The organism is Streptomyces sp. NPDC091272 (assembly GCF_044757485.1).
GTDB lineage: Bacteria > Actinomycetota > Actinomycetes > Streptomycetales > Streptomycetaceae > Streptomyces.
On record NZ_JBIVVC010000002.1, the window covers coordinates 686,986 to 800,739 of the forward strand.

The window sequence follows — 113,754 nt, forward strand, 5'->3', positions numbered from 1 at the left end:
TCGTCCGCGGCCTTCTCGGCCCCCTCGGACGCGCCGGCCTTGACGGCCTTCTCCACCTCGGAACAGGCGCCGAGGCCGAACACGAGACCGGTGACGGCTGCGGCACAAACAACGGAGCGGATGGTGCGGTTCATCTGACGGATCCCCCCGGATCAGGAAGTGTTGAGGACCGCACCAAAGCGCAAAGGGTAGGCAAAGTCAAGCGGTTACCCGGGCGGAGCCGCTGGTCAGAGCCATTGTCAGTGGGGGCCTCTACCTTCGGAGACATGAATCAGCTGGGGGTGCGCTGGACGGCGGATCAGGTGCTGGCACTGGCTCCTGACGCCGCCTCACGCAAAGCGGGAAGCAGGCTCGGCAGCGCCGGGCCGTGGTCGGACGCGGGGAGCGACGGCGCGGGCACGCTGTGGGGCCTGTGCAAGGGCAGCGGCAGCACGCCGTACCGGACCGCCGTCGATCTGGCGGGGGCCGCGGTGGCGTCCCGGTGCAGCTGTCCGAGCAGGAAGTTCCCCTGCAAGCACGCGTTGGGGCTGCTGCTGCTCTGGGCGGCGGACGACCCGGTGGTGGTGCGGGAGGCGGAGCCCTCGGACTGGGCGGCGCAGTGGCTGCTCGGTCGCAGGGAGCGGGCCGGGAAGCAGGAGGCGGGAGCAGCACAGGGGGACGCACCGGCCGCGAAGGCCGCCGACCCGGAGGCGGCCCGCCGCAGGGCCGGGCGCAGGGCCGCCCGCATCGGCGCGGGCGCCGCAGAGCTGGAGCAGCGCCTGGCCGACCTGCTGCACGGCGGCCTCGCGGCGGCCGAGCGGTCGGGGTACGGACTGTGGGAGGAGACCGCGGCCCGCATGGTCGACGCGCAGGCTCCCGGACTGGCCGCGCGGGTGCGGGAACTGGGGTCGATACCAGGCTCGGGCCCCGGCTGGCCGGTGCGGCTGTTGGAGGAGTGCGCGCTGCTGCACCTGCTCGACGGGGCCTGGCTCGGCCGGGACCGGCTGCCCGCCCCGCTGGCGACGACGGTACGGACGCGGGTCGGCCTGCCCTCGTCACCGGAAGGTCCGGCGGTCCGCGACCGCTGGCTGGTCCTCGCGCAGCACGACCAGGCGGACAGCAAGGTCACCACCCGCCGCATCTGGCTGTACGGACAGGAGTCGGGCCGCACCGCGCTGGTGCTGTCCTTCGGGGCGGCGGGGCGGGCACCGGAGATCACGCTGCCGACGGGTCTCGTGCTCGACGCCGAACTGCTGCCGCACGGCGGGGCGGGGCAGCTGCGGGCCACGCTGGGTGAGCAGTTCGGGCCCCCGGCCCTGCCCGCCACCCCGCCGGCGGGCGGCACCACGACCCAGGCCCTTCAGGCGTACTCCCGTGCGCTGTGCGAGGACCCGTGGCTGGAGTCCTGGCCGGTGACCCTCAGCTCGGCGATACCGGTGCCGACCGGCGAGGGCTGGCAACTCGCGGACGAGGACGGGGCTTCGGCCCTGCCCCTGACGCGGTCGGCTCAGGGCAGGTCGGCGCCGTGGAAGCTCGCCTCCCTCTCCGGCGGCGCCCCGCTGTCCGTCTTCGGCGAGTGCGGCCACCGGGGCTTTCTTCCGCTGGCCGCCTGGTCCGCCGCCTCGCCCGCCCTCGTCGCGCTCACCTGACCCGCCACACCGGCCACCCGGAGGGCCCCATGACCACCACCACCTGGGAAGACCTCGTCACCACCGCCCTGCTGGGCACCGACCGCCGTGCCGTGCCCCCGAGCCGAGGGCCCGCCACTCCGCGCGATCCTGCCGCCGACCTCCTGGACGCCGCCGCGCTCCACACCCTCCGCCGGCGTGCGGGGGCGACGCCTGCGGTGGCCGCCGCGCTCCCGCGGCCCGCCCCGCGCGATGCCCGGCCCACGCTGCCTGCCGCCGCCCACCAGCGGCTCGCCCTGCTGCTCGCCGACCGCGCCGCGCCCGCGCAGTCGGGTGGTCGCCGCGGCAGCGCGCCCGACCTGACCGAACTGCTCCCCCAGTGGCTCGCCGCCGCCAACCGCCACGGCTTCCAGGCACCCGCCGCCCTGCTGCCCGCACTGCTCGACGCGGCGCGCGCACGCACCGATCTGCGCCCCCAGGCACTGGAGTTCGCGGGCACGCGCGGGCTGTGGCTGGCCCGGCTCAACCCGGAGTGGAAGTTCGCCCTGCGCGGCACGTCGGCGGGCGCCGCCCTCCCGGAGGTGACGGACACCGAGGCGGTGCGGACACTCTGGGAGGAAGGCCTGTTCGCCGAGCGGGTGGCGCTGCTCGGCGCCGTGCGGTCGGCGGACCCGGCCGCCGCGCTCGCCCTGCTCACCACGGGCTGGGCCACGGAGCGTGCCGAGGACCGGCTGATGTTCCTGGACTCCCTGCGCACCGGGCTGGACGCTCGCGACGAGGACTTCCTCGAACAGGCCCTGTCGGACCGCAGCCGTAACGTCCGGGCGGTGGCCGCGGAGCTGCTGTCCGCGCTGCCCACCTCCGCGTTCGGTGCCCGGATGGCGGCGCGGGCCACCTCCTGTGTCGGCCTGGACCGCACGGGCGACGTCGGAGGCATCGCGGTGGAGGCACCGCACGAGTGCGACGCCTCCATGCAACGGGACGGCGTGGTCGCCAAGCCGCCGGCCGGGCGCGGGGAAAGGTCCTGGTGGCTCGGCCAGTTGGTGGAGTCCGCACCGCTCGACGCCTGGTCCGCGCGGCTCGGGGGCCGCACGGCACGGGAGATCGTCCAACTGCCCGTCGCCGACGGGTGGCGCGACGAGCTGCACGCGGCCTGGTGCCGGGCGGCGATACGGCAGAGCGACGCCGCCTGGGCGCGGGCCCTGCTCGGCGCGCCGTCCGTACCGCCCGAGGCCGGTACGGGCACGGCGTCGCTCGCCGAACGGGCAAAACTGCTGGCCACCCTGCCGGATGGGGAACGGGCCGACTGGGTCGCCGAGTTCGTCTCGGCGCACGGGCTCTCGGAGGCGTTCCAGCTGCTGGGGGTGTGCGTGGTGCCGTGGTCGGGGGCGCTGGGCCGCGCGGTCGTCGACGCTCTCGACATCGCCCGCGACGCGGGAAGTTACCCGTGGAGCTTCAGCGGCGTGATGGGCCTGGCGGAACGGTGCCTCGACCCGGCGGAAGCCGACCGCCTGGAGATCCTGACCACCACACCGGACGAGGCGGAGGGCGCGTCACCGGGCGCGGGGGGCTACTGGTCGGAGGCGTTCCAGCGACTGGTGGGGACGCTGAGGCTGCGGGCGGCGATGGTGGCGGAGCTGGCGGGACAGGGGGCTTGAGGGCCCCCCGCCCTGAACCGCTCGCCGCGGGGCGGGGCGGGGCGGGGGCCACGGCCCGCCGGACCGGGTGGGACGAGGGCCACGGCCCGCCGGACCGGGTGGGACGAGGGCCACGGCTCGCGCCGGTGGCGGCGGGCCTTCGGGGCTGCGCCCCGTGCACGGCTGCGCCGCGCGTCCTCAACGCCGGACGGGCTGACATGTCTGCCCAAGGTCGCAGCCTGATCAGCCAGGGCACGACCCAGCGCTCTCCTACGCTCCCGCCGGTTGCCGTACGTTCGCGCGTACCCAGTCCACGATCTCCGTCGTCGTCGCGCCCGGTGTGAAGATCGCTGCCACGCCCTTCTCCTTCAGCGGGACGATGTCGTCCTCCGGGATGATCCCGCCGCCGAAGACCTTGATGTCCGCCGCGTCGCGTTCCTTGAGCAGGTCGATGACCTTCACGAAGAGCGTGTTGTGCGCGCCGGACAGGATCGACATTCCGATCGCGTCCGCGTCCTCCTGGATCGCGGTGTCCACGATCTGCTCGGGCGTCTGGTGCAGGCCCGTGTAGATGACCTCCATACCGGCGTCCCGCAGCGCCCGTGCGATGACCTTCGCCCCGCGGTCGTGTCCGTCGAGCCCCGGCTTCGCCACCACCACGCGGATCGGTCCCGTAACACCCATCGCTGCTGCCTCCCAGTACGCACCGCGCCGCCGTTGGCGCAACGTCCCCCGCCCCAGGAGGGGCAGGGAAGTGAACGAACGTTATCCACAGCATCCCGCACACCACCGTTTCGCGGTGGCCGGAGAGGGGGAAATCACACGTTGGGACATGTTCGCTGCGCGTCGTACCCCCACCGGGCGGCACGGTCACAGGCTGCCGCCGCACCCGGGAGGGTCGCACGGGAGCCGCCACGAGGTCGCCGTACCACCGCGCCGTCAGCCGCGCGGCACGGTGGTACGGCCCGTTCCCCCGACCCAAGCGCGGGGGGTGCCGATGGGACAGGGCGGACGGGTCCCCGCGCGCCGTTCGGGAGGTTGACCGACGTGAGACTCCCCTCCCCTCCGCGCATCCCACTGCTGCGCGCCACCGCACTCGAAATGGCCGTCCTGTTCGGTCATTTGCTCCTGTACCCCTCGGGGATACGGGCCGAGCGCGGCGGAATACGGGCGGAGAGCGACGTCGGGACCGACCTGCCGACCGCCGACCGTGCCCGCCCGCCCGTCGTCCTGCTGCACGGATTCGTCGACAACCGCTCCGTGTTCGTCCTGTTGCGCCGCTCACTGGCCCGGCACGGCTGGCGCCATCTCCCCTCGCTCAACTACTCGCCGCTCACCTGCGACATCCGCACGGCCGCCGAACTGCTGGGCCGTCATGTCGAGGAGATCTGCGCCAGGACGGGACACGCCGAGGTCGACATCGTCGGGCACAGCCTGGGCGGTCTGATCGCCCGTTATTACACGCAGCGACTCGGCGGCGACACGCGCGTGAGGACACTTGTCACACTCGGAACTCCGCACGAGGGAACACGCGTAGCCCCGGCCATGAGTGCGCATCCTCTCGTACGGCAGATGCGTCCCGGTTCCTCGGTGATCGAAGAACTGGCGTGGCCCGCGCCGGGGTGCCGGACCCGATTCGTGAGTTTCTGGAGCGACCTTGATCAATTAATGCTGCCGACGGAAACGGCCCGAATCCGCCACCCCGATCTGATCGCCCAGAACGTGCAGGTCAGCGGGATCGGCCATCTGGCGCTGCCCGTTCACCCGGCCGTCGCGGCCGCAATCCGCGAGGCGCTCCAGGCACAGGAGGAGTCCGACGAGGGCTCACCGGGAGTATCCGTCGCGTGAGCGGAGAGGCAATCCGCACCCCTGGTGCACAAGGTGTGTAAGTGACGTGATCAAGACCTTGCATTCCTCGAACATTTGCCGAACGCAGCGCCAAGCCGACGCCCGGCGTCCACCAAAAGGCGGCCGAATGCCCGTTTCCTGAATGCCTAAAACCTGCCGGAGATTGTCGTCGCCGCATACCGCCGGGTACAGTCGCGCCACTGCTTTCACTCGGGGTCACCCGTACCCCCCGGGAAACCAGATCCTGCTGCCGAGGCGAGAGAGACGTTGGTGAACGACCAGCAACCCCACGCCGGGTACGACGCGTACCCCTCAGGTAGCTTCGACACCGATCCACTCTTCGGCGGGCTGCCTGGTACCACTACCCCCAGTGGTCAGTACGACACCACCCAGTGGGACACCGGCTCGACACAGCACATGGCGTACGACGCCTACACCGCGCACACGCAGCAGGGTTACGACACCACCGGCACCTGGGCCCATCTGGGCGGACACCCGCAGAGTGCGGACATCCCGGCCCAGGGCGGCCCCGTCCCGTACGACGGCAACACCTCGTACGACAGCACCGGGCAGTGGGACGCGAGCGCCTGGAACCAGGCGGACCAGGTCCACCAGGCGCATCAGGCGCATCAGGACCCCTTCGACAGCGGCCAGTTCGACGCGACGCAGTTCGCTTACGCGGCCGACTCCTCGTCCGGTCACCAGTGGCAGGCGTACGACCCGGGCTTCGAGTCCGGCGCGTTCGACGCCAACACCACCTTCGCGACCGGCAGCTTCGACACCGGTACCGCCTTCGAGACGGGCGCGTTCGACACCGGTACCGCCATCGAGGCCGGGCAGGACACCGACTTCAGCACCGCGGAGTTCGCCGTCGTCTCCCCGGACGACGTGCACCAGCACGCGACGGAAACAGACGACCGCGGCCCGGGGCCCGAGCCGGAACCCGTGGCGGCCGGCCCCCGCGCCGCCCGCCGAGCCCCCGCGAACCGCGGCCGCCGCCGTCCCCCCGCCAAGCGCTCCGCCCTCCTCACCATCGCCGTACCCTCCGCCTGCGTCATGGGCGTCGCAGGAATCGCCGCCGCCTCCGTGGGCGGTGTGGCCGGCGCCGACGAGGCGACGAAGAAGCCGACGACCATGGCCGCCGCCGACCCCGCGACCGTGCAGCCCGTCGCCGTCAACAACAAGCTCGACACCCAGCTCGCCGGACTGAGCGCCGACGCCCGTGACTTCGGCGACCGCGCCAGCCGTACGCAGGAGCGCATCGACCTCAAGGAACGCCAGGACGCCGAGAAGAAGCGCAAGGCCGAGGAGGCCGCGCGCAAGGAGGCGGCCCGGCCCAAGTTCGCCCTGCCCGTCTCCCAGCACGGACTCAGCGCGTACTACGGCCAGGCCGGCGTCAACTGGGCGGCCGTGCACACCGGCATCGACTTCCCCGTGGACATGGGCACGCCCGTGATGGCGGCCACCGACGGCCAGGTCAGCGCCGAGTACAACAGCGCGTACGGCAACATGATGAAGGTCGTCTCGGCGAGCGGTGTGGAGACCTGGTACTGCCACCTCTCCACCACCAAGATCCGCTCGGGTCCGGTGAAGGCGGGCGACGTCATCGGCTACTCCGGCAGCTCCGGCAACTCCACCGGACCGCACCTCCACTTCGAGGTGCGGCCGGGCGGCGAGTCCGCCGTCGACCCGCTGGCCTGGTACCGCGGCCACGGTCTCGACCCGACGTAACCCGCGAAGCCGCGTGGCCCGTGGCCCGTGGCTACAGCTTCTCGACCGGTGCGTACCTCAGCAGCAGCTTCTTCGGGCGCTCGCCGCCGAAGTCGATCGTGGCCTGTGCGTCCGAACCGGTGCCGGTCACCGTCATCACCGTGCCGAGGCCGAACTGGTCGTGGTTGACCCGGTCCCCCACGGTGAGCGAGATGACCGGCTTGTCGGAGGCCCGCCGGGTGGCGAAGCCGGAAGGGCCACCGCGCCCGCGGGAGTTGCTGAGCGAGGACGACAGCGAGGAGGCCACCGCACCTGCCTTCGAACCGGAGACCGGGCCCGCCAGAATCTGCGCGCCGGTGCGCTTCCAGTCCAGGTGGGCGTCCGGGATCTCCTCCAGGAAGCGGGAGGCCGGGTTGTACGAGGGCTGTCCCCAGGCGCTGCGCATGGTCGAGCGGGTGAGGTAGAGGCGCTCACGGGCACGGGTGATGCCGACGTACGCGAGGCGCCGCTCCTCCTCCAGCTCCTTGACGTTCCCCAGCGAGCGCATGTGCGGGAAGACGCCGTCCTCCATGCCGGTCAGGAAGACCACCGGGAATTCGAGGCCCTTGGCGGTGTGCAGCGTCATCAGTGTGATGACGCCGGAGCCGTCCTCGTCCTCGTCGGGGATCTGGTCGGAGTCGGCGACCAGCGCGACCTTCTCCAGGAAGTCGGAGAGGGTGCCGGGGTCCTCGTCGTTGTTCTCCTGCTCGAACTCGAGCGCGACGGCAGCGAGTTCCTGGAGGTTCTCGATGCGGGTCTCGTCCTGCGGGTCGGTGGACGCCTGCAGCTCGGCGAGATACCCCGTGCGCTCCAGTACGGCCTCCAGGACGGTGGCCGGTCCCGCTCCGGACTCGACGATCGTCCGGAGCTCCTCCATCAGCGTGTTGAACCGCTTGACGGCGTTGGCCGAGCGGGCGGCCATGCCGTACGCCTCGTCGACGCGGCGCAAGGCCTGCGGGAAGCTGATGCGCTCGCGCAGCGACAGCGCGTCGATCATGGCTTCGGCGCGGTCGCCGATGCCCCGCTTGGGCACGTTGAGGATCCGGCGCAGCGGGACGGTGTCCTCGGGGTTCGACAGGACGCGCAGGTAGGCCAGGATGTCCCGGACCTCCTTGCGCTCGTAGAAGCGGACGCCGCCGACGACCTTGTACGGCAGGCCGACCCGGATGAAGATCTCCTCGAAGACCCGGGACTGCGCGTTCGTACGGTAGAAGACGGCGACGTCGCCGGCCTTGGCGTCGCCCGCGTCGGTGAGGCGGTCGATCTCCTCGGCGATGAACTGGGCCTCGTCGTGCTCGGTGTCCGCGACATAACCGGTGATCCGGGACCCGGCACCGGCGTCGGTCCAGAGGTTCTTCGCACGACGGTTCTCGTTGCGCTCGATGACCGCGTTGGCGGCGGTGAGGATCGTCTGGGTGGAGCGGTAGTTCTGCTCCAGCAGGATCGTCTTCGCGTCCGGGTAGTCCTCCTCGAACTGGAGGATGTTGCGGATCGTGGCGCCGCGGAAGGCGTAGATCGACTGGTCCGCGTCGCCGACGACGCACAGCTCGCCGGGGGCCTTGTCCTCGCCGGACGGCCCGACCAGCTCCCGTACCAGTGTGTACTGGGCGTGGTTGGTGTCCTGGTACTCGTCGACCATGACGTGCCGGAAGCGCATCCGGTAGTGCTCGGCGACGTCGGGAAACGCCTGGAGCAGATGCACCGTGGTCATGATGATGTCGTCGAAGTCCAGCGCGTTCGCCTCGCGGAGGCGGGACTGGTACATGGCGTACGCCTGGGCGAGGGTCTTCTCGAAGCCGTCGACCGCCTGGCCCGCGAAGGTCTCCTCGTCCACCAGCTCGTTCTTGAGGTTGGAGACCTTGGCGCTGAAGGACTTCGGCGGGAACTTCTTCGGGTCGATGTCGAGGTCGCGGCAGACCAGGGCCATCAGCCGCTTGGAGTCGGCGGCGTCGTAGATCGAGAAGGAGGAGGTGAAGCCCAGCTTCTTGGACTCACGGCGCAGGATGCGGACGCAGGCGCTGTGGAAGGTGGACACCCACATCGCGTTGGCGCGCGGGCCGACGAGGGCCTCGACGCGCTCCTTCATCTCGGCCGCGGCCTTGTTGGTGAAGGTGATCGCGAGGATCTGGCCCGGGTGCACCCCGCGGGCGGCCAGCAGGTGCGCGATGCGGTGGGTGAGCACCCGGGTCTTGCCGGAACCGGCTCCGGCCACGATGAGCAGCGGCGAACCGGCGTGCACGACGGCGGCGCGCTGGTTGTCGTTCAGCCCGTCGAGCAGCGCCGCGGGGTCGACTACCGGGCGGGGGGCGCCGTCCCGGTAGTACCCGTCGCGGGGCGGCGGCGGGCCGTCGAACGCACCCTGGAAGAGGTCGTGCGGGACCTCCTCCGCGGGGGCACCTTCATCGGTGTCCTCCGGGGGAGGCGGGGCCGCGTCGTCCTTGTGCTGGAGGTCGGCCAGGAAGCTGTCGTCAAAGAGGCTGCTCATCGCCTACCGATTCTAGGCGGCCCCACTGACAGCGGGTCCCGGATTCCGCCACACCGGCCGGTGCCGGACACCGGCGCGACGTTCTGTGATCGCCTACTCACCCAAGCGTGAAGGTCACGAAAAGATACCGGGCATTCGCGCATCGGCCTCCCCGTCCGTCACAGCGGTTGGCTACGGTGCTGCGCCAGCGGTCCGTACCCCCCGCGTTCCGTACCCCCTCGGTGACACCCGCCGTAACGGTCCGCTCCTGCCGAGTCCGTGCCGCCCGGACCCGACAGCCGGCCCGGTAGGCGGTCAACGGAAGGACTGCTGGGATGGTGATCCACGCCCCGAAGCCGGGCGCGAACGTCCGCGAGGAATCGATCTTCTACATGCCGATCCACAGCAGCGTACGGCCGGCCTGACCGTTCGCCCGACGGCCTTAGCAGGGCGGTGGCGCCGGGGCGGCCCATTGGGTCCCATCGGTCGCACGGGGCACGGAAGTCGCGATTCCGTATCCCGGTCGGCGATCATCTGTGCCCAGACCTTTGCCTCTTCCCGTCATTAGCGCTCATTCGAAGGCCGTGCGGTACGGGTCAGGCCTAGCGTCCCTCCCCAGACGGCCGACTCCCCCACCGGCCGGACGGACCCGTGGAAGGACGTGAACGCCCTCGTGGCTGCGCACCGGAAGACCAAGTACCGCTTATTCGGCGGAAGTACCGCTCGCGCGGCTCGTACCGCCCGCACCACCGCGGTCACTCTCGCCCTGGCGGGAGCCGCGGGCACCACGGCGCTGGAAGGGACCGCACAGGCGGAGCCCGCGCTCACCGCGGCGCAGCTCAAGACCAAGATCGACAAGCTGTACCACGACGCCGAGGCCGCGACCGAGACGTACAACGGCGTACGGGAGAAGGCCGAGCGCACCAGGAAGTCGCTCGGCCGGCTCCGTGACGAAGCGGCACGCAGGACGGACCTGCTCAACTCTGCCCGCGGTTCGCTCGGTTCGCTGGCCACCTCCCAGTACCGCGCGGGCGGTGTCGAGCCGGCGCTCCAGGTCGCGCTGACCTCCGACCCCGACCAGTACCTGGAGCGGGCCGCGCTGGTCGGCCGGATCGGCGAGCGGCAGGCCGTCAAGGTGCAGGGCGTCCGGCGGCAGGTCGCCGAGATCGCCCGGCTGCGCGGCGCCGCCGGTCAGCGGTTCGCCGAACTCGACCAGCAGCGGGGCGAGCTGAAGGCGCAGAAGGCGAAGATCCAGCAGAAGATCGCCGGCGCCGAGCAGCTGCTCTCCCGGCTCTCCGCCGGCGACCGTGCCCGCTACGCGGCCCAGGACGGGCACGGCGAGGCCGGTGGCCGTGCCGACCGCGGGGAGCGGGCCGAGCTGGCGCGCGGCAGCGTCCGGGCGCCCAACGCCCGCGCCTCGCAAGCCGTCTCGTTCGCGTACTCCGCGTTGGGCAAGCCCTATGTCTGGGGTGCCACGGGCCCCTCCTCCTTCGACTGCTCGGGCCTGACGCAGGCCGCCTGGCGCTCCGCCGGGGTGTCGCTCCCGCGCACCACGTACACCCAGATCAACGCGGGGGAACGGGTGGAGCGTTCCCGTCTCGCGCCGGGAGACCTGCTGTTCTTCTACTCCGGCATCAGCCATGTCGGGCTCTACATCGGCGACGGCAAGATGATCCACGCCCCTCGTCCTGGCGCCCCGGTGCGGATCGCACCGATCGATCAGATGCCGCTGACGGGGGCGACCCGCCCGGCCTGACCGGCCCGGCCGGCCCGAGGGCAAGGTCGTGTGACGGCCCGCCCTCGGGAGGGCGTTGGGCCGGGTTGTGTGATCGACAGGATTTCGGGCGCTTCCCGGGGTAGCCGCCTCCATGAGGCCGCGGCCGTCGCGGCCCCGCAAAGGGAGGGACTGTCATGCCGGGCATCATCAACAAGATCAAGAGTTTCGCACGAAGCCCGCAGGGCCGCCGCACCATCGCCCGGGGCCGCCGCGAGGCCGCGGACCCGCGCAGGCGCTCGCAGGCCAAGCAGCTCCTCGGCCGACTGCGCGGCGGACGGGGCCAGGGGGGCGCGGGCAGGTACTGACCGGGCGGACACCGCCACAAGCCCGTAGCGGCGCCGCGCGGTCGGCCGTCCGCTACTTGCCGAGCTGCTCCGACAGCCAGCGGAAGACCTCCGGCACCTGTTGCTTCCACACGCTGGTGCCGTGCGGACCTGCCTGGCGCACCACGCGTACCGTCGTCGGCGCCTGGGCCACGCCCTTCAGCGCCGTCCCGGCCTCGTAGCCGTCGCCCGCAGCTCCCGAGACGAACAGAGCGGTGCGCGGCGGCTTCCCGGCCTTGTTCGCGGCCTTCAGCATCAGATACGGGTTGTTGGCGCGCCGCAGCTCGGCGGTGGCGGCGGTGAGGGCGGCGGGCTCACCGCTCGGGTCGTTGAAGCCGGAGAGGCTGACGCCCGCGCGGTAGCGGTCGGGGTGCGCGACGGCGAGCTTGGCGGCGCAGTGCGCGCCTGCCGAATAGCCCCCGACGGCCCAGTCCGCGGCCCGGTCGGAGGCGCGGAAGGTGTCGGAGACCATCGTGCGCACGTCGACGCTCAGCCAGGTGTCCGCGTTGGCCTTGCCGGGGATGTTGGCGCAGCCGGTGTCGGTTCCGTCGCCGAGCAGGGTGGTGCGCGGCGAGACCAGGATGAACGGCTTGACCTTGCCCTGCTTCATCAGCGGTGCCAGCTGCCTGTTCACCTCCAGGGAGCCGAACCAGGCCTTCGCCGACCCCGGGTAGCCGGGCAGCAGCTGGACCACCGGGAACTTCTTGTCCCGGTACGCCGGGTCGTCGTACTGCGGCGGCAGCCATACGTACACCTCGCCCGTGACGCCGGATATCCGGCCCCTGAGTTCGGTGACCCGGACGCCGGGGCCCATCCTCGCGTCGTCCACCGGCCCGAACCGGGCGGCCTCCCTCGGCCGTCCGGCGAGCTTCTGGCCGCCGGTGCCGTCGGGGCCGAGGTCCACGGCCGCGCCCGCCCGGTCGGTCGTCCCGAGCAGGTCCTCCCAGCTGTCGTAGAGCCCGTTGGCGTTGTTCACCGCGACGAACACCACCGTGATCGCCGTGACCTGTGCGAACACCAGCATCAGCAGCCTCACGAGACCGCGCGCGACGGCAGGCCCGCGCACCCGGGCCCACAGGGCCAACGGCAGCACGACCGCGCCCGCGAGCAGGGCGATCGCGGTCACGAGGAAGGGGGTCCCGGTCAGACTCATCACGTGGGGACTAGATGGTCCGACCGCCACCGCGGTTGTCCGGCCGTACGGCTCTGTCGTCCGGCTCACATCCCGGCCCCCGGGTCGGTGCCGGGGGGCGGCCGGGCTCAGACCAGTCGGCGGGCCGTCGCCCAGCGGGTCAGCTCGTGCCGGTTGGAGAGCTGGAGCTTGCGCAGCACCGCCGAGACGTGCGACTCGACCGTCTTCACCGAGATGAAGAGCTGCTTGGCGATCTCCTTGTACGCGTACCCGCGCGCGATCAGCCGCAGCACCTCGCGCTCCCGCTGGGTGAGCCGGTCCATGTCCTCGTCCACCGGCGGCGCGTCCGTCGAGGCGAACGCGTCCAGGACGAAGCCGGCCAGCCGCGGCGAGAACACCGCGTCCCCGTCCTGCACCCGGAACACCGAGTTCACCAGGTCGGCGCCGGTGATCGTCTTGGTGACGTAGCCGCGCGCACCGCCCCGGATGACTCCGATGACGTCCTCCGCCGCGTCGGAGACCGACAGCGCCAGGAACCGCACGGGCCGCTCCGCGTCCGCCATCAGCGGTGCGCACCGGCGCAGCACCTCGACCCCGCCGCCGCCCGGCAGGTGCACGTCGAGGAGGACCACCTCGGGCCTGGTCGCCGTGATCACGGTGACCGCCTGGTCGACGTCGGCGGCCTCACCGACCACCTCGACGCCGGTCGTCGCGGTCTGGCCGATCTCGGCCTGCACCCCGGTGCGGAACATCCGGTGGTCGTCGACCAGCACCACCCGTACGTGCCGCTCCGGCCCCTGCCCCTGGTCCGTCTGTGCGCTCTGCTCGGTCATGCGTCCGCCGCCCTCTCCATCTCAAGCTCGACTTCCGTGCCCCCGTCGGGCGCGGAACGCAGCCGTGCCGTACCGCCGTGCCGTTCCATCCGGCCGATGATCGATTCTCGTACGCCCATCCGGTCGGCCGGAATCGCGTCGAGGTCGAACCCCGGTCCCCGGTCCCGTACGGAGACGAAGACCGTGCGGCCCTCGACCTCCGCGAAGACCTGCACCGCCCCGCCCTCGCCACCGTACTTCGCGGCATTCACCATCGCCTCGCGTGCGGCCTGCATCTGTGCGGACAGCTTGTCGTCCAGCGGGCAGTCGCCGACCACCACCACCTCAAGGGGCACGCCGTGCTTGTCCTCGACCTCCGCCGCCGCGCGCTTCACCGCGTCCGCGAGGGTGGCCGGTTCCTGGTCCTCGTCCTTGCCGGTGCCCGCCGGTTTGTAGAGCCAGTTGCGCAGCTCGCGCTCCTGCGCGCGGGCCAGCCTGCGCACCTCGGAGCCGTCGTCCGCGTTGCGCTGGATCAGGGTGAGGGTGTGCAGTACGGAGTCGTGGACGTGGGCGGCGACCTCGGCCCGCTCCTGGGCCCGGATCCGCATCAGCCGCTCCTCGGACAGGTCCTGCGTCATACGGACCAGGTACGGGCCGGCGAGCAGGCCGATGCCCGCGATCACGGCGAGCGCGGCCGTCAGTACGTTGCCGAGCTGGGCGGCCGAGCCGCGGACCACCAGGAAGACCGTGAGCCCCACGCCGACCAGGGCGACACCCGCGAGACCGCGCAGCACCTGGAGCATCCGGCGGCGGCTGCCGCCCTCCGTCCAGTGCGCGCGCCGCGCGTTGTCCGTCTGCCGCCAGACCATGACGACACCCGCGCCGGTCAGCAGCAGCGGCCAAACGTACCGGCCGGAACCGGCCGTGTCCACGTTGCCGACGAAGATCGCGGCGCCGACGCACAGCGCGATCAGCGCGGCGATCTGTCCCTTGTCGGGCACCCGCAGCCTGCGCCGCCCGTCGGGGAGGGTCTCGAAGGGGCTGCGCGGCTCGGTGCCGACACCGCCGACGCCCAGCGGCACGAAGAACCAGAACACCGCGTACAGCAGCGCGCCGAGGCCCTGCATCAGGAACAGTGCGAAGAACGCGATCCGCACCCACACGACCGGCAGCCCCAGATGACCCGCGAGACCCCGGGCGACCCCGCCGAGCATCCGCCCGTCCGCGCTGCGGTAGAGCTTGCGCGGCGTCGGCGCGGCCGGGTCCTGCTCGGCGGCGGGCGTGCGGGCCGCTCGGCGGCTCGGGGCGGTGGACGACATGACTTGATGGTCACACGCGCGCGGGGCCCGGCACATGGGGGAAACCCCCACCCTCCCCCGGGGAAACCGCGGGGCAGGGGTCCCGGAAATCAGGGATCAGCCAGGGTCGTCCCAGGTGCCGCGGGCGCCAGATGTTGGTCACCATGGGGCGTATGACAGAAGTCCACGACGAACCGGTGAGCACCGCGTTCCCGAACCCGGCAGGTCCGGCGGCCGCCGCCGACGGGCCGGGGCCCCAGCTGCGCCGCAGCCGCCGGCACCGGACGGTCGGCGGCGTCTGCGGCGGCCTCGGTCAGTACTTCGACGTCGACCCGGTGATCTTCCGCGTCGTCCTCGCCGTGACCTCCGTGACCGGCGGCATCGGACTGATCGCGTACGGCTTCGCCTGGCTGCTCGTACCGCAGGAGGGTGACGAGGAGAACGAGGCGAAGCGGCTGCTGACCGGCCGCGTCGACGGCCCTGCCCTGATCGCGGTGCTGCTCGCCCTGGTCGGCTGCGGCATGTTCCTGTCGATGCTGCACAACGGCGGCGTCTTCGGCTTCTCCGTCATGCTCATCCTGGCCGTCGGCGCCAGCGCCGTGTGGTCCCGGCAGCGCCGCACCGCCGTCGCGTCACCGGACGTGCCGGGGGCGACCCAGGTCGCGGACGTGGCGGCGCCCCCGGAGACCAAGGCCCCGCCGGTCCCCGGCGCCCCGTCCTGGTGGCGCGACCCGATCGTCAAGGACGGTACGACGGGGCCCGTTCCGCACAGCTACCTCTGGGGGCCTTCCGACGAGCACGAACCCCTCGCCGACGGCTCCTCGAAGAAGGACGGCCGTGCGGCGCGCGGTGGTACGCGTCCGCGTTCCTTCGGCGGGGCGACCTTCTTCGTCGCCCTGCTGGCGGGCGCCGCGGGCACGGCCGCGACCTGGCGCACGGAACCCCTGGGGGCCAGCCTGACGACCGGCCTGGCGTGCGCACTCGCCGTCTTCGCGGTGGGCCTGGTGCTCGCGTCGTTCCTCGGCCGCGTCGGCGCGGGCACGATCTTCCTGGCCCTGCTCACGGCCGGCCTGCTGACGGCCGCCTCCACCATTCCCAGGGAGGTCAGCACCGACTGGATCCGCAGCGACTGGCGTCCGGCGACGGCGGGCGGCGTCCAGCAGGTGTACGAACTCGGCGCGGGCGAGGGCGTCCTCGACCTCAGCGCGGTGGCCGTGCCGAGGGGCAGCACCGTGACCACCAGGGCCGAGGTCGCCGCGGGCACCCTGCGTGTCGTCGTCCCCAGGGACGTGACCGTGGAGGTCGACGCGGAGGTGGGGGTGGGCGACATCGAGCTGCCGAGCGAGAGTCGGCAGGACATCGACATCCGCACCGACCAGCAGCAGGTCCGCACCCTGGACCCGCCGCCCGGCGCGAAACCCGCGGGCACGGTCGACCTGCACCTCGAAGTCGGCGTCGGACGGGTGGTGGTGGAACGTGCCGCGTCATGACTTCCTTCCCGGGCGCGCGGTCCTGGGAGTCACCTTCCTCACCGCCGCCGCGCTGTACGCCGCCGACGCGAGCGGCAGCTGGGACACCCCGTGGTGGACGCTGATCGCGGTGGTCTGCGGCGGACTCTGCGTGGCGGCGGTCGCCGGCTGGATCGGTTACGGCATCCGTCGCCGGCGCAGGGCACGCATCGCGTCGAGGGAGAACACGGTCGGTCCCGCGAGCACCAGCGGCAGCCACGCCATGAGATAGGCGAGGTCGTTGCCGTAGTAGTACGGCGTGCTCTGCCAGCTGACGGTGAGCCACAGGCTGAGCGAGATGAGCGCGCCGCCGACGGCGGCGACGCGTCCGAAGAGACCGATCAGCGTGGCGACGCCGACGAGCAGTTCCCCGATCGCGATCGCGTAGCCGAAACCGGCCGGGGCCTTCAGTGCGAGGTCGACGAGCCAGGGCACCGCGGAGCTGTCGCGCACCGAGGTCATCAGCTCGCCGATCGAGCCGGTGCCGCTCGCGGAGAGGAACGCGCTGTCGGTGAGCTTGTCGAGACCGGCGTAGCTGAAGGTGATGCCGAGGAAGATCCGCAGGGGCAGCAGGGCGAAACGGTTCGCCGTGTGCTTCCAGCCCCGCGGTTCGTTGGTCCCGTACGCGCGTGTGCCGCCCGTCCCGTACCCGTATGCCATCAGCCGGCCCTGCCTTCCTCGCGCCTCACGTCCCGTCACTTGACCATACGTTCGACGGACGGCGGGAGCTCAGCGGGAGGGCGGGGTCAGTCGGTGACGTCGATCCGGCAGACGTTCGTCTCCACCCCGGCCGCCGTCACCACCTGCACGTCGACCCGGCCCGGTTCCACCTCGACGGGCACCGGCAGGATCAGCGAGCTGTCGGTCGGATTGGCGAAACCGCCGGGCACCGGCACCAGCGGGACGTGCACATGGACCGTCCCGATCCGCACCACCATGCGGGCCAGCCGGTCCGGGGCCTGCGCACCGGGCGGCACGAAGCCCGCGCCCCGGATCTCGATGTCGTCCCCGGTACGGATCGGGCCGTCGAGGTCGCCCGCCTCCCTGGCCCGGACGACGGACAGCACGACCGGGCGCCCGCCCTCCGCGAACTTCCCCGCGAGGTACGTCGCCGCCGACACCACCACGAGGAGGGCGAGCCCCCACGGCAGGTCCGGCAACTGCTCGGGACGCCTGGCGAGTCGGACGGCGGAGAAGACGACGGCCACGCTCGACACCAGAACGAACTGGACGTCGCCGAAGTTCCCCCGGCCCGAGTCGTCCGTCAGCAGATCGGCGGCGCGCGGCCGGTCCGCCCGTACCTTCTGCAGGGACTGCCTGAGCACCCGGGCACCCACCACGCGCCGTACGGTCACGGCGATCGCGCAGGTCAGCGCGAGCACGGACAACACACCGGCGGCCCTGGTCAGTTCGAGGCCCGCGATCAGCGCGTCGCGACGCACCGGGTCCGAGGCCCCCGCGAGCTGCACGGCGAGCACCAGTACCGCGAAGACCACGAGCAGCACCCAGGACGCGGCGACGGCGCGCGAGGTGGAGAGCCTGTTGTCCTCGCCGATCAGCGGGGCGAGCAGCCCGCCGCGCGCGCGGTGCACCCTGGCCGCGCCCGTCAGCAGGGCTGCGGTGACGAGGGCCGCGACCAGGCCCGCGGTACGGGCGGGGGTCCAGCCGGCGCCGATGGCGGTGAACGCCTCGGCCAGTGCGAGAACCACCACGGCGCCCCACACCACGAACAGCGTTCCGCGCCACAGCAGCCGCAGCCAGACCTCGCCGGCCTCGCGCGAGCGCTCGGCGACGTCCCTGGCGGACCGGTTCAGTTCGTCGGAGACCCACTGCCGCGAAGCTCCGGCGGAGTGCGCGACGGCGGACGGCAGCCCCTCCCCTGCCGCCAGTTCGTCACGTCTGGCCAGGAACGCCGCCACCGCACGCCGGTGGCCCTCGCGGGCGCCGTTCGGGCAGTCGCCGCAGACACAGCCCCCGCCGTGCCCGCCGCCGTGCGTGCTCCGCCCCGCCTCTTGCACCGCCACGGCAGCTGCCGCCCTTTCCCCGCCCGACCCACTGTCCACCTGTGAACCCCCATGTGCTGCAAGGGAATTGTGCCGTACGGGCCGGGCGGCCCGGCCCGCGGGGAGGTGGGAGGGGGTGACGCGCGGCTCAGCAGGTTGACGACGGCGCACCGGGCTGACGCACGGCGCACCACGAGCGGGCGGTGCGGCTCCGGCATCGGCACCGGTGCCGGCACCGGCACCGGCACCGGGCCGGTCCAGCGGCTCAGTCCAGCAGTTCCGGTTCCGCCCTGCTGATCCGGCGCCACATCGACTGGTAGTTGATCCACGCGACGAGGTCGCTGCCGATCTGGTCGCGCGTCCCGACGGCGTCCTTGTGGCCGATCAGCACCGGCTCCCCGGCCGCCCGCGCCGCCAGCTGCACCTGGCAGGAGCGCTCCAGCGTGTGGAACCACCAGGCCGCCGCGTCCACCGAGTCCCCGACGGTGAGCAGGCCGTGGTTGCGCAGCACGACCGCCTTGTTGCCGCCGAGCGCCCCGGCGATCCAGCGGCCCTCGGTCGGGTCGACGGCGACACCGGTGTACGCGTCGTACAGCGCGTGCGACTCGTAGAAGGCGCACGACTCCTGGGTGATCGGGTCGAGGAGCTCACCGAGCGCCGCGAAGGCCCGGCCGTGCAGCGAGTGGGTGTGCGCGACGGCGACGACGTCGGGGCGCGCCTTGTGCACCTGGGCGTGCACGGTGAAGGCCGCCTGGTTGACGTGCCGGCCCCCCTGCACGACCTGGCCGTCGCCGTTGACCAGGATCAGGTCGCTCACGCACACGTCGGCGAAGGCAAGCCCGAAGGGGTTCACCCAGTAGCAGTCGGCGTACTCGGGGTCGCGGGCGGTGATGTGGCCGGAGACGCCCTCCTCGTACCCGAAGGAGGCGAACACCCGCAGCGCGCCCGCCAGCCGCTCCTTGCGGTACCTGCGCTCGTCCGCGGGCCGTTCGTGGACGGGCGGCATCGCGAAGTCGAGCTGGTCGAGGGGGACGGGCGGGGGCGCGGGTGTCTCGGCGGTCATGGGGCGGAAGCTACCGCGTGGTACGGACGGAATCCAGGGGTACGCACACGGCGCCGCCGCCACCTCCGCGAGGAGGCGACGGCGGCGCCGGCACGGTGCGACGGGTGGGGACTACTCCCACTCGATGGTGCCCGGGGGCTTGCTCGTCACGTCGAGCACGACCCGGTTGACGTCCGCCACCTCGTTGGTGATCCGCGTCGAGATCTTCGCCAGCACGTCGTACGGCATCCGGGTCCAGTCCGCCGTCATGGCGTCCTCGGAGCTGACGGGGCGCAGCACGATCGGGTGGCCGTAGGTGCGGCCGTCGCCCTGCACGCCCACCGAGCGCACGTCGGCGAGCAGCACCACGGGGCACTGCCAGATCTCCCGGTCGAGACCAGCCGCCGTCAGCTCCTCGCGGGCGATGGCGTCCGCCTCGCGCAGCAGGTCCAGACGCTCCTTGGTCACGTCACCGACGATGCGGATGCCCAGGCCGGGGCCGGGGAACGGCTGGCGCTGGACGATCTCCTCCGGCAGGCCGAGCTCCTGGCCGACCATCCGGACCTCGTCCTTGAACAGCTGGCGCAGCGGCTCGACGAGCTCGAACTCGATGTCGTCGGGGAGCCCGCCCACGTTGTGGTGGGACTTGATGTTGGCGGTGCCGCTGCCGCCGCCGGACTCGACGACGTCCGGGTACAGGGTGCCCTGCACCAGGAACGCGACCGCGGGGCCCTCCTCCTGGAGGATCTCCAGCTGGGCCTGCTCGAAGACCCGGATGAACTCGCGGCCGATGATCTTCCGCTTGGTCTCCGGGTCGCTGACGCCCGCCAGCGCGTCGAGGAAGCGCTTCTGCGCGTCCACGACCACCAGCCGTGCGCCCGTCGCCTCGACGAAGTCCTTCTCGACCTGTTCGGTCTCGCCCTTGCGCATCAGGCCGTGGTCGACGTAGACGCAGGTGAGCTGGTCGCCGACGGCCTTCTGGACGAGGGCGGCGGCGACCGCGGAGTCCACGCCGCCGGACAGGCCGCAGATGGCGCGCTTGTCGCCGACCTGCTCGCGGATCAGGGCGACCTGCTCCTCGATGACGTTGCCGGTCGTCCAGGTGGGCTCGATGCCGGCGCCGCGGTACAGGAAGTGCTCCAGGACCTGCTGGCCGTGCGTGGTGTGCAGCACCTCGGGGTGGTACTGGACGCCGTACAGCTTCTTCTCGTCGTTCTCGAAGGCGGCGACCGGCACGACGTCCGTGGACGCGGTGACGGTGAAGCCCTCGGGGGCGGCCGAGCAGGCGTCGCCGTGCGACATCCACACCGACTGCTCGTCGGGGGTGCCCTCGAAGAGCGTGGAGCCCGACCTGGAGACCTTCAGCGGCGTACGTCCGTACTCACGGGCGCCGTTGTCGTCGACGGTGCCGCCGAGCGTGGTGGCCATGATCTGGAAGCCGTAGCACATGCCGAAGACCGGCACGCCGGCCTCGAACAGCGCGCGGTCGAGGGACGGGGCGCCCTCGGCGTACACCGAGGAAGGACCGCCGGAGAGGATGATCGCCTTCGGGTTCTTCGCGAGCATCTCGGCGACCGGCATGCTGTGCGGGACGATCTCGCTGTAGATCCGGGCCTCACGGACACGGCGGGCGATGAGCTGGGCGTACTGGGCGCCGAAGTCGACGACGAGGACGACGTCGGGGGCGGCGGGGGGCGCTGCGGGCACGGGCGGCCTTCCGGCGGTGAAGGGGGGTCGGGAATGTCGATTCTACCGGGAGTGGCCGATCGGCCTCGCGGTACCGCCGTCCGGGTCCGGTGCCCGGCCACTCGCGTCCCACCATCCGGGACTCCTGGGGGCCCGCGTTGGCCCCGGCGCGCCCGGGGGGCCATAATGCGTCCCATGCGCACGCACACGACCTTCGTCTTTACCTATGGCACCCGGCCCGTCCGGCTGCCACGGTCGTGCTGCTTGTAGCAACAGACAAGCGACTTCCCAGGCGCCCCGGGCCGACAGGCCCGGGGCGCTCTGTCGTTTCCGGACCTGGTGGTCCCCGGGGCGCCCCTCACCCCCAGGAGTACGGACATGAGCACCGCCCCCGCCACCGCGCAGCCCGCCCCCGCGACCGACGTCACGGGCGCCCGCACCGAGGACGCCGCCACCCTCATCACCGGCGCCCGTGAACGCGTCGACGCACTCGACGACCGCATCATCGGCCTCGTACAGGAACGGATGGCCGTCTCCGCGGTCATCCAGGAGGCCCGGATCACCTCCGGCGGCCGACGGGTCAACCTGTCCCGCGAGATGGATGTCCTCAGCCACTACAGGGACGCCCTGGGCAAGCCCGGCACCACCCTCGCGATGACCCTGCTGGAGCTGTGCAGGGGCCGCGTCTGAACCCTCGCCGAACCGAGGCGGACGGGGCCGCGTCCGACCCCTCGGAGCCGGGGCCAGGGGCTTCGCCCGGGGGCCTCCCGGACGGTCCGGGGGCGCGTGCGTTCCTGCGGTCACTCGTACGGCGCGTGACCGCGGTGAACGCCCCTTCGTTGGTCCCGGTGCCACGCGTGGCCCCGGCTGGGGCGTGTGACGTACGGGCCTCGGCCGGTACGTCGTGGGACCTCGCTCCAGCGTGTGCGACCGGACGGCAGGGGACAGCCGGCCCGGTCGCCCCAGACGGTCGGCTCCGGGGACGCCCGGAGCCGGTCGGCAGGGACCTTGCCGCTCCCTCGGGGCGCGGCGATACAGGGACCGCTCCCCCGGGGCGCGGCAATCCAAGGACCGCTCCCCCGGAACCCCTACGGCACCTTCTTCGGCGGCACCGCCGGAACCGCCAGCAGCGGGAGCGGCAGGCGCAGCGCGCCGAACGCGTCCGCGGGTACCGCCGGGGCCTTCGGCTCCACCGGCGTCAGCCGCCGGTAGGGCTCGCCCTGGGCGGGACGCGGGTCCTCGGCACCCTTGTTCGGCCACAGCGACATCGCGCGCTCGGCCTGCGCGGTGATGGTCAGCGAGGGGTTCACGCCGAGGTTCGCGGAGACCGCCGAGCCGTCGACGACCGAGATGCCGGGGTGCCCGTAGAGGCGGTGGTACGGATCGATGACGCCTTCCTCGGCCGTCGCACCGATCGGGCAGCCGCCCAGGAAGTGCGCGGTGAGCGGGGTGCCCATCAGCTCGCCGACGTTGCTGCCGGCGAAGCCGTTGATCTCCTTCGCGAGCAGCGACGCGGCACGGCCTGCCTCGGGTATCTGCTTGGGGTTGGGCGCACCGTGGCCCTGGCGAGCGGTGAGCAGGCCCTTCCCTATGCCGCCCGGTTTGCGGTACGTGGTCAGGGAGTTGTCGAGGGACTGCATGACCAGGCCGATGATGGTCTTCTCCGACCAGCGGTGGTTGGAGAAGGAGCGGACGGCGAGCGTCGGGTGGCGGAGCACGTTGACGGCCCAGCCGAGCCCGCGCGGGAACTTGTCCGCGTACGGCACCTGGAGGATGGACATCGCGCCCATCGCGTTGGAGCCCTTGCCGTAGCGGACCGGCTCGATGTGGGTGTGGGCGTCCGGGTGGATCGAGGACGTGATGGCGACGCCGCGCGTGAAGTCGACCTTCCCCGTGCCGCCCGACGTGCCCAGCTGCGCACCGTGCTTGCGGCGGTAGCGGCGGTCGGTGGTCTGCGAGCCCACCAGGGCCTCGGAGTTGGTACGGGTCAGCTCGCCCAGCTTCGCGGAGACGCGCGGCAGGTGGCCGCCGTCCTTCATGGCGTGCAGCAGGGTCTGGGTGCCGTAGGTGCCCGCGGCGACCACCACGCGGTGCGCACGCAGGATCTTGGCGGTGCCCTTGCGGCGGGCGTCGGTGGGGGCGGTGGCGACCCGGTAGCCGCCGCCCGGGTGCTCGGACAGGCCGATGACGGAGGTCATCGGGTGGATGACGGCGCCGGCCCGTTCGGCGAGGTGGAGGTAGTTCTCGTTGAGGGTGTTCTTCGCGCCGTGCCGGCAGCCCGTCATGCACTCGCCGCACTCGATGCAGGCCTTGCGGGACGGGCCCTTGCCTCCGAAGTACGGATCGGGAACTTCTTCGCCCGGCACGGCCGTTGAGGAAGTGGGGGCGGGGACGGCGTCGTCGTCACCGCCGGCGTCCCGTCCGTCGCCGTAGAAGACGCCCACCGGGGCAAGGTGGAAGGTGTCGCCCACCCCCATCGCCTCGGCGGTCGCCTTCAGGTGGACGTCGGACGGCGTCATGGTCGGGTTGAGGCGCACGCCCAGCATCCGCCTGGCCTGGTCGTAGTACGGGGCGAGTTCGTCCTGCCAGTCGGTGATGCCCGCCCACTGCTGGTCCTCGAAGAAGGGAGCGGGAGGTACGTAGAGGGTGTTGGCGTAGTTCAGCGAGCCGCCGCCGACGCCCGCACCTGCCAGGACCATGACATTTCCGAGCAGGTGCACGCGCTGGATCCCGAAGAGGCCGAGCGCGGGCGCCCACAGATAGTTCTTCAGGTCCCAGGAGTTCTTGGGCAGGGTGTCGCGGGTGAAGCGGCGCCCGGCCTCCAGGACGCCGACGCGGTACCCCTTCTCGGTGAGCCGGAGCGCGGAGACGGCGCCGCCGAAGCCGGAGCCGACGACGATGACGTCGTAGTCGAACTCCTCGGTGGGCGGCCGGTTTTGGGCAGAGCTCTCCTGGGGCACGGACACTCCTCGTTCTTTCCTCGGCTCGGTCGGTCCTTGACGGCTGAACTGCGGTCAGCGCAGGCGCAGCGCCTTCATCGCCTTGAGGCTGGTGGTCATGAAAGCGGCGTACTTCTCGTCGTCCATGCCGAAGGACGGCGCGAGCGGGACCAGCCGCTGGTGGGCGACGGTCTGCGCCTCGGTGTACTTGAGAATGCCCTCGGAGCCGTGCCTGCGGCTCAGACCGGACTCCTTCATGCCGCCCATCGGGGCGCGCACGCTGGCGTACGCCGGCCCGTAGCCCTCGTTGATGTTGACGGTGCCGGTGCGCAGCTTGGCGGCGACAGCGTGACCGCGCTTGGCGCTCTTGGTCCAGATGCTCGAATTCAGGCCGTACGGGGTGGCGTTGGCCTGCGCGACAACCTCGTCCTCGTCGCGGAACCGGTAGATCGAGACGACCGGGCCGAAGGTCTCCTCCGCGCAGACCGCCATCGGGGACCCGACGCCCTCCAGGATGGTCGGCTCGTAGAAGTAGGGGCCGACGTCGGGGCGGGCGGTGCCGCCGGCCAGGACGGTGGCACCCTTGGCGACGGCCTCCTCGACGTGCCGGGACACGGTCTCCAGCTGCCGCGGGCCCACGAGGGAGCCCAGGTCTGCGCCGTAGGCGAGGGAGTTGCCGAGCCGCATCGCCTTCGTGCGGGCGACGAAGCGCTGCACGAAGTCGTCGGCTATCGACTCGTGGACGTACAGCCGCTCGATGGAGATGCAGAGCTGTCCCGCGGAGGCGTAGCAGGCGCGGACGGCGCCGGCGGCGGCCTTCTCCACGTCGGCGTCGGCGAGGACCAGCATGGCGTTCTTGCCGCCGAGTTCGAGGGAGACCCCGACCAGGCGGGCCCCCGCGCTCCGGGCGATCTCACGGCCGGTGCGGGTGGAGCCGGTGAAGGAGACGTAGTCGGCGTGCTTGACGACCTCGGGGCCGACGACCGGGCCCTCCCCCAGCACGACCTGGAAGGCCTCCGGCGGCAGTCCCGCCTCGACCAGCAGGTCCCGGCCCCACAGGGCGGACAGCGCGGTCTCGGTGTCGGGCTTCATCACCAGGGCGTTGCCCGCGACGAGGGCGGGCAGGCAGTCCCCCACGGACAGCTCGAAGGGGTAGTTCCAGGGTGAGATCTGACCGACCACACCACGCGGCTGCCGGTGCTCGGTGACCTTGGTGAGGACCGGCACGGCCCCCGTGTGGCGCTTGGCTCTCAGATACGCGGGGGCCTGCCGGCCGTAGTGCCTGGCGGCCATCGCGACGGCCTGGACCTCCTCGTGCGCGTGCAGCCGGGCCTTGCCGGTCTCCAGCTGGATCAGGTCGAGGATCTCGCCCTGCCGCTGGAGCACCAGGTCGTGGAAGCGGAGCAGCACCGCGGCACGCTGCTTGACGGGCACGGCCGCCCACAGGGGCTGCGCGGCGCGGGCCCGCTCGAACGCGACGGCGACGTCCTCGGGCGTGGACTCGGGCAGGTCGGCCAGCTTCTCGCCGGTGAACGGCGCACGGCCGGCGGTCCGTCCGGAGCCGACCACCGCGCGGGTCAGCTGGGCGACCACTTCGGGAGTGATCACATCGGCCGCGGTGCGGGCGCCCGTGGGCGCTGGGACCACGGGGTTGGTGCCGAGGGGTGCCGTGAGGGCCTGCAAGTCGGTCATACGGGCGAGCGTATGGCCCGGCGGACACTTTTGGTACCCGTCGGTAACGGCTTTTCACCGGCCTCTTACGACCACGCCAGCAGCTGCTGGCACATAGCCCCTGATCAGCGGCGCTGTCGGGCGTCACAGACCTGCGAACCCCATCGGCACCGCCGCTTCACAGCACTGCCGACGCCGGCGCACCCGGGGCGCGTGCCAGCGGTCCAAAGGTGCTGCCGGCGCCGCTCAGCCCTCGGTGCGCCAGCCCCGCAGCACCGTCTTGAAGCGTTCGAGTGTCTGCACGCGGTCCTCCAGCGGCCCGGACACATAGAGGGCGTACTCGGTCCCCCCGGCGTCCTCGAAGTGCATCTGGTCCAGGGCGTACCGCTTGCCCGGGTTGTCCGTCTTCTCGGTGTACGTGAACTCCAGCAGGCCGCTGGGCCGGTCCCGGTAGACGCCCTCCTCCAACCGCAGCCGCTCGAACTCCGGGAGGGTCTTGGAGATGCCGGACTCCAGATCCACCAGGTGCTCGTAGGGGCTGGCGAAGTCAGGGTCCTCGTCGACGCTGACGCGGATGCGGTGCCGTCCGTTGTTGCGCGTGTAGTCGAGCTGGCCCCGCTTCTCGCTGCGCTCCCAGCCGTCCGGCACGGGCAGGCTGAAGCCGTTCTCCTTCTCCCGGTGCCAGCCGGCGGGCACACCGTTGCCCTTGCCGGCGTCCTGGCCCTGGTCCGGAGTCTTCTGCGGGTCCGTACCGCCGGTCCCCTGCGACTGCCCCCCGACGTCGGCCGGCTGCTCAAGGCTGCCGCCGGATCCATCCCGGTCCAGGTACTGCACGATCCCGAAGGCCGCCCCGCTCCCGATGACCGCCGCCACCAGTACCACGAGCACCGTCCTGCCACGCCTGCGGCCCTGCTTGCCCCGACGCGTGGGCGGTTCGGGGGCCCGCTCCCCGCCCTCCCGGAACGCGGGGCTGCGGGGCCCGGGGGCGGGTGTGGCCATGGCGGGCGCAGGACCCCGGGACAGACCGGAGGAAGGAAGCTGCACCGGTGTGGTGGGCGGTGCCTGGTCCGCGTCCCGCGGCTGCCCCACCACCTCCTGACGGGTCGGCGGCTGCGGCTGCGGCTGCCACTGCGCCCGCCCCGACCTCGCGTCCAGCAGCATCCGCTCCGTCTCGGCCGCCGTCGGCCGCCGCCCCGCCTGCTTCTGGAGCAGGGCGCCGATCACCGGGCCGAGGGCACCCGCGTTGTACGTCGGCGAGGGGTCCTCCGACACCACCGCCTGGAGCGTGGTGATCGGCGAGGTGCGGCGGAACGGCGAGCGCTCCTCGACCGCCGTGTACAGCGTGGCGCCGAGGGCCCACAGGTCGGACGCGGGCCCGGGATCCTCGCCGTGGATCCGCTCCGGGGCCAAGTAGTCGAGCGAGCCGACGAGTTCACCGGTCCTGGTGATGGTGGAGTCGCCCTCGATGGCGGCGATGCCGAAGTCCGTGAGCAGTACCCGGCCGTCCCTGGCCAGCATCACGTTGCCCGGCTTGACGTCCCGGTGCAGCACTCCGACGGCGTGCGCGGCGCGCAGGGCGCCGAGGACGTGCAGACCGATCCGGGCCGCCTCACGGGCGTCGCGGGGCCCGGTGTCCTTGAGCGCGTCCGCGAGCGAGGGCCCGTCGACGTACTCCATGACGATCCACGGCCGGTCGTCGTGGTCCAGCACGTCGTGGACGGTGACGACGCCGGGGTGGTTGATCCGGGCGGCGGCCCGCGCCTCCTTCTGCGTACGCGCGTGCAGCACGGCGCGGTCGGCCTCGGACGCGTACAGCCCGGCCCGCAACTCCTTGACGGCGACGGTCCGGTGCAGCATCTCGTCGTGCGCGCGCCACACGCGGCCCATGCCGCCGCTGCCGAGTATCCCGCCGAGGCGGTAGCGCCCGGCGAGCAACCGGCCCGCCTCGACACCGCTGTCGGCGCCGGCGCCGTGGCCCGCGCCCGTACCGCCTCCGGCGCCCGTACCGTGACCCGCGCCCGTACTGCTCCCGGCGCCCGTGGCGCTGCCCGCCCCGACGCCCGTGGCGCCGCCTGTTGTGCCGTCCGCGCCGCTCGTACCGCTGTTGGCGTTCTCCATGATTTCCGGCCCACCGCCCCGTAGCTCAGGGAAACCAGGTTACGGATCAGGAATGCGGAGGTGGAACACAGGGGCGAGCACGAGACCGCGCCGTGACCCGCGGTGTCACTTGGTCGACCGGTAGTGCAGCACCGCCGCCTCGTACACCTCACTCACCTCGTCGCGCTGCGATTCCGGGCCGATGACCTGGATGACGTGGTACGTCCCGCCGACGATCATCGCCTTGTTGCGCACGAACACGTCCCGGCCGCTGCTGTCCTTCCAGGTGAACTGGCCCTCCGCCGCCGCCTGCTGGCCGACGCTGATCCGCCGCAGCCCGGACTGCTGGGCCCAGGTGGAGTCGCGCAGCGGCTGCAACTCCTGCTCCTCCTGGAGCTGGTAGACCATCGGGTCGCTGCCCTTGGCCTTCACCGTGTCCCGGCCCGGCACGACGACGATCTCGATGTCGTACCCCTGGTAGCGGACCTGGCGGTTGCTGTTCATCGGCGTCCGCCGCCAGTTCTTGTCGACGGCGATCTGGAAGCCGCCCTCATCCTTGCGCAGCACATAGCCCGAGGGCAGGCCGGAGGCCGGATTCTGGGCGGGCGGCGGATCCGCGGCCGGGGGCTTGTCCTGCCCCTGGCCCTCGTTCGCCCCGTCGTCCTGCCCGGCGTCCGAGCCCTCGGCGGGCGGCCCTTCGCTGTTCTCGGGCGCGGGCTGCTGCGGCTCGTCGCTCTGCGCACCGCCGGACTGCGCGGGCTGTCCGCTGCCGGTGTTCTGCCCCGGGTCCTCGCTCGCACCCTCGGGCAGGAACATCACGGCGTACACCACGGCCGCCGCGAGCCCCGCCAGCACGAGCAGCAGCAACCAGCGGCCCATCGAGCGCGGTTGTCGCGCCCCGATGCGCGGCTCCCGCTGCACCCGCGGAGCGCGCGGCTCCCGCTCGCGGGACGCCTTGCCCTGCTTGTGCCGGTGCCGTCCGTGCTGCGACGCACCGCGCCTCCTGCGTACGAGCTCGCCCCTGCGCCGTACGATCGGCAGCCGCGTGTCGTCCGGCGGCGAGGGCAGCGGTACGACCTTGGTGCCCGCGTCGGGTTCGGGCGCCGACCGTACGAGCGAACGCAGCCAGCCGCGCAGCTCCTCGAAGTCGGGCCGCTCGGTGGGGTCCTGGCGCAGCAGCGACTCGACGACCGGCCGCAGCGGACCGCACTCCTCGGCGAAGGCGGGCGGCTCCGCGCACACCATCTGCACCAGTTCGGCGGTGTTGTCCTCCGGGTAGGGCGCGTGGCCCTGTACGACGCGGAACAACAGCGCGCCGAGGGCCCACAGGTCGGTGGCGGGGCCGATCGGCGGCGCCAACTGCCAGTTCTCGTACACCGGCCCGGCCTGCTCGGGGGCCCACCGCTCGGTCACGGCGCCGACCACCGCGATCCGGGTCTGGCGGGCGCGCTCGGCGGCGAGCGGAGTGCTGGGGCCGCGGTAGGGCAGCCCCGCGATGACCTCGTCCCAACGGCCGCTGCCCCCGGCGGCCTTGGCCGGCGCGGGCACGGTGGACGGGAGGTGCCCGGACCCGGCGCCCTGCGGGGCGTGCACCCGGTCGAGCTCCTGGCCGGGCCCGCGCGCGTGACCTTGGCGTTCGGCTTGACGCTCCCCGTGGCGTTCTCCCTGACCGGGGACGAACCCCTGGCGCTCTGCGTGGCGCTGCGCCTGGCGCTCCCCCTGACGCTCCCCCTGGCCGGGGATGAACCCCTGCCCCTGCGGCGGCCCGGCTTCGGGCCGGTGGCTGTGCCGCAGTTCGTCGGCGCGCAGCGCCTCGCCGCCGGCGCCGCCGCCCCTGGGCACGGCCCCGTGCCAGGCGGCCCCCGGCCCCTGCCCGGTGACCCGCTCGACCCCTTCGCCGGGGTTGCCGCGCCCGCCACGCTCGGCCGGATCGGCGCGCTCCGCCCGCTCGCCGCGTCCGTACGGGGCGACAGCGGCCGGCCGTTGTCCCGTCGTGGCGTCGTGGCCGCCGCCTGGCGGACGGTTTCCGTACGGCGAGGTGGCACCGGGACGCGGCGTCCGCTCCTGCGGGTCGCCGTAGGGGGAGACCGGCCCGGTGCCGGCCGCGGCGGCACCGTAGGGGGACACGGCCCTCGTGCCCGTGTCCGTGTCCGTGCCCGTCCCTGTGCCGCTGCCCGCGTCAGTGCCGGTGCTGGTACGGGTGCCTGTGCCGGGCCCCTGCGCCGGGTCCTGGAGGTACTGGCCGCGCGGCGGGTCGGCGGACTGCCGGCGCTGCTCCTCCGTCGCCCGGGCCGCCGCGCGCGCGCCCGCCCGGTACGCCGCTATGGCCCCGGCCCTGGCCGCACGGGCGTCACCCGCCGCAGGCGCCGCGGGCAGCGAGGGCGCGCCCGCCGCCGGGCCCGCTCCCGGGTCGCTCCCGCCCGGGTCCGGGTCCCCGGCGGGCCTGCCCAGGAAATCCGTGGGCAGCGCGGGGAGCGCGGGCTGTCCGGCGCCCGGCCCGCCGGGTGCCACATGTCCACGCGGCACCGGAACCGAGGTCTCGCCCCAGCCGCCCGCGGGCCCGCCCTGCGGCCCCGCCGGCAGCGCCTGCGCCGAGCCGGCGGCCGCACCGGGGATAGGCGCGTAACCGCACAGCGCCTCCTCCGCCGCGCCCGCCGCCAGGCCCGTCAGCACGATGCGTCCGTCGTCGCAGACCAGCACCGTGCGGGCAGTGATGTTCCGGTGGGTCCAGCCGTGCGCGTGCAGCACCCGCAGCGCGGTGAGCACGTCGGAGGCGACCTCGGCCGCCCGGTACGGGCTGAGCGGGGCCTCGGCGAGCAGTGCGGCGAGCGGCCTGGCCGCCACCAGCTCGCTCACTATCCACAGCGAGCCGTCTTCCTCGAAGACGTCGAAGACCTGGTCGAGCCGGGGGTGGTCGGGAACCTGCGCGGCCGCCTGCGCCGCGTCGATCGCGCGCCGGACGGCCGGGTCGCCCGACCGGCGGGGCGCACCCCGCCCGCCGGCGGGCCTGCGGTGCAGCGGACCGCCCTCGCCGTCGACGAACTCGGCGTCGACCACCTCGGGCAGCGGCACCTGACGTACCAGCACCTCCTGCCCGCTGTACCCGTCGAAGGCCCGCGTCTCCACCAGGTCGTACTCGTCGGAGGGCGGCAACGGCAGGCGGTAGCGGTCGGCAAGCACCCGTCCCGCGTAGTCGTCCACGACGCCTCCCCAAGCGCGCTCTGCCCCGCTGTCCCCGGCCGTCTGTGTCGACCGCCGGGACTGACCATGAGAACCATCGGGACTGCTCGAAACCATCAATTCCGGTCGGTTACCGGCGAATTGCGGCTGCGTACGGTCCTCGGGGTCTCACGATACGTGGCAATACCCCGTCGCGAGGCAGTGTCAACGCATCCCGGTCAGTCAGTCGGCTTGAACGTGGCGAAGGCGGTCTCGCGCAGCTTCGTGCACTCCTCGCCCTGCCACGCGTCGGCCGGGCAGCTCACCATGATCGAGTAACCATGGGTCGCGTCCACCCGGAAGCCGCGGTTGAGCACATGTATCCGCTGCCCCTTCTGGTCGCGTTCGAACTCCCAGTCAGCGGTGGTGGGGTAGCCGTTGTAGTCGACCGCGTCGATGCCGATCTGCCGGAAGTTCGCGCTTGAGCCGCTGACCGCGGCCACGGCCGCGAGCCAGGCGGCCTTCGCGTCCGCCTTCGGGCTGCTGTTGAAGTCGACCTGCACGCGCGGGAAGCCGCCGTCCTTGCTGAATATCCCGCCCGAGTTCTGACCCGCCACGGCCGTCCTGCGGAACCCCTCGGGCATGGCCATCGAGAAGTGGAACTGACCGTCGGTGACCGTCGTGAACCCCGCGGGCACCGCGCCGCCGGCGGGCTTTCCTGCGGACGGGTCGCCTGAGGGCTTGGTGCCGCCGGTCTTCCCGTCCGAGTCTCCGCCCGTCCCGCTGTCCTTGCCCGGGTCTGTGCCGGTGCCCTTGTCCGGATCGGTGCCCGTCCCCTGGCCCGGATCCTTGTCCGCATTCTTGCTGTCGTCCCCGGCCGTCGCCCCGGCGGAGGAGGAGGCGCCGTTCTTGCCCGTCTCGCCGCCCTTCCCGGGCTCGTCCTTGTTCAGCGCGAGCGCGAGCACGGTGCCCAGCACGGCGAGTGCCGCCACCAGTGCGACCACGAGCAGCGCCCGCTTGCGTCCCTCGGCCGACATGCCTCCGACCCGCCCGCCGGAGGTCCCGCCGCCGCCGGAACCGGAACCGGACGACTGCATCGCTGCGGTCGCCGCCCCGGCAGCGGCGGGGCCCGCGACCGCCGACGCGACCGGAGCCGCGACAGCCGCGGCGGCGGGCGTGGCCTGCGCGGGCTTCTCCGTGCGTACGGCGGCGGGCTTCTTCGCCTTGGGCGTACGGGGCGTCTTCGGGGCCACCGGCTCGGCGGGCACCGGCGGAAGCGGAACCACCTTGGTGGCGTCCTGGCGGGCCAGTTGGTCACCGGCCGCGTCCGCCTTGTCCAGCTGGTTGAGCACGTCGTTCAGCAGCGCTCGGGCGCCCGCGTCGTCGAGCCGCTGCGCCGGGTCCTTCACGAGCAGCCCGTAGATGACCTCCTCCAGCGGCCCCGCGTTCTTCGGCGGGTCGACCGGCTCGGTCATCACGGCGGTCAGGGTCGCGATCGCCGATCCCTTGTCGTAGGGCGGGACGCCCTCCACCGACGCGTAGATCAGGCCACCGAGCGACCACATGTCGGCGGCGGGTCCCGGCTTGTGGCCGCGCGCCCGCTCCGGCGAGATGTACGAGGGGGCGCCGACCAGCATCCCGGTGGAGGTGATCGAGGGGTCACCCTCGACCTGGGCGATGCCGAAGTCGGTCAGGACGACCCGGCCGTCCTCGGCGATCAGCACGTTCGACGGCTTGACGTCGCGGTGCAGGATGCCCTGCCGGTGGGCGGCGCGCAGTACGTCGAGGATGGCGAGCCCGACCTCCGCGGCGCGACGCGGCGTCAGCAGACCGTCCTCGCGGATCGCTTCGGCGAGGGACTTGCCCTCGACGAGCTCCATGACGATCCAGGGCCGGTCGTCCTCGTCGACGACGTCGAAGACCGTGACGGCGCTGTTGTTACGGATCCGCGCGATCGCCTTCGCCTCGCGCAGGGTGCGCGTGATCAGACGGCGCTTCTCGTCCTCGTCGATCGCGGTCGGGAAACGCAGCTCCTTGACCGCGACGGTACGGCCGAGCGTCTCGTCGACGGCGCGCCAGACGGTGCCCATGCCACCGCGGCCGAGCACGTCACCGAGCCGGTAACGCCCTGCCAGCAGCCGGCCCTCGACCTCCTTGGAGGTATCGCTGGCAGCGTCCCTGGCAGCCTCGGCAGCCGCCTTCTCGTCGGCCACCGCCCCTCGGGACTCAGCCTCCCGAAACTCCGCGTCCCGCGCGCCACGAGCCGCACCGCCACGAACACCGGCCCCACGGGACCCGCCGTCACGGGACCCGCCGTCACGGTCTCCGCCGTCACGGGACCCGGCAGAACGGGACCCGGCTGCACGAGCCCCGGCGTCACGGGGCCCGCCGTCGGGAACGGCGTCCTCGGACACGGCATCCTTCTTGTCGGACACGGCATCCTGCGTGCTCTTCCGCGACTGCTCCGGCTCGTCCGACATGCGTCCCCTCTGCGATCCCTGATCTTCGCCCGTGCCCCGGCCCGTACGAACGCGTCGCAGACCTTCTCGGCAGCTTCCCCGGCGATGCGGCAACCCGCCCTGGCAGAGCCCCCATTGTCCCCCACTCAAGAAGCGCCAACACCCCCGGGGCGCAACGGACAGTCCGCCACGCCCCACATCCGTCTCCCGCGCCCGTCCTCGCGACGGAAACACCTCCGCCGCCTTTATGGCGCGATGTCCGCCCTTACAACGGAACGATGTCCGGGGCCCCCAGCCTGGCCGCGTCCGCCGTCAGGTCGTCCGGCTGCCGCTGCGACTCGCGCTCCGCCTCGACCCGCTTCTCGTAGTGCTCCACCTCCCGTTCCACCTGCCCCTTGTCCCACCCGAGGACCGGGGCCATCAACTCCGCACACTCCAGCGCGCTCAACGTCCCCCGGTCGAAGGTCTCGATCGAGATCCGGGTGCGCCGGGTCAGCACGTCGTCGAGGTGGCGCGCCCCCTCGTGCGAGGCGGCGTAGACGATCTCCGCCCGGAGGTAGTCGTCCGCCCCGGTCAGCGGTTCGCCGAGGGCGGGGTCCCGCACGATCAGCTCCAGCACCTCCTCGGCCAGGGAGCCGTACCGGTTCAACAGGTGCTCGATGCGCACGACGTGCAGGCCCGTCCGGGCCGCGGTCCTGGCCCGCGCGTTCCACATCGCCCGGTAGCCCTCCGCGCCCAGCAACGGCACGTCCTCGGTCACGCACTCCGCGACCCGGACGTCCAGCGCGTGCACCGCCTCGTCGACGGCGTCCTTGGCCATCACGCGGTACGTCGTGTACTTGCCGCCCGCGACGACCACCAGACCCGGCACCGGGTGCGCCACGGTGTGCTCCCGGGAGAGCTTGCTGGTGGCGTCCGACTCCCCGGCCAGCAGGGGGCGCAGGCCCGCGTACACCCCCTGCACGTCGTCCCGCGTCAGTGGCACGGCCAGTACCGAATTGACGTGCTCCAGCAGATAGTCGATGTCCGCGCTCGATGCCGCGGGGTGCGCCTTGTCGAGATCCCAGTCGGTGTCCGTGGTGCCGACAATCCAGTGCCTGCCCCACGGAATGACGAAAAGCACTGATTTCTCGGTCCGGAGAATGAGTCCGGTCGAGGAATGAATTCGGTCCTTCGGGACCACCAGGTGAATTCCCTTGGAGGCCCGGACGTGGAACTGCCCGCGCTCGCCGATGAGTGCCTGGGTGTCGTCGGTCCACACCCCGGTCGCGTTCACCACCTGCTTCGCCCGGATCTCGTACTCGCCCCTGGCCTCGACGTCCTCGACCCGCACGCCGACGACCCGCTCCCCCTCCCGGAGGAAGCCGACGACCCGCGCCCGGTTGGCGACGTGCGCGCCGTACGCGGCGGCCGTGCGGACCAGTGTCGCCACATAACGGGCGTCGTCCATCTGCGCGTCGTAGTACTGGAGGGCGCCGGTCAGCGCGTCCTTCTTCAACGCGGGTGCCACCCGCAGCGCGTGCCGTCGCGTCAGGTGACGGTGCATCGGCAGGCCGCGACCGTGCCCCGAGGAGAGTGACATCGCGTCGTACAGCGCAACGCCCGAGCCCGCGTACCACCGCTCCCACCCCTTGTGCTGGAGGGGATAGAGGAAGGGCACCGGCTTCACCAGGTGCGGCGCGAGCCGTTCGAGGAGCAGTCCGCGTTCCTTCAGGGCCTCCCGTACGAGCGCGAAGTCGAGCATCTCCAGATAGCGGAGCCCGCCGTGGATCAGCTTGCTCGACCGGCTGGAGGTCCCCGAGGCCCAGTCCCGCGCCTCGACGAGTCCGGTGGACAGGCCCCGCGTGACGGCGTCCAGCGCCGTGCCCGCACCGACCACGCCCGCGCCCACCACCAGCACGTCCAGTTCCCGCTCGGCCATCGCGGCGAGCGCCTCTGCGCGCTCGGCCGGTCCCAGTGTCGCTGTCCTCACTGCTGCCTCCCGTTGGTGCGGTTGGTACTGCTGGTGCGGTCGGTGGCGTACGGCGGGCGGGTGTGACCGGGGCCACTGCACCGATTCTCTCCGCACCCCGGCGCTTCAGCCACCGCCTGTGGACAACCGGGGGGCGCGGCCCGTGGCACGACTGCCCACGTCGAACCCCGAAATCCCCCATAACGGTCATATATACGCCTAGTCTGATATTTCCTCGGCACGAACTGTCCACAGGGCTTGCGCACCGCTCCGTCCCCGGTTAAGAGGGCGGGCCTGCGAATCCCGGAGGGACCCAAGGGAAGGACGGCTCACGCCATGCCCGCAGACCTCGCCGTCATCGGACTCGGCCACCTCGGTCTCCCCCTCGCCCAAGCCGCCGTCGCCGCCGGCATCGCCACCATCGGGTACGACACCGATCCGCGCTTCGTCGCCGAGCTCGCCGCGGGCCGCCCGCCCGTGGACGGCTCGCTCTCGGCCGCCGAGATCCGCCGGATGCTCGCCGGGGGCTTCCGGCCCACCACGGACCCGGCCGAGCTCGGCCGGGTGCGCACCGCCGTCATCTGCGCCCCCACCCGTCTCGGCCCCGACCGCACCCTCGACCTGTCCGCCGTCGAGGCCGCCGCCCGCACGCTCGCGGCGCGCCTGCGCCCGCACACCACCGTGCTGCTGGAGTCCGCCGCCTACCCCGGGGCCACCGAAGAATTCCTGCGTCCCATCCTGGAGGCGGGCTCGGGGCTGCGCGCGGGCCGGGACTTCCACCTCGCCCACTCCCCCAGCCGGCTGGACCCCGGCAACCGCGGCCACGACTACGCGCACACCCCCAAGGTGATCGGCGGGCTCACCCCCGCCTGCACCGAGTCCGCCGCCGCCTTCTACAGCCGCCTCACCGACAAGGTGGTCCGCGCCAGGGGCCCGCGCGAGGCCGAGACCGTCGGAGTCCTCGAAACCAACTACCGGCACGTCAACATCGCCCTCGCCAACGAGATGGCGGTCCTCTGCCACGACCTAGGCGTCGACCTCTGGGACGTCATCCGCTGCGCCGAGACCAAGCCCTACGGCTTCCAGGCCTTCCGCCCCGGGCCCGGGGTCGGCGGCCACAGCGTCCCCCTGGACCCCAACTACCTCTCGTACAACAGCCGTACGCCCGGCCACCCGCTGCGCATGGTCGGCCTCGCCGAGGAGATCAACGGCCGGATGCCGCAGTACGTGATCCAGCGCTGCGCCACCCTCCTCAACGAGCACGGCAAGTCCGCCAGGGGCGCCCGCGTCCTGCTCCTCGGCGTCACCTACAAGCCCGACCTGGCCGACCAGGAGGGCTCGCCCGCCCCCGAGATCGCCACCCGGCTGCGCGACATGGGCGCCCACCTCACCTACCACGACCCGCACGTCCCGCACTGGCGCGTGCGCGACGTCCCGGTCCCCCGCGCCGACTCCCTCTACGAGGCGGCAGCGGCGGCGGACCTGACGATCCTGCTCCAGCATCACCGGACGTACGACCTCCAGGGCCTGGCCGTGAAGGCCCAACTCCTGCTGGACACCCGGGGAGCGAGCCCGGCGGGCGCCGCGTACCGGCTCTGACGCCTCCGGCCCCCTCGGAGCCCGCCGCGAATTGCGCACGCCCGCTGTCGGAAGCTGCTGCTAACGTCAGGCCGCACATCCGAACTTATGCACGCTTTACATGCGTGCGCTTCCCAGGGGGGAACCCGTCCATGTCCTATCCCACCCAGCCACCCCAGCAGCCCGGCGGCAACCCGTACGCCCAGAGCCCGCAGCCCCAGCAGCCCGGCGGCAACCCGTACGCCCAGAACCCGCAGCCCCAGCAGCCCGGCCAGTTCGGCGGCGGCTTCCCCGCGCCGCCCGCGCCCGCGCGGGGCAATGCGGGACTCGGCATCCTGGTGGCCTTCGTGGTCGCCCTGGTCACCGCGGGGATCTACGGCGGGATCATGGGCGCCGTCGAGGCGGAGGTGGGCTACGCAGCCGTCGGCGTCGGCTTCCTGATCGGTTTCGCCGCGGGCAAGACCGCTGGCCGCAACCCCGCGACGGCCGTCGTGAGTGCCGTCCTCGCGCTGGTCGCCGTCTACCTCGGCCAGATCCTGGGCATCGCGATCCTCGCCGCCAAGGAGACGCCCTTCGGCGTCATGGAGCTGCTGACCCAGCACTTCTCCCTGCTGAACGAGGTGTGGAAGGAAGACCTGGACCCGCTCAGCTTCCTCTTCTTCGCCCTGGGCGCCGTCGGCGCGTTCTCCGGGACCAAGAAGGCAGCCGCGTGACCGTGCTCAGCCTGCCGGCACTCCCGGGTCAGGAGTAGCCCCCGGCCCTGGACCAGGGGCCCCGCACACACGAGTGGCCCGGTACCTCCGAGGAGGTACCGGGCCACTCGCACACCTGCCCGCGGGGCGGTCAGCGGCGGTGCTGCGAGTCCGCCACCGTGACCTCGACGCGCTGGAACTCCTTGAGCTCGCTGTAGCCCGTCGTGGCCATCGAGCGGCGCAGCGCGCCGAACATGTTCATCGAGCCGTCCGGCACCTGCGAGGGGCCGGTGAGGATCTCCTCGGTGGTGCCGACGACACCCAGGTTCATGCGCTTGCCGCGCGGCACGTCCTCGTGGACGGCCTCCATGCCCCAGTGGTGGCCCTGCCCGGGCGCGTCCGTGGCGCGGGCCAGCGGGGAGCCCATCATCACGGCGTCCGCGCCGCAGGCGACGGCCTTGGGGATGTCACCGGACCAGCCGACACCGCCGTCGGCGATGACGTGCACGTACCGGCCGCCGGACTCGTCCATGTAGTCACGGCGCGCGGCCGCGACGTCGGCCACCGCGGTCGCCATCGGCACCTGGATGCCCAGCACGTTACGGGTGGTGTGCGCGGCGCCGCCGCCGAAGCCGACCAGCACGCCCGCGGCGCCGGTACGCATCAGGTGCAGCGCGGCCGTGTAGGTGGCGCAGCCACCGACGATGACCGGCACGTCCAGCTCGTAGATGAACTGCTTGAGGTTGAGCGGCTCGGCGGCGCCGGATACGTGCTCGGCGGAGACGGTCGTGCCGCGGATCACGAAGATGTCCACACCGGCGTCCACGACGGCCTTGGAGAACTCGGCCGTGCGCTGCGGGGACAGTGCGGCGGCGGTGACCACTCCCGAGTCGCGCACCTCCTTGATGCGCTGCCCGATCAGCTCGGCCTTGATGGGCTCGGCGTAGATCTCCTGGAGGCGGCGGGTGGCGGCGCTCTCGTCGTTGAGCTCGCGGATCTCCGCGAGCAGCGGCTCCGGGTCCTCGTACCGCGTCCACAGGCCTTCGAGGTTCAGAACGCCGAGGCCACCCATCTCACCGATGCGGATGGCGGTCTGCGGCGAGACGACCGAGTCCATCGGAGCGGCCAGGAACGGCAGCTCGAAGCGGTAGGCGTCGATCTGCCAGGCGATCGAGACCTCCTTCGGGTCCCGCGTACGCCGGCTCGGCACGATGGCGATGTCGTCGAACGCGTACGCCCTGCGGCCGCGCTTGCCGCGCCCGATCTCGATCTCAGTCACGTTGTGTGGCCTTTCCCTCTTGGTCTGCCGTTCCAGTATCCCCGACACGCAGGAAAGGGACGGCCCCGGGGAATCCGGGGCCGCCCCTCGTGGACGTGCCAGTTACTTCCTGCTGTAGTTCGGTGCCTCGACCGTCATCTGGATGTCGTGCGGGTGGCTCTCCTTGAGACCGGCGGAGGTGATCCGCACGAAGCGGCCCTTGCTCTCCATCTCGTCGACCGAGGCGGCGCCCACGTAACCCATGGTCTGGCGCAGTCCGCCGACGAGCTGGTGCAGCACGTTGGCGAGCGGGCCGCGGTAGGGCACCTGGCCCTCGATGCCCTCGGGGACGAGCTTGTCGTCGGAGGAGACCTCGGCCTGGAAGTACCGGTCCTTGGAGTACGAGCGGCCCTGGCCGCGGGACTGCATGGCGCCCAGCGAGCCCATGCCGCGGTAGGACTTGAACTGCTTGCCGTTGATGAACATCAGCTCGCCGGGGGACTCCTCGCAGCCCGCGAGCAGCGAGCCCAGCATCACGCTGTCGGCGCCCGCGGCGAGCGCCTTGCCGATGTCGCCGGAGTACTGCAGGCCGCCGTCGCCGATGACCGGGACGCCCGCCGCACGGGCGGCGAGGGCCGCCTCGTAGATGGCGGTGACCTGCGGGACGCCGATGCCGGCGACCACTCGGGTGGTACAGATCGAGCCGGGGCCCACGCCGACCTTGACCGCGTCCACGCCGGCGTCGATCAGGGCCTGGGCGCCGTCACGGGTGGCGACGTTGCCGCCGATCACGTCCACGTCCACCGCGGACTTGATCTTCGCCATCCAGTTGAGGGCGTTGGCGTTGTGGCCGTGCGAGGTGTCCACGATCAGGAAGTCCACCCCGGCGCCGGCCAGCGCCTGGGCGCGGTCCAGCGCCTCGGGGCTGGCGCCGACGGCCGCGCCGACCAGCAGCCGGCCCTCGGCGTCCTTGGCGGCGTTGGGGTACTGCTCGGCCTTCTTGAAGTCCTTGACCGTGATGAGGCCCTTGAGGATGCCCGCGTCGTCGACCAGCGGCAGCTTCTCGATCTTGTGGCGACGCAGCAGCTCCATGGCGTCCACGCCGGAGGTGCCGACCTTGCCGGTGACCAACGGCATCGGCGTCATGACCTCGCGCACCTGGCGCGTGCGGTCCGACTCGAAGGCCATGTCGCGGTTGGTGACGATGCCGAGCAGCTTGCCCGCCGGGTCGGTGACCGGGACGCCGCTGATGCGGAACTTGGCGCAGAGCGCGTCGGCCTCACCGAGGGTGGCGTCCGGGCTGACCGTGATCGGGTCGGTGACCATGCCGGACTCGGAACGCTTCACCAGGTCGACCTGGTTGACCTGGTCCTCGACCGAGAGGTTGCGGTGCAGCACACCGACACCGCCCTGCCGGGCCATGGCGATCGCCATCCGGGCCTCGGTCACCTTGTCCATCGCGGCGGACAGCAGCGGGATGTTCACGCGCACGTTCCGCGAGATGAGCGACGAGGTGTCGACCGCATTGGGCAGCACTTCCGATGCGCCCGGAAGCAGCAGCACATCGTCGTAGGTCAGCCCGAGCGTCGCGAATTTCTCCGGCACTCCATCGACGTTCGCAGTCATGACACCTTCCAAATGGTCTTGCTCGGCGCGGATGTCCATGCTAACGGGAACCGGGGGTGGCAGATTCCACGATCATGACAAGCGGCCGAGTTTGTACGTTTCTCCTGCGCGGGCGTACGGCGATGCGGTACGCGGCCGGGCGGCCGATCAGGCCCCGGAGCGGCGGCTACTGCTCGGCGAGGGCGCGGAGCCTGCTCAGCGCCCTGTGCTGGGCAACACGCACCGCCCCCGGCGACATTCCGAGCTTCTGGCCCGTTTCCTCCGCCGTCAGACCGACCGCGACCCGCAGCACCAGCAGTTCGCGCTGGTGCTCGGGGAGGTTGGCGAGCAGCTTCTTGGCCCAGGCGGCGTCGCTGCTGAGCAGCGCCCGCTCCTCGGGGCCGAGGGAGTCGTCGGGCCGCTCCGGCATCTCGTCGGAGGGCACGGCGGTCGATCCGGGGTGGCGCATGGCCGCCCGCTGCAGATCGGCGACCTTGTGCGCGGCGATGGCGAAGACGAAGGCCTCGAAGGGCCGTCCGGTGTCCCGGTAGCGCGGCAGCGCCATGAGCACCGCGACGCACACCTCCTGCGCCAGGTCCTCCACGAAGTGCCGGGCGTCCCCCGGCAGCCGGGAGAGCCGCGAGCGGCAGTAGCGCAGCGCGAGCGGATGGACGTGCGCGAGGAGGTCGTGCGTGGCCTGCTCGTCGCCCTCGACGGCCAGGTGCACCAGGGCACCGATGGCCCCCTGGGCCGCGACCGCCTCTTCGTCACGCATCGGTCCATGGTGCCTTGACGTGACGGCTTCCGCCCCACCGCGTCCGTAGTTGTGCACTGAAGCGTTATGAGCAGGTACGCCAGGACTCATCTCCCGCGCCCTCCCCTTCCGCTCGACCGACCCGTTCCCGAGGAACCCCATCCCTCAAGGATGCGGCATCGGCCGCCGAACCGGGATCGGGCGTCCTGCGCCCCGCCCGCGCGAGGCGGGGCGGGGCGACCGTTCTCCCTAGCGGACCAGGCCCCAGCGGAAGCCGAGCGCCACCGCGTGCGCGCGGTCCGACGCGCCGAGCTTCTTGAAGAGCCGGCGGGCGTGCGTCTTGACCGTGTCCTCGGAGAGGAACAGCTCCCGGCCGATCTCGGCGTTGGACCGGCCGTGGCTCATGCCTTCCAGGACCTGGATCTCGCGCGCGGTGAGCGTCGGGGCGGCGCCCATCTCGGCGGACCGCAGCCGGCGCGGGGCCAGCCGCCAGGTCGGGTCGGCGAGCGCCTGCGTGACGGTCGCGCGCAGCTCCGCGCGGGACGCGTCCTTGTGCAGGTATCCGCGGGCCCCGGCGGCGACCGCGAGCGCGACCCCGTCGAGGTCCTCCGCGACCGTGAGCATGATGATCCGGGCGCCGGGGTCGGCGGACAGCAGTCGGCGGACGGTCTCGACGCCACCCAGACCGGGCATCCGTACGTCCATCAGAATCAGGTCCGAGCGGTCGGCGCCCCAGCGGCGGAGGACTTCCTCGCCATTGGCAGCCGTCGTCACGCGCTCGACGCCGGGCACGGTCGCGACCGCGCGGCGAAGCGCCTCTCGGGCAAGCGGGGAGTCGTCGCAGACGAGGACGGATGTCATGACCGACCTCCACCGCTCGCACAGCTGATGCGCGTCACCTTGGGCCTCCAGGCTGAATACAAGTCGTCACCTGTGCGGTTGACGCTCCCGGACATCTGCCCGATCGCCCTTTCCTTCAACCGCCTCAGCCATCTCAACGACGGTCACTCGAAAGAGTTACGGCCTGGGAATCGGCCCGCCGAAGCCCAAGTGCCCCATTTAGTCAGTTTTCTTCCCTTTTGCTGGTGTCTGAGGCTAGATTCGCAATGAGTCATATTTACATCTACTCACACAGTAGATGTGAGTAGATGTGATGATCTCGGTCATCGTTCCGCCTCAGCACAGACGCAAGGGGACAACCCATGGCAGATTTCTCCCGCCTTCCCGGACCCAACGCCGACCTGTGGGACTGGCAGCTCCTCGCCGCCTGCCGCGGTGTCGACAGTTCGCTGTTCTTCCACCCGGAGGGCGAGCGCGGGGCCGCGCGGAGCGCACGTGAGAACTCGGCGAAGGAGGTCTGCATGCGATGCCCGGTGCGCGCGCAGTGCGCGGCGCACGCCCTCCAGGTCCGGGAGCCCTACGGGGTCTGGGGAGGCCTCACCGAGGACGAACGCGAGGAGCTGATGGGCCGCGCCAGGCACCGTCTGGTTCCGGCGGGCACCGCGACGGCCGCCCAGGACCAGCCACCGGTGAAGGGCGGCGGGGCGGAGCACACGCGCCGCGTCACCCTGGTGAAGTAATCCGTGGACCAATCTCAGAAGGAACGTTTCTTCGCGGTTTTCACCCGCACGGGACGGGACTCACCCGCACGGGACCTGCCACCTGGCGGTCGGCCGCCCGGCGGGCGAGGACGCGGACGGCCCACGGCTGAGGGGGCTGCCCGGCGACCGGCCGCTCAGCGGGTGGCGGCCAGGGTCAGCTGGTCGAGGGTGGCCGCCACGGCCGGCACCTGGGCCAGGTCCGGCAGGGTGAGCGCCACGATCTCGCGCTGCACGGCCGGCTCCACCGCCACGGTGCGCGCACCCATGGGACGTACGGACTCCATGGCCAGTTCGGGCAGGACGGCAACTCCCAGACCGGCGCCGACCAGGCCGATCACGGCCGGGTAGTCGTCGGTCGCGAAATCGATACGCGGCGCGAAACCCGCGCTCTCGCAGACCTCCACGAGTTGTCGGCGGCAGCGCGGGCAGCCCGCGATCCAGGGTTCGTCGGCGAGTTCGACGATGCCCACCGTCCCCGCGTCGGCCAGCCGGTGCCCCTGCGGGACGAGACCGACGAGGCGGTCGGTCAGCAGGGTGCGTACGACCAGGTCGCTCCAGTCCTCGGTGGCGCCGCCCGGCCCGTAGCGGAAGGCGAGGGCCACGTCGCAGTCGCCCTCGCGCAGCATCTCCACCGAGCGCGGGGGTTCGGCGTCGACCAGCGAGACCCGGGTGCCCGGGTGGGCGGCGCGCAGGGCGGCGAGCGCGGTGGGGACCAGGGTGGAGCTGCCGGAGGGGAAGGAGACCAGGCGGACCCGGCCGGCCCGCAGGCCCGCGATGGCGGCGACCTCCTCCTCGGCCGCGGTGAGCCCGGCCAGGATGCCGGAGGCGTGCCGGACGAGGGCCTCGCCGGCCTGGGTGAGGCGCATCTCGCGGCCGGTGCGGATCAGCAGGGTGGTGCCCGCCGACTGCTCCAGGGCCTTCATCTGCTGGCTCACGGCCGGCTGGGTGCAGCCGAGCTCGCGGGCGGCGGCGGAGAAGGACCCGGTGGAGGCGACTGCGCGCAGCACGCGGAGATGACGGGCTTCGATCATGGCGTAAGTATAAGACTTGCTTGGGGAGCGGGGGAATTGATCGCGGGTGACTTTGGGCTCAGCTCGGCTAGCGTTCTCCGTCATGGAGCTATTGAGTGTGAACACGGGGCGGGCGGCGGCCAGCGAGCACACGGATCACCCCTCGGGGCTGACCGGGATCGGCAAGCGACCGGTGGAGGGGCCGGTGGAGGTACGGGAGCCGGGGCCCGGCGGGACCGGCGGCAGCGGGCTCGCCGGCGACGACGTGTGCGACCTGCGCCACCACGGCGGGACGCGGCAGGCCGTCTACGCGTACGCACGCGAGGACCTGGACCGCTGGGAGGGCGAGCTCGGACGGCCGCTGCGCGGCGGGGAGTTCGGGGAGAACTTCACCACCGTGGGCGTGGACGTGAACGGGGCCAGGCTGGGCGAGCGGTGGCGGGTGGGCGCCGACCTGGTTCTTGAGGTGACCGCCTCACGCATCCCGTGCCGTACGTTCGCGGGCGCGCTGAACGAGGACAAGTGGGTGAAGCGCTTCACGGCGGCGGCGGTCCCCGGGGCGTACCTCAGGGTGGTGGAGCCGGGCGCCGTGCGGGCCGGGGACCGGATCGAGGTGGTGCACCGGCCCGCCCACGACGTGACGGTGGCGATGCACTTCAAGGCCTACACGCTGGAGCGGAACCTGCTGCCCCGCCTCCTGGCGGCCGGGGACGTGCTGTCGCCGTACACGCGCGAGAAGGCCCTCGCCCACCTGGAGAAGTACGGCGAAGGCGCGCGATGACGGGTGATCATGCGGGGCACTAACGTGGCCGGCATGACGACTGCACTGATCACCGGAGCGACCGCGGGCATCGGCTCCGCCTTCGCACGGCGTCTGGCCTCCGACGGACACAACCTGGTGCTGGTGGCGCGGAGCACCGAGCGCCTTCGGGAACAGGCCACGGAGCTGCACGACAAGCACGGCGTGGAGGCGGAGGTCCTGACCGCCGACCTGTCCACGGACGACGGGATCGCAGCCGTGGAGAAGCGGCTCGCGGACCGTACGCACCCGGTGGACCTGCTGGTCAACAACGCCGGGTTCGGCAACAAGGGCGAGTTCCTCGAAGTGTCGATGGAGGACGAGCTGACCATGCTGAAGGTGCACTGCGAGGCGGTGCTGCGGCTGACGTCCGCGGCGGTGCGGGGCATGCGGGAGCGGGGGCGGGGCGGGGTCGTCAACGTCGCCTCTGTCGCCGCCTTCGTGCCGCGCGGCACGTACGGCGCGAGCAAGGCGTGGGTCGTGCAGTTCACCCAGGGCGCGGCGAAGGACCTCGGCGGCAGCGGGGTGCGGCTGATGGCGCTGTGCCCCGGTTTCGTCCGGACGGAGTTCCACGAGCGGGCCGGGATGGGGACGGACAACATCCCGTCCTGGATGTGGCTGGACGCGGACAAGCTGGTGGCGGAGGCGCTGAAGGACCTGGCGCGCGGGAAGTCGCTGTCGATCCCCGACCCCCGTTACAAGGCACTCATGGGTGTGGTGAAGGTGGCACCGCGCGGGCTGCTCGGCGGCATCACCTCCCGGACGGGCCGCAAGTACGGGCCGCAGTAGGGATCATCAACCGCAGTAGGGATCATCAACTTCCTTTGATCGAAGGTCAATGCATCGCGTTCGGATGATCGAAACTTCTGTCGTTCGATCAGTGTGGCTGGTCTAGGCTCGGGGTCGAGCCACCACAGAGAGCCACCACACCGCCCAGGGGGATGCGACCGTGCGCGAGAGTGCCGCTGAACGTCACGACCGATTGCTGGAGCTGGTGCGCAGGCACGGCACCGTGCGCGTCTTCGACCTGGCGGGGCTGCTGGGCGTCTCCCCCGTCACCGCCAGGCGGGACGCGGAGGCGCTGGCCGCGAAGGGCCTGCTGGACCGGGTGCACGGGTCCGTGTCGTGGCCGGCGGAGCAGGGCCCGGCACTTCCCGGGCAGCGTTCGGGCGGCCTGGTGCTCGGGCTGCTCGCACCCTCGGCCACGTACTACTTCGCCGAGGTGATCCGGGGTGCGCACGAGGCGGCGGCGCGGGCCGGGGCACGGCTGATCCTGCGGATCTCCGACTACCGGCCCGAGGAGGACCACGCGCGCGTGGAGGGCCTGCTCGCCGCGGGCGCGCAGGGGCTGCTGGTGGCGCCGGGCTGGCGGCGCCCGGAGGATCCGGCGGTGCACGGGGCGTGGATCGCCGGGCTGTCCGTACCCGCCGTACTGCTGGAGCGCCAGCCCGCGCCGGGCTCGGCGGCCGACGGCCTGGACCGGGTGTGCTCCGACCACGGTCACGGGGTGCTGCTCGCGGTACGCCACCTGATGGGGCTCGGGCACGGGACGCCGGTGCTGGTGGCGCGGGCGGACAGTCCCACCGCGCTCTCGGTGCGCGCCGGGTACGCGGCGGCACTCGGCGCGCTGGGCCTTTCCGCGCCGCGGACCGCCATCGACTCCGTACCCGCGGAGCTGGATCCGCGGGGGTTCGAGACGGCGGTGGGGGAACTGCGTGCGGCGGTCGCGGCCGGGGCGACGGCCGCACTGGTGCACAACGACGTGGACGCGATCCAGATCGTGCAGCGACTGGCGGAACTGGGCGTACGGGTTCCGGACGACCTGGCGGTCGTCGCGTACGACGACGAGGTGGCCGCGCTGGCCGACACTCCGCTCACCGCCGTGGCACCGCCCAAGCGCGAAGTGGGCAGGCACGCAACGGAGTTGCTGGTGGAGCGGCTGGGCAGCGAGAGTCCGCAGGAGGCGCCGCGCCGCCATCTGGCGCTGCTGCCCAGGCTGCGGGTGCGGGCGTCGTGCGGGGCGGGCGCGGGGGCAGGGGCGGGCCCGGGAGCGGGAGGCGACGCGGGGGTGGGAGCTGGGGCGGCAGGCGGTGCGGGGGCCGGCGCGGGGGCCGAGGTGGGCACGGAGGGTCAGGTTCCGGCGGGTCCTCGGAGCACTCCCAGCTGATCTAATTTCGATCATTCGATCGTTCGCTCTTGACTTCGTTCAAGGCTGGTCCAAGGATCTCGGCCAACGCCAATGTCGCCGCCTTCCTTACAGGAGCCATGCCGTGAGCCGTAGTTGGAAGAGAACACCACTGGTCATAGCCGGCGCAGCCACCGCCCTCGCCGTCCTCACGGCCTGCGGCGGCAGCAGCGAGGGCGGCTCGACCGCCCCCGGCGCCGACGGGAAGCCCGTCGACATCACCTTCTGGGGCTGGGCGAAGGGCACCAAGGAGGTCGTCGACGCCTTCAACGCCTCGCACACCGACATCAAGGTGAAGTACGAGGAGATCCCGTCGGGCAACGCGGGCGGCTACGCGAAGGTCTCCAACGCGGTGAAGGCCGGCAACGCCCCCGACCTGGCGTCCATCGAGTACCCGATGCTGCCGGAGTTCGTCAGCCAGGGCTCGTTGCAGGACATCGGCCCGCTGCTCGGCGACGACGTGAAGAAGAAGTTCCTGCCGCAGGCGGTGGAGCTCACCACGCTCGGCGGCAAGAACTGGGCGGTGCCCTTCGACGCGGCTCCGCAGGCCTTCTTCTACCGCAAGGACCTGTTCGAGAAGTACGGCGTCGAGGTGCCGAAGACCTGGGACGATTTCCGCAAGGCCGCCGAGAAGGTCAAGAAGGCCGACGCGAAGGCGCGGATCGGCACCTTCTTCCCCGACGACCCGAGCACGTTCCAGGCGATGGCCTGGCAGGCGGGTGCCCAGTGGTTCAAGGCCGAGGGCGACACCTGGAAGGTGAACACCACCGACGCGGCGACCACGAAGGTCTCCGCGTACTGGCAGCAGCTCCTCGACGACGAACTCATCCGCAACAGCGCCTCGTTCAGCCCCGAGTGGACCAACTCCCTCAAGAGCGGCGGCACCATCGGCTACCTCGGCGCGGCCTGGGGCGCGGGCGTGCTGAAGGGCACGCTGCCCGAGCAGAGCGGCAAGTGGGCGGTGGCCCCGATGCCGACGTGGGACGGGAAGGCGGCCAGCGGAATGCTCGGCGGCTCGACGTTCGCCGTGCCCAAGGGCAGCGAGAAGGCAAAGGCGGCGGTCGAGTTCGCGAAGTGGATGACGACGACGGAGGCGGGCATCAAGGCCCGTATCGCGTCCGGCACTTCGAGCGCCTTCCCCGCGGCCTCCGAGCTGCGCCCCGCCGCCAAGCAGGCCTTCGACGCGAAGTACTTCGGCGGCCAGGACATCTACCAGGTCTTCGAGGACGCAGGCGCCTCGATCGGTGCGAACTGGTCGTGGGGCCCGAGCACCGGCACCACCAACAGCGTCATCAAGGACCAGTTCGGCAAGGTGACGCACGGCGGCACCACCGTCGCCGACGCGGTGAAGGCCGGCCACGAAGCGACCGTCGCCGAACTGAAGAAGCGCGGCCTGAAGGTCGAGGGCTGAGCAGCACCATGACCACCACGAAGGCCACCACCCGGCCCGGTGCAACCGCCACCGGGCCGGGCGACCCCACCGCTTCCGGGCCGAGGCGCACCGTCGGGCGCGGCCGCCCGACCGCCCGCGCCCGTACCAATGCCGCAGCCGCGCTCCTCCTCACCCCCTTCTTCGTGCTGTTCGTCCTGGTCATGGTCGTGCCGATCGGTTACGCGGTATGGCTCAGCCTGTTCAGCGAGAAGCAGTCGGGGCTGGGCTTCGGCGGGGCCGAGACCGTGTTCAGCGGGCTCGACAACTACGCGGCGGCGCTGGGCGACGCGGCCTTCCGCGAGGGCTTCGTCGTACTCCTGGGGTACTGCGCGCTCTACATCCCGCTGATGATCGGCGGGGCCCTCGCCCTGGCGTTGCTGCTCGACTCGGCGCTCGCCCGCGCGCGCCGCTTCTTCCAGCTCGCGCTGTTCCTGCCGCACGCCGTGCCCGGCATCATCGCCGCGCTGATCTGGGTGTACCTCTACACGCCCCAGCTCAGTCCGGTGGTGAACGCGATGGAGGCCGGCGGTGTCGGCTTCGACTTCTTCGCACCGTCGGGCGCCCTGCCCTCCGTGGTCAACATCGCGCTGTGGGAGTGGCTCGGCTACAACATGGTGATCTTCTACGCGGCCCTCCAGGCCGTCGACCGGTCCGTCCTGGAGGCGGCCACCGTGGACGGGGCGGGGGCCTGGCGCACCGCCTTCAGCATCAAGGTGCCGCTGATCAGGGCGTCGGTGGTGATGGTCGCGCTGTTCACCGTCATCGGCTCGCTCCAGCTGTTCACCGAGCCGCTGATCCTCAACAAGGGCACCGGCTCCGCCGTCTCCTCCACCTGGACGCCGAACATGTACGCCTACACCGCCGCCTTCGACCGCAACGACTACGGGCTGGCCGCCGCCGCGTCCGTGCTCCTCGCCGTCACGGCCGCGCTGCTGTCGTTCGTCGTGACGCGGCTGACGAGCGGCCGCAAGCAGAAGAAGGCGAAGAGGAACGCGAAGGTGGCGACCGTATGAGCACCCAGGCAGACACCGTCTCCCGCCCGGCCCCCCGCACCGCGCCCACGGCCTCCTCCCCGCCCCGCAACTCCCCGGCCTCCCGCTGGCTCTCCCGTACCGCGGTGAACGGGGCGCTCGTCCTCGCCACGATGTACATGCTCTTCCCCCTGGTCTGGCTGCTCACCGCCGCCACCAAGGACGCCGGCGGGCTGCTCGCGGGCAACGCCTTCTCCTTCGAGGGCTTCGACCTGGGCCAGAACCTCTCCGACCTGGCCTCGCACGGCGACGGCATCTACTTCCGCTGGTACGCCAACTCCCTGCTGTACGCGGGGGTGGGCGCCGTCCTGAGCTCGCTGGTGAGCGTCGCGGCCGGTTACGCCTTCGACAAGTACACCTTCCGCGGCAAGGAGAAGCTGTTCTCCACGGTGCTGCTCGGCGTGCTGGTCCCGACGACCGCGCTCGCCCTGCCGATGTATCTGCTGGCCAGCAAGATCGGACTGGTCAACACCTACTGGGCGGTGCTCCTGCCGGTCCTGGTGCACCCCTTCGGCGTCTACCTCTCCCGGGTCTTCAGCGCCGGCTACATCCCGGACGAGGCCCTGGAGGCCGCCCGTATCGACGGGGCGGGCGAGCTGCGGATCTTCTTCTCCATCGGTCTGCCCATGGTGATGCCCGGCTTCGTGACCGTCTTCCTCTTCCAGTTCACCGCGATCTGGAACAACTTCTTCCTCCCCCTGGTGATGCTCTCGGACCAGAAGCTCTTCCCGCTGAGCCTCGGGCTGTACGCATGGAACTCGGGCGCCCACGCCGAGCCGACCTACCTGCCGATGGTCGTCACCGGCTCCCTCCTCGCCGTCATCCCCCTGATCGTCGCCTTCGTCTCCCTCCAGCGGCACTGGAAGGCCGGGCTCACCGCCGGCAGCGTCAAGTGACGGCGGGCAGCCCCGCCACCTGGCCCGCCGGCCGGCCCCGGACGCCGAACGACCTGATGAGGAGAGCTGAGTCCCACCGTGAGTCCCACCATGCACCACGCCACTGACAATTCCCCCGGCGTCCTGCGGGCCCCCGAGGGGGCCGCAGGTGACCGGCGGCCCGTGACCCTCCTCGCCATGGCCCCCGGCACCGCGGAGCGCCTGTTCAGCGACGGACAGCGCGCCCGCCTGGCCGCCATCGCCCGTACCGACCCGGAGCTGGTCGCCCACGACCTGCACGACCCCGGGTACGCCGCCGCGCTCGCCGACGCGGAGGTGCTGCTCACCTGCTGGGGCGCCACCCCGCTCACCCCCGAGGTACTGGCCCGCGCCCCGAAGCTCCGCGCCGTCGTGCACGCCGCCGGCTCCGTCAAGCACCACGTCACCGCCGCCTGCTGGGACCGTGGCCTGCTGGTCAGCGCCGCCGCCGGGGCCAACGCCCTGCCGGTCGCCGAGTACACGCTCGCCGCGATCCTCTTCGCGGGCAAGCAGGTGCACCGGGCGGCCCGCAGATACCGGGAGCTGGCCGGAGGCGACCACGACTGGCGCACCGAGCTGCACTCCTCGGGCAACTACCGCCGCACGGTGGGCATCGTCGGCGCCTCCCGGATCGGCCGGCGCGTCATCGAGCTGCTGCGCCCCTTCGACGTGCGGGTCCTGTTGTACGACCCGTACGTGAGCCGGACCGAGGCCGCCCTGCTCGGCGCGGAGCCGGTCGGGCTGACGGAACTCTGCGCCCGGAGCTCGATCGTCTCGGTGCACGCCCCGCAGCTGCCGGAGACCCGGCACATGATCGGCGCGGCCCAGCTGGCGGCGATGCCCGACGGGGCGACGCTGATCAACACCTCGCGGGGGTCCCTGGTGGACGAGGCGGCGCTGCTGCCGCACCTGCGGACCGGCCGGCTGGACGGTGTGCTCGACGTGACGGAGCCGGAGGTTCCGGTAGCCGGGTCACCGCTGTACGACCTGCCGAACGTACTGCTCACCCCGCACCTCGCGGGGTCCTTCGGGAACGAGTTGCACCGGATGGCGGAGCACGCCCTGGACGAGCTGGAGCGGTACGCGGACGGGACGCCGTTCACGGAGGCGGTGCACTCCGACGCGCTGGGGCACTCGGCGTAGGGCCCACCGCGGGGCCCGCGTCCGCGCCTGCGCCGCGTCCCCGTCCGCGTCACATCGGCGCCACACGCACCGAAGCCCGGCCCCCGCCGCGAAGGCGGGGGCCGGGCTTCAGGAGTGTGCGGTTACTGCCGGCTGAGCCTGGGCTCAGTGGGAGTGGCCGTGACCGCCGTGACCGGCCTCGGCCTCTTCCTCGGCCGGCTTCTCGACGACCAGGGTCTCGGTCGTGAGCAGCAGCGACGCGATGGAAGCGGCGTTCTCCAGGGCGGAGCGGGTGACCTTGACCGGGTCGATGACACCGGCCTTGACCAGGTCGCCGTACTCGCCGGTGGCGGCGTTGAAGCCCTGACCGGCGTCGAGGTCGGCGACCTTCGAGGTGATGACGTAACCCTCAAGGCCGGCGTTCTCGGCGATCCAGCGCAGCGGCTCGACGGCGGCGCGGCGGACGACCGCGACACCCGTGGCCTCGTCGCCGGTCTTGCCGAGGTTGCCCTCAAGGACCTTCACGGCGTGGACGAGCGCGGAGCCACCACCGGAGACGATGCCCTCCTCGACCGCGGCGCGGGTCGCGGAGATGGCGTCCTCCAGGCGGTGCTTCTTCTCCTTGAGCTCGACCTCGGTCGCGGCGCCGACCTTGATGACGCAGACGCCGCCGGCGAGCTTCGCCAGGCGCTCCTGCAGCTTCTCGCGGTCCCAGTCGGAGTCCGTGGACTCGATCTCGGCCTTGATCTGGTTGACGCGGCCCTTGACGTCCTCGGAGTTGCCCCCGCCGTCGACGATGACCGTGTCGTCCTTGGAGATCGTGACGCGGCGGGCGGTGCCCAGTACGTCAAGACCGGCCTGGTCGAGCTTGAGGCCGACCTCTTCGGCGATGACGGTGGCACCGGTGAGGGTGGCCATGTCACCGAGCATCGCCTTGCGGCGGTCGCCGAAGCCCGGGGCCTTGACGGCCACGGCGTTGAACGTGCCGCGGATCTTGTTGACGACGAGGGTGGAGAGCGCCTCGCCCTCGACGTCCTCGGCGATGATCAGCAGCGGCTTGGAGCCACCGGCCTGGATGACCTTCTCCAGGAGCGGCAGCAGGTCCTGGATCGAGCCGATCTTGCCCTGGTGGATCAGGATGTACGGGTCGTCGAGGACGGCCTCCATACGCTCCTGGTCGGTCACCATGTACGGCGAGAGGTAACCCTTGTCGAAGGCCATGCCCTCGGTGAAGTCGAGCTCCAGACCGAAGGTGTTGGACTCCTCGACGGTGATGACACCGTCCTTGCCGACCTTGTCCATCGCCTCGGCGATGAGCTCGCCGACCTGCTGGTCCTGCGCGGAGAGCGCGGCCACGGCGGCGATGTCGGACTTGTCGTCGATCGGACGGGCGGTGCTGAGGAGCTCCTCGGACACGGCCTTGACCGCGGCGTCGATGCCCTTCTTCAGGGCGGCCGGGGAAGCACCCGCGGCGACGTTGCGCAGACCCTCACGGACCAGCGCCTGGGCCAGCACGGTGGCGGTGGTCGTACCGTCACCCGCGATGTCGTTGGTCTTGGTCGCCACCTCCTTCACCAGCTGGGCGCCGAGGTTCTCGTACGGGTCGTCGAGCTCGACCTCACGCGCGATGGTGACACCGTCGTTGGTGATGGTCGGGGCGCCGAACTTCTTGTCGATGACGACGTTGCGGCCACGGGGGCCGATCGTCACCTTCACGGTGTCGGCAAGCTTGTTGACGCCGCGCTCAAGGGCGCGACGGGCGTCCTCGTCGAACTTCAGGATCTTCGCCATGGAGCTTTCTCAAGTCCTCTCGAAATACGAACTGCGCCCCTGGACGCCCGGCGTGTGAGCGGGGGCCAGGGGCGCAGAACAAATAATGCGGAAGTGGGTACTTCCCGGCTTGCTTACTTCTCGACGATGGCGAGAACGTCGCGGGCCGAGAGGACGAGGTACTCCTCGCCGCTGTACTTCACCTCGGTGCCGCCGTACTTGCTGTACAGCACCACGTCGCCGACGGTCACGTCGAGCGGAAGGCGCTCGCCGTTCTCGAACCGGCCCGGGCCCACTGCGAGGACGGTGCCCTCCTGGGGCTTCTCCTTCGCGGTGTCCGGGATGACCAGGCCAGAGGCCGTGGTCTGCTCGGCGTCGAGCGGCTGGACCACAATGCGGTCCTCAAGCGGCTTGATGGCAACCTTGGAGCTTGCGGTCGTCACGATCCGGTCTCCCCCTTCGGAGATCTCACGGGGTTAACAGTCTGGGGTGGCGACCAGGTGGATCCGTCGTCGCGGGTGCCGGACCTGCCCGTCGCTGTGTTGGCACTCTCCAGTGGTGAGTGCCAGTGCCGAGACTATGACGCGGTTAGCACTCGGTCAAGCGGAGTGCCAATTGAGGACACCCGGAAGTGGCCGAGTCAGCCACCGGACCGCATCCGGCCGTACGAAAGTACGAGCTACGCCCACCGATCCGGCCCGCACCCCGGGGCTGCCCCCCCCCCCCGGCCCCCCAGCCCCCTCCTCACACGTAGTCCTCCAGCTTGGCCACGGCGTAGCCCTTGGCGGTGATCGTCTTCATGACGCGTCGGATCATGTCGGGCATGGAGCCCTTCCAGTCGCCCTTCCCGCGGAAATGGGTCAGCACGATGTCCCCCGGGTGCAGGTCCTTGTCCCACTCCCGCCACTCCATGTGGTCCGGGAAGGCCTCCGCCGCCCACAGCGGGACCGCCTTCACACCGCAGGACTTGGCGGCGATGAGGGTGTCCTTGTTGTAGTTGCCGTACGGCGGGCGGAAGAGCGGGGGCCGCTTGCCGTAGCGCTTCTCGATGTTGGACTGCTGGTCGCAGATCTCGCGCTTCTGCTCGTCGTACGAAAGGCCGGGCAGGTACGGGTGGTTGAGGGTGTGGTTGTGCAGGGCGACACCCTTGCCCTGCATCTTCTTGAAGTACGCGTAGTCCTCCTTCACCAGGTAGTCGGAGAGGAACGCGCTGTACGGGATCTTCAGCTCGTCCATCATCCGGATCAGTTCGGGGTCCTTCTCCGCGCCGTCGTCGATGGTCAGGAAGACGACCCGGTCCTTCACCGGCACGGTCGTGAAGACGGGTGGCAGCCCCTCGGAGACCTGCCCGTCCACCTCGAAACCCGGCCGGGCCTTGATCTTCGGCTTGACGCTGGGCGGCGGGGGCACGGCCAGGGGCGGTTGCACCAGTCCCCACCGCTTGGCCGCCACCACCCTTGCCGCCTGCGCCGCCTTGGCCGCGGCCCGCTGCTGCCGCAGTCGCTCGGCGGGCGAGAGCAGCGCGCCGGCCGCGCCGTCCACCTGCTTGCGTCCCTCCCCCTGCTCCTTCCCGACGACGGACTCGCCCCGTCCACCCGCCTCCTCCTCGGCCGGGGTCGCGCACCCCGAGGCGATCGCGGCCGTCACCAGAACCGCTACCGCCATCGTGCACCGTCTACGCCCGACTGCTCCCGAGTTGTTCACAGAGAGCCCTCTTTCTTCCTTTTGTCGTACAAGTCGTATGGCGCCGCATCCTGTCAGCGGGGGGCGGCGAGAGACGGACGACACCGCGAGGGCGGGCGCGCGGTCGCCCGGCTGGCCCACAAGGAGCCGGTCCCGCGGCAGGGCCGGGGGCTCTCAGCCACCCCACGGCCGCGCGGAACCCGCGGCAGGGCCGGGGCTCTCAGCCACCCCACGGCCGCGCGAAACCCGGGCCAGGCGTACGGCTCGCGCGAGCTGGACCACAATGGACCGGGTGACGAAGCATCCCGGCCGCCCCACCGACGCCGAAGCCGCCGCGGGCGCCCACGCAGACGCCCCCGCCCTCCCCGACGCACCGGACGCCACCCCCGACGCGACGGACGCCCAGTCCGACGACCCCGCCCTGGCCCCCCTGCTCGCCCTGCTCACCCCCGAGGGCCAGGCCCTCCTCGACGAGTTGCGGGACTACGACCCCGCCCACGCCCTGGCGCTCGCGACCCGGCTCCGGCGCGACCACCCGGCCGAGCTGGTGTCGGCCGCGCTCGCGCAGGCCCGGTTGCGGCAGCGCGCGGCGGTGAAGTTCGGCGCCGAGGACGCCCACCGGATGTACTTCACGCCCAACGGGGTCGAGCAGTCGACCCGTAAGTCCGTCGGCGAGTACCGCGCGGCCCGCTTCCGTACGATCGTGCCCCCGTCGACCCCCCAGGTCCTCGACCTGTGCGGCGGCGTCGGCGGCGACGCCCTCGCCATGGCCCGCGCGGGCCTGTCCGTCACCGCCGTCGACCTCGACCCCGCCACCTGCCTCGCCGCCCGCGCCAACGCACGGGCCCTGCTCCCCGACCCGTCCGTGCTGTCCGTCGTACGGGCAGACGTCCTCACCTACGACCTCACCGGCGCACGGTCCCTCTTCATCGACCCCGCCCGCAGGTCCGGCGCGCGCGGCCGGATCTTCGACCCCGAGGCGTACTCCCCGCCGCTCTCCTTCTCCGTCGCGGCGGTACGCCAGGTCGGCACGGGCGCCATCAAGATCGCCCCCGGAATCCCCCACGAGCTCGTCCCCGACGACTTCGAGGCCGAGTGGATCTCCGACAACGGCGATGTGAAGGAAGCGGTGCTCTGGCACGCGCCCGCGGCCACGGCCGTCACCGCGGGAGCCCGCCGCGCCACCCTCCTCCCGTCCGGCGCCACCCTCGTCGGCCGCGGCCTGCCCAACCCCGACGTCCGCGAGGTCGGCCGCTACCTCTACGAACCCGACGGCGCCGTCATCCGCGCCCACCTCGTCGCCGAGGTCGCGGCGGACCTCGACGGCGGTCTGATCGACGAGACGATCGCCTACATCACCGCCGACGAACGACGCCCCACCCCGTACGCCACTGCGTACGAGATCACCGATCAACTCCCCTTCGGCATGAAGAAACTGAAGGCACTTCTGCGGGAGCGCGAGGTCGGCGTCCTCACCGTGAAGAAGCGCGGCTCGGCGGTCGAACCCGAAGAACTCCGCAAGAAGATGAAGCTCTCCGGCAAGAACTCCACGACCGTCTTCCTCACCCGCGTCGCAGGCGCCCCCACCATGCTGCTCGGCCACCCGGTCTGAACGCCGCCCGCCCGCGCGGCACCCGGACCGCCCACCGGTAGTGACCCACCGCCTTCATCGTCCCCAGCAGTCCCACCACCCACAGCGCGAGGCCAAGACCGATGAAGAAGGCCGCGTCGGCGTACGTCGACGTTCCCGGGCGGGCGCTCGCCGCGTAGCCGAGCGAGGTCACCAGGCCCACCGCCGCGAGCACGAAGGAAGGGAGCAGCCAGCCCAGGCTCCGGGCCGGGGTGGCCAATCCGGCGTCCACCGCCGGGTCCTGCCCCAACTCACCCCAGGCGTGCAACCGTTCGCGTATCGTGCGGTCGCGCCGCACCCCCAGCCACAGCAGGATCACCGCGGGTACGAGCCCCCCGATGCCCAGCACGAGAAAGATCCCACCGATCAGAACGTCGGGGAACATGCCCTGCTCGAAGGTCTGCATCGCGATCCCGACGCACCCCCACGCGACCGCCAGCAGTACTCCGTAGAGCCAGAATCCGACAGCTGCCGGTACCCCGAGCCATCTGCGCGTCAACTCCCGCATCGCACGCGCCCGGTCGGCCAGCATCGCTTCCCGGTTTGGCCAGGCCCAGATGTCGGGGGAGGGCGGCGGTGGCGGCAGCGGCGAGCGGGACATGGCAGGTCCTTCGTGCGTACGGGCGGGCGGACGAGCGGCCGGTACGCAGCAGGGCGGGCGGACGAGCGGCCGTGCGAGCCCGCGTACGGGCCGGCGACCACAGTACTGCTCAGAGTCCGAGCAGCACCGTCGCGTTCTCCTCCGGCACGTGTGCGTCGAACCCTTCCTCCGCACGGTACGGATAACCACTGCCCCGCAGCAGCCGCTCCGGCCCGTACGTCACCGCTGCCCGCCGCAGGGCGTCCGCGTCGGTGACGGCGTGGTGGTGGAGGGGGCTGAGGGGGCGGTCGGGCGGCGTCCTCCCGGTGGTGATCGGACGGATGCCCGGGTAGGCACTCAAGTCCATCTCGTCGTACGACTGTTGTACGTTCTCGCCGCCCGTGGGATGCAGGAGGAGCACGGCGCCGCGTCGCTCCAGCGCGTCGAGGAGGGGAACGAACTCCGGGTCACCGAGCGACCGTCCGAGGACGGTGGTGGTGATGGCCGCCCCCAGGAACCCCAACTCGTCCATGCAGTGGCCCAGTTCGTCACCCGCCGCGAGGCCGTTGGGCAGGGGCAGCGCGGCGAGGGCGCGGAAGCGGGTGGGGTGAGCTCGGACCAGGTCGGCGAAGGCGGCGTTGGCGACCCTCGCGGCCCCGAGCGCCTGCGAGGTGTCGTCGAAGTACGGCGTCAGAGGTGTCGCCGACACCACCTGCACATCGGTCCCGGCGGCGTCCATGGCCGCGATCCGGGCGTCGATCTCGGCGGGGGTGCTGCCGCCGCCACCGCCACGGAGCCCGGCCGTCCGCACCGGAGAGCCGCCGACCTCGTCCAGCACGTCCAGGTACTGCTCGGGAAAGTAGTGCGCGTGTACGTCGACGCTGGTCATGCTCGCGTGCCTCCTTCACCGGCCCCGGCCCCGTGCCCGTGCGGGGTCCCACGGATGCGCGGGTCCCCGTACGAGGCTCCCACGGGCGGACCCGGAGCGCGCGGCGACGGGATCGGGGCGAGGGACGGGTGGCGTCGGCCCCACACACGAGAGAGGCCGCCGTGACCGGAGGGGGCACCTCCGGTCACGACGGCCTCCGACACTCACGACGCTCACGACGGCCCTCGACGGACCCGTGCACGCCTCCCGCGTCAGGCTTAGCGGCACCAGCCCACGTACGAGAAGTTGTCGACGTACTTGGCGCTCATCCAGCCGGAGCGGTTCCACAGCTTGAACCAGATGGTGTTGCCGGCGACGTTCTGACCCCGCACCTTGCAGGCGATGCGGACGATGGCGTGCGGGCCGTACGAGCCGATGTTCGCGGACTTCGTGGTCGGGCGGGACCGGACGATCTGGCCGGTGTGCGCGGTGACCTTGCCGCCGACGCCGTGCCGGGTCGCGGCGGTCTTCATGTCGGCCGGACCGGTCTTCTTCGCGGCCGGGTCAGTCTTCATGTCCGCCGGACCGGTCTTCTTCGCACCCGGATCGGTCTTCTTGGCGCCCGGCTCGCTCTTCTTGCCGGCCGGGGCGGGAGCGGTCGGCTCCGGCGACGGCGAGACCACCTGTGCGACCACCTGCGGGGCCTGCTGCGGCGCCGCCGTCGCGGACGTCGGGGCACACACGGCCAGTGCGATTGCCATGGACACTGCACCCAGGCCGGCCTGGGCCACCTTCAGCTGCGATACGGACATCTTGGGACTCACTTTCTCGACGAGCGGGGGCGACCCCTGGCACCGCCGAGTCTCAAGTTGTCTTGTCCGAAAAGCGGCTAACGACACTCGGACGTCCACCGGATGGCCCAGCCCCGGCCGCCGTCCGTAAACCCCTGCGGTCGCCCGTGGCGCCCCGCCGCCAGGGCCGTCAGCCGACCGACTCGAAGCGCCATCTGTGCACCGGCCGCGCCATCAACTCCGCAGCCGGTTCCGGCAGTTCGGGGAGGTCCGCGTCGTACGGGGCGTCCCACCAGGTGAGTACGAGGACCCGGTCCTGCGGCGCCCGGAAGATCTCCCGGCGCACCGGTGCGGTGGCGAGGAGCTCGACCTGGGTGTAGGCCCACTCCAGGAGTTCGGCGCCCCTGCCCTCGACGGCGCGGGCCTCCCACATCAGTGCGACGGTCATGAGTAGAGGTTGTCCTTGCTGATCTCGTGGACGTGGTCATGGTCATGCCCGTGTCCGTGACTGTGACCGTGCGGGTGGGCCTGCGACTCCTGGCCCGCCTCCTCGTGCGCGTGGCCCGGCACGTGCGGTTCGGTCACCGGCAGCGAGGAGTCCGCCGAGAGGTCCCAGTCGGAGGCGGACCTGCCCCGGGCCACCATCTCCGCGCCAAGGGCCGCGACCATCGCCCCGTTGTCCGTGCACAGGCCGGGGCGCGGGACCCGCAGGGTGATGCCCGCCTTCTCGCAGCGCTCCTGCGCCAGCGCCCGCAGCCGGGAGTTCGCTGCCACGCCGCCGCCGATCATCAGATGGTCGACGCCCTCGTCCTTGCAGGCGCGTACGGCCTTCCTGGTCAGCACGTCGACGACCGCCTCCTGGAAGGAGGCCGCCACGTCGCGCACCGGCACCTCCTCGCCCGCGCTGCGCTTCGCCTCGATCCAGCGCGCCACGGACGTCTTGAGGCCGGAGAAGGAGAAGTCGTACGCCGGGTCGCGCGGACCCGTCAGGCCGCGCGGGAACGCGATCGCCTTCGGGTCACCCTCCTTGGCGAGCCTGTCGATGACCGGGCCGCCCGGGAAACCGAGGTTCAGCACCCGGGCGATCTTGTCGAAGGCCTCGCCCGCCGCGTCGTCGATGGTCGCGCCCAGGGGGCGTACGTCGGAGGTGATGTCGGGGGCGAGCAGCAGCGAGGAGTGCCCGCCGCTGACCAGCAGCGCCATGGTCGGCTCGGGGAGCTTGCCGTGCTCCAGCTGGTCGACGCAGATGTGGGAGGCGAGGTGGTTGACGCCGTAGAGCGGCTTGCCGAGTGCGTACGCGTACGCCTTGGCCGCCGTCGTGCCGACGAGGAGCGCGCCGGCCAGCCCAGGGCCCGCCGTGACGGCGATGCCGTCCAGGTCGGAGGCAACGATCCCGGCGTCCTTCAGGGCCCGCTCGATGGTCGGAACCATCGCCTCCAGGTGTGCGCGGGAGGCGATCTCGGGGACCACCCCGCCGAACCTGGCATGCGTGTCCACGCTGGAGGCCACCGCGTCGGCGAGCAGTGTCGTACCGCGGACGATGCCGACGCCCGTCTCGTCGCAGGAGGTCTCGATGCCGAGGACCAGGGGCTCGTCGATACCGCGCGTGAGGTTCATGGCTGGATCTCTTCTGTCTCTTCGGTCGTCGTGCGCCGCATGACCAGCGCGTCGATGTTGCCCGGCTGGTAGTAGCCGCGGCGGAAGCCGATCGGCTCGAAGCCGAAGCGTTCGTACAGCCTCTGCGCACGCGTGTTGTCGACCCGTACCTCCAGGAGCACCTCGGTGCACTCGAAGGCGGTGGCGTGCTTGAGGAGGTCGGCGAGGAGCCGGGCGCCGAGGCCGGTGCCCCACTGGTCGCGGGTGACGGCGATGGTCTGCACGTCGCCGAGGCCGCCGGCGGCGGCGAAACCGGCGTAGCCGACCAGTCGCCCGCTCTCCCGGTCCTCGGCGACGACGTACCTGCGGGAGGCGCGCGGGCCGCGCGCGTACGCCAGCTCGGACCAGAACATGCCGGGTGACCAGGCGTCCTCGGGGAACAGCTCGTGTTCGAGCGCGAGCACGGGGTCGATGTCCCACCAGCGCATCTCGCGCAGGACGGCCGTCTCGGGCCGGTCGTCGTGCCTGCTTGCCGCAGTGGTCACCGGGGAGTGACCACCTTGTAGTTCTTGGGCACCTGGGCGTCCGGGCGGCGCAGGTACAGGGGCAGCGGCGGCAGGAAGTCCGTACCCGCGGCCAGCTTCTCGGCGGCCAGCGAGGCCAGCGCGGCGGCCGACACATGCTCGGGGCCGCGCGCGTCGGGGAAGTCCTGCGGGTAGAGGAGCGCGCCGGCGCCGGCCACCGGCAGTCCCGCCAGCTGCTCCGCGATCTCGGCGGGGCGGTCCACCGCGGGTTCGGTGGTACGGGTGCGCGCGTCGTCGTAACGCGCCCAGTAGACCTCCTTGCGGCGGGCGTCGGTGGCCACGGCGAAGGGGCCCTCGACTCCTTCGGCCCCCGCCGCGTACGCGAGCGCGTCCAGCGTGCACAGGCCGTGCACGGGCACACCCAGTGCGAAGGCGAAGGTCTCGGCAGTGGCGAGGCCGACCCGCAGTCCGGTGTACGGGCCGGGGCCCACGCCGACGACGAGCCCGGTGACGGCACCGAGTTCCTGACCGGCCTCGCGGAGGGTCGTGTCGATGAGGGGCAGCAGCAGTTCGCCGTGCCGGCGCGCGTCGACCCGGGTGGTCTCGGCGACGACGGACGAGCCGTCGTGGAGGGCGACGGTGACGGCGGGGGTGGCGGTATCAACAGCGAGCAGGAGCACACGAACAGCCTACGGCCCACGCAGCGGAAGCACGGCGTCCGTACGGTCCGTACGGCTGCTGCTACCGTCACGACAAGGTCGTGCGCACACGTATCCGTAGAGGCTCGAAGTGTTGATCGAAAGGTGCACCAAGGTGGCTAGCAGCAGCTCGGGAATCGTGGCCGGGCTCACCGCGGGGGCACTCGCGGTCGTCGGGTTCCTCGCGTACCAGGCGTCGGCGAGCGCACCCGGGACAGTGGCCGCACCCAGCTCGTCCGCCTCGCCCGTCACGTCCGGCCCCAAGGGCAAGGCCGCCAAGCCGTCGCCGCTGGCGCTGCCCGCGAACTCCGGCAGCGGCACCCGGGTCGTGTACTCGCTGGCGGGCAAGCGGATCTGGCTGGTGGACGCCGAGGCGAAGGCGGGCACCAAGCCGCGGACCTTCAAGGTCTCGCCGAGTGCGGTCAACCCGACGCCGGACACCTATCGGGTCAGCACCCGGTCCTTGAAGATCACGGGGTCGGACGGCAAGCCGGTGGAGCACGTGGTGCGGTTCGCGAACGTCGACGGGGTGACGGTCGGCTTCAGCGCGGCCGTCGACGGCACGATGCCGAAGCCGGGCGCGACGCCGCAGGAGGGCACGGGCGCCGTCCGGCTGACCCGCGCGGACGGCACCGCGGTGTGGGAGTTCGCGACCGTCAGCGTCAAGGTCGTCGTCGTCCCGTAGGCCCGCACGCGGACCGTCGTGAGATCCAGGGGACCGTTCAGGCAGCGTCGCGCTGTCCGGCGGTCCCCTTGTCCTGTGTCCGGGGGCGGCGGGCAGGGGCGGTGCGGTCGGGCGGGGTGGACACGGCCGTGGCCGCCGCGCAGGACGCCAGCAGGGCGCTCATCGTCACGGCCTCCGTGGCGACAGCGGGGTCGGTGACGGGGTCGGTGACGGGAGCGGGCGCGGCAGGCGTCATGGGCTTCTCGACTTCTCGTTCCGGTGCCGACATGGACGCCTCCTGGGGCGACGGGAGCAGGCGCAGGGCGATGGTGGTTAGGCTGACCTAACCAAGGTCTCCGAACCCATGTGACCACGCCCGGCACCCCCGATGCAACATCTTCCCGACACCTTGTCGGAAAGTACGGTGTGCCTGGAGAACGCGCGGCGCGACGCCCAGGTTCCCGACCCGCCACCCCGGGCCCGCCCGGCCACCTCTCCCGCCCCACGGCCCGGACCACCCCGCCCCACCGCCCCGGAGCGCTCAGCGTCCCAGCGCCGACAGTTCCTCGTCCGTCCAGCGGGTCCCGACGCCGTCCAGGCGCACCTTCCGTACGTCGTCGTCCGTGTCGCCGCTCGCGCGGTCGATGAAGACGTGCAGGCGGTCCTCGGAGAGCTCCTCGACCTTGCCCTCGCCCCACTCCACGACGATCACCGAGTCGGGCAGCGAGACGTCCAGGTCGAGGTCCTCCATCTCGTCGAGTCCGCCGCCGAGCCGATAGGCGTCGACGTGCACCAGTGCGGGCCCGTCGCCCAGCGGCGGGTGCACACGGGCGATGACGAAGGTCGGGGAGGTGACGGCGCCACGCACCCCCAGGCCTTCGCCGAGGCCGCGGGTCAGCGTGGTCTTGCCGGCGCCGAGCTCCCCGGTGAGCATCACGAGATCACCGGGACGCAGCAGCTTGGCCAGCGAGCGCCCCAACTCGCCCATCCGGGCGGGCGAGTCGACGGTCAGGGAGTACGAGTTGATCGGGCCGTTCTCAACGGCCCCGCTGTGCGGTGCTTCCATGGGAATCAACGTTAGCCCTCGGCGGCACGGCCCCCACGCGCGCCAGCAGCTCCGCGAGGCGGTCGTTCACCAGGTCGGGGAGTTCCAGCATCACCAGGTGCCCCGCGCCCGGGACGATCACCAGTTCCGCGTCCGGGAGCAGTTCCGCGATGGCCTCGCTGTGCGCGCTCGGGGTGACCAGGTCCCTCGTACCCGCCAGCACCAGCACCGGGACCTCCGCGAAGATCTGGAGCGCCGCCGCCTTGTCGTGGTCCTGGAAGGCCGGGTAGAACTCCGCGACCACGTCGATCGGGGTCCCCTCGATCAGCCGTTCCGCGAACCTGGAGACCGCGGGATCCACGTCGCGGGAGCCGAACGAGTACCGCTTGACGATGCCGGCGAAGAGGTCCGCGGTGGCCCGGCGCCCCCGTTCCACCAGTTCCGTCTGGGAGCCCAGGGTGCGCAGTACGCGCGGCAGGAAGCGACGTATCGCGTTCATGCCCGCGACCGGCAGCCCGAAGTTCACCTCGCCCATGTGCCCCGAGGACGTACCGACGAAGGCCACACCGACGACGCGCTCCCGGATCAGCTCCGGGTACTGGTCCGCCAGCGCCATCACGGTCATGCCGCCCATCGAGTGCCCCACGAGCACCAGCGGCCCCTCGGGGGCGGCCGCGTCGATGACGGCCTTGAGGTCGCGGCCGAGCTGGTCGATGGTGACCTGCTCGCCCTCGGCCTGCGCCGCGCCGCGCGCCGAGCGGCCGTGGCTGCGCTGGTCCCAGTGCACGGTGCGCACGCTGCCGCGCAGGGCGGCCCGCTGGAAGTGCCAGGAGTCCTGGCTGAGGCAGTAGCCGTGGCTGAAGACGACGGTGACGGGGCCGCTCTCGCGGCGCCCGAAGAACTTGCGGCGCCTCGCGGAGGCCCGCGACTCCGGTTCGTCCGTCTCGAAGTACAGCTCGGTGCCGTCGTCGGCGAGCGCGGTGGCGGGGGTGCCGCGCAGCGCGCCGTACGGGCCGGTCGAGTCCAGGGCGAGGCGGGCCTTCTTGCGCATGCCCCGGCCGACGGTGAGCCGCTCGACGGCGACGCCCGCCGCCGCGCCCGCGGCGACCATGCCGATGACGGTCCCGGCCAGGCCGGCCCGGCGCCAGTTGCCCGCGGCCGCCGCCTCGGTCACCGCCTGCGCCGCGACCGCCGCGCCCTGCGTGCTGTCCCCGCTCACGTGCCGCTCCTCCCTGGTGTGCGCCGGTGCCTAGCTGTCCCGGGCCGGTTCACCGGCCGGGTCGCGGTCCAGGTCGTGGGCCGGGTCCTCGTTGACGTACACGCGCGGAATGCGCCGGCCGATACGGGTGACGATCTCGTAGGCGATCGTGTCCGCGGCCTGCGCCCAGTCCTCGGCCGTCGGTTCGCCCCGGTCGCCCGGTCCGAACAAGATGGCTTCTTCCCCCGGTTCGGGTGTCTCACCGCCGAGGTCGACCACGAACTGATCCATCGCGATCCGGCCGCGGGCCCGCCGCCACCTGTCGCCGACCAGGACCGGGCCGCGCCCCGAGGCGCTGCGCGGCACCCCGTCCGCGTACCCGACCGGGATCAGGCCGAGCGTCGTGGCGCGCTCGGTGACGTAGTGGTGGCCGTAGCTGACGCCGTGGCCCGCCGGGACGTCCTTGACCAGGGCGACGGATGCGGCGAGCGTCATCACCGGGCGCAGCCCCAGCTCGGCCGGTGTGCCGAGCTCGGGGCTCGGCGAGAGCCCGTACATCGCGATCCCGGTCCGCACCAGGTCGAAGTGCGACTCCGGCACGGTCAGCGTGGCCGGGGAGTTGGCGAGGTGGCGCACCTCCGGGTCCAGGCCCTGCTCCTCGGCGTATGCGACCATCTCGCGGAACGCGGTCAGCTGAAGACCGATCGAGGGGTGCCCCGGCTCGTCGGCGCACGCGAAGTGCGACCAGAGACCGGTGACCTGGGCGACGCCCTCCTTCTCCGCGGCGCGGGCGGCGGCGACCAGTTCCGGCCAGTCGGCGGGCTGGCAGCCACCCCTGCCCAGGCCCGTGTCGGCCTTGAGCTGGATCTTCGCCGTACGTCCGAGGGCGCGGGCGGCGTCGGTGGCCTCGCGCAGCGCCCACATGCCGCCGATCCCCAGGTCGAGGTCGGCCTCGATCGCCTCGCGCCAGGGCCCGCCGGGCGTCCACAGCCAGCACAGCACGCGTGCGTCGGCCGGAGTGATCCCGGCGGCACGCAGCTCCAGCGCCTCCTGCGGGGTGGCCGTGCCGAGCCAGGTCGCGCCTGCCTCCAGGGCGGCGCGGGCACAGGGCAGAGCGCCGTGCCCGTAGGCGTCCGACTTCACGACGGCCATCAGCGCGGCGTGCGGGGCGCGTTCGCGCAGGGCCCTGACGTTCGCACGCAGGGCGCGGAGGTCGATCTCCGCACGCGCGCGCATCGGGGCCCGGGGCTCCGCCCGCGTCGTCGACTGGGTCATCGCCTGGCTCATCACGCTCTCGGTCATCACGCTCTCGGTCTTCACGGTCATCGCGCCCCCAGTCTCGCAGAGGGTTACGACAGGCCCGGTCAAGGCGGCCCGTGAGAACGCCGGACGACCAGGTCCTCGTCCCGCCGTGGCGGTCCCGTGCCGCCGTCGCGCCCCTTCGCCCCGCCCCGGACGCGCCGGCGTCCTCTCACTCCACGTCACACATTCGGTGCGCCCTTTCACCCGCGCGGCAGCCGGTGCGTGGCGCGCGGGGCCCGCGGACGGCCGGATGGACTGCACGGGCGGGCCCGCTTCCTCGGGCCCGCCGCACGCCGGAGGAGCTGAGGAACGATGAACCACGCCCACCACCTCGCCCGCGTATCCGCCCTGGCCGGGCTCGTCGCCGTGGCGGCGGGCGCCGTTCCCGTGTCCCCGGCCGCCGCGCACGACGCCGTTCCCGCCGCGACCGCCCCCGGGCCCGCCGCGCACTCGGCCCCCGAGCCGCCGTGCACCGCGCCCACCGGCCCGTACCAGAAGGACCTGGAGCTGGGGCTCCGCCTCCAGGCCGACGGCAAGCAGTCTCCGGGTGACTGCGCCGCCATCCGCAAGCTCCAGCGGGAGCTGAACATCAAGCCGGCCGACGGCCGCGCCACCGCACAGACGTACGGCCTGCTGCTGGTGCGCGAGGCCCGCAAGAACCCGAACGCGGCCGGCCGGTGCCCGGTCCGCAGCTACACCGTCACCTGTGTGGACCTGCCGCGCCAGCTGCTGTGGATGCAGAGAGGGAAGACGGTCGTCTTCGCCCCGGTCCCGATCCGCAGCGGTATCCGCGGGCTGGAGACCCGCACCGGCTGGCACAAGGTCTACTGGAAGCACAAGAACCACTTCTCCACCATCTACGACAACGCCCCCATGCCGTACAGCCAGTTCTTCAGCGGCGGGCAGGCGCTGCACGGCACGTACGGCGACCTCTTCAAGTCGGGTTCGGGCGGCTGCGTGAACCTCTACGTGCACGACGCGAAGCGCCTGTGGGACAGGCTCGGCGTCGGCAGCATGATCTACGTCTGGGGCGCCAAGCCGGGTACGAACGTGCGCAGCTGGGAGGCGCACGACGACCGCCGCAGCAACGAGGAGGAGCTGGTGGTCAAGGGCTTCGGGGGCGAGCACATCCCGGTGGAGTGGGACCTGGACTCACCGATCACGCCCGAACCGCGGCGCGCCTGACCCGGCGGGACCGGCCGCTCACCGCGACCGCCCCTGCGACGGGGTGCCGAGCGAGGGCCGGGCGCCGGCCCCGCGACGGGGTGCCGAGCGAGGGCCGGGTGCCGGCAGCTCCCGCCGGCACCCCGCCGTCCCACTCCCGCACGCCCTTCCAAGCCCCTCCCCCTACCCCCGCGTCCCCTCACCCCGCACGTCCCTCCAGGCACCCGCGATCTCCGCCGCCACGTCACCCGCCTTCACCGGCGCACCCCGCGCCGCGCGCCGGCCCGCCAGGCCGTGCAGGTACGCGCCCACCGAGGCCGCGTCGAGCGGGTCGAGGCCGGCCGCGAGCAGCGCCCCCGTCAGGCCCGACAGCACGTCCCCGCTGCCCGCCGTCGCCAGCCAGCCCGTCCCGGTCGGATTGACCCGGACCGGCCCGCCCCCGTCGGGCGGTGCGACCAGCGTGGTCGAGCCCTTGAGGAGGACCGTCGCGCCGTACTTGACCGCCAACTTCCGCACCGAGGACAGCCGTTCGGCCTCCACCTCGGCCCGCTCGACCCCCAGCAGCGCAGCCGCCTCGCCCGCGTGCGGCGTCAGCACGGTGGGCGCGCCCCGGCCCCGTACCGCCTCCGGGTCGAGCGAGCCGAGACCGTCCGCGTCGATGAGGACCGGCACGTCGGACGCCAGTACGTCCGCCAGCGCGTCCTTCGTACGGTCGTCGAGCCCGGGGCCGACGACCCACGCCTGCACCCGCCCCGCGTCACCGGGCGCCCCGTCGCTCACCAGTACCTCGGGGAAGCGGGCGAGCACCGCGTCCCCGCCCTGGCCGACGTACCGAACGGCCCCCGCGCCACCGTGCAGCGCACCCGCCACGGCGAGCACCGCGGCGCCCGGGTAGCGCGCGGACCCGGCGACGACCCCCACCACGCCCCGCCGGTACTTGTCGCTCTCCGCCGCCGGCACCGGCAGCAGACCCGCCACCTCGGCGTGCTGGAGCGCCTGGACGTCCGCCGCCACCCCGGCCGTCTCCAGCCCGAGGTCGACGATCCGGACCACCCCGGCCCGCTCCTTCGCGGGGTCGATCAGCAGCCCCGGTTTGTACGTCCCGAACGTCACGGTCACATCCGCCCGTACGCTCTCGCCCTCGACCTGCCCGCTGTCGGCGTCGATCCCGCTGGGCAGGTCCACGGCCACCAGCACCGCGTCGGACGCCTCCGCCGCCCGTACCAGCGGGACAGCGTCGGCGCGCAACCCGCCCCGGCCGCCGATCCCGGTGATCGCGTCCATGACCAGGTGGGCGCGGCCGAGCGCCTGGTAGGCCGAGGACCCGCAGCCGCCGTCCTCGTGCACCTCGTGCGCCTCGTGCGGTCCGGCCACGATCCGCCCGCCTGCGGCCCGCAGCGCGACGGCACCGCCCGCGTGCGCCCGCTGCCGCGAGTCGGTCAGCACGGCCGTGACGCCTGCCCCGCGCCGGGCGAGCCTGGCACCCGCGTAGAGGGCGTCGCCCCCGTTGTCGCCGCTGCCGACGAGCAGGACGACCCGCGCCCCGTACACCCGCCTCCCCAGCAGATCGACGCAGGCGGCGGCCAGCCCGGCGGCGGCACGCTGCATCAGCGCGCCCTCCGGAAGCCGGGCCATGGCCTCCCGCTCGACGGTCCTGACGGTCTCGACACTGTGTGCGGTACGCATGTCCCTGAGTCTGCCCCAGGGGCGCCGCCCGAGGCGTCGGGGACGCAGGAGAGTCCCGGGGGGGACGGAGAGCGTGCCCGCCTCCCCCTGCACCCGGGGCGTCGGGGACGCAGGAGAGCCGGGGGCGGCGGAGAGCGTGCCCCCTCAGCGCGTGCCCCCTCAGAGCGTGCCCCTCAGCGCGTGCCCCTCAGCGCGTGCCCCCTCAGAGCGTGCCCCCTTCCCCTCACCCCTCCGCGATCACCACCGCCGAAGCCACCCCCGCGTCATGGCTGAGCGACACGTGCCACGACCTCACCCCCAGCGCCTCGGCCCGTGCGGCCACCGTCCCCGAGACCTGGAGCCGAGGCTGCCCCGACTCCTCGACGCAGACCTCCGCGTCCGTCCACAGCAGCCCCGCCGGTGCGCCCAGCGCCTTGGCCAGTGCCTCCTTGGCGGCGAACCGTGCCGCGAGCGAGGCGATCCCGCGCCGCTCACCGCTCGGCAGCGTCAGCTCCCGCTCGACGAAGAGCCGGTCGGCCAGCTGCGGCGTGCGCGCCAGCGCCGCCCCGAACCGCTCGATCTCGGCGACGTCGATCCCGACCCCAACAATCACTGTCCACCCACTCCACGGTCCCGGACCCGGCCGCAGTCCTCGGCCGGTCCACCTCGTCGGGCGCTGCCGCGCACGTCCTGCGCACACTCCCGCACGCACTGCGCAGCGTAGGCCGAACCGCTCCCGCGCCGTGCACCCCGGCCCGCGGGCCCCCGGCGTCCCAGACCCGACCGCCTCGGCCCGCACCCCCGCCGCGGGCCCCCGGCGTCCCAGAGCCGACCGCCTCGGCCTCCCCCTCCGACCCGGAGTCCCCCCGTGCAACCCCGTCCGCCGAGTGATCCACCCCACCCCTCCCGACCGGCGACAACCGCCCGCCACCCCCGACAATGGTCTGGTGATCACTTCGCCGCCACGAAGCTCCCACCGCAGCCGGGCCGAGTCGTCCCCGTACCTGGACCTCACCCGCACGGAGTGGAGCGCCCTGCGCGAGAAGACGCCGCTGCCCCTCACCGCCGAGGAGGTCGAACGGCTGCGCGGGCTCGGCGACGTCATCGACCTCGACGAGGTACGCGACATCTACCTCCCGCTCTCCCGCCTCCTGAACCTCTACGTGGGAGCGACCGGCAACCTCCGCGGCGCCCTCAACACCTTCCTCGGTGAGAACGGCACCCAGCGCGGCACACCCTTCGTGATAGGGGTCGCCGGCAGTGTCGCCGTGGGGAAGTCGACCGTCGCCCGTCTGCTGCAGGCCCTGCTGGCCCGCTGGCCCGAGCACCCGCGCGTCGAGCTGGTCACCACGGACGGCTTCCTGCACCCGATGAAGGAGCTCGAAAGGCGCGGCCTGATGGCCCGCAAGGGCTTCCCCGAGTCGTACGACCGCCGCGCCCTGACCCGCTTCGTCGCCGACGTGAAGGCCGGGAAGGACGAGGTCACCGCGCCCGTCTACTCCCACCTGATCTACGACATCGTGCCCGGCGAACGGCTCACCGTGCACCGCCCGGACATCCTCATCGTCGAGGGCCTGAACGTCCTCCAGCCGGCCCTCCCCGGCAGCGACGGCAGGACCAGGGTGGGCCTCGCCGACTACTTCGACTTCTCGGTGTACGTCGACGCGCGCGAGGAGGACATCGAGCAGTGGTACCTCAACAGGTTCCGCAAACTGCGCGCGACCGCGTTCCAGAACCCCTTCTCGTACTTCCGCAAGTACACCCAGGTGTCCGAGGAGGAGGCCCTCGACTACGCCCGCAACACCTGGCGCACCATCAACCGCCCCAACCTCCTGGAGAACGTCGCCCCCACCCGGGGCCGCGCCACCCTGGTCGTCCGCAAGGGCCCGGACCACAAGGTCCAGCGGCTGTCCCTGCGCAAGCTCTGAGGGTCTCCCCGTAGGTACGGGGCCCCACCCGTCTCCGTACGTACGGGAAAGGCCCGCCCGGAACGAACCCCGGGCGGGCCTTCTCAGCTTCCGCCGCGCACCCCGGCAGGACCGCCGGGCGCGACCGGCCGAACATGACCGGCCGAGCGCGGACCGGCCGAGCGCGGACCAGCCGAACGCGACCGGCCGAGCGCGGACTAGCCGAGCGCGGACTTGACGACGTCCGCCAGCTGCTCGGCGACCGCCTTGGCCTGCTCGATGTCGGCCGCCTCGACCATCACGCGCACCAGCGGCTCGGTGCCCGAGGGGCGCAGCAGCACCCGGCCGGTGGCGCCCAGCTCCCGCTCGGCCTCGGCGACGGCCGCCGCCAGCTCGGGGGAGGTACCGACGCGCGACTTGTCGACGTCGGGGACGTTGATGAGGATCTGCGGCAGCCGCGTCATGACGCTCGCCAGGTCGGCGAGGGTGCGGCCGGTGGCGGCGACCCGGGCGGCCAGCATGAGGCCGGTCAGGGTGCCGTCGCCGGTGGTGGCGTGGTCCAGGACGATGACGTGTCCTGACTGCTCGCCGCCGAGCGCGTAACCGTGCTCCTTCATCGACTCCAGGACGTAGCGGTCGCCGACGCCGGTCTGGACGACCTCGATGCCCTCGCCCTCCATGGCCAGCTTGAAGCCGAGGTTGGACATGACGGTGCCGACCACGGTGTTCTTGCGCAGCTGCCCCGCCTCGCGCATGGCGAGGGAGAGCACGGCGAGGATCTGGTCACCGTCGACCTCCTGGCCCGCCGCGTCGACTGCCAGGCAGCGGTCGGCGTCACCGTCGTGCGCGATGCCGAGGTCGGCGCCGCTCTCGACGACGGCGGCCCGCAGGCGCTCCATGTGGGTGGAGCCGTAGCCGTCGTTGATGTTGAGGCCGTCCGGCTCGGCGCCGATCGTGACGATCTGGGCGCCGGCCCGCGCGAACGCCTCGGGCGAGACGCGGGAGGCCGCGCCGTGCGCCTCGTCGAGGACTACCTTGAGCCCGTCGAGACGGTTCGGCAGCACGCCCATCAGGTGCGCGATGTACTTGTCGAAGCCCTCGTCGTAATCCGTGACCCGGCCGACGCCCGCGCCGGTCGGACGGTCCCAGGCCTCGCCGCCGCGGTGCTGGTCGTAGATCTTCTCGATCCGGACCTCCAGCTCGTCGGCGAGCTTGTGGCCGCCGCGCGCGAAGAACTTGATGCCGTTGTCCGGCATGGCGTTGTGGCTCGCCGAGAGCATCACGCCGAGGTCGGCGCCCAGCGCACCGGTGAGATACGCCACCGCCGGGGTGGGCAGCACACCGACGCGCAGGACGTCCACGCCCGCGCTGGCCAGGCCGGCCACGACCGCGGCCTCCAGGAACTCGCCCGAGGCGCGCGGGTCGCGCCCCACCACCGCCGTCGCCCGATGGCCCTCGAACGTGCCGGCCTCGGCGAGCACGTGCGCCGCCGCGACCGACAGGCCGAGCGCCAGCTCCGCCGTCAGGTCCGCATTGGCAACGCCGCGTACACCGTCAGTGCCGAAGAGTCGTCCCACAGCTGTCCTCCGAAATGCCGTCGTGCTTCGAAACCGTGCTTGAACGTGCTCCCACGTGGTGCCCACGCGACTTCCACGCGTCCCGAAACCGTGCTTCGAAAATGCACGCCCCTGAGCGCTTTGTGCCCGTTATACGCCCGAGGGAGTCCAATAAAGGTCTAAGAATGGTTATCAAATGAACTACACGAACGCCCCGGCGGCACGAGAAGTGCCACCGGGGCGAACGGTGATGCTGCTGAGCAGGCGCGTGATTAACGCTTGCTGTACTGCGGCGCCTTGCGGGCCTTCTTGAGACCGGCCTTCTTGCGCTCGACCGCACGGTCGTCACGCGAGAGGAAGCCGGCCTTCTTCAGGATGGCGCGGTTGTTGTCGACGTCGGCCTCGTTCAGCGCACGGGCGACACCGAGACGGAGCGCACCGGCCTGACCGGACACGCCGCCACCCGAGATACGGGCGATGACGTCGTAGCGGTCGTCAAGTTCGAGCACCTTGAAGGGCTCGTTGACTTCCTGCTGGTGGACCTTGTTCGGGAAGTAGTCCTCGAGCGTACGCCCGTTGATCTTCCACTTGCCGGTGCCCGGAACGATCCGGACACGGGCGATGGCGTTCTTGCGACGGCCAAGGCCGGCGGCGGGCTGCGGGTCGCCGAAGCGGCCGGCGAGCGACTCGCTGGTGTACTCGCCCTCGACGGGAACCTCCGACTCGAAGGTGGTCACCTCGGCAAAGGTCTCTTCGCCCTCGGTGCCCTCGACGGGCGTCTCAACAGTGGTCTCGGCCACGATTCTCCTCAGATCTTTCTGTACGTCTTAGGGGGTGGCCGGAACTACTGCGCGACCTGGGTGATCTCGAACGGGACCGGCTGCTGAGCAGCGTGCGGGTGCGTGTCGCCCGCGTAGACCTTCAGCTTCGAGAGCATCTGACGGCCCAGGGTGTTCTTGGGGATCATGCCCTTGATGGCCTTCTCGACGGCCTTCTCGGGGCTCTTCTCCATGAGCTCGTCGTAGCGCATCGAGCGCAGACCGCCCGGGAAGCCCGAGTGGCGGTACGCCATCTTCTGGGTCTTCTTGTTGCCGGAGAGGTGGATCTTCTCGGCGTTGATGATGATGACGAAGTCACCCATGTCCATGTGCGGGGCATAGGTCGGCTTGTGCTTACCCCGGAGGAGGTTCGCTGCCGTGGTCGCCAGACGGCCCAGGACGATGTCCTGCGCGTCAATGATGTGCCACTGGCGAGTGACATCGCCGGGCTTGGGGCTGTACGTACGCACTTCGTAGCCTTCGCTTCTTCAGTGGATGGGATCCAGACACACCTGAAGCGATCATGCAGCTGGGGCCCACACCGCCGGGAACCAAGCCCGTATGTGAGCCACTGGTAACTGCTCCAGGGAACCTACGCAAAGGTCATTCGCGTGAGAACGACGCCGTTACGTATAACAACAGCCGAGACTACCCGCGCTCCCCCGCACGGGTCAAAACGCCCCCGCCGTGCCCCCCCTACCGTGCCCCCCTGTCGTGCCCCATGTCGTGCCCCCTCCTACCGTGCCCCGCCCACCCCGCGGCTACCGCACCCGCTCCACCCTGCGCTCGTCCCACACCGGCTCACTCGTCTCCCGCACCACCCCGTCCGACCCGAAGACCAGATACCGGTCGAAGGACTTCGCGAACCACCGGTCGTGGGTGACCGCGAGCACCGTCCCCTCGTACGCCTCCAGCCCCTCCTGGAGCGCCTCGGCCGACTCCAGATCGAGGTTGTCGGTCGGCTCGTCGAGCAGCAGCGCCGTGGTGCCCCGCAGCTCCAGCAGCAGGATCTGGAACCGCGCCTGCTGCCCGCCCGACAGCCGGTCGAACCCCTGGTCGCCCTGGCCCTCCAGCTCGTAGCGCCGCAGCACCGACATCGCGCCGCCCCGGTCCTTGGAGTGCTCGGCCCACAGGATGTCGACCAGGGTGCGCCCCATCAGTTCCGGGTGCGCGTGCGTCTGCGCGAAGTGCCCGGCCACCACCCGGGCGCCCAGCTTCCACTGCCCCGTGTGCTTGACGTCGTCGCCGGCCAGGAGCCGCAGGAAGTGCGACTTCCCCGATCCGTTCGACCCGAGGACGGCGACCCGCTCGCCGTAGAAGACCTCCAGGTCGAACGGCTTCATCAGGCCGGTCAGCTCCAGGCCCTCGACGGTCAGCGCCCGTACCCCGGTACGGCCGCCCCGCAGCCGCATCCGGATGTCCTGCTTGCGGGGCGGCTCGGGCGGCGGCCCCACGTCCTCGAACTTCTTGAACCGCGTCTGCATCGCGTGATACCTCGATGCCATGTCCGGGCTGCTCGCCGCTTGCCCGCGCAGCCTCAGCACCAGCGCCTTGAGCCGCGCGTGCTCCTCCTGCCAACGCCGCAGCAGCTCCTCGAAGCGCGCGAAACGCTCCTTGCGGGCCTCGTGGTACGTGTCGAAACCCCCGCCGTGCAGCCACACCTCGGACCCCGTCGGGCCCGGCTCGACGCTCGCGATCTTCTCCGCGGCCCGCGACAGCAGTTCCCGGTCGTGACTGACGAAGAGCACGGTCTTCCGCGTCTCCTTGAGCTTGCCCTCCAGCCACCGCTTGCCCGGCACGTCCAGGTAGTTGTCCGGCTCGTCGAGCAGCAGCACCTCGTCGGGCCCCCGCAGCAGCGCCTCCAGCACCAGCCGCTTCTGCTCGCCGCCGCTGAGCGTCCGCACCTCGCGCCACTGCGCCTTGTCGTACGGCATGCCGAGCGCGGCCGTGGTGCACATGTCCCAGACCGTCTCGGCCTCGTACCCCTGCACCTCGGCCCAGTCGCTGAGCGCCTGCGCGTACTCCATCTGTGCGGCCTCGTCGTCCCGCTCCAGGATCGCGGTCTCCGCCTTGTCCACGGCGGCCGCGGCGGTGCGGATCCTCGGCTGGGCCACCGAAACCAGCAGGTCACGCACGGTGCGCTCGTCCCGCACCGACCCCACGAACTGGCCCATCACCCCGAGCCCACCGCTCACGGTCACGGAGCCGCCGTGCGCCTGGAGCTCACCCGCGATGATCTTCAGCAGTGTCGTCTTGCCGGCGCCGTTCGGCCCGACGAGGGCCACCACGGCCCCTTCCCCCACCCGGAACGAGACGTCACCGAGCAGCACCCGCCCGTCCGGCAAGTAGTACTCGACGTGTCCGACCTCAAGATGTCCCATCCGAACATTCTCGCCGCCCGCGGCTCCCCGCCCCAACCGGATTACCACCGCGGGGCGCCACGCACCGCGTCCCCCTCGTTAGGATGCGCGGCATGAGCTTCGGGCACGGGGGGCCTGCCGACGGTCCCGGGGGCCGCCCCCCACACGGCAACGACCAACCCCAGCAGGCCGGTTACGGATACCCCCCACCACCCGGCCACCCCGACACACCCCCGCCGGACCAGCCGCACCCCCAGCACAACCCGTACCCGGGTCAGCCGAACTCCCAGCACAACCCCTACCTGGGTCAGCCGAATCCCCAGCACCACCCGTACCCGGACCAGCCGGACCCTCAGCACAACCCCTACCCGGGCCAGCCGGATTCCCAGCACAACCCCTACCCGGGCCAGCCGCCCCGGCAGCCGGCCGCGCCCATGCCTCCGGTGCGACTCGTCCCCACCGAGGGTCCGCGTCCCGCAGCCGATGCCACCGCGCCTGGAGGCGGCCCCCACGCCGGGCCGCACCCCCCGCCGCCACCCCGTCCGCGCCCGGCCTCAACCCCGGCCCCGGCCCCGCACGCCTTCGGCGCGCCCCCGGCCGACCCCGACACCACGGGCCCCACCCCCGACTGGTCCGCCCTCGCCGACGCCGCAGCCTCCCGCACCCGGCGCAAACGGCTCCTCTACGTGAGCGGCGGTGTGCTCGCCACCCTCGTCGTCGGCGCCCTCGTCGCCACGGCCGTCGTCTCCACCGGCAGCTCCCCCGCCGACGACGGCAAGAGCACCGCCCTGCCCTCACCCGAAACCCTCCCCACCGAGTCGACCGCCCCGGCCCCCTCCTTCTCGCCGGTCGCGCCGCCGCCCCCGCCGGATCCCAAGGAGTTCATCTCCAGCGCGCAGAAGGACAAGGCGCCTCTCAGCGCCGACACCCTCTTCCCGGGCAAGTCCCTTGTCCTGGACGGCCGTTCGTACGCGAAGGGCGCCACCCAGCGCACCACCAACTGCGCCGCCGCCACCCAGGGCGCCCTCGGCGGCATCCTCACCGCGAACGGCTGCGGCCAGGTCATCCGGGCCACCTTCACCAAGGGCGGTACCGCGGTCACCGTCGGCGTCGCGGTCTTCGACACGGAGGCCCAGGCCCTCAAGGCGAAGGCCCAGGTGCAGGGCGGAGTCGCCTCCCTGCCCGGCGCCGGGGTGCCCATCTTCTGCCGCAACGGCACGATCTGCCGCAAGACCGCCAACTCCTACGGCCGCTATGCCTACTTCACCGTCGGCGGCTTCAGCAGCAACAAGAGGAACGTCACCACCGCAGACAAGGCGGTCTACGCCCTCGGCGACGACGCGGCCAAGTACACCTTCCTGCGCATCGTCGAACGCGGTCGCGCCCAGGCCTCGGCGGCGGCAACCGCCACCACCGCCGACAGCTGAGCCACCGCCCGGCCCCCGCCCCGGCCCCTGGCGGGCCCTTCGCCCCGCTGACTACCCTGTCGGCGTGGCAACGCAAGGGCCTGCCACCACCGGGGGGCGAAACCGCATGGAAACGGGCAGGACCGACCAGCACCACACCTCGGACTCCCCCTCCCCGCAAGACACCACCCCCCAGCCGAACCAGACCACCCCGAACCCCGCAAAAACCACCCCACCGGCCACCCCACCGCACCCGGACGCCCCCACGTCACCAGGCCCCGCCAAGAAGACCCCCACCGACTCACCACGGCCCGCCCCCGCGCAATCCCCGTCGGCCCCCGCACCACCCGGCCCCGCGAAGAAATCCTGGCCCAAGGTCGTCCCCCACCAGGCATCCCCCACCACGGCGCAGCCCCCGGCAGGCTCCCACCACACACGCCCCCTTCGCGTTCCGGCGCGCCCCGGCGTCCGCCGTCCGGAAGAAGCCCCCGCGCCGCCCCGCCACAACCAGCACCGCCAGCACCGCCAGCACCGCCAGCAGTCCGAAGAGCCTGCCGCCCCCGATCCGGCCGAGCTCCTCACGGCCGACCCGGAGGCGCTCCGGGCCGTGCGGCGGGGCCGGGCCACCGGGTTCGCCACCGGCGTCCTGCACACCCTCGGCTTCACGCTGCTCACCGTGTACGAGTACTTCCGCACGGCAGCGGGCTCCCTCTCCGACGCCCAGCGCGCCGCCGGGGGCCCCGACAGCCTGCGCGAGATCGCCGGTATGCAAGCCGACCTGGCGCGGGAGAGCTGGTACGGAGCCTTTGGCGACCTCGCCCGCCTCGTCACCTTCGACCAGCCCCGCGCCGCCCTGTGGTCCGCCGTCTTCGTCGCCGTACTCGTACGTCTCAACCGCAGCGGTCCGCCGCGCGTGCAGCTCGGGCTCTCCGTGGTGTCCGCCGGTTACTGCGCCCTGCTCGCCGTCCTCTGGTTCCCCTTCCTTTACGCGGTCGGCAGCGTGGCCTTCCTCGCTCTCGCCGGGGCCGGCGCGCTCCTCTGGGCGGCCACCCGTCGCTGACCCCTCCCCTGCCCTGTCCGTACCGCGGCTAGCGCCGGTAGAGCATCGTGCAGAGCAGGGTGTCGCCCCCGTCCACCTGCCAGGACCAGTAGAGCGTCCGGTCCCCCGCGGCCCGTCGGCAACTCCCCGGCGCCCGCCCGGACGAGGGCTCGTACACCCCGGTGATGTGCAGGACCGTGTCGTACGGAGGCGGGGTCCGCCCCGCCTTGCAGTCGACGGCCGTCATCGCGCCGAGCCGCATGCCGCCGTCCGCGCCCCGGCCCGTGGTCCGCTCCGCCAGCACGCAGTACCCGGCCTGGTACTGCCTGGTCAGGCACAGCACCCGCTTGCCCGCCGCCGACCGGTGCACCACGTACGACAGTCCGTCGCCCGTCGGGCAGGCGCTCCAGCCGGTCCGCACGGCGCTGACCCGGGTCAGCCCGGCGTCCCCGGCGCAGCTCACCTTCTGCGGTATCCGGGTGTTCCAGCCCTTCCCCGTGTCGAACAGGGCGAGACAGTCCCCGGCCCGCGCCGCGGCGAAGGCCTTGCCCACCGCCGCCTCGTCGCTCTCGTCACCGGCCTCGGACTCCGCACCCCCGGCCGGCGCTCCCGCCGCGGCGGGAGCAGGAGATCCACCCGCAGACGCCCCACCGGGCAGCCCCTCGCCCGGCCCGCCGGTTCGCTCGTCCGCCCCGGGCACCCCGAGCGACACCCCGGCCGCCTGCGCCGGGCGCCCATCCTTCTCGTCCTTCTCCCAGACCTGGGGCAGCACCACCACACCGAACAGCAGTACCGCAACGACCAGGACCCACACCCCGCGTTTTCGTTCCCCCGTCATCAAAGCCCCCGTAAGCCATCGGAATTGATGTCCGAAAACACCATCCCACAGCCCACTGACAACGACCCGTGGAAGCCGGAACCGCCCCCGCGGCCCCTCAGCAGCACCCGTCCGCCGGCGGCAGGACGGCGCCCGGCAGGGTCCGCACGTTGCGGGCCTCCACCGCCCGTGCCGCCAGCAACTCGTCCGCCGGGTAGGCCACTTCCTCCAGCGTCAGCCCGTGCGCCTTCACCACGTGCACCGACGAGTCCCGCACCCCAGCCGCCAGCACCTCCGCCGGCCACTCCACCTCCCGGTGCCCGTCCCCCACGTACAACAGCGCGCCCACCAGCGAGCGCACCATGTTGTGGCAGAAGGCGTCGGCCCGCACCGTGCCGGTGACGACCCCGTCCGTACCCCGCTCCCACCACAGCTCCTGGAGGGTGCGAATCGTCGTCGCCCCCTCCCGCTTCTTGCAGTACGCGGCGAAGTCGTGCTCCCCGAGCAGCCGCGCCGACGCGGCGTTCATCTTCTCGACGTCCAACGCCCAGTCGTGCCACAGCACATGACTGCGGATCAGCGGGTCCACTCCCCCGGGGTGGTCCGACACCCGGTAGCGGTAACGGCGCCAGATCGCCGAGAACCGCGCGTTGAACCCCTCGGGAGCCCGCGCCACCTTCCACACCCGTACGTCGTGCCCCAGCCGGCCCGCCAGCCGCCGCAGCAGCTTCTCCTCGTGCTCGGCCCACACGTCCCGCGGCAGGTCCACGTGCGCGACCTGGCCCCGCGCGTGCACCCCGGAGTCGGTCCGCCCGGCGACCGTCAGGTCATAGGTGGTCTCCGAGCGCGTCACCGTCCGCAGCGCCGCCTCAATCTCCCCCTGCACGGTCCGCCGCCCGCTCGGCTGCTTCGCCCACCCGGAGAATTCCTTGCCGTCGTACGAGAGGTCGAGCCGCACCCGTACAAATCCGTCCGCCACCTCGTCAGCCACAGCCCCAACCTCCACTCGCACCACACCGCCCGGCGGCCCGCACGACAGGAACGGGCCCGCACAACAAGGAACGGGCCCGCCCCCAGAAAAACTGGGAACGGGCCCGTCCAGGTACCGCTGAGAACTACTTGGACTCGTCGCCCTCGGGCTTCGCGTCCTCGACGACCTCGGCCTGCTCGGCCTTGGCGTCGTCTTCCTTGACCGCGCGCTTCGTGGCAGCCTCGGCCTCGCCGACAGCGTTCTGCTGCACGGTCAGGGCCTCGACCAGCTCGATGACCGCCATCGGGGCGTTGTCGCCACGACGGTTGCCGATCTTCGTGATGCGCGTGTAACCACCGGGGCGGTTCTCGTAGCGCGGCGCGATCTCGGTGAACAGCGTGTGCACGATGCTCTTGTCCGTGATCGTCTGAAGAACCAGGCGACGGTTGTGGATGTCGCCCTTCTTCGCCTTCGTGACGAGACGCTCGGCGACGGGGCGCAGGCGGCGGGCCTTCGCCTCGGTCGTCGTGATGCGACCGTGCTCGAAGAGCGACTTCGCCAGGTTGGCGAGGAGCAGCTTCTCGTGCGCGGCGCTGCCGCCCAGACGGGCACCCTTTGCGGGACGCGGCATGGTGTTTCTCCTTGTGATCTGCACCGGCCGTATCAGGTACCGGTGTCAGTTACCGACGAGCTACTGCCCGACGGAAGATTTCAGTGAGCCGGGGCTCAGTACTGCTCGGTCTCCACGAAACCGGCATCCGCGTCGTCGTCGGCGCCGAAGGCGTCGGCGGCGGCGGTCGGGTCGAACCCGGGAGGACTGTCCTTGAGGGCCAGGCCCATGCCGTTGAGCTTCATCTTGACCTCGTCGATCGACTTCGCACCGAAGTTACGAATGTCGAGCAGGTCCGCCTCGGAGCGGGCCACGAGCTCGCCCACCGAGTGGATGCCCTCGCGCTTGAGGCAGTTGTACGACCGAACGGTGAGCTCAAGCTCCTCGATCGGCAGGGCGAGATCGGCAGCGAGCGCGGCGTCCGTCGGGGACGGGCCCATGTCGATGCCCTCGGCGTCGATGTTGAGCTCGCGCGCCAGACCGAACAGCTCGACCAGGGTCTTGCCGGCCGACGCCATGGCGTCACGGGGACGCATGGCCTGCTTGGTCTCGACGTCGACGATCAGCTTGTCGAAGTCGGTGCGCTGCTCGACACGGGTCGCCTCGACCTTGTACGTGACCTTGAGCACCGGGGAGTAGATGGAGTCGACCGGAATGCGACCGATCTCCTGGCCCACCTGCTTGTTCTGGACGGCGGAGACGTAGCCGCGACCGCGCTCGACGGTCAGCTCCATCTCCAGCTTGCCCTTGCCGTTGAGCGTGGCGAGGACCAGGTCCGGGTTGTGCACCTCGACACCGGCCGGGGGCGCGATGTCAGCAGCGGTGACCAGGCCGGGACCCTGCTTGCGCAGGTACATCACGACCGGCTCGTCGTGCTCCGAGGAGACGACCAGCTGCTTGATGTTGAGGATGAGGTCGGTGACGTCCTCCTTGACGCCCGGCACGGTGGTGAACTCGTGCAGGACACCGTCGATCCGGATGCTGGTGACAGCGGCACCCGGGATGGACGACAGGAGGGTACGGCGCAGGGAGTTACCGAGCGTGTAACCGAAGCCGGGCTCCAGCGGCTCGATGACGAACCGGGAGCGGTACTCGTCGACGACCTCTTCGGTCAGCGACGGGCGCTGAGCAATAAGCATGGGGTTCCTTTGTTCTTGGCGCCCACTATTTGACGCCAACTACCACAAGGGTACGGGCGGTACGGCTCCGAGGAGCCGCACCGCCCGAAACGTGCGGCGGGCGGGCCACGGAGGTCGGTCTCCGGGGCCCCACTCGCCTCACGCACTGCATTTTTCCGGGGAGTGATCCCCGGGCTCCCGGCCGGACAAGCGGTCCGGCCAGGAGTTCCGGCGCCCAGAAGGGCGACGAATCAGACGCGACGGCGCTTCGGCGGGCGGCAGCCGTTGTGCGGCGTCGGGGTGACGTCCTGGATCGAGCCGACCTCAAGGCCGGTGGCCTGGAGGGAGCGGATCGCGGTCTCACGGCCGGAGCCGGGACCCTTGACGAAGACGTCGACCTTGCGCATGCCGTGCTCCTGCGCGCGGCGGGCGGCCGACTCGGCGGCCATCTGCGCGGCGAAGGGGGTGGACTTGCGCGAGCCCTTGAAGCCCACGTGGCCGGCGGAGGCCCACGAGATCACGTTGCCGGTCGGGTCCGTGATGGACACGATCGTGTTGTTGAACGTGCTCTTGATGTGCGCGTGGCCGTGAGCGACGTTCTTCTTTTCCTTGCGGCGCACCTTCTTGGCAGCGCCCTGACGTCCCTTGGGGGGCATGTCTTACTCCAGATGGAGAGGGAGGTGATCGGTCCTACAGCGAAGACCGCTTGAAAAGCGTCCGGCTGAGGACTACTTCTTGCCCGGCTTCTTCTTACCGGCGATCGCGCGACGCGGGCCCTTGCGGGTACGCGCGTTGGTGCTGGTGCGCTGACCGTGGACCGGCAGGCCGCGACGGTGACGCAGACCCTGGTAGCAGCCGATCTCGACCTTGCGGCGGATGTCGGCCTGCACCTCGCGACGGAGGTCACCCTCGGTGCGCAGGTTGGCGTCCACGTACTCGCGGATCTTGACCAGGTCCTCTTCGGCCAGGTCACGAACGCGGGTGTTCGGGTTCACGCCGGTCTCGGCGAGAATCTCCTTGGACCGGGTGCGCCCGATACCGAAGACGTAGGTGAGTGCGATCTCCACGCGCTTTTCGCGCGGGATGTCAACACCTGAAACGCGTGCCATTCAATGGCTCCAGTTGTTATTTCGGGGGTCTTCCACAGAGCTGCTCCCGACCGCCGATCCCACCTGGGTGGGCATGGTACGTCCGGGTCCCCGGCCCCCGCCGGAGGTGCCGCCAGCCACGCGGGCCGGTCGTGCTCTGCGTATGTACGAATTGCTTGCGTCGCGCGAAGAACTGCGAGATGCAGGAAAGGTCGTGCGTCAGCCCTGGCGCTGCTTGTGGCGCAGGTTTTCGCAGATGACCATGACCCGGCCGTGACGGCGGATCACCTTGCACTTGTCGCAGATCTTCTTGACGCTCGGCTTGACCTTCATGGGATGTCAGGTTCTCCGGGTCAGTGCCACTAGCCCCCCGGAAGGGGCTCGGCAGATCTACTTGTACCGGTAGACGATCCGGCCACGCGTCAGGTCGTAAGGAGAGAGCTCCACGACGACCCTGTCATCCGGGAGGATGCGGATGTAGTGCATCCGCATCTTGCCGCTGATGTGCGCGAGGACTTTGTGACCGTTCTGCAGTTCCACCTTGAACATTGCGTTCGGGAGGGACTCGATCACGGTGCCCTCGATTTCGATGGCACCTTGCTTCTTGGCCACGCTTCGCCCTTCGAATCGGCTACCTTGATCGACTCTCCGCATCTGAAATGCAGGCATACGGATGCACGAGAGCCGACGAGTCAGTCTACGTCAGGCCACCCGAAAAGACGAATCCGTCAAGTTTGCCCAACACTGATGATCGTTATGCGGCTTTCACCCCAGCAGGCCCAAGCCTTCACCCGACCACCGGGCCCCTACGCCAGCGGGTCCGGTGCCGCCGTGATTCCGTACTCGGCCAGCTTCGCCTTGCCGCCGTCGACGGCGGTCAGTACCAGGGGGCCGTTCTCGGTCAGGGCGATGGAGTGCTCCCAGTGCGAGGACCAGGTGCCGTCCGTCGTGATGACCGTCCAGTCGTCGGAGAGGGTCTCGGTCTGGGCCGTGCCCAGCGACACCATCGGCTCGATGGCCAGGCACACGCCGGGGACCAGCTTGATGCCCTTGCCGCGCTTGCGCGTGACGTAGTTCAGCACGTGCGGGTCCATGTGCATCTCGGTGCCGATGCCGTGCCCGCCGTAGTCCTCGATGATCCCGTACTTGCCGGTGGCCGGCCGCGGCTGGCGGCGGATGTAGCCCTCGATGGACTTGGACACGTCCACCAGGCGGTTGCCGACCTTCATCGCGGCGATGCCCGCCCACATCGACTCCTCGGTCACCCTGGACAGCTCAAGGAGCTCCGGGGCGTGCCCGCCGCCGACGAAGGCGGTGTACGCGGCGTCGCCGTGCCAGCCGTCGACGATGGCGCCGCAGTCGATCGAGATGATGTCGCCGTCCGCCAGGACGGTCTTCTCGTCCGGGATGCCGTGCACGACGACCTCGTTCACCGAGGTGCAGATGGTCGCCGGGAAGCCGCCGTAGCCCAGGAAGTTGGACTTGGCGCCGTGCTCGGCGAGCACCTTGCGGGCGACCTCGTCGAGGTCCTTCGTACTGGCGCCGGGAACGGCCGCCGCCCGCGTCGCCGCGTGGATGGCGGCGACGACCAGCCCCGCCTCACGCATCTTCGCGATCTGCTCGGGAGTCTTGATCTCCACCATGGGTGTGCCTTCCACGCTCTTCGTTGACTTCGATTCCACAGTACGGCCCCAACAGCGAGGCCGCGGCGCCCCATGGACACCGCGGCCTTCACCGTCGTACGTACAGAACCCGGGCGACCCGCAGGGGCCTAGGCGGTCTTCTTCAGGGCGTCCATCGCGCGCTCGGTCACCTCGGCGACCTTGCCTTCCGCGGAAAGGGTGACCACCAGGCCCTGCGCCTTGTAGTGGTCGATGATCGGCTCGGTCTGCGTGTGGTAGACGTCGAGCCGCTTGCGCACGGTCTCCTCGGTGTCGTCCGGGCGCTGGTAGAGCTCGCCGCCACAGACGTCACAGACGCCCTCGGTCTTCGGCGGGGTGTACGTGGCGTGGAAGACATGGGCCGAATCGTTGCGGCAGATGCGCCGGCCGGCGATCCGCTTCACGACCTCGTCCTCCGGGACCTCCAGGTCCAGGACGGCGTCGAGGGTCTGGCCCTGGGCCTTCAGCGCCTCGTCCAGGGCCTCGGCCTGGAAGACGTTGCGCGGGAAGCCGTCCAGCAGGAAACCGTTCTCGGCGTCGCTCTGGGCCATGCGGTCCAGCGCCATACCGATCGTGACCTCGTCGGGGACCAGATTTCCGGCATCCATGATGGCCTTGGCCTGCTTGCCGAGGGCAGTGCCCTGGCTGATGTTGGCCCGGAAGAGGTCACCCGTCGAAATGTGCGGGATCGACAGGTTCTTGGCGAGGAACGCGGCCTGCGTTCCCTTGCCAGCGCCCGGCGGCCCGACGAGGACGATACGCATCAGCGGAGGAACCCTTCGTAATTGCGCTGCTGGAGCTGGCTCTCGATCTGCTTCACGGTCTCCAGACCCACACCCACGATGATGAGGATGCTTGTGCCGCCGAACGGGAAGTCCTGGCTGGCACCGAAGCCGGCCAACGCCATCGTCGGCACGAGAGCGATCAGACCCAGGTACAGCGATCCCGGCCACGTGATGCGGTTCAGCACGTAACTCAGGTACTCAGCAGTAGGTCGACCTGCCCGGATGCCCGGGATGAAGCCACCATACTTCTTCATGTTGTCAGCGACTTCTTCGGGGTTGAACGAGATCGCCACGTAGAAGAAGGCGAAGAACACGATCAACAGGAAGTACGTGACGATGTAGTAGGGATGGTCGCCCTTGACCATGTTGTTCGAGATCCACTGGGCCCAACCGGCGGTGGATCCGGAGAACTGGACGATCAGGGCAGGGATGTAGAGCAGCGAAGAAGCGAAGATGACGGGGATGACACCCGCCTGGTTCACCTTCAGCGGGATGTACGTCGAGGTGCCGCCGTACGACTTCCGGCCGATCATGCGCTTCGCGTACTGGACTGGGATACGGCGCTGAGCCTGCTCCACGAACACCACCAGGCCGACCATGGCGAATCCGACCAGGATCACCACGGCGAACTCGATCCAGCCGTTCGCCAGCTTGCCCGACTCCTTGATGGCCCACAGCGATCCGGGGAAGCCCGCGGCGATCGAGATGAACATCAGGATGGACATGCCGTTGCCGATGCCGCGGTCGGTGACGAGCTCACCGAGCCACATCACCATCGCGGTGCCGGCGGTCATGGTGATGACCATGACGGCGGTGGTGAAGATCGACTTGTCCGGCACGATCTGCGAGCGGACAGCCTCGGGGCAAGCCTGGAACAGCGCACCCGAGTTGGCGGTGGCGACCAGGCCGGTGCCCTGCAGGATGGCCAGCGCCACGGTCAGATAACGCGTGTACTGCGTGATCTTGGCCGTGCCCGACTGCCCCTCCTTCTTGAGGGCTTCCAGCCGTGGGATCACCACGGTCAGCAGCTGAAGGATGATGCTCGCCGTGATGTACGGCATGATGCCGAGCGCGAAGATCGTGATCTGCAACAGCGCGCCACCACTGAACATGTTGACCAGACCGAAGAGGCCACCGCCGCCGTCCTTGGCGAGGTCGATGCAGGTCTGCACGTTCTTGTAGTTGACGCCCGGGACAGGAATGTGCGCGCCGAGCCGGAACAGCACAATGATGCCGAGTGTGAAGAGCAGCTTCTTGCGCAGGTCGGGCGTCTTGAACGCCCGGGCGAACGCGGTGAGCACGGTGCCTCCTGCGACCCCCGCGCTACTGCGTCGAAGGGTGACGGTATTGAGGATCGACGAATACGTATCAGTCAAAAAACGAGCGGACAGCGTTGTGGGCACACCGCGCGAAAGTTAACAGTGCACGCCACCATACCGGCGGACCCCGCCCCCTAGGAACGACCAACCGGGGATGCCCCATATGAGAGGCATCCCCGGTCGGATGTTCAAGCCATCGAGCTGTCTCAGACGAGCTCGGTGACGCTGCCGCCAGCGGCAGCGATCTTCTCCTTGGCGGAGGCGGAGACGGCGTCAACCGAAACCGTCAGCGCCACGGAGATCTCGCCCTGGCCAAGGACCTTGACGAGGTGGTTGTTGCGCACAGCGCCCTTGGCGACCAGGTCGGCCACCGTGACCTCTCCACCCTCGGGGTAGAGAGCGCCGAGCTTGTCCAGGTTCACGACCTGGAACTCCGTGCGGAACGGGTTCTTGAAGCCCTTGAGCTTCGGCAGGCGCATGTGGAGGGGCATCTGGCCACCCTCGAAGCGCTGCGGAACCTGGTAACGGGCCTTCGTGCCCTTGGTACCACGACCGGCCGTCTTGCCCTTCGACGCCTCACCACGACCCACACGGGTCTTGGCGGTCTTGGCGCCCGGAGCGGGACGGAGGTTGTGGACCTTCAGCGGGTTGTTCTCCGCCATGTCAGTCGACCTCCTTGACCGACACGAGGTGGCGGACGGTGTGCACCATTCCGCGGAACTCGGGGCGGTCCTCCTTGACAACCACGTCGTTCAGGCGCTTGAGCCCGAGCGAACGCAGGGTGTCGCGGTGGTTCTGCTTGCTGCCGATGTACGACTTGGTCTGCGTGATCTCGAGACGGGCCATTACGCACCCGCTCCCGCACGAGCACGGAGCAGAGCCGCCGGGGCGACGTCCTCAAGGGGCAGACCACGGCGGGCCGCGATCTCCTCGGGACGCTGCAGACCCTGAAGGGCAGCCACGGTCGCGTGCACGATGTTGATCGCGTTCGACGAACCGAGCGACTTCGACAGGATGTCGTGCACGCCGGCGCACTCGAGCACGGCACGCACCGGGCCACCGGCGATAACGCCGGTACCGGGGGAAGCCGGCTTGAGCAGGACGACGCCCGCAGCCTTTTCACCCGTGATCGGGTGAGGGATGGTGCCCTGGATACGCGGAACCTTGAAGAAGCTCTTCTTGGCCTCTTCAACGCCCTTGGCGATGGCCGCGGGAACTTCCTTGGCCTTGCCGTAACCGACACCTACGGTGCCGTCACCGTCTCCGACCACGACGAGCGCGGTGAAGCTGAAGCGACGACCACCCTTGACAACCTTGGCAACGCGGTTGATCGCGACAACGCGCTCAACGTAAGCGGTCTTCTCGGCGGCAGCGCCACCGTCGCGACCCTTCCGGTCCCGCCGCTCGCCGCCACCGGCACCGCTTCCGCGGCGCTGGGGTCCAGCCATTGGATTTACCTCTCTCTGTTACGTCCGTTAGTCCCGGAACCGGGGCTTAGAACTTCAGCCCGGCTTCGCGGGCGGCGTCAGCCAGAGCGGCAATGCGCCCGGCGTACCTGTTGCCACCACGGTCGAACACGACGGTCTCGACGCCGGCGGCCTTCGCACGCTCGGCGACAAGTGCGCCAACCTGCTGGGCCTGGGCGCTCTTGTCGCCCTCGCCGCCGCGGATCGAGGTGTCCAGGGTCGACGCCGATGCGAGCGTGTGGCCCGCGATGTCGTCGATGACCTGGGCCACGATGTTGCGGTTGGAGCGGGTCACGACCAGGCGAGGACGCTCCGGCGTGCCGGAGACGTGCTTGCGGATGCGGACGTGACGTCGCTTGATGGCAGCGCGCTTGTACGCGTCACCCTTGGCGATCTTTACACCGTATGCCATGGCTTACTTACCCGCCTTTCCGACCTTGCGGCGGATGACCTCGCCGGCGTACTTGACGCCCTTGGCCTTGTACGGGTCGGGCTTCCGCAGCTTGCGGATGTTAGCGGCGACCTCGCCGACCTTCTGCTTGTCGATGCCCTCGACGCTGAGCTTCGTGGGCGACTCGACCTTGAAGGTGATGCCTTCGGGGGCCTCGATCACGATGGGGTGGCTGTAGCCCAGCGCGAACTCCAGGTTGGAGCCCTTCGCCTGGACGCGGTAACCCACACCGCTGATCTCGAGCGCCTTGCTGTATCCCTGGGTCACACCGGTGATCATGTTCGCCACCAGCGTGCGGGACAGGCCGTGGAGGGCCTTGTTCTGACGCTCGTCGTTGGGGCGGTTGACGTTGAGAACGCCGTCCTCGCCCTTAACAATCTCGATCGGCGCGGCAACAGTGTGCGTGAGGGAGCCCTTGGGACCCTTCACGGCAACCGTGCGGCCGTCGATGGTGACGTCCACACCAGCGGGAACCTGGATGGGGAGCTTGCCGATTCGCGACATTAGCTTTCCTTCCTTTCCCGACTACCAGACGTAGGCGAGGACTTCCCCACCTACGCCCTTCTTGCCTGCCTGCTGACCGGTCAGAAGACCGTGCGACGTGGAGATGATCGCCACGCCGAGGCCGCCGAGGACCTTGGGCAGGTTGGTGGACTTCGCGTACACGCGCAGACCCGGCTTCGAAATACGCTTGATGCCGGCGATCGAACGCTCGCGGTTCGGACCGAACTTCAGGTCGAGAACGAGGTTCTTGCCGACCTCGGCGTCCTCGACCTTCCAGCCGGTGATGAAGCCCTCCTGCTGGAGGATCTCCGCGATGTGCGACTTGATCTTGCTGTGCGGCATCACGACGGAGTCGTGGTACGCCGAGTTTGCGTTACGCAGACGCGTGAGCATGTCTGCGATGGGATCAGTCATGGTCATGAATTGGCCTTCGGCCTCTCTCGCCGGGGTTTCCTGTATGCGCCATCCCTCTCCCCACTCAGAGGCGGGACGGGTGCGGTGCGGGGACCTACGGCGTAGTAAGTCGTTATGGGCGGCGGGCGCCCAACCCTTCTAGCCTACGGCATCGAGGGTGGGGCTCCCGCCGACCAGATACTTACCGAGAGTTCCAGGGAATCCGTACGCCCAAAGGGCAGTACTGACTACCAGGAGCTCTTGGTCACGCCCGGCAGCTCGCCACGGTGAGCCATCTCACGAAGGCACACGCGGCACAGGCCGAACTTGCGGTACACGGAGTGGGGCCGGCCACAGCGCTGGCAGCGCGTGTACGCACGCACGCCGAACTTCGGCTTGCGAGCGGCCTTAGCGATCAGAGCCTTCTTCGCCACGGTCAGTTCTCCTTGAACGGGAAGCCGAGGTGACGCAGCAGGGCACGACCCTCGTCGTCGTTGGTCGCCGTGGTGACCACGGTGATGTCCATGCCCCGGACCCGGTCGATCTTGTCCTGGTCGATCTCGTGGAACATGACCTGCTCGGTGAGACCGAAGGTGTAGTTGCCACGGCCGTCGAACTGCTTCGGCGACAGACCACGGAAGTCACGGATACGCGGCAGCGCGAGCGACAGCGTGCGGTCCAGGAACTCCCACATGCGGTCACCGCGGAGGGTGACGTGGCAGCCGATCGGCTGGCCCTCGCGCAGCTTGAACTGCGCGATGGACTTGCGGGCCTTCGTGACGGCCGGCTTCTGACCCGTGATGGTCGTCAGGTCCTTGATGGCCCCGTCGATCAGCTTCGAGTCACGGGCGGCGTCGCCGACACCCATGTTGACCACGATCTTGACGAGACCGGGGATCTGCATGACGTTCTCGTACGAGAACTCCTCACGCAGCTTGCCCGTGATCTCCTCGCGGTAGCGCAGCTTGAGGCGCGGTGCGGTGGTGGCAGTCATCAGATGTCCTCACCAGTCCGCTTGGCAACGCGGATCTTGTTGCCCTCGTCGTCAAAGCGGTAGCCGACGCGGGTAACGACCTTGTTGCCGTCCTTCTCCACGATCAGCTGAACGTTGCTGACGTGGACCGGAGCCTCGGTCGTCACAATGCCGCCGGTCTGCGAACCGCGAGCGGTCTGACCGGCCTTCGTGTGCTTCTTGACCCGGTTGACACCCTCGACCAGGACGCGGTCCTCGCGGGGGAAGGCCTGAATGACCTTGCCCTGCTTGCCCTTGTCCTTACCGGTGATGACCTGAACCAGGTCGCCCTTCTTGATCTTCATGCTTACAGCACCTCCGGCGCGAGCGAGATGATCTTCATGAACTTCTTCTCGCGCAGCTCACGGCCCACCGGGCCGAAGATACGGGTGCCGCGGGGGTCGCCGTCGTTCTTGAGAATGACAGCGGCGTTCTCGTCGAAGCGGATGTACGAGCCATCCTGGCGACGACGCTCCTTGACGGTGCGAACGATGACCGCCTTGACGACGTCACCCTTCTTCACGTTGCCACCGGGGATCGCATCCTTGACGGTGGCGACGATGACGTCACCGATGCCCGCGTAGCGGCGACCCGAGCCACCGAGAACACGGATGGTGAGAATTTCCTTCGCACCCGTGTTGTCGGCGACGCGAAGTCGCGACTCCTGCTGGATCACGTCTATCTCCTGATCGTCTGCCGGTTCCCGGTGGGGGCCGTATCACTACGGCCCCCACCGAGCCTGGCGGAACTACTTAAAGGGAAACCCCTTTAAGACGTTGCATTGGAATTCCCTTGCGGGAATTACCTACTTGGCCTTCTCGAGGATCTCGACGATGCGCCAGCGCTTCGAGGCCGACAGCGGACGCGTCTCCATGATGACAACGCGGTCGCCGACGCCTGCGGCGTTGGACTCGTCGTGAGCCTTGAGCTTGTTCGTACGGCGGATGACCTTGCCGTACAGCGCGTGCTTGACGCGGTCCTCGACAGCGACGACGACGGTCTTGTCCATCTTGTCGCTGACGACGAGACCCTCACGGGTCTTGCGGAAACCGCGCTGCTCAGTCGTCTCAGTCACATTCTTCTCGCTCATCAGGCGCTCTCCACCGTCTCGATGCCCAGCTCGCGCTCGCGCATCAGGGTGTAGATCCGGGCGATGTCCTTACGGACGGACTTGAGCCGGCCGTGGTTCTCGAGCTGTCCGGTCGCCGCCTGGAAGCGGAGGTTGAACAGTTCTTCCTTGGCCTCACGGAGCTTCGCGACGAGGTCCTCGTCGTTCAGCTCGCGCAGCTCAGTCGCCTTCGTACCGGCCACCATCACGACTCACCTGCCTCGCGCCGAACAATCCGGCACTTCATCGGAAGCTTGTGAGCAGCGCGGGTGAGCGCCTCACGAGCAATCTTCTCGTTCGGGTAGGACATCTCGAACATCACCCGACCGGGCTTGACGTTCGCGACCCACCACTCCGGGGAACCCTTACCGGAACCCATGCGGGTCTCGGCAGGCTTCTTGGTGAGCGGGCGGTCCGGGTAGATGTTGATCCAGACCTTGCCGCCACGCTTGATGTGGCGGTTCATCGCGATACGAGCCGACTCGATCTGCCGGTTCGTCACGTAGGCCGGGGTCAGCGCCTGGATGCCGTACTCGCCGAATGCGACCTCAGTACCACCCTTGGCCATACCACTGCGCTTGGGGTGGTGCTGCTTGCGGTGCTTGACCCTACGAGGGATCAGCATGTCGGTCAGGCCTCCGTTCCGGTGCTCTCAGCCGGAGCAGCGGCGGCGGGAGCGTCGGCCTTGGGGGCCTCGGCTGCCGGCGCGGACTGCTGCGGCTTGCGGCCTCGGCCGCCACGCTCGCCGCCACGGCCTCCACGGGCCGGGCGCTCATTCGCACCACCACGGGCCGGGCGGTTACCCGCACGGGCCGCGGCGTTCTCGGCGCGAACCTCGGCGATGTTCTTGACGTCGCCCTTGTAGATCCAGACCTTGACACCAATGCGACCGAAGGTCGTCTTGGCCTCGAAGAAGCCGTAGTCCACGTTCGCGCGGAGCGTGTGCAGCGGCACACGGCCCTCGCGGTAGAACTCCGACCGGGACATCTCGGCGCCGCCGAGGCGACCGCCGCACTGGATCTTGATGCCCTTGGCGCCGGCCTTCATGGTGCCCTGCATGCTCTTGCGCATGGCACGACGGAAGGAGACGCGGGAGGAGAGCTGCTCGGCAACGGCCTGGGCGACCAGCTGAGCGTCCATCTCGGGGTTCTTGACCTCGAGGATGTTCAGCTGGACCTGCTTGCCCGTGAGCTTCTCGAGGTCACCGCGGATGCGGTCGGCCTCGGCGCCACGGCGGCCGATGACGATGCCCGGACGAGCGGTGTGGATGTCCACACGCACGCGGTCACGGGTGCGCTCGATCTCCACCTTCGAGATACCGGCGCGCTCCATGCCGGACGTCATCATCCTGCGGATGGCGACGTCTTCCTTGACGTAGTCCTTGTACAGCTTGTCGGCGTACCAACGGGACTTGAAGTCCGTGGTAATGCCGAGCCGGAACCCGTGCGGGTTTACCTTCTGGCCCATTACCGGGTTCCTTCCTTGCTGCTGACGACCACGGTGATGTGGCTGGTCCGCTTACGGATCCGGTAGGCACGGCCCTGAGCACGCGGACGGAACCGCTTCAGGGTCGGGCCCTCGTCCACGTACGCCTCGCTGATGACCAGCGAAGAGGCGTCAGGGTGGTCGTAGTTGTGCGCGGCGTTGGCGATGGCGCTGTCAAGCACCTTGCCAACCGGCACGCTCGCGGCCTGCGGGGCGAAACGCAGGACCGCCTGAGCCTCCGTGGCATCCATGCCACGGATAAGGTCCACCACTCGGCGGGCCTTCATGGGCGTGACGCGGATGTACCGCGCCTGGGCCCTGGCTTCCATGGTTGTCCCTTCGGTGTCGTTCATAGTCTTCGCACCCCGCCTTAGCGGCGCTTCGACTTGCGGTCGTCCTTGACGTGGCCGCGGAAGGTGCGGGTCGGCGCAAACTCGCCGAGCTTGTGGCCGACCATCGACTCGGTGACGAACACCGGGACGTGGATCTTGCCGTTGTGCACCGCGATGGTGTGACCCAGCATGCTGGGGATGATCATCGAGCGCCGGGACCAGGTCTTGATGACGTTCTTGGAGCCAGCTTCGTTCTGTACGTCCACCTTCTTGACAAGGTGTCCGTCGACGAAAGGCCCCTTCTTGAGACTGCGCGGCATCTAAACCCGCTCCTAGCGCTTCTTGTTCGACTTGCGGCGGCGGACGATGTACTTGCTCGAAGCCTTCTTCGGCGAGCGAGTACGACCCTCCTTCTGACCCCACGGGGAGACCGGGTGGCGACCACCGGAGGTCTTACCCTCACCACCACCGTGCGGGTGGTCGACCGGGTTCATCGCGACACCGCGAACGGTCGGGCGAACGCCCTTCCAGCGCATGCGGCCGGCCTTGCCCCAGTTGATGTTCGACTGCTCGGCGTTGCCGACCTCACCGATCGTGGCGCGGCAGCGGGCGTCGACCAGGCGAATTTCGCCGGAAGGCATACGAAGGTGGGCCATCGTGCCCTCCTTCGCCAGCAGCTGCACGGAGGCACCGGCGGAGCGGGCGAACTTCGCACCGCCACCGGGCCGCAGCTCGATGTTGTGGATGGTGGTACCCACCGGGATGTTGCGCAGCGCGAGGTTGTTGCCCGGCTTGATGTCGGCCCCGGGGCCGTTCTCGATCCGGTCACCCTGCGACAGGCCACGCGGGGCGAGGATGTAACGCTTCTCGCCGTCCGCGTAGTGCAGCAGCGCGATGCGCGCGGTGCGGTTGGGGTCGTACTCGATGTGCGCGACCTTGGCCGGCACGCCGTCCTTGTCGTGACGACGGAAGTCGATCACGCGGTAGGCGCGCTTGTGGCCACCACCCTGGTGGCGAACGGTCACACGACCGGCGTTGTTACGGCCGCCCTTGCTGTGCAGGGGGCGGACCAGCGACTTCTCCGGCGTGGACCGCGTGATCTCGACAAAGTCGGCTACGGAGGAGCCACGGCGGCCCGGCGTAGTCGGCTTGTACTTGCGGATTCCCATTTCTCAGTCCTCGTCCGATTCCGGACGATCCAGACCGCCGTTAGGCGGTCGGACCGCCGAAGATGTCGATACGGTCGCCCTCGGCGAGGGTCACGATGGCCCGCTTGGTGTCGGCACGCTTGCCGAAACCGGTGCGGGTGCGCTTCCGCTTGCCCTGACGGTTGATCGTGTTGACCCCGGTGACCTTGACCGAGAAGACCGCTTCCACGGCCTGCTTGATCTGGGTCTTGTTGGAGCCGGGGGCGACGATGAACGTGTACTTGTTCTCGTCGAGCAGCGCGTAGCTCTTCTCCGAGACGACCGGCTTGACAAGAATGTCGCGGTGGTCCGTGAAGGTCTTGCTGGTAACGGCGCTCATCAGGCGTCGCTCCCTTCGGTCTCATCGTTCCGGCCAGCCGGAGCGCCGGACACGAAGGACTCGAAGGCGGCCTTGGTGAAGACCAGGTCGTCCGAGACGAGCACGTCGTACGTGTTCAGCTGACCCGGCTCCAGGATGTGCACCTGGGGCAGGTTGCGGGCGGAGAGCCACGCGGCCTCGTCCGAACGCTCGGCGACCAGGAGCACGTGCTTGCGCTCGCTGACCTTGCCCAGCAGGGACTTGGCGGCCTTCGTGGAAACCGCACCGTCGACCACGCCGGTGACGACGTGGATGCGCGCGTTGCGGGCCCGGTCGGTGAGGGCACCGCGCAGGGCGGCGGCCTTCATCTTCTTCGGGGTGCGCTGCGAGTAGTCACGCGGCTGCGGGCCGTGGACGACGCCACCGCCGGCGAACTGCGGGGCGCGGGTCGAACCCTGACGGGCGCGGCCGGTGCCCTTCTGGCGGTAAGGCTTCTTACCGCCACCACGGACCTCGCCGCGACGCTTGGTCTTGTGCGTGCCCTGGCGGGCAGCGGCCAGCTGAGCGACAACGACCTGGTGGATCAGCGGAATGCTGACCTTGGCGTCGAAGATCTCCGCGGGGAGATCGACGGTCCCGGTCTTGTCGCCTGCCGGCGAAAGGATGTCAATGGTGCTCATCGGTTCCTCAAACCCCCTTGGCCGCGGTGCGGACCAGGACGAGGCCACCGTTGGGGCCGGGAACGGCGCCCTTGATGAGCAGCAGACCCTTCTCGGCGTCAACGGCGTGGACGGTCAGGTTCTGGGTGGTGACCCGCTCGTTACCCATGCGACCCGCCATGCGCATGCCCTTGAAGACACGGCCGGGGGTGGCACAGCCACCGATGGAACCAGGCTTGCGGTGCACGCGGTGGGCACCGTGCGAGGCCTTGCCACCGCGGAAGTTGTGACGCTTCATCACACCCGCGAAGCCCTTGCCCTTGCTCTTGCCCGTGACGTCAACCTTGACGCCGGACTCGAACACCTCGGCAGTGATCTCCTGGCCCAGCGTGTACTCGCTGGCGTCCTGGGTGCGCAGCTCCACGAGGTGGCGGCGCGGGGTCACGTCGGCCTTGGCGAAGTGACCCTTGAGGGGCTTGTTCACCTTGCGCGGGTCAATCTCGCCGAAGGCGATCTGGACCGACTCGTAGCCGTCGTTGTCGTTCGTACGTACCTGCGTCACGACACACGGACCAGCCTTGACGACGGTCACCGGGACAACCCGGTTGTTCTCGTCCCAGACCTGGGTCATGCCGAGCTTCTCGCCCAGGACGCCCTTGATGTTCTTGCTCATCTCGGCCCGTCCCTTCAGAGCTTGATCTCGATGTCGACGCCCGCCGGCAGGTCGAGACGCATCAGCGAGTCAACCGTCTTCGGCGTGGGGTCGAGGATGTCGATGAGGCGCTTGTGCGTGCGCATCTCGAAGTGCTCGCGAGAGTCCTTGTACTTGTGCGGCGACTTGATGACGCAGTACACGTTCTTCTCAGTGGGCAGCGGCACCGGGCCTGCGACCGACGCACCAGTGCGGGTCACCGTCTCGACGATCTTCTTCGCCGAGGAGTCGATGACCTCGTGGTCGTAGGCCTTGAGCCGGATGCGGATCTTCTGTCCCGCCATGGCTACTAGTAGTCCTTTGTCTCTTAACGCTCTGGAACCCGGGCGGCTGCGCTCTGAACGCTCAGCACCGTCCTTCTCCGACCCACGCGGTCGGGCGTGTCGCATCCTCGCCAGCACGAAAATCCAAGGATTTCCCTGCCTGTAAGGGATGCGGTCCGCAACCGCAAATCGGGGGAAGAACACCCACCGGGTGCCTGGTCGGCACCGCACTGGCACTTCCCGAAAGATTCCCGTACGTCCGCCTCAGCGCTACCCAGGGGGCAGTTGGGGCGACGAGTACTGTGGGACTCGCTTCCGGTCCTCCCGGCGGGAGGCGTGCAGCATCGATACTCAACCGAGCAACCCCGACAGTCTGCCATACGGGGCACGGCGGGCGCCAATCGGGGCGTAGAGATTACCCGGAGTGTGACGGGGGTCAAACCCGCCCCCGCGTCGGCCGGGGGCCCGCTGATCACCCTGCGGGTCCGCTGTGGCTGGCCGCGCAGTTCCCCGCGCCCCTTCTGGGCGCCGCCGGACGCGGTCAGCGGGCGTGGGACACGAAGCCGGTCCAGGCGGCGGGGCCGAAGACGAGACGGGGGCCGTCGGGGGTCTTGGAGTCGCGGACGTGGATGGTGGTGGGGGTGGCCGCTACCTCGACGCAGTCGTTCGGGTCGCTGCTACTGCTGTAGCTGCTCTTGAACCACTCCAACTCGGAACCATTTCCGGCGGAGAGCTTGCGGATCATGTTTCTCCCAGCACTTGTTCCATGAAGGCCAGCGACTCCCCCGGCCGGAGAGCCTGAGCCCGGATGATCCCATACCGCAGTTCGAGGACCCTAAGGTCTCGCGGGTCGGAGACCGGTCGCCCTCCGAACGCACCATCCGATCGACCCACCGCCGTACCGTCACGAAACTTCAGCACCTCGATCAGGCCGCTTGTTCCCGGATGGCTCCAGCGGCTGGTGGGCATCACCTGGAACTCCACGTTGGGCAACTGCGCTACTTCCAGGAGCCGTTCGAGTTGACTCCGCAGTACCAGTCTGCCCCCGACGGGACGTCGCAGAGTCACTTCTTCCTGTACGAAACTGACCTCCGGAGCGGGGTCCCGGGTGAAGATGGACTGCCTGGCCATCCGTGCGGCCACCGCCCGCTCCAGATCACCCAAGGCCAGCGTGGGCCGCCACGTGGTGAGCAGCGCCCGCATGTAGTCCTCGGTCTGTAACAGACCGTGCAGGTTGTGATTGTGGTAGAGACACAGCTCAGCCGCCCGCGCCTCCAACTTCGCCAGATCCCGAACCTTCTTCGGGTACCTGACCTCCGCCACGTCGTCCTTCATCGCGGAGACCTTGCCGCCCGCCCCGACCGCCTCGTCCACCTTGTCCAGGTACTCCGGCCGTGGAATCCGCCGGCCGCCCTCCACCTTGTAGATCAGGTCCTCGCCGTACCCGATCGCCACCCCCAACTCCCCCGCCCGCAGCCCCGCCGCCTCGCGCCACAGCTTCAGCTGGCGGCCGACCGTGGCGACCACCGCCGCGCCCTGTTCGTCGTCCGGGTCGACGTCCCAGCCGGGCTCGTCCACGTTGCCGTCGTCCACGCTCATCTACGTGCCACCTCCGACGTGCCGTTCTTCGTCAACGGAACCTGTCCCCCACCGGGCACCCCGGACAGTCGGGACAGGACTGGACAGCGCCGGGACAGTCTCCGTACGCAAGGCCGATCTCCCTGTTCACGGTACGCACGCCCGACCACGCTGAGTGACGTGAACCGAGAAACCCGCATGATTACCCAATCCCCCGCCCCCGTACGGCAGTTCGCCGTCCAGCTGTCCTCCACCCGGCGCGGTGCCCGGCTCGCCCGGTTGCTCGCGGTGGAGCAGCTGCGCTCGTGGGGGCTCCCCCTGGAGGACCCGGCGCACATCGTCGCCGAGCTCGCCGCCAACGCGGTCACGCACGGTCGCGTACCCGGGCGCGATTTCCGGCTGGTGCTCAGCGTCGACGACCTGGACACACTTCGTATCGAAGTCATCGATGCGCGCAGCGACCGGCTGCCCACCGCCGTGCCGAAGGAGGTGCACGAGGAGTCCGGGCGTGGCCTGCTCCTCGTCGAGCTGCTCGCCGACAAGTGGGGCGTCACCCCGGGCCCGTACCCCTGCAAGACAGTGTGGGCCGAGTGCGCGACGGCGCGGTGAGGGGCGATATACGCAGGTGGGACCGGGTCGCGGTCCGCCTCGACCCGGTACCCCTCGGCCTGCCCGCGTCGAACGTAAAACACTTCAATCCCCGAGGAGCAAGGACCCCACCCAACCCCACCAGCCTCCCGGTGAGGCCGCCGCACGGCTCGTCACCCACAAGAGTGATCTCCGCCAACTCGGCTGGATTTTCAAGTGGTTGGCGGGCATATGCTCGCCACGTCAAGCCACAACTCCAGACATACGTCGGCCCCCGGCCGGGACTCGCAATCCCGATCGAGGGCCTGACCAACGAGGAAGTCAGACCCTTCCCGATGGATACGAACGAGCTTAACGCGCCCACCCGCGCCCCGTCCCGCGTACGCCGACCTGCCACCCGATCCGGTGCACGCGTCGCACGCGGTGTCACCCACCGGAACACCCGGCACCGCAACCGCTTCACCGTCGTCGGCAACCACTTCGCCCAGCACACGGAGCTGAGCTTCCTGGCCCGCGGCCTGGGGCTCTACATCCAGTCGCTGCCCGACGGCGTGATCATCGCGATCAAGTTCCTTTCAGCCCGCTTCCCCGAGAGCGAGGCGCGGATCGCCGCCGCCCTGCGCGAGCTGGAAGCCGCCGGTTACCTCTCCCGGGACCGCGTACGCCTGCCGAACGGGCAGGTCGTGACCCGAACGGTGTTCCGCAACCAGCCGGACGCGACACCAGCACCGACACCGGCACAGGCGCCGGTACCAGCACCGGCGGATCCGGCAGAGGTACGGGAGCACCGCCCGGCGCGCGCGCCCGTGGTCGCGCCCCCGCACCCCGTTGACGTACCGCAGCGAGAGACCACGCCGGCACCCGACGAGCTGCCTCCACTGTGGGCCGGGTTCGAGGACGCGCCCTCGCCGCAGCCGCAGCAGCAGCCATCCGCACCGGCCACACCTGAGCGGCCCGCGCGTCCGACGCATCCGACACGACCGACGCGCCCCAAGCTCTCCCCGCCCACCCCCCGGACCTTCGACCCCGAGCGCGACCAGGCCGCCCGCGACCTGCTCGTCTCGCTGCGCGTGGACGATCCCCGGCTCACCCTCGCCGACCGTGACGTGCACCGGCTGGGGCCCGCCGTGGCGAGCTGGCTGGAGCGCAGCGTGGCCCCGGAAGCGGTGCGGCAGGAGCTGCTCAAGGGGTTGCCGGACCGGCCGGGCAGCCCCCGCGCGCTGATCGAGCACCGCCTGACGGTGAACATGCCCGGCGCGCTGCCGCCCGCACCCGTCGTCTTACGGCCGGACCCCATGCAGGACTGCGACGGCTGCGGACGGGTGTTCCGGGCCCCGGGGCCCGGACGCTGCCGCGACTGCCGAACCGAAGACGTCCGTGAGCGGTGAATGAGGAGGCCGATCGTGGAGCAGCAGACAGCGCAGCAGAGGGCAAGCATCCAGTACCGGATGATGCGCCTCGAAGCGCTCTTCCCCGACGGGCTGCTGGCGCACACGGGACGACCCGACGTGGAGAACGAGGCCGAGGGGATCCTGCGGCGACCGGACGTGATGGTGATCGCGGAGGCGGTCATGAAGGGCGAGGGCTCCTTCGACCCGCGCTCCCTCATCGCCGCCATCGAGATCGTCTCCCGCTCCAACCCCGACAACGACTGGGTGAGCAAGACGCGCGACTACCCGCTGCTCGGCGTCCCCGTCTACGCGGTCTTCGACCCCCGCACCGGCTCCGGCGCCGTCCTCACCGACATCCACCCCACCCCCGACGGCCCCCGCTACGCCTCCCGCAAGGACTTCGTCTACGGCGAGGACGTCACCATCGCCGACTGGACGATCTCGACCGAGGGCCTGCCCCGCTACGCCGACTGAGACGGCGGGCACTCGCCTGCCCTTGCGCCGTCGGTGGCGCCGTGAGCCGTCCCACCCTCCGTCCGGGCAACCTGTTGCCTCCGTCCGCCGTCTAGCTCTGCGCAGCAGGGCGCAGCACGCGCTGCGGGGGAAGCGGACGGAGAACCTCACACGTGAACAGCGGCATACCCGGGTCCGTCCAGCCCAGCGGCGGCCTGCCCCGACGCACCCTCCTCACCGTCGCCACGGCCGCCACCGCCGCCCTCGCCGTCTCCTCCTGCACCGTGCTCCCGCCCCGCCGCCGCGACCCGGTGGCCGACCCCGCCCCCGGGCAGCCGATAGCGCGGAGCAGCCGGTCGTTGCTGCTCCAGTTCCTCGCCCACCCGGACGACGACCTCTACTTCATGAACCCGGACACCCGGCGGCTGCTGGACGCCGGCACCCCGGTCGTCTCCGTGTACGTCACCGCGGGCGAGGCCGACGGGGTCAATCACGCGCCGGGCCGCCCACGGCCCCAGGGCGACAGGAGCGCGTATGTCTCCGCCCGTCAGCAGGGGCTGCGCCAGGCGTACGCCACGCTGCTCGGCCTGCCGAGGTTCACCCGGTGGGAGCGCACCGTCACGGCGCTGCGCGGCGGCAAGCAGGCCGAGCGGAACACCCTCGCGCACGGCGGGCGCCGCGTCGAACTCGTCTTTCTCAACGTGTCGGTGAACTCCGCCAGGCGCAGGTCCGCGCTGCCCGCCCTGTGGGCCGACAGGGGGCTGCGCCAGCGCACCACCCTCGCCGACAACTCCCCGCTCACGGAACTGAGTTCGTACGACTACGACGAGCTCGTGGACGCGCTGACCGGGCTCCTCGACCACTACCGGCCCACCGTCGTCCAGACCCTCGACCCCGATCCGGACATCCAGCACAGCCCCGAGTCCGTCCGCCGCAAGGACAGCGAGCAGCGCGGCTACTCCGACCACCCCGACCACACCGCCGTCGCCTGCTTCAGCTGGGCCGCGCAGATCCGCTGGGTCGCGGAGTGCGCCGAGCGGGGCAGACCGCTCCCCCACTTCGTCACCACCGCCTTCCGCGGCTACTACAACCGGCACTGGCCCAAGAACCTCCCCGAGAGCGTGCTCCAGGAGAAGGCCGCCCCGCTCGTCGCGTACGGCGGGGACCCCGGGTGGGAGTGCGGGAACCCGGCGGGCTGCGGCGACTACAACGTGGGCGGCGGACGCCCGCTGACGAACTGGAAGGGCTGGGTGCGCTCGACCAACTACCGCTACCCGGGACCCCAGTTGGTGTCGGACGGGGAGGGCTTCGCATACGGGGTGGTGGGGCTGCGGCTGGTGCGCTGGCCCGCGGCGGCCGGCGGCTGGGGTCCGCCCGAGGACCTGGGCGGCGGGCCGCTGGCCCCCACGCTCGGGCAGGCCGTGACGAAGGGCGGCGGGCAGCTGCTGTTCGCCGTGCGTTTCGCGGCTCTCGACGGGCACGGCGGGGCGAACGAGCGCGAGGTGGTCCAGTACGACGGCCGCGCCTGGACCTCGCTCGGCAACCCCGAGCGCCGCCGGGACCGCGGTCGCCGGATCGGCGTCCCGGTCGCGGCGACCGCGGGCGACGGGAGCGTCCATCTGTTCGTGCGGAACGCGGCGAAGGGCGTAAGTACGCGACTGCGCGACGCGAGTGGCCGGTGGGGCCCGTGGCGCGACCTGGACGGCCCCGACGGGGACGGCACGGGCGACGGCGACGGCATACAGGACGGGCTGTCGGCGGCGGTCGACGGGCAGGGGCTGGTGCACCTGTTCGCCGCCGCGCGGAAGTCCGTACGGCACTGGGCGCAGCCCTCCCCCGGCGCGCCGCTCGCGCTCCGCGCGCGTTCCGCCATGCCGGCCCCCGGCGACGTACCGCGCGCCTTGCCGTACGCCGACGGCTCGCTCGGTGTCCTCTACCGCGCCCCGCACTCCCCCGACCTCGTCGCGGTCCGCCCCGACGGCTCACCGCTGCCCGGCCTCGCCCTCAAGGGGTACGGGCCGGTGACGGCCGGCGCGGGCCCGGTGCTGCTGGGCCGCAGCGAGCGGGGTGACGTCCAACTTCGCGACAGGGGTGGGAAGTTGCGTCGGTATCGCGGCGCGTGTGTGGGTGCGCCCGCGCTGGTCCGCACGGCGCCCGCGGGCGCCGCGGTGGTGGCGGGGCTCGGCGCGGACGCGACGCCCTGGCTCTGGCGGCCGTAGGACTCGCTCCCGTAGGGCTCACACCCGTACGGAGGACGCCCCCAGCACCCGAGGCCGCACAACAGAAAGGGCCCCGGCACCCACCGCTTGCGCGGCGGGGCCGGGGCCCTTCCCTTGGAGCTAGCAGCAGTCGCTACCGAGCTACCAGGTCAATCACCGGGAAATTACTTGGTGATCTTGGTGACCTGGCCGGCGCCGACGGTCCGGCCACCCTCACGGATGGCGAACTTGAGGCCCTCCTCCATGGCGACCGGCTGGATCAGCGCGACCGACATGACGGTGTTGTCGCCCGGCATGACCATCTCGGTGCCCTCGGGGAGGGTCACGACGCCGGTCACGTCCGTGGTACGGAAGTAGAACTGCGGGCGGTAGTTGTTGAAGAAGGGGGTGTGACGGCCACCCTCGTCCTTCGACAGGATGTAGGCCTGGGCCTCGAACTCGGTGTGCGGCGTGACCGAACCGGGCTTGATGATGACCTGGCCGCGCTCGACGTCCTCGCGCTTGATGCCACGGAGGAGCAGACCGACGTTCTCACCGGCCTGGCCCTCGTCGAGCAGCTTGCGGAACATCTCGATGCCGGTGACCGTGGTGGTGGTCTTCTCTTCCTTGATACCGACGATGTCGACGGTCTCGTTGACCTTGAGGACACCACGCTCGATACGGCCGGTGACGACGGTGCCACGACCGGTGATCGTGAAGACGTCCTCGATCGGCATCAGGAACGGCTTGTCGACGTCGCGCTCGGGCTGCGGGATCGACTCGTCGACGGCGGCCATCAGGTTCAGGACCGACTGGCCCCACTCCTTGTCGCCCTCGAGCGCCTTGAGCGCCGAGACCTTGACGACCGGAAGGTCGTCGCCCGGGAACTCGTACTCGGAGAGGAGCTCACGAACCTCGAGCTCGACGAGCTCCAGGATCTCCTCGTCGTCCACCATGTCGGCCTTGTTCAGCGCGACGACGATGTAGGGGACGCCTACCTGGCGGGCCAGGAGGACGTGCTCCTTCGTCTGCGGCATCGGGCCGTCGGTGGCCGCGACCACGAGGATGGCGCCGTCCATCTGCGCCGCACCCGTGATCATGTTCTTGATGTAGTCAGCGTGACCGGGGCAGTCGACGTGCGCGTAGTGACGCGACTCCGTCTGGTACTCGACGTGCGCGATGGAGATGGTGATACCACGCTGGCGCTCTTCCGGCGCCTTGTCGATCTGGTCGAAGGCCGAGGCCTCGTTCAGGTCCGGGTATGCGTCGTGCAGCACCTTGGTAATGGCGGCCGTGAGGGTCGTCTTACCGTGGTCAATGTGACCGATGGTGCCGATGTTGACGTGCGGCTTAGTCCGCTCGAACTTTGCCTTCGCCACTGGGTCCTCCTGCGGAGTGGTTCTGTACGCCTTGCTTCATCGGCGCCAGGTGATCTTTGCTGGGATGCCGGCGCCCGGGGCATTCAGCACGGATTGCGCTGAATGCCCCAGTGGCTCCGGTGATAAGCCTAAAGCGTGAGCTCGTACGGGTAGAAACCCGCACTCGCGATGAGCAACTCGGGAAGAGCCGCCCGGTTGAGTGACTCGGGAGTTACTCGCCCTTGGCCTTCGCGATGATCTCCTCGGCGACGTTCCGCGGAACCTCGGCGTAGGAGTCGAACTGCATCGAGTAGCTTGCGCGACCCGAGGTCTTGCTGCGGAGGTCTCCGACGTAGCCGAACATCTCCGAGAGGGGCACGAGGCCCTTCACGACGCGAGCGCCGCTGCGCTCCTCCATGGCCTGGATCTGGCCACGGCGGGAGTTCAGGTCGCCGATCACATCGCCCATGTAGTCCTCGGGCGTGGTGACCTCGACGGCCATCATCGGCTCAAGGAGCACGGGAGAGGCCTTGCGGGCACCCTCCTTGAAGGCCTGCGAACCGGCGATCTTGAAGGCGAGCTCCGAGGAGTCGACCTCGTGGTAACCACCGTCGAGAAGGGTGACGCGGACGCCGACCATCTCGTAACCGGCCAGGATGCCGAACTGCATGGCTTCCTGGGCGCCCGCGTCCACCGACGGGATGTACTCCCGGGGGATGCGGCCACCGGTGACCTTGTTGACGAACTCGTACGACGCGTCGCCACCCTCGATGGGCTCAAGGGCGATCTGCACCTTCGCGAACTGGCCGGTACCACCAGTCTGCTTCTTGTGCGTGTAGTCGATGCGCTCGACGGTCTTGCGGATCGTCTCGCGGTACGCGACCTGGGGCTTGCCGACGTTCGCCTCGACGCGGAACTCGCGCTTCATGCGGTCGACGAGCACCTCAAGGTGAAGCTCGCCCATACCACCGATGATGGTCTGGCCGGTCTCCTCGTCCGAGTGGACCTGGAAGGACGGGTCCTCCTCCGAGAGACGCTGGATGGCTACACCCAGCTTCTCCTGGTCACCCTTGGACTTCGGCTCGATGGCGACCTGAATGACCGGGGCCGGGAAGTCCATGGACTCCAGGATGACCGGGTTCTTGTCGTCGCACAGCGTCTCACCGGTGGTGGTCTGCTTGAGACCCATCACCGCGATGATGTCGCCGGCGCCCACCGATGCGATCTCCTCACGCTTGTTCGCGTGCATGCGGTAGATCTTGCCGATGCGCTCCTTCTTGCCCTTGACCGAGTTCAGCACGGAGCTGCCGGCCTCAAGGCGGCCCGAGTAAACCCGGACGAAGGTGAGCTTGCCCAGGTGCGGGTCGCTCATGATCTTGAACGCGAGGCCCGAGAAGGGCTCCTCGTCCGACGGCTTGCGCTCGATGACCTTCTCCGGGTCCTTCACGTCGTGGCCTTCGATGGCCTCGACGTCCAGGGGAGAGGGCAGGTAGCGCACGACGGCGTCGAGCAGGGGCTGAACGCCCTTGTTCTTGAACGCCGTACCGCAGAACACGGGGCTGACGGTGACGGAGTCGGCGCTGCCCTTGGACGCGAGCGTGATGCGGCGGATGGCCGCCATCAGCTGGTCCTCGGAAGGCTCCTGGCCCTCCAGGTAGAGCTCCATCATCTGGTCGTCGTGCTCGGCGACCGTCTCAAGGAGCTTGCCGCGCCACTCGTCGGCAGCCTCGATGTGCGTGTCCGGGATGTCGACCGTGTCGTACATCTCGCCCTTGGCGGCCTCGGCGGACCACACGAGCGCCTTCATCGACACGAGGTCGACGACGCCCTTGAAGTCGGCCTCGGCGCCGATCGGGAGCTGCATGACGAGCGGGACCGCACCGAGGCGGTCGACGATCATGTCGACGCAGCGGTGGAACTCGGCACCCGTACGGTCGAGCTTGTTGACGAAGCAGATACGCGGCACGCCGTAGCGGTCCGCCTGACGCCAGACAGTCTCGGACTGGGGCTCGACGCCGGCCACACCGTCGAACACGGTGACGGCGCCGTCGAGGACGCGGAGCGAACGCTCCACCTCGACGGTGAAGTCAACGTGACCCGGAGTGTCGATGATGTTGATCGTGTGATCGACATCGTTGAGCGGCCAGTGGCAGGTCGTCGCGGCAGACGTGATCGTGATGCCGCGCTCCTGCTCCTGCTCCATCCAGTCCATCGTGGCAGCGCCGTCGTGGACTTCACCGATCTTGTAAGACACACCGGTGTAGAAGAGGATCCGCTCGGTGGTGGTCGTCTTGCCCGCGTCGATGTGGGCCATGATCCCGATGTTGCGGACCTTGGCCAGGTCAAGCGAAGTGGTGGCCATAAGGCTCAATCTTCTCTCGGTCTCGAAGTGGGTAACGACTACCAGCGGTAGTGCGCGAAGGCCTTGTTGGACTCGGCCATCTTGTGCGTGTCCTCGCGCTTCTTGACGGCAGCGCCAAGACCGTTGGAGGCGTCGAGCAGCTCGTTCATGAGGCGCTCGGTCATGGTCTTCTCGCGGCGGGCGCGGGAGTAACCCACGATCCAGCGGAGCGAGAGAGTTGCGGCGCGACCGGGCTTGACCTCGATCGGCACCTGGTAGGTGGCGCCACCGACACGGCGGGACTTGACCTCAAGCGAGGGCTTGACGTTCTCAAGCGCGCGCTTCAGCGTGATGACCGGGTCAGCGCCGGTCTTCTCGCGGAGGCCTTCCATGGCGCCGTACACGATCCGCTCGGCGGTGGAACGCTTGCCGTCGAGCAGGATCTTGTTGATCAGCGAGGTGACAAGAGGAGATGCGTAGACCGGGTCGATGATGACCGGGCGCTTCGGGGCGGGGCCCTTACGAGGCATTCTTACTTCTCCTTCTTGGCGCCGTAGCGGCTGCGAGCCTGCTTACGGTTCTTGACGCCCTGCGTGTCGAGGGAACCGCGGATGATCTTGTAACGAACACCCGGAAGGTCCTTCACACGACCGCCACGCACGAGCACGATCGAGTGCTCCTGCAGGTTGTGGCCCTCACCCGGGATGTAGGCCGTGACCTCGATGCCCGAGGTCAGACGCACACGCGCGACCTTACGGAGCGCCGAGTTCGGCTTCTTCGGGGTGGTCGTGAACACACGCGTGCAGACGCCACGACGCTGGGGCGAACCCTCGAGCGCGGGCGTCTTGTTCTTCTCGACCTTGTCCTGCCGGCCCTTCCGGACCAGCTGCTGGATCGTAGGCACTACTTCTCCGTTTTCTGTGTGCCGATCACTGTGAAACTAACCTGAAACAGTCCCCGACCCACGCGGTCGGGTGTGTCGGAACCGGCACACCCCGCCGGAAGCGGGAAATGACGCGGATCGCGGTGGCCCACATAAAGACGAGCTCGCTCTGCGGCCGTAAACACGCACAGGAGCCCAGGCACACCCCAGGCACAAGGTCTGAGCGTACCTACCTCATCGACCTGGGTCAAAACAAATGCTGTCCACCCGGGCGGAGCACCCGCCCGCCCAAGAGACGATCAAGGCCCTGGGCCAGTCTGCGGCCCCGCGACCTGCTGCCGGGCCTGCCACTGCCGTGGTGAGGCTCACAGCCCCGGCGGACCCCGCTCACGCCGAAGGGCGCCCGCCCCGCGCGAAGCGGAACGGGCGCCCTTCAGCAGACGTACGCCTTACTGGTTGTACGGACCGTAGTCGTAGTCCTCCAGCGGAACGGCCTGGCCGGAGCCCGTGCCGAACGGCGAGTAGTCGATGTCGTCGTAGCCGACGGCCGAGTACATCGCGGCCTTGGCCTCCTCGGTGGGCTCCACCCGGATGTTGCGGTAGCGGGAGAGACCCGTACCGGCCGGGATGAGCTTACCGATGATGACGTTCTCCTTGAGGCCGATGAGGCTGTCGGACTTGGCGTTGATCGCCGCATCCGTCAGGACTCGGGTCGTCTCCTGGAAGGAGGCGGCCGACAGCCAGGATTCCGTCGCCAGCGAGGCCTTGGTGATACCCATCAGCTGCGGACGACCGGAGGCGGGGTGACCGCTCTCCTGGACCACACGACGGTTCTCGGTCTCGAACTTCGAGCGCTCGACGAGCTCGCCCGGCAGCAGTTCCGCGTCGCCGGACTCGATGATCGTCACGCGGCGGAGCATCTGCCGGATGATGATCTCGATGTGCTTGTCGTGGATCGACACGCCCTGGCTGTTGTAGACCTTCTGGACCTCGCCGACCAGGTGGACCTGGACCGCACGCTGACCGAGGATGCGCAGGACGTCGTGCGGGTTGGTCGCACCGACGGTGAGCTTCTGGCCCACCTCGACCGCGTCGCCCTCGCCCACCAGCAGACGGGCGCGCTTGGAGATCGGGAACGCCGTCTCCTCGCTGCCGTCGTCCGGCGTGACCACGAGCTTCTTGGTCTTCTCGGTCTCCTCGATCCGCACGCGGCCCTTGGCCTCGGAGATCGGGGCGACACCCTTGGGCGTACGAGCCTCGAAGAGCTCGACGACACGGGGCAGACCCTGGGTGATGTCGTCACCGGCCACACCACCGGTGTGGAAGGTACGCATGGTGAGCTGCGTACCCGGCTCACCGATGGACTGGGCGGCGATGATGCCGACCGCCTCACCGATGTCGACGAGCTTGCCGGTGGCCAGCGAGCGTCCGTAGCAGAAGGCACAGGTGCCGACCGCGGACTCACAGGTCAGGACCGAGCGGGTCTTGACCTCCTCCACGCCGTGCATGACCAGCTGGTCGATGAGCACGTCACCGAGGTCGACGTTGGCAGGCGCGATGACCTTGCCGTCGATGACCACGTCCTCCGCCAGCATGCGGGCGTAGACGCTGGTCTCGACGTCGTCCGTCTTGCGGAGGATGCCGTCGGCGCCCTTCTCCGCGATCTTCAGCTTGAGGCCGCGGTCGGTGCCGCAGTCCTCCTCGCGGATGATCACGTCCTGCGAGACGTCCACCAGACGACGGGTCAGGTAACCCGAGTCGGCGGTACGCAGGGCGGTGTCGGCGAGACCCTTACGGGCACCGTGGGTGGAGATGAAGTACTCCAGCACGGACAGGCCCTCGCGGAACGACGCCTTGATGGGACGAGGAATCGTCTCGTTCTTGGCGTTGGACACCAGACCACGCATACCGGCGATCTGACGCATCTGCATCATGTTTCCTCGGGCACCCGAGTCAACCATCATGAAGATGGGGTTCGTCTTGGGGAAGTTCGCGTTCATCGCCTCGGCGACCTCTGCGGTCGCCTTGGTCCAGATCGCGATGAGCTCCTGCGTGCGCTCGTCCTTGGTGATCAGACCGCGCTCGTACTGCTTCTGGACCTTCTCGTCCTGCTCCTCGTAGCCCTTGACGATGGCCTTCTTGGCCTCGGGCACGACGACGTCGGAGATGGCCACGGTGACGCCCGAACGGGTCGCCCAGTGGAAGCCGGCCGCCTTCAGGTTGTCGAGCGTCGCCGCCACGATCACCTTGGGGTAGCGCTCCGCCAGGTCGTTGACGATCTCGGAGAGCTGCTTCTTGCCCACCGAGTAGTCGACGAACGGGTAGTCCTCGGGCAGCAGCTCGTTGAAGAGCGCGCGGCCCAGGGTGGTACGCAGCCGGAACGGGTCACCGGTCTGCCACTCGGGCTCACCCTCCTCCGCGGTCGGCGGGGTCCAGCCACGCGGCGGGACGGTGCCTACGGGGAAGCGGATGTCGACCTTCGCCTGGAGCGAGAGCTCCCGGTTGTCGAACGCCATGGTCGCCTCGGCGGACGAGCCGAACGAACGGCCCTCACCGATGACCTTGCGCTCCTCCTCGTCGGTCGTGAGGAAGAACAGGCCCAGCACCATGTCCTGGGTCGGCATGGTGACGGGACGACCGTCGGCCGGCTTCAGGATGTTGTTCGAGGACAGCATCAGGATGCGGGCCTCGGCCTGCGCCTCCGCCGAGAGCGGCAGGTGCACGGCCATCTGGTCACCGTCGAAGTCCGCGTTGAACGCGGTGCAGACGAGCGGGTGGATCTGGATGGCCTTGCCCTCGACCAGCTGGGGCTCGAAGGCCTGGATGCCGAGGCGGTGCAGCGTGGGCGCGCGGTTCAGGAGAACCGGGTGCTCAGCGATGACCTCTTCCAGGACGTCGTACACGACCGTGCGGCCGCGCTCGACCATGCGCTTGGCCGACTTGATGTTCTGCGCGTGGTTCAGGTCCACCAGGCGCTTCATCACGAACGGCTTGAAGAGCTCCAGCGCCATGGCCTTCGGCAGACCGCACTGGTGCAGCTTGAGCTGCGGACCGACGACGATCACGGAACGCGCGGAGTAGTCCACACGCTTGCCGAGCAGGTTCTGACGGAAGCGACCCTGCTTGCCCTTGAGCATGTCGGACAGCGACTTCAGCGGACGGTTGCCGGGGCCCGTGACCGGGCGACCACGACGGCCGTTGTCGAAGAGCGCGTCGACGGCCTCCTGAAGCATGCGCTTCTCGTTGTTCACGATGATCTCGGGGGCACCGAGGTCAAGGAGCCGCTTCAGGCGGTTGTTGCGGTTGATCACGCGGCGGTACAGGTCGTTCAGGTCGGAGGTCGCGAAGCGGCCACCGTCCAGCTGCACCATCGGACGCAGGTCCGGCGGGATGACCGGCACGCAGTCGAGCACCATGCCCTTGGGGCTGTTGCTCGTCGACAGGAACGCGGAGACGACCTTGAGGCGCTTGAGCGCACGGGTCTTCTTCTGGCCCTTGCCGGTGCGGATGATCTCGCGGAGGCGCTCGGCCTCCTCCTCAAGGTCGAAGGACTCCAGGCGCTTCTGCAGAGCAGCGGCGCCCATCGAACCGTCGAAGTACGTGCCGAAGCGGTCACGCAGCTCGCGGTAGAGGAGCTCGTCGCCCTCCAGGTCCTGGACCTTGAGGTTCTTGAAGCGGTTCCACACCTCGTCGAGGCGGTCGATCTCGCGCTGGGCGCGGTCACGGAGCTGCTTCATCTCGCGCTCGGCACCTTCGCGCACCTTGCGGCGCACGTCGGCCTTCGCACCCTCGGCCTCAAGCTCGGCGAGGTCCGTTTCGAGCTTCTTGGCGCGGGCCTCCAGGTCGGAGTCGCGACGGTTCTCGACCTGCTGACGCTCGACGGAGACGTGCGCCTCCAGCGAGGGCAGGTCGCGCGTCCGGCGCTCCTCGTCCACGAAGGTGATCATGTACGCGGCGAAGTAGATGACCTTTTCCAGGTCCTTCGGCGCGAGGTCGAGCAGGTAGCCGAGGCGCGAGGGAACGCCCTTGAAGTACCAGATGTGCGTGACGGGCGCGGCCAGCTCAATGTGGCCCATCCGCTCACGACGCACCTTGGCGCGAGTGACCTCGACGCCGCAGCGCTCACAGATGATGCCCTTGAAGCGGACACGCTTGTACTTGCCGCAGTAGCACTCCCAGTCCCGGGTCGGACCGAAGATCTTCTCGCAGAAGAGTCCGTCCTTCTCGGGCTTGAGCGTGCGGTAGTTGATGGTCTCCGGCTTCTTCACTTCGCCGTGGGACCAGGTCCGGATGTCGTCCGCGGTGGCGAGGCCAATCCGCAGCTCGTCGAAGAAGTTGACGTCGAGCACTTGTCGTCAATCCCTCTTTCGGGGGTTCGAGCCCCTCGCGTTATGCGAGATAAATGGGCACTTCAAATGGTCTGAACGGGTCCGGGGAGGGCCGGGAGTCCTCTACTTGGAGGACTCCCGGCCGGCCCGTCAGACCTCTTCGACGCTGCTCGGCTCGCGCCGGGACAGGTCGATACCGAGTTCCTCCGCTGCGCGGAAGACGTCCTCGTCCGTGTCGCGCATCTCGATGGACATGCCGTCCGAGGACAGCACCTCCACGTTGAGGCAGAGCGACTGCATTTCCTTGATGAGCACCTTGAAGGACTCGGGAATGCCGGGCTCCGGGATGTTCTCGCCCTTGACGATGGCCTCGTAGACCTTCACGCGGCCGGTCACGTCGTCGGACTTGATCGTCAGCAGCTCCTGGAGGGCGTACGCGGCGCCATAAGCCTCAAGCGCCCACACCTCCATCTCACCGAAGCGCTGGCCACCGAACTGCGCCTTACCACCCAGCGGCTGCTGCGTGATCATCGAGTACGGGCCGGTCGAACGGGCGTGGAGCTTGTCGTCGACCAGGTGGTGGAGCTTGAGGATGTACATGTACCCGACCGAGATCGGGTCCGGGAACGGCTCTCCGGAGCGGCCGTCGAACAGGTTGGCCTTGCCCGAGGGCTGGACCAGCCGGTCGCCGTCGCGGTTGGGGATCGTGGCCTCGAAGAGACCGGTGATCTCGTCCTCGCGGGCACCGTCGAACACCGGGGTGGCGACGTTGGTGCCGGGGTCGACCTTGTCGGCGCCGATGACCTGCAGGCGCTGGGCCCACTCGTCACCGAGTCCGGAGACGTCCCAGCCGCGGCTGGCGAGCCAGCCGAGGTGGATCTCCAGGACCTGTCCCGGGTTCATTCGGGACGGCACACCCAGCGGGTTGAGGATGATGTCGACCGGGGTGCCGTCCTCCAGGAACGGCATGTCCTCGATCGGCAGGATCTTCGAGATGACGCCCTTGTTGCCGTGACGGCCGGCGAGCTTGTCACCGTCGGTGATCTTGCGCTTCTGCGCCACGTAGACACGAACCAGCTGGTTCACGCCCGGCGGCAGCTCGTCGCCCTCCTCGCGGTCGAAGACGCGGACGCCGATGACCTTGCCGATCTCACCGTGCGGCACCTTCAGCGAGGTGTCGCGCACCTCGCGCGCCTTCTCACCGAAGATCGCGCGGAGCAGGCGCTCCTCCGGCGTCAGCTCGGTCTCACCCTTGGGCGTGACCTTGCCGACGAGGATGTCACCGGCGACGACCTCGGCACCGATACGGATGATGCCGCGCTCGTCGAGGTCGGCGAGGACCTCTTCGGAGACGTTCGGGATGTCCCGGGTGATCTCCTCCGGGCCGAGCTTGGTGTCACGGGCGTCGACCTCGTGCTCCTCGATGTGGATCGAGGAGAGGACGTCGTCCTGCACCAGCCGCTGGCTGAGGATGATCGCGTCTTCGTAGTTGTGGCCCTCCCACGGCATGAACGCCACGAGGAGGTTCTTGCCGAGCGCCATCTCACCCTGCTGGGTGGCGGGCCCGTCGGCGAGGACCTGGTTCTCGACGACCCGGGCGCCCTCGTTGACGACAACCTTCTGGTTGACCGAGGTGCCCTGGTTGGAGCGGGAGAACTTGGCGATCCGGTACGTGGTGTACGTGCCGTCGTCGTTGGCGACGGTGACGTAGTCCGCGGAGACCTCCTGGACCACACCCGCCTTCTCCGCCTTGATGACGTCACCGGCGTCGACCGCACAGCGGTACTCCATGCCGGTGCCGACGAGCGGAGCCTCGGACGTGATCAGCGGCACGGCCTGACGCATCATGTTCGCGCCCATGAGGGCGCGGTTGGCGTCGTCGTGCTCCAGGAAGGGGATCATCGCGGTCGCGACCGACACCATCTGGCGCGGCGAGACGTCCATGTAGTCGACGTCGTCGCCGGGGATGTAGTCGATCTCGCCGCCACGGCGGCGGACCAGGACGCGCGACTCGGTGAAGCGCATGTCCTCACCGAGGGTCGCGTTCGCCTGGGCGATCACGAAGCGGTCTTCCTCGTCGGCCGTGAGGTAGTCGACCTCGTCGGTGACGACACCCTCGGTCACGCGGCGGTACGGGGTCTCGACAAAGCCGAAGGCGTTGACGCGGCCGTACGAAGCCAGCGAACCGATCAGACCGATGTTCGGGCCTTCGGGGGTCTCGATCGGGCACATGCGTCCGTAGTGGGACGGGTGCACGTCACGGACCTCGAAGCCGGCCCGCTCACGGGACAGACCACCCGGGCCGAGCGCCGACAGACGGCGCTTGTGGGTGAGACCCGACAGCGGGTTGTTCTGGTCCATGAACTGCGACAGCTGCGAGGTGCCGAAGAATTCCTTGATCGACGCCACGACCGGGCGGATGTTGATCAGGGTCTGCGGCGTGATCGCCTCGACGTCCTGGGTCGTCATGCGCTCACGCACGACGCGCTCCATCCGCGCCAGGCCCGTGCGGACCTGGTTCTGGATGAGCTCGCCGACGTTACGCAGACGACGGTTGCCGAAGTGGTCGATGTCGTCGGTCTCGACGACGATGTTCCGGCCCGACTCGCCGACCGTCTCGACCTCGCCGGCGTGCAGCCGGACCAGGTACTTGATGGTGGCGATGATGTCCTTGCTGGTGAGGACACCCGCGTTCAGCGGCTCGTCCGCGCCGAGCTTCTTGTTCACCTTGTAGCGGCCGACCTTCGCGAGGTCGTAGCGCTTCGGGTTGAAGTAGAGGTTCTCGAGCAGCGTCTGAGCAGCCTCACGCGTGGGCGGCTCGCCCGGACGCAGCTTGCGGTAGATGTCGAGCAGTGCGTCGTCCTGGCCCTGGGTGTGGTCCTTCTCCAGGGTGGCGCGCATGGACTCGTACTCGCCGAACTCCTCCAGGATCTGCTCGGTCGTCCAACCGAGAGCCTTCAGGAGAACGGT

The 113,754-nt window shown here is 70.4% G+C and carries 108 protein-coding genes and 1 pseudogene (2 of these 109 cut by a window edge); 28 read left to right on the top strand and 81 right to left on the bottom strand.

Annotation, left to right across the window (positions count from 1 at the left end; genetic code table 11):
* Positions 1-134, bottom strand: partial view of an MmpS family transport accessory protein gene (locus ACIQM4_RS07865; protein WP_401587501.1) — the beginning only. 316 nt of this gene lie to the left of the window's left edge; 134 of the gene's 450 nt are visible here — the first part of the coding sequence; it begins with the start codon at positions 132-134; the stop codon falls past the left edge of the window.
* A 132-nt stretch (positions 135-266) separates the two neighbouring features.
* Here ACIQM4_RS07865 and ACIQM4_RS07870 point away from each other — a divergent pair, with 132 nt between their 5' ends.
* Complete coding sequence (locus ACIQM4_RS07870; protein ID WP_401587503.1) at positions 267-1,628, top strand: SWIM zinc finger family protein; 1,362 nt, start codon at positions 267-269, stop codon at positions 1,626-1,628.
* A gap of 29 nt (positions 1,629-1,657) precedes the next feature.
* Positions 1,658-3,265, top strand: coding sequence for a DUF5691 domain-containing protein (locus ACIQM4_RS07875; RefSeq protein ID WP_401587505.1), 1,608 nt, complete (start codon positions 1,658-1,660; stop codon positions 3,263-3,265).
* Between the two features lie 249 nt (positions 3,266-3,514).
* On the opposite strand, the gene ACIQM4_RS07880 is transcribed toward ACIQM4_RS07875, so the two are convergent.
* Positions 3,515-3,928 carry a cobalamin B12-binding domain-containing protein gene (locus tag ACIQM4_RS07880; protein ID WP_401587508.1) on the bottom strand — a complete coding sequence of 138 codons (414 nt, stop codon included), beginning with the start codon at positions 3,926-3,928 and terminating at the stop codon, positions 3,515-3,517.
* 417 nt (positions 3,929-4,345) lie between these two features.
* On the opposite strand from ACIQM4_RS07880, the gene ACIQM4_RS07885 reads away from it, so the two are divergent.
* A complete protein-coding gene (locus tag ACIQM4_RS07885; RefSeq protein WP_401588218.1) occupies positions 4,346-5,092 on the top strand; it encodes an esterase/lipase family protein in 747 nt (248 codons plus the stop codon).
* A 270-nt stretch (positions 5,093-5,362) separates the two neighbouring features.
* A complete protein-coding gene (locus ACIQM4_RS07890) occupies positions 5,363-6,823 on the top strand; it encodes a M23 family metallopeptidase (protein WP_401587511.1) in 1,461 nt (486 codons plus the stop codon).
* A 31-nt stretch (positions 6,824-6,854) separates the two neighbouring features.
* Here the strand turns inward: ACIQM4_RS07890 and pcrA are convergent, their stop codons facing one another.
* Entirely contained in the window at positions 6,855-9,326 is a 2,472-nt protein-coding gene (gene pcrA, locus ACIQM4_RS07895; protein ID WP_401587514.1) for a DNA helicase PcrA, read from the bottom strand.
* A gap of 652 nt (positions 9,327-9,978) precedes the next feature.
* Here pcrA and ACIQM4_RS07900 point away from each other — a divergent pair.
* Complete coding sequence (locus ACIQM4_RS07900) at positions 9,979-11,061, top strand: NlpC/P60 family protein (protein ID WP_401587516.1); 1,083 nt, start codon at positions 9,979-9,981, stop codon at positions 11,059-11,061.
* Between the two features lie 155 nt (positions 11,062-11,216).
* Entirely contained in the window at positions 11,217-11,387 is a 171-nt protein-coding gene (locus ACIQM4_RS07905) for a hypothetical protein (RefSeq protein WP_401587518.1), read from the top strand.
* 52 nt (positions 11,388-11,439) lie between these two features.
* On the opposite strand, the gene ACIQM4_RS07910 is transcribed toward ACIQM4_RS07905, so the two are convergent.
* From ACIQM4_RS07910 to ACIQM4_RS07920, 3 genes are all read right to left on the bottom strand, one after another.
* The gene (locus tag ACIQM4_RS07910; protein ID WP_401587521.1) at positions 11,440-12,558 is read right to left on the bottom strand and encodes an alpha/beta hydrolase; all 1,119 of its coding nucleotides are present in this window, start codon (positions 12,556-12,558) and stop codon (positions 11,440-11,442) included.
* 107 nt (positions 12,559-12,665) lie between these two features.
* The gene (locus ACIQM4_RS07915) at positions 12,666-13,370 is read right to left on the bottom strand and encodes a LuxR C-terminal-related transcriptional regulator (protein ID WP_401587524.1); all 705 of its coding nucleotides are present in this window, start codon (positions 13,368-13,370) and stop codon (positions 12,666-12,668) included.
* Entirely contained in the window at positions 13,367-14,668 is a 1,302-nt protein-coding gene (locus ACIQM4_RS07920) for a PspC domain-containing protein (protein WP_401587526.1), read from the bottom strand. The genes ACIQM4_RS07915 and ACIQM4_RS07920 overlap by 4 nt, the downstream gene beginning before the upstream one ends.
* Before the next feature lie 152 nt (positions 14,669-14,820).
* On the opposite strand from ACIQM4_RS07920, the gene ACIQM4_RS07925 reads away from it, so the two are divergent.
* On the top strand, positions 14,821-16,137 hold the full coding sequence (locus ACIQM4_RS07925; protein ID WP_401587529.1) for a PspC domain-containing protein: 1,317 nt from the start codon (positions 14,821-14,823) through the stop codon (positions 16,135-16,137).
* Positions 16,138-16,293: 156 nt separating this feature from the next.
* Here ACIQM4_RS07925 and ACIQM4_RS07930 read toward each other — a convergent pair whose 3' ends face one another.
* From ACIQM4_RS07930 to guaA, 4 genes are all read right to left on the bottom strand, one after another.
* Positions 16,294-16,815, bottom strand: a complete 522-nt coding sequence (locus tag ACIQM4_RS07930) for a DoxX family protein (RefSeq protein WP_401587532.1) — start codon at positions 16,813-16,815, stop codon at positions 16,294-16,296.
* A gap of 86 nt (positions 16,816-16,901) precedes the next feature.
* The gene (locus ACIQM4_RS07935) at positions 16,902-18,179 is read right to left on the bottom strand and encodes a hypothetical protein (RefSeq protein ID WP_401587534.1); all 1,278 of its coding nucleotides are present in this window, start codon (positions 18,177-18,179) and stop codon (positions 16,902-16,904) included.
* 244 nt (positions 18,180-18,423) lie between these two features.
* The gene (locus ACIQM4_RS07940; RefSeq protein ID WP_401587536.1) at positions 18,424-19,221 is read right to left on the bottom strand and encodes a class II aldolase/adducin family protein; all 798 of its coding nucleotides are present in this window, start codon (positions 19,219-19,221) and stop codon (positions 18,424-18,426) included.
* Positions 19,222-19,332: 111 nt separating this feature from the next.
* Entirely contained in the window at positions 19,333-20,907 is a 1,575-nt protein-coding gene (guaA, locus tag ACIQM4_RS07945; protein ID WP_401587538.1) for a glutamine-hydrolyzing GMP synthase, read from the bottom strand.
* Positions 20,908-21,264: 357 nt separating this feature from the next.
* On the opposite strand from guaA, the gene ACIQM4_RS07950 reads away from it, so the two are divergent.
* Positions 21,265-21,576: a chorismate mutase gene (locus ACIQM4_RS07950; RefSeq protein ID WP_401587541.1), complete on the top strand. Its 312-nt coding sequence runs from the start codon at positions 21,265-21,267 to the stop codon at positions 21,574-21,576.
* A gap of 398 nt (positions 21,577-21,974) precedes the next feature.
* On the opposite strand, the gene ACIQM4_RS07955 is transcribed toward ACIQM4_RS07950, so the two are convergent.
* The 6 genes from ACIQM4_RS07955 to ACIQM4_RS07980 form a co-directional block, all read right to left on the bottom strand.
* The gene (locus tag ACIQM4_RS07955) at positions 21,975-23,846 is read right to left on the bottom strand and encodes a GMC oxidoreductase (RefSeq protein WP_401587544.1); all 1,872 of its coding nucleotides are present in this window, start codon (positions 23,844-23,846) and stop codon (positions 21,975-21,977) included.
* Between the two features lie 54 nt (positions 23,847-23,900).
* On the bottom strand, positions 23,901-25,517 hold the full coding sequence (locus tag ACIQM4_RS07960) for a succinic semialdehyde dehydrogenase (RefSeq protein ID WP_401587546.1): 1,617 nt from the start codon (positions 25,515-25,517) through the stop codon (positions 23,901-23,903).
* Between the two features lie 225 nt (positions 25,518-25,742).
* Positions 25,743-27,614 (bottom strand): serine/threonine-protein kinase, encoded by a 1,872-nt coding sequence (locus ACIQM4_RS07965; protein WP_401587549.1) that lies wholly within the window; start codon positions 27,612-27,614, stop codon positions 25,743-25,745.
* 105 nt (positions 27,615-27,719) lie between these two features.
* Entirely contained in the window at positions 27,720-30,794 is a 3,075-nt protein-coding gene (locus ACIQM4_RS07970; protein ID WP_401587551.1) for a protein kinase, read from the bottom strand.
* A 197-nt stretch (positions 30,795-30,991) separates the two neighbouring features.
* Positions 30,992-33,232: a serine/threonine-protein kinase gene (locus tag ACIQM4_RS07975; protein ID WP_401587554.1), complete on the bottom strand. Its 2,241-nt coding sequence runs from the start codon at positions 33,230-33,232 to the stop codon at positions 30,992-30,994.
* Positions 33,233-33,476: 244 nt separating this feature from the next.
* Positions 33,477-35,183, bottom strand: a complete 1,707-nt coding sequence (locus tag ACIQM4_RS07980) for a glycerol-3-phosphate dehydrogenase/oxidase (protein ID WP_401587557.1) — start codon at positions 35,181-35,183, stop codon at positions 33,477-33,479.
* 315 nt (positions 35,184-35,498) lie between these two features.
* Between ACIQM4_RS07980 and ACIQM4_RS07985 the strand changes: the two genes are divergently transcribed.
* Together ACIQM4_RS07985 and ACIQM4_RS07990 are read left to right on the top strand one after the other, a co-directional pair.
* On the top strand, positions 35,499-36,761 hold the full coding sequence (locus tag ACIQM4_RS07985; protein ID WP_401587559.1) for a nucleotide sugar dehydrogenase: 1,263 nt from the start codon (positions 35,499-35,501) through the stop codon (positions 36,759-36,761).
* Positions 36,762-36,892: 131 nt separating this feature from the next.
* Positions 36,893-37,453, top strand: coding sequence for a hypothetical protein (locus ACIQM4_RS07990; protein WP_401587562.1), 561 nt, complete (start codon positions 36,893-36,895; stop codon positions 37,451-37,453).
* Positions 37,454-37,583: 130 nt separating this feature from the next.
* On the opposite strand, the gene ACIQM4_RS07995 is transcribed toward ACIQM4_RS07990, so the two are convergent.
* The 4 genes from ACIQM4_RS07995 to ACIQM4_RS08010 all read right to left on the bottom strand — a co-directional run bounded on the left by ACIQM4_RS07995 (position 37,584) and on the right by ACIQM4_RS08010 (position 41,910).
* Positions 37,584-38,711, bottom strand: a complete 1,128-nt coding sequence (locus tag ACIQM4_RS07995; RefSeq protein ID WP_401587565.1) for a GuaB3 family IMP dehydrogenase-related protein — start codon at positions 38,709-38,711, stop codon at positions 37,584-37,586.
* Positions 38,712-38,813: 102 nt separating this feature from the next.
* Complete coding sequence (gene guaB, locus ACIQM4_RS08000; protein ID WP_401587567.1) at positions 38,814-40,316, bottom strand: IMP dehydrogenase; 1,503 nt, start codon at positions 40,314-40,316, stop codon at positions 38,814-38,816.
* A 166-nt stretch (positions 40,317-40,482) separates the two neighbouring features.
* Positions 40,483-41,070, bottom strand: a complete 588-nt coding sequence (locus ACIQM4_RS08005; RefSeq protein ID WP_362417467.1) for a sigma-70 family RNA polymerase sigma factor — start codon at positions 41,068-41,070, stop codon at positions 40,483-40,485.
* 228 nt (positions 41,071-41,298) lie between these two features.
* Entirely contained in the window at positions 41,299-41,910 is a 612-nt protein-coding gene (locus ACIQM4_RS08010) for a response regulator transcription factor (protein WP_003948568.1), read from the bottom strand.
* 341 nt (positions 41,911-42,251) lie between these two features.
* Here ACIQM4_RS08010 and ACIQM4_RS08015 point away from each other — a divergent pair, with 341 nt between their 5' ends.
* Positions 42,252-42,629, top strand: coding sequence for a WhiB family transcriptional regulator (locus ACIQM4_RS08015; protein WP_401587570.1), 378 nt, complete (start codon positions 42,252-42,254; stop codon positions 42,627-42,629).
* Positions 42,630-42,784: 155 nt separating this feature from the next.
* Here the strand turns inward: ACIQM4_RS08015 and ACIQM4_RS08020 are convergent, their stop codons facing one another.
* Entirely contained in the window at positions 42,785-43,681 is an 897-nt protein-coding gene (locus tag ACIQM4_RS08020) for a LysR family transcriptional regulator (RefSeq protein ID WP_401587573.1), read from the bottom strand.
* Between the two features lie 82 nt (positions 43,682-43,763).
* On the opposite strand from ACIQM4_RS08020, the gene ACIQM4_RS08025 reads away from it, so the two are divergent.
* The 7 genes from ACIQM4_RS08025 (at position 43,764) to ACIQM4_RS08055 (ending at position 51,164) form a co-directional block, all read left to right on the top strand.
* Positions 43,764-44,441 (top strand): MOSC domain-containing protein, encoded by a 678-nt coding sequence (locus ACIQM4_RS08025; protein ID WP_401587575.1) that lies wholly within the window; start codon positions 43,764-43,766, stop codon positions 44,439-44,441.
* A 33-nt stretch (positions 44,442-44,474) separates the two neighbouring features.
* Positions 44,475-45,248 carry an SDR family NAD(P)-dependent oxidoreductase gene (locus tag ACIQM4_RS08030; RefSeq protein WP_401587578.1) on the top strand — a complete coding sequence of 258 codons (774 nt, stop codon included), beginning with the start codon at positions 44,475-44,477 and terminating at the stop codon, positions 45,246-45,248.
* 160 nt (positions 45,249-45,408) lie between these two features.
* Positions 45,409-46,626, top strand: a complete 1,218-nt coding sequence (locus ACIQM4_RS08035; RefSeq protein WP_401587581.1) for a substrate-binding domain-containing protein — start codon at positions 45,409-45,411, stop codon at positions 46,624-46,626.
* A 103-nt stretch (positions 46,627-46,729) separates the two neighbouring features.
* Complete coding sequence (locus tag ACIQM4_RS08040; protein ID WP_401587584.1) at positions 46,730-48,055, top strand: ABC transporter substrate-binding protein; 1,326 nt, start codon at positions 46,730-46,732, stop codon at positions 48,053-48,055.
* A gap of 8 nt (positions 48,056-48,063) precedes the next feature.
* Positions 48,064-49,089, top strand: a complete 1,026-nt coding sequence (locus ACIQM4_RS08045) for a carbohydrate ABC transporter permease (RefSeq protein ID WP_401587586.1) — start codon at positions 48,064-48,066, stop codon at positions 49,087-49,089.
* A gap of 131 nt (positions 49,090-49,220) precedes the next feature.
* Entirely contained in the window at positions 49,221-50,003 is a 783-nt protein-coding gene (locus ACIQM4_RS08050; protein WP_401588221.1) for a carbohydrate ABC transporter permease, read from the top strand.
* A 177-nt stretch (positions 50,004-50,180) separates the two neighbouring features.
* A complete protein-coding gene (locus ACIQM4_RS08055; protein WP_401588224.1) occupies positions 50,181-51,164 on the top strand; it encodes a hydroxyacid dehydrogenase in 984 nt (327 codons plus the stop codon).
* A gap of 144 nt (positions 51,165-51,308) precedes the next feature.
* Here ACIQM4_RS08055 and groL read toward each other — a convergent pair whose 3' ends face one another.
* From groL to ACIQM4_RS08070, 3 genes are all read right to left on the bottom strand, one after another.
* On the bottom strand, positions 51,309-52,934 hold the full coding sequence (groL, locus tag ACIQM4_RS08060) for a chaperonin GroEL (RefSeq protein WP_401587589.1): 1,626 nt from the start codon (positions 52,932-52,934) through the stop codon (positions 51,309-51,311).
* Positions 52,935-53,047: 113 nt separating this feature from the next.
* Positions 53,048-53,356, bottom strand: coding sequence for a co-chaperone GroES (gene groES / locus ACIQM4_RS08065; RefSeq protein WP_401587591.1), 309 nt, complete (start codon positions 53,354-53,356; stop codon positions 53,048-53,050).
* Between the two features lie 301 nt (positions 53,357-53,657).
* A complete protein-coding gene (locus ACIQM4_RS08070) occupies positions 53,658-54,656 on the bottom strand; it encodes a polysaccharide deacetylase family protein (protein WP_401588227.1) in 999 nt (332 codons plus the stop codon).
* 361 nt (positions 54,657-55,017) lie between these two features.
* Between ACIQM4_RS08070 and ACIQM4_RS08075 the strand changes: the two genes are divergently transcribed.
* A complete protein-coding gene (locus ACIQM4_RS08075; RefSeq protein WP_401588229.1) occupies positions 55,018-56,208 on the top strand; it encodes an SAM-dependent methyltransferase in 1,191 nt (396 codons plus the stop codon).
* Here the strand turns inward: ACIQM4_RS08075 and ACIQM4_RS08080 are convergent.
* The 7 genes from ACIQM4_RS08080 to tsaB all read right to left on the bottom strand — a co-directional run bounded on the left by ACIQM4_RS08080 (position 56,159) and on the right by tsaB (position 61,265).
* Positions 56,159-56,827 (bottom strand): hypothetical protein, encoded by a 669-nt coding sequence (locus ACIQM4_RS08080; protein ID WP_401587593.1) that lies wholly within the window; start codon positions 56,825-56,827, stop codon positions 56,159-56,161. The genes ACIQM4_RS08075 and ACIQM4_RS08080 overlap by 50 nt on opposite strands.
* 109 nt (positions 56,828-56,936) lie before the next feature.
* Entirely contained in the window at positions 56,937-57,695 is a 759-nt protein-coding gene (locus ACIQM4_RS08085; protein WP_401587596.1) for an amidohydrolase family protein, read from the bottom strand.
* Positions 57,696-57,952: 257 nt separating this feature from the next.
* Positions 57,953-58,435, bottom strand: coding sequence for a hypothetical protein (locus ACIQM4_RS08090; RefSeq protein ID WP_401587599.1), 483 nt, complete (start codon positions 58,433-58,435; stop codon positions 57,953-57,955).
* Positions 58,436-58,655: 220 nt separating this feature from the next.
* Positions 58,656-58,913: a hypothetical protein gene (locus tag ACIQM4_RS08095; RefSeq protein ID WP_401587602.1), complete on the bottom strand. Its 258-nt coding sequence runs from the start codon at positions 58,911-58,913 to the stop codon at positions 58,656-58,658.
* Positions 58,910-60,082, bottom strand: coding sequence for a tRNA (adenosine(37)-N6)-threonylcarbamoyltransferase complex transferase subunit TsaD (gene tsaD / locus ACIQM4_RS08100; protein ID WP_401587605.1), 1,173 nt, complete (start codon positions 60,080-60,082; stop codon positions 58,910-58,912). Before tsaD ends, ACIQM4_RS08095 begins: the two co-directional genes overlap by 4 nt.
* Positions 60,079-60,549, bottom strand: a complete 471-nt coding sequence (gene rimI, locus ACIQM4_RS08105) for a ribosomal protein S18-alanine N-acetyltransferase (RefSeq protein ID WP_401588232.1) — start codon at positions 60,547-60,549, stop codon at positions 60,079-60,081. Before rimI ends, tsaD begins: the two co-directional genes overlap by 4 nt.
* Positions 60,550-60,602: 53 nt before the next feature.
* A complete protein-coding gene (tsaB, locus tag ACIQM4_RS08110; RefSeq protein WP_401587608.1) occupies positions 60,603-61,265 on the bottom strand; it encodes a tRNA (adenosine(37)-N6)-threonylcarbamoyltransferase complex dimerization subunit type 1 TsaB in 663 nt (220 codons plus the stop codon).
* A gap of 133 nt (positions 61,266-61,398) precedes the next feature.
* Here tsaB and ACIQM4_RS08115 point away from each other — a divergent pair, with 133 nt between their 5' ends.
* On the top strand, positions 61,399-61,968 hold the full coding sequence (locus tag ACIQM4_RS08115; protein ID WP_401587610.1) for a hypothetical protein: 570 nt from the start codon (positions 61,399-61,401) through the stop codon (positions 61,966-61,968).
* Between the two features lie 37 nt (positions 61,969-62,005).
* Here ACIQM4_RS08115 and ACIQM4_RS08120 read toward each other — a convergent pair whose 3' ends face one another.
* The 4 genes from ACIQM4_RS08120 to alr all read right to left on the bottom strand — a co-directional run bounded on the left by ACIQM4_RS08120 (position 62,006) and on the right by alr (position 65,465).
* The gene (locus tag ACIQM4_RS08120; RefSeq protein ID WP_401587612.1) at positions 62,006-62,236 is read right to left on the bottom strand and encodes a hypothetical protein; all 231 of its coding nucleotides are present in this window, start codon (positions 62,234-62,236) and stop codon (positions 62,006-62,008) included.
* 252 nt (positions 62,237-62,488) lie between these two features.
* Positions 62,489-63,013 (bottom strand): tRNA (adenosine(37)-N6)-threonylcarbamoyltransferase complex ATPase subunit type 1 TsaE, encoded by a 525-nt coding sequence (gene tsaE, locus ACIQM4_RS08125; RefSeq protein WP_401587615.1) that lies wholly within the window; start codon positions 63,011-63,013, stop codon positions 62,489-62,491.
* Entirely contained in the window at positions 62,985-64,211 is a 1,227-nt protein-coding gene (locus ACIQM4_RS08130) for an alpha/beta fold hydrolase (RefSeq protein ID WP_401587617.1), read from the bottom strand. Before ACIQM4_RS08130 ends, tsaE begins: the two co-directional genes overlap by 29 nt.
* A 30-nt stretch (positions 64,212-64,241) precedes the next feature.
* A complete protein-coding gene (alr, locus tag ACIQM4_RS08135) occupies positions 64,242-65,465 on the bottom strand; it encodes an alanine racemase (protein ID WP_401588235.1) in 1,224 nt (407 codons plus the stop codon).
* A 339-nt stretch (positions 65,466-65,804) separates the two neighbouring features.
* Between alr and ACIQM4_RS08140 the strand changes: the two genes are divergently transcribed.
* Positions 65,805-66,677: a L,D-transpeptidase gene (locus tag ACIQM4_RS08140; protein ID WP_401587620.1), complete on the top strand. Its 873-nt coding sequence runs from the start codon at positions 65,805-65,807 to the stop codon at positions 66,675-66,677.
* Between the two features lie 162 nt (positions 66,678-66,839).
* Here ACIQM4_RS08140 and ACIQM4_RS08145 read toward each other — a convergent pair whose 3' ends face one another.
* Positions 66,840-68,342, bottom strand: coding sequence for an NAD(P)H-hydrate dehydratase (locus ACIQM4_RS08145; protein ID WP_401587622.1), 1,503 nt, complete (start codon positions 68,340-68,342; stop codon positions 66,840-66,842).
* Positions 68,343-68,565: 223 nt separating this feature from the next.
* Entirely contained in the window at positions 68,566-68,934 is a 369-nt protein-coding gene (locus tag ACIQM4_RS08150) for a holo-ACP synthase (protein ID WP_401587625.1), read from the bottom strand.
* 334 nt (positions 68,935-69,268) lie between these two features.
* On the opposite strand from ACIQM4_RS08150, the gene coaA reads away from it, so the two are divergent.
* Positions 69,269-70,249, top strand: coding sequence for a type I pantothenate kinase (gene coaA, locus ACIQM4_RS08155; protein ID WP_401587628.1), 981 nt, complete (start codon positions 69,269-69,271; stop codon positions 70,247-70,249).
* A gap of 197 nt (positions 70,250-70,446) precedes the next feature.
* Here the strand turns inward: coaA and glmM are convergent, their stop codons facing one another.
* The 4 genes from glmM to ACIQM4_RS08175 form a co-directional block, all read right to left on the bottom strand.
* The gene (glmM, locus tag ACIQM4_RS08160) at positions 70,447-71,805 is read right to left on the bottom strand and encodes a phosphoglucosamine mutase (RefSeq protein WP_401587630.1); all 1,359 of its coding nucleotides are present in this window, start codon (positions 71,803-71,805) and stop codon (positions 70,447-70,449) included.
* Between the two features lie 251 nt (positions 71,806-72,056).
* Positions 72,057-72,584 (bottom strand): 30S ribosomal protein S9, encoded by a 528-nt coding sequence (gene rpsI, locus ACIQM4_RS08165; RefSeq protein ID WP_398417557.1) that lies wholly within the window; start codon positions 72,582-72,584, stop codon positions 72,057-72,059.
* 44 nt (positions 72,585-72,628) lie between these two features.
* Positions 72,629-73,072, bottom strand: coding sequence for a 50S ribosomal protein L13 (gene rplM / locus ACIQM4_RS08170; protein WP_401587633.1), 444 nt, complete (start codon positions 73,070-73,072; stop codon positions 72,629-72,631).
* A 291-nt stretch (positions 73,073-73,363) separates the two neighbouring features.
* Positions 73,364-74,983 (bottom strand): ABC-F family ATP-binding cassette domain-containing protein, encoded by a 1,620-nt coding sequence (locus ACIQM4_RS08175; protein ID WP_401587636.1) that lies wholly within the window; start codon positions 74,981-74,983, stop codon positions 73,364-73,366.
* 413 nt (positions 74,984-75,396) lie between these two features.
* On the opposite strand from ACIQM4_RS08175, the gene ACIQM4_RS08180 reads away from it, so the two are divergent.
* Together ACIQM4_RS08180 and ACIQM4_RS08185 are read left to right on the top strand one after the other, a co-directional pair.
* The gene (locus ACIQM4_RS08180; protein WP_401588238.1) at positions 75,397-76,389 is read left to right on the top strand and encodes a hypothetical protein; all 993 of its coding nucleotides are present in this window, start codon (positions 75,397-75,399) and stop codon (positions 76,387-76,389) included.
* A gap of 106 nt (positions 76,390-76,495) precedes the next feature.
* Positions 76,496-77,428 carry a hypothetical protein gene (locus tag ACIQM4_RS08185; RefSeq protein WP_401587638.1) on the top strand — a complete coding sequence of 311 codons (933 nt, stop codon included), beginning with the start codon at positions 76,496-76,498 and terminating at the stop codon, positions 77,426-77,428.
* A gap of 28 nt (positions 77,429-77,456) precedes the next feature.
* On the opposite strand, the gene ACIQM4_RS08190 is transcribed toward ACIQM4_RS08185, so the two are convergent.
* The 34 genes from ACIQM4_RS08190 to ACIQM4_RS08355 all read right to left on the bottom strand — a co-directional run bounded on the left by ACIQM4_RS08190 (position 77,457) and on the right by ACIQM4_RS08355 (position 97,265).
* Positions 77,457-78,245: a hypothetical protein gene (locus ACIQM4_RS08190; protein ID WP_401587640.1), complete on the bottom strand. Its 789-nt coding sequence runs from the start codon at positions 78,243-78,245 to the stop codon at positions 77,457-77,459.
* A 97-nt stretch (positions 78,246-78,342) separates the two neighbouring features.
* Positions 78,343-79,215, bottom strand: coding sequence for a tRNA pseudouridine(38-40) synthase TruA (gene truA, locus ACIQM4_RS08195; protein WP_401587643.1), 873 nt, complete (start codon positions 79,213-79,215; stop codon positions 78,343-78,345).
* A gap of 124 nt (positions 79,216-79,339) precedes the next feature.
* Positions 79,340-79,825 carry a 50S ribosomal protein L17 gene (rplQ, locus tag ACIQM4_RS08200; RefSeq protein WP_266659686.1) on the bottom strand — a complete coding sequence of 162 codons (486 nt, stop codon included), beginning with the start codon at positions 79,823-79,825 and terminating at the stop codon, positions 79,340-79,342.
* Positions 79,826-79,920: 95 nt separating this feature from the next.
* Entirely contained in the window at positions 79,921-80,943 is a 1,023-nt protein-coding gene (locus tag ACIQM4_RS08205; protein WP_185028035.1) for a DNA-directed RNA polymerase subunit alpha, read from the bottom strand.
* Positions 80,944-81,173: 230 nt separating this feature from the next.
* Entirely contained in the window at positions 81,174-81,578 is a 405-nt protein-coding gene (gene rpsK, locus ACIQM4_RS08210; protein WP_003948617.1) for a 30S ribosomal protein S11, read from the bottom strand.
* 72 nt (positions 81,579-81,650) lie between these two features.
* A complete protein-coding gene (rpsM, locus tag ACIQM4_RS08215) occupies positions 81,651-82,031 on the bottom strand; it encodes a 30S ribosomal protein S13 (protein WP_401587647.1) in 381 nt (126 codons plus the stop codon).
* Positions 82,032-82,229: 198 nt separating this feature from the next.
* Complete coding sequence (gene rpmJ / locus ACIQM4_RS08220; protein ID WP_009740505.1) at positions 82,230-82,343, bottom strand: 50S ribosomal protein L36; 114 nt, start codon at positions 82,341-82,343, stop codon at positions 82,230-82,232.
* Positions 82,344-82,400: 57 nt separating this feature from the next.
* Positions 82,401-82,622 (bottom strand): translation initiation factor IF-1, encoded by a 222-nt coding sequence (gene infA, locus ACIQM4_RS08225; RefSeq protein WP_003956442.1) that lies wholly within the window; start codon positions 82,620-82,622, stop codon positions 82,401-82,403.
* Positions 82,623-82,816: 194 nt separating this feature from the next.
* The gene (gene map, locus ACIQM4_RS08230) at positions 82,817-83,653 is read right to left on the bottom strand and encodes a type I methionyl aminopeptidase (protein WP_401587651.1); all 837 of its coding nucleotides are present in this window, start codon (positions 83,651-83,653) and stop codon (positions 82,817-82,819) included.
* 128 nt (positions 83,654-83,781) lie between these two features.
* A complete protein-coding gene (locus ACIQM4_RS08235) occupies positions 83,782-84,435 on the bottom strand; it encodes an adenylate kinase (RefSeq protein ID WP_401587653.1) in 654 nt (217 codons plus the stop codon).
* On the bottom strand, positions 84,435-85,757 hold the full coding sequence (secY, locus tag ACIQM4_RS08240) for a preprotein translocase subunit SecY (protein WP_401587656.1): 1,323 nt from the start codon (positions 85,755-85,757) through the stop codon (positions 84,435-84,437). Before secY ends, ACIQM4_RS08235 begins: the two co-directional genes overlap by 1 nt.
* 224 nt (positions 85,758-85,981) lie before the next feature.
* Positions 85,982-86,437, bottom strand: coding sequence for a 50S ribosomal protein L15 (rplO, locus tag ACIQM4_RS08245; RefSeq protein ID WP_401587658.1), 456 nt, complete (start codon positions 86,435-86,437; stop codon positions 85,982-85,984).
* A gap of 1 nt (position 86,438) precedes the next feature.
* Positions 86,439-86,621 carry a 50S ribosomal protein L30 gene (gene rpmD / locus ACIQM4_RS08250; RefSeq protein ID WP_345228942.1) on the bottom strand — a complete coding sequence of 61 codons (183 nt, stop codon included), beginning with the start codon at positions 86,619-86,621 and terminating at the stop codon, positions 86,439-86,441.
* Complete coding sequence (gene rpsE / locus ACIQM4_RS08255; RefSeq protein WP_097866720.1) at positions 86,621-87,223, bottom strand: 30S ribosomal protein S5; 603 nt, start codon at positions 87,221-87,223, stop codon at positions 86,621-86,623. Before rpsE ends, rpmD begins: the two co-directional genes overlap by 1 nt.
* 46 nt (positions 87,224-87,269) lie before the next feature.
* The gene (gene rplR, locus ACIQM4_RS08260; RefSeq protein WP_362417319.1) at positions 87,270-87,653 is read right to left on the bottom strand and encodes a 50S ribosomal protein L18; all 384 of its coding nucleotides are present in this window, start codon (positions 87,651-87,653) and stop codon (positions 87,270-87,272) included.
* Between the two features lie 3 nt (positions 87,654-87,656).
* Positions 87,657-88,196 (bottom strand): 50S ribosomal protein L6, encoded by a 540-nt coding sequence (gene rplF, locus ACIQM4_RS08265; RefSeq protein WP_362417316.1) that lies wholly within the window; start codon positions 88,194-88,196, stop codon positions 87,657-87,659.
* A gap of 21 nt (positions 88,197-88,217) precedes the next feature.
* Positions 88,218-88,616: a 30S ribosomal protein S8 gene (gene rpsH, locus ACIQM4_RS08270; protein ID WP_362417313.1), complete on the bottom strand. Its 399-nt coding sequence runs from the start codon at positions 88,614-88,616 to the stop codon at positions 88,218-88,220.
* Positions 88,617-88,837: 221 nt separating this feature from the next.
* Complete coding sequence (locus ACIQM4_RS08275; RefSeq protein ID WP_003956452.1) at positions 88,838-89,023, bottom strand: type Z 30S ribosomal protein S14; 186 nt, start codon at positions 89,021-89,023, stop codon at positions 88,838-88,840.
* 2 nt (positions 89,024-89,025) lie between these two features.
* On the bottom strand, positions 89,026-89,583 hold the full coding sequence (gene rplE, locus ACIQM4_RS08280; protein ID WP_401587662.1) for a 50S ribosomal protein L5: 558 nt from the start codon (positions 89,581-89,583) through the stop codon (positions 89,026-89,028).
* On the bottom strand, positions 89,583-89,906 hold the full coding sequence (gene rplX / locus ACIQM4_RS08285; protein ID WP_401587664.1) for a 50S ribosomal protein L24: 324 nt from the start codon (positions 89,904-89,906) through the stop codon (positions 89,583-89,585). Before rplX ends, rplE begins: the two co-directional genes overlap by 1 nt.
* A gap of 2 nt (positions 89,907-89,908) precedes the next feature.
* Positions 89,909-90,277: a 50S ribosomal protein L14 gene (gene rplN, locus ACIQM4_RS08290; protein ID WP_003966950.1), complete on the bottom strand. Its 369-nt coding sequence runs from the start codon at positions 90,275-90,277 to the stop codon at positions 89,909-89,911.
* A gap of 129 nt (positions 90,278-90,406) precedes the next feature.
* The gene (gene rpsQ / locus ACIQM4_RS08295; RefSeq protein ID WP_138894200.1) at positions 90,407-90,691 is read right to left on the bottom strand and encodes a 30S ribosomal protein S17; all 285 of its coding nucleotides are present in this window, start codon (positions 90,689-90,691) and stop codon (positions 90,407-90,409) included.
* Positions 90,691-90,915 carry a 50S ribosomal protein L29 gene (gene rpmC, locus ACIQM4_RS08300; protein WP_138894199.1) on the bottom strand — a complete coding sequence of 75 codons (225 nt, stop codon included), beginning with the start codon at positions 90,913-90,915 and terminating at the stop codon, positions 90,691-90,693. Before rpmC ends, rpsQ begins: the two co-directional genes overlap by 1 nt.
* Positions 90,915-91,334 carry a 50S ribosomal protein L16 gene (gene rplP, locus ACIQM4_RS08305; RefSeq protein WP_401587668.1) on the bottom strand — a complete coding sequence of 140 codons (420 nt, stop codon included), beginning with the start codon at positions 91,332-91,334 and terminating at the stop codon, positions 90,915-90,917. Before rplP ends, rpmC begins: the two co-directional genes overlap by 1 nt.
* Before the next feature lie 5 nt (positions 91,335-91,339).
* Positions 91,340-92,176, bottom strand: a complete 837-nt coding sequence (gene rpsC / locus ACIQM4_RS08310) for a 30S ribosomal protein S3 (protein WP_345228948.1) — start codon at positions 92,174-92,176, stop codon at positions 91,340-91,342.
* Positions 92,176-92,523, bottom strand: coding sequence for a 50S ribosomal protein L22 (rplV, locus tag ACIQM4_RS08315; protein WP_026290933.1), 348 nt, complete (start codon positions 92,521-92,523; stop codon positions 92,176-92,178). The genes rpsC and rplV overlap by 1 nt, the downstream gene beginning before the upstream one ends.
* A 41-nt stretch (positions 92,524-92,564) precedes the next feature.
* Positions 92,565-92,846 (bottom strand): 30S ribosomal protein S19, encoded by a 282-nt coding sequence (gene rpsS, locus ACIQM4_RS08320; protein WP_329118635.1) that lies wholly within the window; start codon positions 92,844-92,846, stop codon positions 92,565-92,567.
* Between the two features lie 12 nt (positions 92,847-92,858).
* Positions 92,859-93,695, bottom strand: a complete 837-nt coding sequence (rplB, locus tag ACIQM4_RS08325) for a 50S ribosomal protein L2 (protein ID WP_185028012.1) — start codon at positions 93,693-93,695, stop codon at positions 92,859-92,861.
* Positions 93,696-93,735: 40 nt separating this feature from the next.
* A complete protein-coding gene (rplW, locus tag ACIQM4_RS08330) occupies positions 93,736-94,053 on the bottom strand; it encodes a 50S ribosomal protein L23 (RefSeq protein WP_185028010.1) in 318 nt (105 codons plus the stop codon).
* Positions 94,053-94,712, bottom strand: coding sequence for a 50S ribosomal protein L4 (gene rplD / locus ACIQM4_RS08335; protein WP_401587672.1), 660 nt, complete (start codon positions 94,710-94,712; stop codon positions 94,053-94,055). Before rplD ends, rplW begins: the two co-directional genes overlap by 1 nt.
* A gap of 7 nt (positions 94,713-94,719) precedes the next feature.
* On the bottom strand, positions 94,720-95,364 hold the full coding sequence (gene rplC / locus ACIQM4_RS08340) for a 50S ribosomal protein L3 (RefSeq protein WP_401587674.1): 645 nt from the start codon (positions 95,362-95,364) through the stop codon (positions 94,720-94,722).
* A 14-nt stretch (positions 95,365-95,378) separates the two neighbouring features.
* Positions 95,379-95,687: a 30S ribosomal protein S10 gene (rpsJ, locus tag ACIQM4_RS08345; RefSeq protein ID WP_003948644.1), complete on the bottom strand. Its 309-nt coding sequence runs from the start codon at positions 95,685-95,687 to the stop codon at positions 95,379-95,381.
* 520 nt (positions 95,688-96,207) lie between these two features.
* Entirely contained in the window at positions 96,208-96,411 is a 204-nt protein-coding gene (locus ACIQM4_RS08350; RefSeq protein ID WP_401587676.1) for a DUF397 domain-containing protein, read from the bottom strand.
* Entirely contained in the window at positions 96,408-97,265 is an 858-nt protein-coding gene (locus ACIQM4_RS08355; protein WP_401587679.1) for a helix-turn-helix domain-containing protein, read from the bottom strand. The genes ACIQM4_RS08350 and ACIQM4_RS08355 overlap by 4 nt, the downstream gene beginning before the upstream one ends.
* Before the next feature lie 177 nt (positions 97,266-97,442).
* On the opposite strand from ACIQM4_RS08355, the gene ACIQM4_RS08360 reads away from it, so the two are divergent.
* The 4 genes and pseudogenes from ACIQM4_RS08360 to ACIQM4_RS08375 all read left to right on the top strand — a co-directional run bounded on the left by ACIQM4_RS08360 (position 97,443) and on the right by ACIQM4_RS08375 (position 101,895).
* Entirely contained in the window at positions 97,443-97,853 is a 411-nt protein-coding gene (locus tag ACIQM4_RS08360) for an ATP-binding protein (protein WP_401587681.1), read from the top strand.
* Positions 97,854-98,167: 314 nt separating this feature from the next.
* Positions 98,168-99,220: a helix-turn-helix domain-containing protein gene (locus ACIQM4_RS08365; RefSeq protein ID WP_401587683.1), complete on the top strand. Its 1,053-nt coding sequence runs from the start codon at positions 98,168-98,170 to the stop codon at positions 99,218-99,220.
* A 66-nt stretch (positions 99,221-99,286) separates the two neighbouring features.
* Positions 99,287-99,697, top strand: a pseudogene (locus tag ACIQM4_RS08370) (Uma2 family endonuclease); the annotation flags it as partial.
* 152 nt (positions 99,698-99,849) lie between these two features.
* Entirely contained in the window at positions 99,850-101,895 is a 2,046-nt protein-coding gene (locus ACIQM4_RS08375) for a PIG-L family deacetylase (protein WP_401587686.1), read from the top strand.
* A 164-nt stretch (positions 101,896-102,059) separates the two neighbouring features.
* On the opposite strand, the gene tuf is transcribed toward ACIQM4_RS08375, so the two are convergent.
* The 6 genes from tuf to rpoB form a co-directional block, all read right to left on the bottom strand.
* Positions 102,060-103,253 carry an elongation factor Tu gene (gene tuf / locus ACIQM4_RS08380; RefSeq protein WP_189821111.1) on the bottom strand — a complete coding sequence of 398 codons (1,194 nt, stop codon included), beginning with the start codon at positions 103,251-103,253 and terminating at the stop codon, positions 102,060-102,062.
* A gap of 211 nt (positions 103,254-103,464) precedes the next feature.
* The gene (fusA, locus tag ACIQM4_RS08385; protein ID WP_401587689.1) at positions 103,465-105,594 is read right to left on the bottom strand and encodes an elongation factor G; all 2,130 of its coding nucleotides are present in this window, start codon (positions 105,592-105,594) and stop codon (positions 103,465-103,467) included.
* Between the two features lie 38 nt (positions 105,595-105,632).
* On the bottom strand, positions 105,633-106,103 hold the full coding sequence (gene rpsG, locus ACIQM4_RS08390; RefSeq protein ID WP_185027993.1) for a 30S ribosomal protein S7: 471 nt from the start codon (positions 106,101-106,103) through the stop codon (positions 105,633-105,635).
* Positions 106,104-106,105: 2 nt separating this feature from the next.
* The gene (rpsL, locus tag ACIQM4_RS08395) at positions 106,106-106,477 is read right to left on the bottom strand and encodes a 30S ribosomal protein S12 (protein ID WP_003948652.1); all 372 of its coding nucleotides are present in this window, start codon (positions 106,475-106,477) and stop codon (positions 106,106-106,108) included.
* Positions 106,478-106,905: 428 nt separating this feature from the next.
* Positions 106,906-110,805: a DNA-directed RNA polymerase subunit beta' gene (locus ACIQM4_RS08400; protein WP_401587691.1), complete on the bottom strand. Its 3,900-nt coding sequence runs from the start codon at positions 110,803-110,805 to the stop codon at positions 106,906-106,908.
* A 129-nt stretch (positions 110,806-110,934) separates the two neighbouring features.
* On the bottom strand, positions 110,935-113,754 hold the 3' portion of the coding sequence (gene rpoB / locus ACIQM4_RS08405) for a DNA-directed RNA polymerase subunit beta (RefSeq protein WP_401587694.1). 666 nt of this gene lie beyond the right edge of the window; only the last 2,820 of its 3,486 coding nucleotides appear in the window; its start codon lies beyond the right edge, outside the window; its stop codon occupies positions 110,935-110,937.

Bases quoted from the DNA above. Each gene is read 5' to 3' on its own strand.
- ACIQM4_RS07990 (WP_401587562.1), top strand. From the start codon at position 36,893: ATGTCCTATCCCACCCAGCCACCCCAGCAGCCCGGCGGCAACCCGTAC.
- ACIQM4_RS08365 (WP_401587683.1), top strand. From the start codon at position 98,168: ATGGATACGAACGAGCTTAACGCGCCCACCCGCGCCCCGTCCCGCGTA.
- ACIQM4_RS08090 (WP_401587599.1), bottom strand. From the start codon at position 58,435: ATGGCAATCGCACTGGCCGTGTGTGCCCCGACGTCCGCGACGGCGGCG.
- rimI (WP_401588232.1), bottom strand. From the start codon at position 60,549: ATGCGCTGGTGGGACATCGACCCCGTGCTCGCGCTCGAACACGAGCTG.
- ACIQM4_RS07940 (WP_401587536.1), bottom strand. From the start codon at position 19,221: ATGACCGCCGAGACACCCGCGCCCCCGCCCGTCCCCCTCGACCAGCTC.
- ACIQM4_RS07930 (WP_401587532.1), bottom strand. From the start codon at position 16,815: ATGGCATACGGGTACGGGACGGGCGGCACACGCGCGTACGGGACCAAC.
- rplE (WP_401587662.1), bottom strand. From the start codon at position 89,583: ATGACTGCCACCACCGCACCGCGCCTCAAGCTGCGCTACCGCGAGGAG.
- ACIQM4_RS08020 (WP_401587573.1), bottom strand. From the start codon at position 43,681: ATGATCGAAGCCCGTCATCTCCGCGTGCTGCGCGCAGTCGCCTCCACC.
- rpsK (WP_003948617.1), bottom strand. From the start codon at position 81,578: ATGCCCCCCAAGGGACGTCAGGGCGCTGCCAAGAAGGTGCGCCGCAAG.
- rplW (WP_185028010.1), bottom strand. From the start codon at position 94,053: ATGAGCGCCGTTACCAGCAAGACCTTCACGGACCACCGCGACATTCTT.
- ACIQM4_RS08085 (WP_401587596.1), bottom strand. From the start codon at position 57,695: ATGACCAGCGTCGACGTACACGCGCACTACTTTCCCGAGCAGTACCTG.
- rplQ (WP_266659686.1), bottom strand. From the start codon at position 79,825: ATGCCGCGTCCCGCAAAGGGTGCCCGTCTGGGCGGCAGCGCCGCGCAC.
- ACIQM4_RS08030 (WP_401587578.1), top strand. From the start codon at position 44,475: ATGACGACTGCACTGATCACCGGAGCGACCGCGGGCATCGGCTCCGCC.
- ACIQM4_RS08180 (WP_401588238.1), top strand. From the start codon at position 75,397: ATGCCTCCGGTGCGACTCGTCCCCACCGAGGGTCCGCGTCCCGCAGCC.
- ACIQM4_RS08205 (WP_185028035.1), bottom strand. From the start codon at position 80,943: ATGCTTATTGCTCAGCGCCCGTCGCTGACCGAAGAGGTCGTCGACGAG.
- ACIQM4_RS08025 (WP_401587575.1), top strand. From the start codon at position 43,764: ATGGAGCTATTGAGTGTGAACACGGGGCGGGCGGCGGCCAGCGAGCAC.
- ACIQM4_RS07885 (WP_401588218.1), top strand. From the start codon at position 4,346: ATGGCCGTCCTGTTCGGTCATTTGCTCCTGTACCCCTCGGGGATACGG.
- rpmC (WP_138894199.1), bottom strand. From the start codon at position 90,915: ATGGTGGCCGGTACGAAGGCGACTGAGCTGCGCGAGCTGAACGACGAG.
- rpmJ (WP_009740505.1), bottom strand. From the start codon at position 82,343: ATGAAGGTCAAGCCGAGCGTCAAGAAGATCTGCGACAAGTGCAAGGTG.
- rplD (WP_401587672.1), bottom strand. From the start codon at position 94,712: ATGAGCACCATTGACATCCTTTCGCCGGCAGGCGACAAGACCGGGACC.
- rplR (WP_362417319.1), bottom strand. From the start codon at position 87,653: ATGGCATACGGTGTAAAGATCGCCAAGGGTGACGCGTACAAGCGCGCT.
- ACIQM4_RS07960 (WP_401587546.1), bottom strand. From the start codon at position 25,517: ATGACCGACTTGCAGGCCCTCACGGCACCCCTCGGCACCAACCCCGTG.
- ACIQM4_RS07920 (WP_401587526.1), bottom strand. From the start codon at position 14,668: ATGTCGTCCACCGCCCCGAGCCGCCGAGCGGCCCGCACGCCCGCCGCC.
- ACIQM4_RS08050 (WP_401588221.1), top strand. From the start codon at position 49,221: ATGTACATGCTCTTCCCCCTGGTCTGGCTGCTCACCGCCGCCACCAAG.
- rpsQ (WP_138894200.1), bottom strand. From the start codon at position 90,691: ATGAGCGAGAAGAATGTGACTGAGACGACTGAGCAGCGCGGTTTCCGC.
- ACIQM4_RS08145 (WP_401587622.1), bottom strand. From the start codon at position 68,342: ATGCGTACCGCACACAGTGTCGAGACCGTCAGGACCGTCGAGCGGGAG.
- ACIQM4_RS07925 (WP_401587529.1), top strand. From the start codon at position 14,821: ATGACAGAAGTCCACGACGAACCGGTGAGCACCGCGTTCCCGAACCCG.
- ACIQM4_RS08045 (WP_401587586.1), top strand. From the start codon at position 48,064: ATGACCACCACGAAGGCCACCACCCGGCCCGGTGCAACCGCCACCGGG.
- guaB (WP_401587567.1), bottom strand. From the start codon at position 40,316: ATGACTGCGAACGTCGATGGAGTGCCGGAGAAATTCGCGACGCTCGGG.
- ACIQM4_RS08175 (WP_401587636.1), bottom strand. From the start codon at position 74,983: ATGGGACATCTTGAGGTCGGACACGTCGAGTACTACTTGCCGGACGGG.
- ACIQM4_RS07950 (WP_401587541.1), top strand. From the start codon at position 21,265: ATGAGCACCGCCCCCGCCACCGCGCAGCCCGCCCCCGCGACCGACGTC.
- ACIQM4_RS08005 (WP_362417467.1), bottom strand. From the start codon at position 41,070: ATGCGTGACGAAGAGGCGGTCGCGGCCCAGGGGGCCATCGGTGCCCTG.
- ACIQM4_RS08095 (WP_401587602.1), bottom strand. From the start codon at position 58,913: ATGACCGTCGCACTGATGTGGGAGGCCCGCGCCGTCGAGGGCAGGGGC.
- pcrA (WP_401587514.1), bottom strand. From the start codon at position 9,326: ATGAGCAGCCTCTTTGACGACAGCTTCCTGGCCGACCTCCAGCACAAG.
- ACIQM4_RS08055 (WP_401588224.1), top strand. From the start codon at position 50,181: ATGGCCCCCGGCACCGCGGAGCGCCTGTTCAGCGACGGACAGCGCGCC.
- rpmD (WP_345228942.1), bottom strand. From the start codon at position 86,621: ATGGCCCGTCTCGAGATCACGCAGACCAAGTCGTACATCGGCAGCAAG.
- alr (WP_401588235.1), bottom strand. From the start codon at position 65,465: ATGACCCAGTCGACGACGCGGGCGGAGCCCCGGGCCCCGATGCGCGCG.
- rpsE (WP_097866720.1), bottom strand. From the start codon at position 87,223: ATGGCTGGACCCCAGCGCCGCGGAAGCGGTGCCGGTGGCGGCGAGCGG.
- rplP (WP_401587668.1), bottom strand. From the start codon at position 91,334: ATGCTGATCCCTCGTAGGGTCAAGCACCGCAAGCAGCACCACCCCAAG.
- ACIQM4_RS08360 (WP_401587681.1), top strand. From the start codon at position 97,443: ATGATTACCCAATCCCCCGCCCCCGTACGGCAGTTCGCCGTCCAGCTG.
- ACIQM4_RS07870 (WP_401587503.1), top strand. From the start codon at position 267: ATGAATCAGCTGGGGGTGCGCTGGACGGCGGATCAGGTGCTGGCACTG.
- rplF (WP_362417316.1), bottom strand. From the start codon at position 88,196: ATGTCGCGAATCGGCAAGCTCCCCATCCAGGTTCCCGCTGGTGTGGAC.
- tsaD (WP_401587605.1), bottom strand. From the start codon at position 60,082: ATGAACCTCACGCGCGGTATCGACGAGCCCCTGGTCCTCGGCATCGAG.
- groL (WP_401587589.1), bottom strand. From the start codon at position 52,934: ATGGCGAAGATCCTGAAGTTCGACGAGGACGCCCGTCGCGCCCTTGAG.
- rplB (WP_185028012.1), bottom strand. From the start codon at position 93,695: ATGGGAATCCGCAAGTACAAGCCGACTACGCCGGGCCGCCGTGGCTCC.
- ACIQM4_RS08120 (WP_401587612.1), bottom strand. From the start codon at position 62,236: ATGTCGGCACCGGAACGAGAAGTCGAGAAGCCCATGACGCCTGCCGCG.
- ACIQM4_RS07985 (WP_401587559.1), top strand. From the start codon at position 35,499: ATGCCCGCAGACCTCGCCGTCATCGGACTCGGCCACCTCGGTCTCCCC.
- rplC (WP_401587674.1), bottom strand. From the start codon at position 95,364: ATGAGCAAGAACATCAAGGGCGTCCTGGGCGAGAAGCTCGGCATGACC.
- ACIQM4_RS08080 (WP_401587593.1), bottom strand. From the start codon at position 56,827: ATGTCCCGCTCGCCGCTGCCGCCACCGCCGCCCTCCCCCGACATCTGG.
- ACIQM4_RS08185 (WP_401587638.1), top strand. From the start codon at position 76,496: ATGGAAACGGGCAGGACCGACCAGCACCACACCTCGGACTCCCCCTCC.
- ACIQM4_RS08010 (WP_003948568.1), bottom strand. From the start codon at position 41,910: ATGACATCCGTCCTCGTCTGCGACGACTCCCCGCTTGCCCGAGAGGCG.
- rpsJ (WP_003948644.1), bottom strand. From the start codon at position 95,687: ATGGCGGGACAGAAGATCCGCATCCGGCTCAAGGCCTACGACCACGAG.
- fusA (WP_401587689.1), bottom strand. From the start codon at position 105,594: ATGGCCACCACTTCGCTTGACCTGGCCAAGGTCCGCAACATCGGGATC.
- ACIQM4_RS08355 (WP_401587679.1), bottom strand. From the start codon at position 97,265: ATGAGCGTGGACGACGGCAACGTGGACGAGCCCGGCTGGGACGTCGAC.
- map (WP_401587651.1), bottom strand. From the start codon at position 83,653: ATGGTGGAGATCAAGACTCCCGAGCAGATCGCGAAGATGCGTGAGGCG.
- ACIQM4_RS08015 (WP_401587570.1), top strand. From the start codon at position 42,252: ATGGCAGATTTCTCCCGCCTTCCCGGACCCAACGCCGACCTGTGGGAC.
- ACIQM4_RS08140 (WP_401587620.1), top strand. From the start codon at position 65,805: ATGAACCACGCCCACCACCTCGCCCGCGTATCCGCCCTGGCCGGGCTC.
- ACIQM4_RS07905 (WP_401587518.1), top strand. From the start codon at position 11,217: ATGCCGGGCATCATCAACAAGATCAAGAGTTTCGCACGAAGCCCGCAG.
- rplX (WP_401587664.1), bottom strand. From the start codon at position 89,906: ATGAAGATCAAGAAGGGCGACCTGGTTCAGGTCATCACCGGTAAGGAC.
- ACIQM4_RS07975 (WP_401587554.1), bottom strand. From the start codon at position 33,232: ATGTCGGACGAGCCGGAGCAGTCGCGGAAGAGCACGCAGGATGCCGTG.
- ACIQM4_RS08235 (WP_401587653.1), bottom strand. From the start codon at position 84,435: ATGCGTATCGTCCTCGTCGGGCCGCCGGGCGCTGGCAAGGGAACGCAG.
- rpsG (WP_185027993.1), bottom strand. From the start codon at position 106,103: ATGCCTCGTAAGGGCCCCGCCCCGAAGCGCCCGGTCATCATCGACCCG.
- rpsH (WP_362417313.1), bottom strand. From the start codon at position 88,616: ATGACCATGACTGATCCCATCGCAGACATGCTCACGCGTCTGCGTAAC.
- rplO (WP_401587658.1), bottom strand. From the start codon at position 86,437: ATGGCGGAGAACAACCCGCTGAAGGTCCACAACCTCCGTCCCGCTCCG.
- rpsM (WP_401587647.1), bottom strand. From the start codon at position 82,031: ATGGCACGCGTTTCAGGTGTTGACATCCCGCGCGAAAAGCGCGTGGAG.
- rpsC (WP_345228948.1), bottom strand. From the start codon at position 92,176: ATGGGCCAGAAGGTAAACCCGCACGGGTTCCGGCTCGGCATTACCACG.
- ACIQM4_RS07965 (WP_401587549.1), bottom strand. From the start codon at position 27,614: ATGGAGAACGCCAACAGCGGTACGAGCGGCGCGGACGGCACAACAGGC.
- ACIQM4_RS08350 (WP_401587676.1), bottom strand. From the start codon at position 96,411: ATGATCCGCAAGCTCTCCGCCGGAAATGGTTCCGAGTTGGAGTGGTTC.
- ACIQM4_RS07910 (WP_401587521.1), bottom strand. From the start codon at position 12,558: ATGAGTCTGACCGGGACCCCCTTCCTCGTGACCGCGATCGCCCTGCTC.
- rpsS (WP_329118635.1), bottom strand. From the start codon at position 92,846: ATGCCGCGCAGTCTCAAGAAGGGGCCTTTCGTCGACGGACACCTTGTC.
- tsaE (WP_401587615.1), bottom strand. From the start codon at position 63,013: ATGGAAGCACCGCACAGCGGGGCCGTTGAGAACGGCCCGATCAACTCG.
- ACIQM4_RS07915 (WP_401587524.1), bottom strand. From the start codon at position 13,370: ATGACCGAGCAGAGCGCACAGACGGACCAGGGGCAGGGGCCGGAGCGG.
- ACIQM4_RS07875 (WP_401587505.1), top strand. From the start codon at position 1,658: ATGACCACCACCACCTGGGAAGACCTCGTCACCACCGCCCTGCTGGGC.
- ACIQM4_RS07880 (WP_401587508.1), bottom strand. From the start codon at position 3,928: ATGGGTGTTACGGGACCGATCCGCGTGGTGGTGGCGAAGCCGGGGCTC.
- ACIQM4_RS08190 (WP_401587640.1), bottom strand. From the start codon at position 78,245: ATGACGGGGGAACGAAAACGCGGGGTGTGGGTCCTGGTCGTTGCGGTA.
- rplV (WP_026290933.1), bottom strand. From the start codon at position 92,523: ATGGAAGCCAGGGCCCAGGCGCGGTACATCCGCGTCACGCCCATGAAG.